Source organism: Neobacillus terrisolis (genome assembly GCF_051233475.1).
GTDB lineage: Bacteria > Bacillota > Bacilli > Bacillales > Cytobacillaceae > Bacillus_BU.
Genome location: NZ_JBKFGH010000004.1, coordinates 230,687 through 346,029, shown reverse-complemented (window position 1 = coordinate 346,029; position 115,343 = coordinate 230,687). Strand labels below are relative to the sequence as shown.

Annotated in this window: 118 protein-coding genes and 1 tRNA gene (1 of these 119 cut by a window edge); 33 read left to right on the top strand and 86 right to left on the bottom strand. The window is 38.8% G+C overall.

The window, feature by feature from the left end:
• Positions 1-197: 197 nt before the first annotated feature.
• Entirely contained in the window at positions 198-1,892 is a 1,695-nt protein-coding gene (locus ACI48O_RS03775; RefSeq protein WP_435560372.1) for an L-lactate permease, read from the top strand.
• 290 nt (positions 1,893-2,182) lie between these two features.
• The gene (locus ACI48O_RS03770) at positions 2,183-3,922 is read left to right on the top strand and encodes a B12-binding domain-containing radical SAM protein (RefSeq protein WP_435560371.1); all 1,740 of its coding nucleotides are present in this window, start codon (positions 2,183-2,185) and stop codon (positions 3,920-3,922) included.
• Between the two features lie 181 nt (positions 3,923-4,103).
• On the opposite strand, the gene ACI48O_RS03765 is transcribed toward ACI48O_RS03770, so the two are convergent.
• The gene (locus ACI48O_RS03765) at positions 4,104-4,289 is read right to left on the bottom strand and encodes a hypothetical protein (RefSeq protein ID WP_435560370.1); all 186 of its coding nucleotides are present in this window, start codon (positions 4,287-4,289) and stop codon (positions 4,104-4,106) included.
• Between the two features lie 150 nt (positions 4,290-4,439).
• Between ACI48O_RS03765 and ACI48O_RS03760 the strand changes: the two genes are divergently transcribed.
• The 5 genes from ACI48O_RS03760 (at position 4,440) to ACI48O_RS03740 (ending at position 9,782) form a co-directional block, all read left to right on the top strand.
• Positions 4,440-4,784, top strand: a complete 345-nt coding sequence (locus ACI48O_RS03760; protein WP_435560369.1) for a DUF3905 domain-containing protein — start codon at positions 4,440-4,442, stop codon at positions 4,782-4,784.
• A gap of 126 nt (positions 4,785-4,910) precedes the next feature.
• Positions 4,911-6,035, top strand: a complete 1,125-nt coding sequence (locus ACI48O_RS03755) for a CdaR family transcriptional regulator (protein ID WP_435560368.1) — start codon at positions 4,911-4,913, stop codon at positions 6,033-6,035.
• A gap of 125 nt (positions 6,036-6,160) precedes the next feature.
• On the top strand, positions 6,161-7,573 hold the full coding sequence (glcD, locus tag ACI48O_RS03750) for a glycolate oxidase subunit GlcD (RefSeq protein ID WP_435560367.1): 1,413 nt from the start codon (positions 6,161-6,163) through the stop codon (positions 7,571-7,573).
• Positions 7,570-8,907 carry a (Fe-S)-binding protein gene (locus ACI48O_RS03745; protein WP_435560366.1) on the top strand — a complete coding sequence of 446 codons (1,338 nt, stop codon included), beginning with the start codon at positions 7,570-7,572 and terminating at the stop codon, positions 8,905-8,907. Before glcD ends, ACI48O_RS03745 begins: the two co-directional genes overlap by 4 nt.
• A 674-nt stretch (positions 8,908-9,581) precedes the next feature.
• Positions 9,582-9,782 (top strand): small, acid-soluble spore protein, alpha/beta type, encoded by a 201-nt coding sequence (locus ACI48O_RS03740; RefSeq protein WP_435560365.1) that lies wholly within the window; start codon positions 9,582-9,584, stop codon positions 9,780-9,782.
• Between the two features lie 51 nt (positions 9,783-9,833).
• On the opposite strand, the gene ACI48O_RS03735 is transcribed toward ACI48O_RS03740, so the two are convergent.
• The 11 genes from ACI48O_RS03735 to ACI48O_RS03685 form a co-directional block, all read right to left on the bottom strand.
• Positions 9,834-10,799 (bottom strand): anti-sigma factor domain-containing protein, encoded by a 966-nt coding sequence (locus tag ACI48O_RS03735; protein WP_435560364.1) that lies wholly within the window; start codon positions 10,797-10,799, stop codon positions 9,834-9,836.
• Complete coding sequence (sigI, locus tag ACI48O_RS03730) at positions 10,799-11,545, bottom strand: RNA polymerase sigma factor SigI (protein ID WP_435560363.1); 747 nt, start codon at positions 11,543-11,545, stop codon at positions 10,799-10,801. Before sigI ends, ACI48O_RS03735 begins: the two co-directional genes overlap by 1 nt.
• A gap of 173 nt (positions 11,546-11,718) precedes the next feature.
• A complete protein-coding gene (locus ACI48O_RS03725) occupies positions 11,719-12,207 on the bottom strand; it encodes a hypothetical protein (RefSeq protein ID WP_435560418.1) in 489 nt (162 codons plus the stop codon).
• A 224-nt stretch (positions 12,208-12,431) separates the two neighbouring features.
• A complete protein-coding gene (locus ACI48O_RS03720) occupies positions 12,432-14,009 on the bottom strand; it encodes a peptide chain release factor 3 (RefSeq protein ID WP_435560362.1) in 1,578 nt (525 codons plus the stop codon).
• A gap of 135 nt (positions 14,010-14,144) precedes the next feature.
• Positions 14,145-14,498, bottom strand: coding sequence for a fluoride efflux transporter CrcB (gene crcB, locus ACI48O_RS03715; RefSeq protein ID WP_435560361.1), 354 nt, complete (start codon positions 14,496-14,498; stop codon positions 14,145-14,147).
• A complete protein-coding gene (gene crcB, locus ACI48O_RS03710) occupies positions 14,495-14,878 on the bottom strand; it encodes a fluoride efflux transporter CrcB (RefSeq protein ID WP_435560360.1) in 384 nt (127 codons plus the stop codon). The genes crcB (ACI48O_RS03715) and crcB (ACI48O_RS03710) overlap by 4 nt, the downstream gene beginning before the upstream one ends.
• A 58-nt stretch (positions 14,879-14,936) precedes the next feature.
• Positions 14,937-15,248 carry a hypothetical protein gene (locus ACI48O_RS03705; protein ID WP_435560359.1) on the bottom strand — a complete coding sequence of 104 codons (312 nt, stop codon included), beginning with the start codon at positions 15,246-15,248 and terminating at the stop codon, positions 14,937-14,939.
• A 163-nt stretch (positions 15,249-15,411) separates the two neighbouring features.
• Complete coding sequence (locus tag ACI48O_RS03700; protein WP_435560358.1) at positions 15,412-15,726, bottom strand: metal-sulfur cluster assembly factor; 315 nt, start codon at positions 15,724-15,726, stop codon at positions 15,412-15,414.
• Between the two features lie 173 nt (positions 15,727-15,899).
• Complete coding sequence (gene aroD / locus ACI48O_RS03695; RefSeq protein ID WP_435560357.1) at positions 15,900-16,661, bottom strand: type I 3-dehydroquinate dehydratase; 762 nt, start codon at positions 16,659-16,661, stop codon at positions 15,900-15,902.
• A gap of 112 nt (positions 16,662-16,773) precedes the next feature.
• A complete protein-coding gene (locus ACI48O_RS03690) occupies positions 16,774-18,132 on the bottom strand; it encodes a TrkH family potassium uptake protein (protein WP_435560356.1) in 1,359 nt (452 codons plus the stop codon).
• A 107-nt stretch (positions 18,133-18,239) separates the two neighbouring features.
• A complete protein-coding gene (locus ACI48O_RS03685; protein WP_435560355.1) occupies positions 18,240-20,351 on the bottom strand; it encodes a peptidoglycan D,D-transpeptidase FtsI family protein in 2,112 nt (703 codons plus the stop codon).
• Positions 20,352-20,559: 208 nt separating this feature from the next.
• Here ACI48O_RS03685 and ACI48O_RS03680 point away from each other — a divergent pair, with 208 nt between their 5' ends.
• Both ACI48O_RS03680 and ACI48O_RS03675 read left to right on the top strand, forming a co-directional pair.
• The gene (locus tag ACI48O_RS03680; RefSeq protein WP_435560354.1) at positions 20,560-20,919 is read left to right on the top strand and encodes a Lin0512 family protein; all 360 of its coding nucleotides are present in this window, start codon (positions 20,560-20,562) and stop codon (positions 20,917-20,919) included.
• Between the two features lie 26 nt (positions 20,920-20,945).
• The gene (locus ACI48O_RS03675) at positions 20,946-22,100 is read left to right on the top strand and encodes a cysteine desulfurase family protein (protein ID WP_435560353.1); all 1,155 of its coding nucleotides are present in this window, start codon (positions 20,946-20,948) and stop codon (positions 22,098-22,100) included.
• A gap of 52 nt (positions 22,101-22,152) precedes the next feature.
• Here the strand turns inward: ACI48O_RS03675 and ACI48O_RS03670 are convergent, their stop codons facing one another.
• The 20 genes from ACI48O_RS03670 to ACI48O_RS03575 form a co-directional block, all read right to left on the bottom strand.
• Positions 22,153-22,452, bottom strand: coding sequence for a BMC domain-containing protein (locus ACI48O_RS03670; protein ID WP_435560352.1), 300 nt, complete (start codon positions 22,450-22,452; stop codon positions 22,153-22,155).
• Positions 22,453-22,540: 88 nt separating this feature from the next.
• On the bottom strand, positions 22,541-22,834 hold the full coding sequence (eutM, locus tag ACI48O_RS03665) for an ethanolamine utilization microcompartment protein EutM (protein ID WP_435560351.1): 294 nt from the start codon (positions 22,832-22,834) through the stop codon (positions 22,541-22,543).
• A 20-nt stretch (positions 22,835-22,854) separates the two neighbouring features.
• Positions 22,855-23,505, bottom strand: a complete 651-nt coding sequence (locus tag ACI48O_RS03660; RefSeq protein ID WP_435560350.1) for a phosphate propanoyltransferase — start codon at positions 23,503-23,505, stop codon at positions 22,855-22,857.
• A 6-nt stretch (positions 23,506-23,511) separates the two neighbouring features.
• The gene (locus ACI48O_RS03655) at positions 23,512-25,047 is read right to left on the bottom strand and encodes an acetaldehyde dehydrogenase (acetylating) (protein WP_435560349.1); all 1,536 of its coding nucleotides are present in this window, start codon (positions 25,045-25,047) and stop codon (positions 23,512-23,514) included.
• Positions 25,048-25,104: 57 nt separating this feature from the next.
• On the bottom strand, positions 25,105-25,710 hold the full coding sequence (locus ACI48O_RS03650; protein WP_435560347.1) for a BMC domain-containing protein: 606 nt from the start codon (positions 25,708-25,710) through the stop codon (positions 25,105-25,107).
• An 11-nt stretch (positions 25,711-25,721) separates the two neighbouring features.
• Complete coding sequence (locus ACI48O_RS03645; RefSeq protein WP_435560346.1) at positions 25,722-26,381, bottom strand: cupin domain-containing protein; 660 nt, start codon at positions 26,379-26,381, stop codon at positions 25,722-25,724.
• Positions 26,382-26,480: 99 nt separating this feature from the next.
• Entirely contained in the window at positions 26,481-26,744 is a 264-nt protein-coding gene (locus tag ACI48O_RS03640; protein ID WP_435560345.1) for a EutN/CcmL family microcompartment protein, read from the bottom strand.
• The gene (locus tag ACI48O_RS03635) at positions 26,741-27,043 is read right to left on the bottom strand and encodes a BMC domain-containing protein (protein WP_435560344.1); all 303 of its coding nucleotides are present in this window, start codon (positions 27,041-27,043) and stop codon (positions 26,741-26,743) included. The genes ACI48O_RS03640 and ACI48O_RS03635 overlap by 4 nt, the downstream gene beginning before the upstream one ends.
• 16 nt (positions 27,044-27,059) lie before the next feature.
• Positions 27,060-27,902, bottom strand: coding sequence for an ethanolamine utilization protein EutJ (gene eutJ / locus ACI48O_RS03630; protein WP_435560343.1), 843 nt, complete (start codon positions 27,900-27,902; stop codon positions 27,060-27,062).
• Positions 27,890-28,564, bottom strand: coding sequence for a cobalamin adenosyltransferase (locus ACI48O_RS03625; RefSeq protein ID WP_435560342.1), 675 nt, complete (start codon positions 28,562-28,564; stop codon positions 27,890-27,892). Before ACI48O_RS03625 ends, eutJ begins: the two co-directional genes overlap by 13 nt.
• Positions 28,561-29,004, bottom strand: coding sequence for a EutP/PduV family microcompartment system protein (locus ACI48O_RS03620; protein WP_435560341.1), 444 nt, complete (start codon positions 29,002-29,004; stop codon positions 28,561-28,563). Before ACI48O_RS03620 ends, ACI48O_RS03625 begins: the two co-directional genes overlap by 4 nt.
• A gap of 14 nt (positions 29,005-29,018) precedes the next feature.
• The gene (locus tag ACI48O_RS03615; protein WP_435560417.1) at positions 29,019-29,372 is read right to left on the bottom strand and encodes a BMC domain-containing protein; all 354 of its coding nucleotides are present in this window, start codon (positions 29,370-29,372) and stop codon (positions 29,019-29,021) included.
• Between the two features lie 42 nt (positions 29,373-29,414).
• Positions 29,415-30,368, bottom strand: coding sequence for a choline TMA-lyase-activating enzyme (gene cutD, locus ACI48O_RS03610; protein ID WP_435560340.1), 954 nt, complete (start codon positions 30,366-30,368; stop codon positions 29,415-29,417).
• Between the two features lie 105 nt (positions 30,369-30,473).
• A complete protein-coding gene (cutC, locus tag ACI48O_RS03605; protein WP_435560339.1) occupies positions 30,474-33,017 on the bottom strand; it encodes a choline trimethylamine-lyase in 2,544 nt (847 codons plus the stop codon).
• 96 nt (positions 33,018-33,113) lie between these two features.
• On the bottom strand, positions 33,114-34,601 hold the full coding sequence (locus ACI48O_RS03600) for an aldehyde dehydrogenase family protein (RefSeq protein WP_435560338.1): 1,488 nt from the start codon (positions 34,599-34,601) through the stop codon (positions 33,114-33,116).
• Positions 34,602-34,632: 31 nt separating this feature from the next.
• Positions 34,633-34,935 (bottom strand): BMC domain-containing protein, encoded by a 303-nt coding sequence (locus ACI48O_RS03595; protein ID WP_435560337.1) that lies wholly within the window; start codon positions 34,933-34,935, stop codon positions 34,633-34,635.
• 23 nt (positions 34,936-34,958) lie between these two features.
• A complete protein-coding gene (locus ACI48O_RS03590) occupies positions 34,959-35,255 on the bottom strand; it encodes a BMC domain-containing protein (protein ID WP_435560336.1) in 297 nt (98 codons plus the stop codon).
• A 54-nt stretch (positions 35,256-35,309) separates the two neighbouring features.
• The gene (locus ACI48O_RS03585) at positions 35,310-35,576 is read right to left on the bottom strand and encodes a hypothetical protein (RefSeq protein ID WP_435560335.1); all 267 of its coding nucleotides are present in this window, start codon (positions 35,574-35,576) and stop codon (positions 35,310-35,312) included.
• A 45-nt stretch (positions 35,577-35,621) separates the two neighbouring features.
• The gene (locus tag ACI48O_RS03580) at positions 35,622-36,740 is read right to left on the bottom strand and encodes an EamA family transporter (RefSeq protein WP_435560334.1); all 1,119 of its coding nucleotides are present in this window, start codon (positions 36,738-36,740) and stop codon (positions 35,622-35,624) included.
• Positions 36,741-37,247: 507 nt separating this feature from the next.
• Positions 37,248-38,165 (bottom strand): choline/ethanolamine kinase family protein, encoded by a 918-nt coding sequence (locus ACI48O_RS03575; protein WP_435560333.1) that lies wholly within the window; start codon positions 38,163-38,165, stop codon positions 37,248-37,250.
• A gap of 393 nt (positions 38,166-38,558) precedes the next feature.
• On the opposite strand from ACI48O_RS03575, the gene ACI48O_RS03570 reads away from it, so the two are divergent.
• The 3 genes from ACI48O_RS03570 (at position 38,559) to ACI48O_RS03560 (ending at position 42,024) form a co-directional block, all read left to right on the top strand.
• On the top strand, positions 38,559-39,701 hold the full coding sequence (locus ACI48O_RS03570; RefSeq protein ID WP_435560416.1) for a 1-propanol dehydrogenase PduQ: 1,143 nt from the start codon (positions 38,559-38,561) through the stop codon (positions 39,699-39,701).
• A gap of 299 nt (positions 39,702-40,000) precedes the next feature.
• On the top strand, positions 40,001-41,194 hold the full coding sequence (locus tag ACI48O_RS03565) for a sensor histidine kinase (RefSeq protein WP_435560332.1): 1,194 nt from the start codon (positions 40,001-40,003) through the stop codon (positions 41,192-41,194).
• A gap of 2 nt (positions 41,195-41,196) precedes the next feature.
• Positions 41,197-42,024 (top strand): response regulator transcription factor, encoded by an 828-nt coding sequence (locus ACI48O_RS03560; RefSeq protein WP_435560331.1) that lies wholly within the window; start codon positions 41,197-41,199, stop codon positions 42,022-42,024.
• Between the two features lie 304 nt (positions 42,025-42,328).
• Here ACI48O_RS03560 and ACI48O_RS03555 read toward each other — a convergent pair whose 3' ends face one another.
• From ACI48O_RS03555 to ACI48O_RS03545, 3 genes are all read right to left on the bottom strand, one after another.
• Positions 42,329-44,236 carry an Ig-like domain-containing protein gene (locus ACI48O_RS03555; RefSeq protein WP_435560330.1) on the bottom strand — a complete coding sequence of 636 codons (1,908 nt, stop codon included), beginning with the start codon at positions 44,234-44,236 and terminating at the stop codon, positions 42,329-42,331.
• Positions 44,237-44,448: 212 nt separating this feature from the next.
• The gene (locus ACI48O_RS03550) at positions 44,449-45,618 is read right to left on the bottom strand and encodes a sulfite reductase subunit alpha (RefSeq protein WP_435560329.1); all 1,170 of its coding nucleotides are present in this window, start codon (positions 45,616-45,618) and stop codon (positions 44,449-44,451) included.
• Between the two features lie 296 nt (positions 45,619-45,914).
• Positions 45,915-45,986 (bottom strand) — tRNA-Val (locus tag ACI48O_RS03545).
• Positions 45,987-46,249: 263 nt separating this feature from the next.
• Between ACI48O_RS03545 and ACI48O_RS03540 the strand changes: the two genes are divergently transcribed.
• The 3 genes from ACI48O_RS03540 to ACI48O_RS03530 all read left to right on the top strand — a co-directional run bounded on the left by ACI48O_RS03540 (position 46,250) and on the right by ACI48O_RS03530 (position 50,144).
• The gene (locus tag ACI48O_RS03540; RefSeq protein WP_435560328.1) at positions 46,250-46,990 is read left to right on the top strand and encodes an alpha/beta hydrolase; all 741 of its coding nucleotides are present in this window, start codon (positions 46,250-46,252) and stop codon (positions 46,988-46,990) included.
• Between the two features lie 165 nt (positions 46,991-47,155).
• Positions 47,156-47,674 carry a YjcG family protein gene (locus tag ACI48O_RS03535; protein WP_435560327.1) on the top strand — a complete coding sequence of 173 codons (519 nt, stop codon included), beginning with the start codon at positions 47,156-47,158 and terminating at the stop codon, positions 47,672-47,674.
• 172 nt (positions 47,675-47,846) lie between these two features.
• Complete coding sequence (locus tag ACI48O_RS03530) at positions 47,847-50,144, top strand: UvrD-helicase domain-containing protein (RefSeq protein ID WP_435560326.1); 2,298 nt, start codon at positions 47,847-47,849, stop codon at positions 50,142-50,144.
• Positions 50,145-50,234: 90 nt separating this feature from the next.
• Here ACI48O_RS03530 and spoVIF read toward each other — a convergent pair whose 3' ends face one another.
• The 8 genes from spoVIF to ACI48O_RS03490 all read right to left on the bottom strand — a co-directional run bounded on the left by spoVIF (position 50,235) and on the right by ACI48O_RS03490 (position 56,341).
• Entirely contained in the window at positions 50,235-50,489 is a 255-nt protein-coding gene (gene spoVIF / locus ACI48O_RS03525) for a sporulation-specific transcription regulator SpoVIF (protein ID WP_435560325.1), read from the bottom strand.
• A gap of 134 nt (positions 50,490-50,623) precedes the next feature.
• Positions 50,624-50,752 (bottom strand): YjcZ family sporulation protein, encoded by a 129-nt coding sequence (locus ACI48O_RS03520; protein ID WP_435560324.1) that lies wholly within the window; start codon positions 50,750-50,752, stop codon positions 50,624-50,626.
• A 97-nt stretch (positions 50,753-50,849) separates the two neighbouring features.
• The gene (gene spoVAE / locus ACI48O_RS03515) at positions 50,850-51,206 is read right to left on the bottom strand and encodes a stage V sporulation protein AE (protein WP_435560323.1); all 357 of its coding nucleotides are present in this window, start codon (positions 51,204-51,206) and stop codon (positions 50,850-50,852) included.
• Between the two features lie 21 nt (positions 51,207-51,227).
• Positions 51,228-52,244 (bottom strand): stage V sporulation protein AD, encoded by a 1,017-nt coding sequence (spoVAD, locus tag ACI48O_RS03510; RefSeq protein ID WP_435560322.1) that lies wholly within the window; start codon positions 52,242-52,244, stop codon positions 51,228-51,230.
• On the bottom strand, positions 52,245-52,727 hold the full coding sequence (gene spoVAC / locus ACI48O_RS03505) for a stage V sporulation protein AC (RefSeq protein WP_435560321.1): 483 nt from the start codon (positions 52,725-52,727) through the stop codon (positions 52,245-52,247).
• 15 nt (positions 52,728-52,742) lie between these two features.
• A complete protein-coding gene (locus tag ACI48O_RS03500; RefSeq protein WP_435560320.1) occupies positions 52,743-53,234 on the bottom strand; it encodes a sporulation protein in 492 nt (163 codons plus the stop codon).
• 350 nt (positions 53,235-53,584) lie between these two features.
• Positions 53,585-54,361 carry an enoyl-ACP reductase FabI gene (fabI, locus tag ACI48O_RS03495; RefSeq protein ID WP_435560319.1) on the bottom strand — a complete coding sequence of 259 codons (777 nt, stop codon included), beginning with the start codon at positions 54,359-54,361 and terminating at the stop codon, positions 53,585-53,587.
• 120 nt (positions 54,362-54,481) lie between these two features.
• Positions 54,482-56,341 (bottom strand): monovalent cation:proton antiporter family protein, encoded by a 1,860-nt coding sequence (locus ACI48O_RS03490; protein ID WP_435560318.1) that lies wholly within the window; start codon positions 56,339-56,341, stop codon positions 54,482-54,484.
• Positions 56,342-56,407: 66 nt separating this feature from the next.
• On the opposite strand from ACI48O_RS03490, the gene prpE reads away from it, so the two are divergent.
• A complete protein-coding gene (gene prpE / locus ACI48O_RS03485) occupies positions 56,408-57,145 on the top strand; it encodes a bis(5'-nucleosyl)-tetraphosphatase PrpE (RefSeq protein ID WP_435560317.1) in 738 nt (245 codons plus the stop codon).
• A gap of 223 nt (positions 57,146-57,368) precedes the next feature.
• Here the strand turns inward: prpE and ACI48O_RS03480 are convergent, their stop codons facing one another.
• From ACI48O_RS03480 to yjbM, 3 genes are read right to left on the bottom strand one after another with little or no spacing between them, the layout of a single operon-like run.
• Positions 57,369-58,262 carry an RluA family pseudouridine synthase gene (locus ACI48O_RS03480; RefSeq protein ID WP_435560316.1) on the bottom strand — a complete coding sequence of 298 codons (894 nt, stop codon included), beginning with the start codon at positions 58,260-58,262 and terminating at the stop codon, positions 57,369-57,371.
• Between the two features lie 24 nt (positions 58,263-58,286).
• The gene (locus ACI48O_RS03475) at positions 58,287-59,084 is read right to left on the bottom strand and encodes an NAD kinase (protein WP_435560315.1); all 798 of its coding nucleotides are present in this window, start codon (positions 59,082-59,084) and stop codon (positions 58,287-58,289) included.
• Between the two features lie 36 nt (positions 59,085-59,120).
• Positions 59,121-59,765, bottom strand: coding sequence for a GTP diphosphokinase (yjbM, locus tag ACI48O_RS03470; RefSeq protein WP_435560415.1), 645 nt, complete (start codon positions 59,763-59,765; stop codon positions 59,121-59,123).
• Positions 59,766-59,919: 154 nt separating this feature from the next.
• Here yjbM and ACI48O_RS03465 point away from each other — a divergent pair, with 154 nt between their 5' ends.
• The 4 genes from ACI48O_RS03465 (at position 59,920) to ACI48O_RS03450 (ending at position 62,501) form a co-directional block, all read left to right on the top strand.
• Complete coding sequence (locus ACI48O_RS03465) at positions 59,920-60,501, top strand: CYTH domain-containing protein (RefSeq protein WP_435560314.1); 582 nt, start codon at positions 59,920-59,922, stop codon at positions 60,499-60,501.
• A gap of 249 nt (positions 60,502-60,750) precedes the next feature.
• Positions 60,751-61,158, top strand: coding sequence for a globin domain-containing protein (locus tag ACI48O_RS03460; protein WP_435560313.1), 408 nt, complete (start codon positions 60,751-60,753; stop codon positions 61,156-61,158).
• A complete protein-coding gene (locus tag ACI48O_RS03455; RefSeq protein ID WP_435560312.1) occupies positions 61,155-62,036 on the top strand; it encodes a ClpXP adapter SpxH family protein in 882 nt (293 codons plus the stop codon). The genes ACI48O_RS03460 and ACI48O_RS03455 overlap by 4 nt, the downstream gene beginning before the upstream one ends.
• 291 nt (positions 62,037-62,327) lie before the next feature.
• Positions 62,328-62,501, top strand: coding sequence for a hypothetical protein (locus tag ACI48O_RS03450; protein WP_435560311.1), 174 nt, complete (start codon positions 62,328-62,330; stop codon positions 62,499-62,501).
• Between the two features lie 40 nt (positions 62,502-62,541).
• On the opposite strand, the gene pepF is transcribed toward ACI48O_RS03450, so the two are convergent.
• From pepF to spxA, 4 genes are all read right to left on the bottom strand, one after another.
• On the bottom strand, positions 62,542-64,365 hold the full coding sequence (gene pepF / locus ACI48O_RS03445) for an oligoendopeptidase F (RefSeq protein WP_435560310.1): 1,824 nt from the start codon (positions 64,363-64,365) through the stop codon (positions 62,542-62,544).
• 132 nt (positions 64,366-64,497) lie between these two features.
• On the bottom strand, positions 64,498-65,691 hold the full coding sequence (locus tag ACI48O_RS03440; RefSeq protein WP_435560309.1) for a competence protein CoiA: 1,194 nt from the start codon (positions 65,689-65,691) through the stop codon (positions 64,498-64,500).
• 346 nt (positions 65,692-66,037) lie between these two features.
• A complete protein-coding gene (gene mecA, locus ACI48O_RS03435; RefSeq protein ID WP_435560414.1) occupies positions 66,038-66,706 on the bottom strand; it encodes an adaptor protein MecA in 669 nt (222 codons plus the stop codon).
• Positions 66,707-67,026: 320 nt separating this feature from the next.
• Positions 67,027-67,422, bottom strand: a complete 396-nt coding sequence (gene spxA / locus ACI48O_RS03430; RefSeq protein WP_435560308.1) for a transcriptional regulator SpxA — start codon at positions 67,420-67,422, stop codon at positions 67,027-67,029.
• Positions 67,423-67,947: 525 nt separating this feature from the next.
• On the opposite strand from spxA, the gene ACI48O_RS03425 reads away from it, so the two are divergent.
• Positions 67,948-68,133, top strand: a complete 186-nt coding sequence (locus ACI48O_RS03425) for a hypothetical protein (RefSeq protein WP_435560307.1) — start codon at positions 67,948-67,950, stop codon at positions 68,131-68,133.
• A 112-nt stretch (positions 68,134-68,245) separates the two neighbouring features.
• Here the strand turns inward: ACI48O_RS03425 and ACI48O_RS03420 are convergent, their stop codons facing one another.
• From ACI48O_RS03420 to ACI48O_RS03400, 5 genes are all read right to left on the bottom strand, one after another.
• A complete protein-coding gene (locus ACI48O_RS03420; RefSeq protein WP_435560306.1) occupies positions 68,246-69,181 on the bottom strand; it encodes an ABC transporter ATP-binding protein in 936 nt (311 codons plus the stop codon).
• 1 nt (position 69,182) lies between these two features.
• Positions 69,183-70,250, bottom strand: a complete 1,068-nt coding sequence (locus ACI48O_RS03415; RefSeq protein WP_435560305.1) for an ABC transporter ATP-binding protein — start codon at positions 70,248-70,250, stop codon at positions 69,183-69,185.
• 12 nt (positions 70,251-70,262) lie between these two features.
• Entirely contained in the window at positions 70,263-71,180 is a 918-nt protein-coding gene (locus ACI48O_RS03410; protein ID WP_435560304.1) for an ABC transporter permease, read from the bottom strand.
• Positions 71,181-71,184: 4 nt separating this feature from the next.
• Positions 71,185-72,120, bottom strand: coding sequence for an ABC transporter permease (locus ACI48O_RS03405; protein WP_435560303.1), 936 nt, complete (start codon positions 72,118-72,120; stop codon positions 71,185-71,187).
• A 102-nt stretch (positions 72,121-72,222) separates the two neighbouring features.
• On the bottom strand, positions 72,223-73,860 hold the full coding sequence (locus ACI48O_RS03400) for a peptide ABC transporter substrate-binding protein (protein ID WP_435560302.1): 1,638 nt from the start codon (positions 73,858-73,860) through the stop codon (positions 72,223-72,225).
• A gap of 614 nt (positions 73,861-74,474) precedes the next feature.
• On the opposite strand from ACI48O_RS03400, the gene trpS reads away from it, so the two are divergent.
• Entirely contained in the window at positions 74,475-75,464 is a 990-nt protein-coding gene (gene trpS / locus ACI48O_RS03395) for a tryptophan--tRNA ligase (RefSeq protein ID WP_435560301.1), read from the top strand.
• A gap of 37 nt (positions 75,465-75,501) precedes the next feature.
• On the opposite strand, the gene ACI48O_RS03390 is transcribed toward trpS, so the two are convergent.
• The 5 genes from ACI48O_RS03390 to ACI48O_RS03370 all read right to left on the bottom strand — a co-directional run bounded on the left by ACI48O_RS03390 (position 75,502) and on the right by ACI48O_RS03370 (position 79,864).
• Positions 75,502-76,248: a YjbA family protein gene (locus ACI48O_RS03390; RefSeq protein WP_435560300.1), complete on the bottom strand. Its 747-nt coding sequence runs from the start codon at positions 76,246-76,248 to the stop codon at positions 75,502-75,504.
• Positions 76,249-76,340: 92 nt separating this feature from the next.
• The gene (locus ACI48O_RS03385) at positions 76,341-76,592 is read right to left on the bottom strand and encodes a YuzI family membrane protein (protein ID WP_435560299.1); all 252 of its coding nucleotides are present in this window, start codon (positions 76,590-76,592) and stop codon (positions 76,341-76,343) included.
• 90 nt (positions 76,593-76,682) lie between these two features.
• Entirely contained in the window at positions 76,683-77,459 is a 777-nt protein-coding gene (locus tag ACI48O_RS03380) for a DUF2268 domain-containing putative Zn-dependent protease (protein WP_435560298.1), read from the bottom strand.
• A 179-nt stretch (positions 77,460-77,638) separates the two neighbouring features.
• The gene (gene fabF, locus ACI48O_RS03375; RefSeq protein WP_435560297.1) at positions 77,639-78,880 is read right to left on the bottom strand and encodes a beta-ketoacyl-ACP synthase II; all 1,242 of its coding nucleotides are present in this window, start codon (positions 78,878-78,880) and stop codon (positions 77,639-77,641) included.
• Between the two features lie 51 nt (positions 78,881-78,931).
• Positions 78,932-79,864: a beta-ketoacyl-ACP synthase III gene (locus ACI48O_RS03370; protein ID WP_435560296.1), complete on the bottom strand. Its 933-nt coding sequence runs from the start codon at positions 79,862-79,864 to the stop codon at positions 78,932-78,934.
• A gap of 434 nt (positions 79,865-80,298) precedes the next feature.
• Between ACI48O_RS03370 and ACI48O_RS03365 the strand changes: the two genes are divergently transcribed.
• Positions 80,299-80,562, top strand: a complete 264-nt coding sequence (locus ACI48O_RS03365; RefSeq protein WP_435560295.1) for a hypothetical protein — start codon at positions 80,299-80,301, stop codon at positions 80,560-80,562.
• Positions 80,563-80,759: 197 nt separating this feature from the next.
• Here ACI48O_RS03365 and ACI48O_RS03360 read toward each other — a convergent pair whose 3' ends face one another.
• The 3 genes from ACI48O_RS03360 to ACI48O_RS03350 form a co-directional block, all read right to left on the bottom strand.
• Positions 80,760-81,713: a BMP family ABC transporter substrate-binding protein gene (locus ACI48O_RS03360; protein WP_435560413.1), complete on the bottom strand. Its 954-nt coding sequence runs from the start codon at positions 81,711-81,713 to the stop codon at positions 80,760-80,762.
• 140 nt (positions 81,714-81,853) lie between these two features.
• Complete coding sequence (locus tag ACI48O_RS03355; RefSeq protein ID WP_435560294.1) at positions 81,854-82,693, bottom strand: Rossmann-fold NAD(P)-binding domain-containing protein; 840 nt, start codon at positions 82,691-82,693, stop codon at positions 81,854-81,856.
• A gap of 73 nt (positions 82,694-82,766) precedes the next feature.
• Positions 82,767-83,504 carry a hydrolase gene (locus ACI48O_RS03350; protein ID WP_435560293.1) on the bottom strand — a complete coding sequence of 246 codons (738 nt, stop codon included), beginning with the start codon at positions 83,502-83,504 and terminating at the stop codon, positions 82,767-82,769.
• A gap of 187 nt (positions 83,505-83,691) precedes the next feature.
• Here ACI48O_RS03350 and ACI48O_RS03345 point away from each other — a divergent pair, with 187 nt between their 5' ends.
• Positions 83,692-83,874 carry a YjzD family protein gene (locus ACI48O_RS03345; protein WP_435560292.1) on the top strand — a complete coding sequence of 61 codons (183 nt, stop codon included), beginning with the start codon at positions 83,692-83,694 and terminating at the stop codon, positions 83,872-83,874.
• A gap of 100 nt (positions 83,875-83,974) precedes the next feature.
• Here ACI48O_RS03345 and clpB read toward each other — a convergent pair whose 3' ends face one another.
• From clpB to argC, 9 genes are all read right to left on the bottom strand, one after another.
• Positions 83,975-86,569 carry an ATP-dependent chaperone ClpB gene (gene clpB, locus ACI48O_RS03340; protein ID WP_435560291.1) on the bottom strand — a complete coding sequence of 865 codons (2,595 nt, stop codon included), beginning with the start codon at positions 86,567-86,569 and terminating at the stop codon, positions 83,975-83,977.
• Positions 86,570-86,673: 104 nt separating this feature from the next.
• On the bottom strand, positions 86,674-86,853 hold the full coding sequence (locus ACI48O_RS03335) for a YjzC family protein (RefSeq protein WP_435560290.1): 180 nt from the start codon (positions 86,851-86,853) through the stop codon (positions 86,674-86,676).
• A gap of 193 nt (positions 86,854-87,046) precedes the next feature.
• Positions 87,047-88,006 (bottom strand): ornithine carbamoyltransferase, encoded by a 960-nt coding sequence (argF, locus tag ACI48O_RS03330; RefSeq protein ID WP_435560289.1) that lies wholly within the window; start codon positions 88,004-88,006, stop codon positions 87,047-87,049.
• Positions 88,003-91,122, bottom strand: coding sequence for a carbamoyl phosphate synthase large subunit (locus tag ACI48O_RS03325; RefSeq protein WP_435560288.1), 3,120 nt, complete (start codon positions 91,120-91,122; stop codon positions 88,003-88,005). Before ACI48O_RS03325 ends, argF begins: the two co-directional genes overlap by 4 nt.
• Positions 91,115-92,194, bottom strand: a complete 1,080-nt coding sequence (locus ACI48O_RS03320; RefSeq protein WP_435560287.1) for a carbamoyl phosphate synthase small subunit — start codon at positions 92,192-92,194, stop codon at positions 91,115-91,117. Before ACI48O_RS03320 ends, ACI48O_RS03325 begins: the two co-directional genes overlap by 8 nt.
• 70 nt (positions 92,195-92,264) lie before the next feature.
• Positions 92,265-93,425, bottom strand: coding sequence for an acetylornithine transaminase (locus ACI48O_RS03315; protein WP_435560286.1), 1,161 nt, complete (start codon positions 93,423-93,425; stop codon positions 92,265-92,267).
• On the bottom strand, positions 93,422-94,195 hold the full coding sequence (argB, locus tag ACI48O_RS03310; protein WP_435560285.1) for an acetylglutamate kinase: 774 nt from the start codon (positions 94,193-94,195) through the stop codon (positions 93,422-93,424). The genes ACI48O_RS03315 and argB overlap by 4 nt, the downstream gene beginning before the upstream one ends.
• Positions 94,196-94,214: 19 nt before the next feature.
• Positions 94,215-95,447 (bottom strand): bifunctional ornithine acetyltransferase/N-acetylglutamate synthase, encoded by a 1,233-nt coding sequence (gene argJ, locus ACI48O_RS03305; protein ID WP_435560284.1) that lies wholly within the window; start codon positions 95,445-95,447, stop codon positions 94,215-94,217.
• Between the two features lie 15 nt (positions 95,448-95,462).
• A complete protein-coding gene (gene argC, locus ACI48O_RS03300) occupies positions 95,463-96,494 on the bottom strand; it encodes an N-acetyl-gamma-glutamyl-phosphate reductase (RefSeq protein ID WP_435560283.1) in 1,032 nt (343 codons plus the stop codon).
• Positions 96,495-96,814: 320 nt separating this feature from the next.
• Between argC and ACI48O_RS03295 the strand changes: the two genes are divergently transcribed.
• Entirely contained in the window at positions 96,815-97,507 is a 693-nt protein-coding gene (locus tag ACI48O_RS03295) for a Crp/Fnr family transcriptional regulator (RefSeq protein WP_435560282.1), read from the top strand.
• A 303-nt stretch (positions 97,508-97,810) separates the two neighbouring features.
• Here ACI48O_RS03295 and ACI48O_RS03290 read toward each other — a convergent pair whose 3' ends face one another.
• The 3 genes from ACI48O_RS03290 to ACI48O_RS03280 all read right to left on the bottom strand — a co-directional run bounded on the left by ACI48O_RS03290 (position 97,811) and on the right by ACI48O_RS03280 (position 100,446).
• On the bottom strand, positions 97,811-98,530 hold the full coding sequence (locus ACI48O_RS03290; RefSeq protein WP_435560281.1) for a YwiC-like family protein: 720 nt from the start codon (positions 98,528-98,530) through the stop codon (positions 97,811-97,813).
• 139 nt (positions 98,531-98,669) lie between these two features.
• Positions 98,670-99,215, bottom strand: coding sequence for a molybdopterin-guanine dinucleotide biosynthesis protein B (mobB, locus tag ACI48O_RS03285; RefSeq protein WP_435560280.1), 546 nt, complete (start codon positions 99,213-99,215; stop codon positions 98,670-98,672).
• Complete coding sequence (locus ACI48O_RS03280; RefSeq protein WP_435560279.1) at positions 99,181-100,446, bottom strand: molybdopterin molybdotransferase MoeA; 1,266 nt, start codon at positions 100,444-100,446, stop codon at positions 99,181-99,183. The genes mobB and ACI48O_RS03280 overlap by 35 nt, the downstream gene beginning before the upstream one ends.
• Before the next feature lie 273 nt (positions 100,447-100,719).
• Between ACI48O_RS03280 and ric the strand changes: the two genes are divergently transcribed.
• Positions 100,720-101,418, top strand: coding sequence for an iron-sulfur cluster repair di-iron protein (gene ric, locus ACI48O_RS03275; protein WP_435560278.1), 699 nt, complete (start codon positions 100,720-100,722; stop codon positions 101,416-101,418).
• 67 nt (positions 101,419-101,485) lie between these two features.
• Here the strand turns inward: ric and moaA are convergent, their stop codons facing one another.
• Positions 101,486-102,502 carry a GTP 3',8-cyclase MoaA gene (gene moaA, locus ACI48O_RS03270; RefSeq protein ID WP_435560277.1) on the bottom strand — a complete coding sequence of 339 codons (1,017 nt, stop codon included), beginning with the start codon at positions 102,500-102,502 and terminating at the stop codon, positions 101,486-101,488.
• Between the two features lie 325 nt (positions 102,503-102,827).
• On the opposite strand from moaA, the gene ACI48O_RS03265 reads away from it, so the two are divergent.
• On the top strand, positions 102,828-103,526 hold the full coding sequence (locus ACI48O_RS03265; protein ID WP_435560412.1) for a Crp/Fnr family transcriptional regulator: 699 nt from the start codon (positions 102,828-102,830) through the stop codon (positions 103,524-103,526).
• Positions 103,527-103,562: 36 nt separating this feature from the next.
• Here the strand turns inward: ACI48O_RS03265 and ACI48O_RS03260 are convergent, their stop codons facing one another.
• The 6 genes from ACI48O_RS03260 to ACI48O_RS03235 all read right to left on the bottom strand — a co-directional run bounded on the left by ACI48O_RS03260 (position 103,563) and on the right by ACI48O_RS03235 (position 109,294).
• Positions 103,563-104,687, bottom strand: a complete 1,125-nt coding sequence (locus tag ACI48O_RS03260) for a TIGR04053 family radical SAM/SPASM domain-containing protein (protein WP_435560276.1) — start codon at positions 104,685-104,687, stop codon at positions 103,563-103,565.
• A 142-nt stretch (positions 104,688-104,829) separates the two neighbouring features.
• Positions 104,830-105,954 carry an ABC transporter permease gene (locus ACI48O_RS03255; RefSeq protein ID WP_435560275.1) on the bottom strand — a complete coding sequence of 375 codons (1,125 nt, stop codon included), beginning with the start codon at positions 105,952-105,954 and terminating at the stop codon, positions 104,830-104,832.
• Positions 105,947-107,167, bottom strand: coding sequence for an ABC transporter permease (locus tag ACI48O_RS03250; RefSeq protein WP_435560274.1), 1,221 nt, complete (start codon positions 107,165-107,167; stop codon positions 105,947-105,949). Before ACI48O_RS03250 ends, ACI48O_RS03255 begins: the two co-directional genes overlap by 8 nt.
• Before the next feature lie 13 nt (positions 107,168-107,180).
• Positions 107,181-108,116 carry an ABC transporter ATP-binding protein gene (locus ACI48O_RS03245; RefSeq protein WP_435560411.1) on the bottom strand — a complete coding sequence of 312 codons (936 nt, stop codon included), beginning with the start codon at positions 108,114-108,116 and terminating at the stop codon, positions 107,181-107,183.
• A gap of 526 nt (positions 108,117-108,642) precedes the next feature.
• On the bottom strand, positions 108,643-108,981 hold the full coding sequence (locus tag ACI48O_RS03240; protein WP_435560273.1) for a DsrE family protein: 339 nt from the start codon (positions 108,979-108,981) through the stop codon (positions 108,643-108,645).
• 1 nt (position 108,982) lies between these two features.
• Positions 108,983-109,294, bottom strand: coding sequence for a metal-sulfur cluster assembly factor (locus tag ACI48O_RS03235; RefSeq protein ID WP_435560272.1), 312 nt, complete (start codon positions 109,292-109,294; stop codon positions 108,983-108,985).
• Positions 109,295-109,471: 177 nt separating this feature from the next.
• Between ACI48O_RS03235 and ACI48O_RS03230 the strand changes: the two genes are divergently transcribed.
• The 3 genes from ACI48O_RS03230 to ACI48O_RS03220 all read left to right on the top strand — a co-directional run bounded on the left by ACI48O_RS03230 (position 109,472) and on the right by ACI48O_RS03220 (position 110,796).
• On the top strand, positions 109,472-110,290 hold the full coding sequence (locus ACI48O_RS03230; RefSeq protein WP_435560271.1) for a Cof-type HAD-IIB family hydrolase: 819 nt from the start codon (positions 109,472-109,474) through the stop codon (positions 110,288-110,290).
• A gap of 166 nt (positions 110,291-110,456) precedes the next feature.
• The gene (locus ACI48O_RS03225; RefSeq protein ID WP_435560270.1) at positions 110,457-110,609 is read left to right on the top strand and encodes a hypothetical protein; all 153 of its coding nucleotides are present in this window, start codon (positions 110,457-110,459) and stop codon (positions 110,607-110,609) included.
• A gap of 1 nt (position 110,610) precedes the next feature.
• Positions 110,611-110,796, top strand: coding sequence for a DUF3813 domain-containing protein (locus ACI48O_RS03220; protein ID WP_435560269.1), 186 nt, complete (start codon positions 110,611-110,613; stop codon positions 110,794-110,796).
• An 85-nt stretch (positions 110,797-110,881) separates the two neighbouring features.
• Here ACI48O_RS03220 and ACI48O_RS03215 read toward each other — a convergent pair whose 3' ends face one another.
• Entirely contained in the window at positions 110,882-111,295 is a 414-nt protein-coding gene (locus ACI48O_RS03215; protein ID WP_435560268.1) for a Gmad2 immunoglobulin-like domain-containing protein, read from the bottom strand.
• A 15-nt stretch (positions 111,296-111,310) separates the two neighbouring features.
• Positions 111,311-112,153 (bottom strand): YitT family protein, encoded by an 843-nt coding sequence (locus ACI48O_RS03210; RefSeq protein WP_435560267.1) that lies wholly within the window; start codon positions 112,151-112,153, stop codon positions 111,311-111,313.
• A 104-nt stretch (positions 112,154-112,257) separates the two neighbouring features.
• On the opposite strand from ACI48O_RS03210, the gene ACI48O_RS03205 reads away from it, so the two are divergent.
• Both ACI48O_RS03205 and ACI48O_RS03200 read left to right on the top strand, forming a co-directional pair.
• Positions 112,258-113,118: a DegV family protein gene (locus ACI48O_RS03205; RefSeq protein ID WP_435560266.1), complete on the top strand. Its 861-nt coding sequence runs from the start codon at positions 112,258-112,260 to the stop codon at positions 113,116-113,118.
• Positions 113,119-113,226: 108 nt separating this feature from the next.
• Positions 113,227-113,358, top strand: a complete 132-nt coding sequence (locus tag ACI48O_RS03200; RefSeq protein WP_435560265.1) for a DUF3941 domain-containing protein — start codon at positions 113,227-113,229, stop codon at positions 113,356-113,358.
• A gap of 52 nt (positions 113,359-113,410) precedes the next feature.
• Here ACI48O_RS03200 and ACI48O_RS03195 read toward each other — a convergent pair whose 3' ends face one another.
• On the bottom strand, positions 113,411-114,286 hold the full coding sequence (locus ACI48O_RS03195; RefSeq protein ID WP_435560264.1) for a CvfB family protein: 876 nt from the start codon (positions 114,284-114,286) through the stop codon (positions 113,411-113,413).
• Between the two features lie 110 nt (positions 114,287-114,396).
• Here ACI48O_RS03195 and ACI48O_RS03190 point away from each other — a divergent pair, with 110 nt between their 5' ends.
• Complete coding sequence (locus ACI48O_RS03190) at positions 114,397-114,888, top strand: YajQ family cyclic di-GMP-binding protein (RefSeq protein ID WP_435560263.1); 492 nt, start codon at positions 114,397-114,399, stop codon at positions 114,886-114,888.
• 40 nt (positions 114,889-114,928) lie between these two features.
• Here ACI48O_RS03190 and ACI48O_RS03185 read toward each other — a convergent pair whose 3' ends face one another.
• Positions 114,929-115,343: the 3' end of an alpha-amylase family glycosyl hydrolase gene (locus ACI48O_RS03185; RefSeq protein WP_435560262.1), read on the bottom strand. 1,040 nt of this gene lie beyond the right edge of the window; the window shows 415 of its 1,455 coding nt (coding positions 1,041-1,455); its start codon lies off the right edge, out of view; it ends in the stop codon at positions 114,929-114,931.

The following is a 115,343-nucleotide window of genomic DNA, read 5'->3' as shown; positions in this document are numbered from 1 at the left end:
AATATTGTTTTTTCGACATAATATATCTATAATTCGACTTACATAGTCATATTTTTTCTTATCGTGACTATTAAAATTTTTTAAACAGTATTGAAAGCGTTTACTAGATAAGTTGGAAGGAGTGAAATAGTTCAATAGTGTTATATGGGGATAAATAATAAAAATAAAATAAAAATCGAAATACTTGGGGGAGTATTATGACATTCACACAAAATTTTACAGCTGTAGGAGATAGTCTCCTTTGGTCAGCAGTAGTAGCACTTATTCCAATTTTGTATTTTTTCTGGGCTCTAGCTATTAAGAGAATGAAAGGCTATATTGCTGGATTAACAACCTTGCTTGTTGCTTTACTTGTTGCAATATTCTTCTACAAAATGCCAGCTGGTATGGCCGTAATGTCTGCTTCACAAGGTGCCGTTTACGGAATCTTACCGATCGGCTGGATTATCATCACATCTGTATTCCTTTATAAAATTACTGTTAAAACAGGACAATTCGATATCATTCGCAGTTCAGTCCTATCGATTACTGAAGACCGTCGTTTACAAGCATTATTGGTAGCGTTCTCATTCGGAGCATTCCTTGAAGGTGCTGCAGGTTTCGGTGCACCAGTTGCGATTTCAGCAGCATTACTTGTTGGATTAGGATTTAACCCACTTTACGCTGCAGGGCTATGCTTAATCGCTAACACTGCACCAGTAGCATTCGGTGCTATCGGGATTCCAATTATCGCAGTAGAAGGACCAACTGGAATTCCAGCTATGGAAATTTCTAAAATGGTTGGTCGTCAGTTACCATTCCTATCAGCATTTATTCCATTTTTCTTAGTATTCATTATGACTGGTTTCAAACGTACAATGGAAGTTTTACCAGCCATTTTAGTTTCAGGTTTTTCGTTTGCCATTACTCAATACTTAAGTTCAAACTTCTTAGGACCTGAGCTTCCGGATATTTTATCAGCATTAGTTTCCTTATTTGCAACAGCCGCTTTCTTAAAGTTCTGGAAACCTGCGACAATCTTCCGTTTTGGTGCAGAACAGGAAATGGCAGCAGCTAGTGCTACAGCAAAGAAAAGTTCAGAAAACAAAGTTTCATATACAAGCGGACAAGTATTCAAAGCTTGGTCTCCATTCTTAGTATTAACAGGTATTATCTCTCTATGGGGTATTCCAGCAATTAAGCTGGCTCTTGCTGGTCACTATGAAGGAACCAACGCTGTTCTAAAAGCGATTAATCCAATTGGACACTCATTAACATTCATGCCTGAGGTTCCTGGGTTAAGTAATAAAGTAATCAATACAGCTGGACAACCAGTGTTAGCAGTTTATAAGCTTGAAGTATTAGCCGCTGCTGGTACAGCGATTTTAATTGCGTGTGTGATTACAAAATTCATTACAAAAATATCTTGGGGCGATTGGGTAACAACATTAGGTGAAACGTTAAACGAATTAAAATACCCACTTATTACAATTGCATCTGTAGTAGGTTTCGCTTATGTAACGAACTCATCTGGTATGAGTACCACTCTTGGTATGTCTTTAGCGAAAACAGGTTCTTTATTCCCATTCTTCTCGCCATTACTTGGTTGGTTGGGAGTATTCATCACTGGTTCCGATACTTCTGCAAACTTACTATTCGGAAACCTACAAAAGATTACAGCTATGTCTGTAGGAATGGACCCTGTACTTGCTGTTGCAGCTAACTCTTCTGGTGGGGTAACAGGAAAAATGATTTCACCACAATCCATTGCAGTTGCTTGTGCAGCAGTAGGATTAGCTGGTAAAGAAAGTGAACTTTTCCGTTTCACAATTAAATACAGCTTCTTCTTAGTGTTAATCATCTGTGTAATGACTTTCTTACAACACACTGTATTCTCTTGGATGATTCCTTAAGTCGAAGTTTACAAAAAAGCATTTTCCTTTGTGGAAAATGCTTTTTTCTTGTTCGCTGGTTTTCCACCTATCAATTTCGCTCATACTAGACTATAATTACTATGGTTTTTATAAGAAAAGCGAAAGCGCCCGGGCAGCGCACGACAGGACTGGAGCTCACCGACTGAGATAAAGGAAACACGAAGAGCGATAGCGATTCGATGTTGACTTATCGTAGGGAGGTGAGTGAAGTCCACTAGGCGCTGGGCGCTGTAGCTGGACAATCATCAAATTTTTAAGGGGAAAATAGCATGAACATTATTTGTACTACTCTTAACGCCAAGTATATTCACACCAATTTGGCGATTCGATACTTAAAAGCATATAGTGAACCCGATTTCAACATTGAGATACCAGAATATACAATTAAAGATCCAACTTTAAGCATCGTAACCGATTTAATTCAAAAAAATCCAAATGTAATCGGATTTAGTTGCTATATTTGGAATATCGAAGAAACGATAAAGGTCATTCAAATGATTAAGAAAATCAACCCAAACATTCTTATCATTGTCGGTGGTCCTGAGGTTTCCTATGATGTTGAAGACTGGATGAATCGCATCCAGGAGTTTGACTTTATCGTAACAGGTGAAGGTGAAGCAACGTTTAAACAATTACTGGAACAAATTCAAAACGCGATGGGATATGAATCAGTGCCAGGTCTCGCCTATCGATCAGCAGGAAAAGTGATCGTGAACAGACAGATGAACAAAATTGACCTTCGTGAGCTCCCATCACCTTTCCGCTTCAAGGAAGACCTCCCTAATCTTTCAAAACGGATAACCTATATCGAAACGAGCCGTGGCTGTCCATTTAGCTGTCAGTTTTGTTTATCATCAATTGAGGTTGGCGTTCGTTACTTTGATCGCGAAAAAATAAAAGAGGAACTTCGCTATTTAATGAACAACGGGGCAAAAACGATTAAGTTCCTCGATCGGACCTTTAATATCAGCAGGAGTTACGCTATGGATATTTTTCAATTTTTGATTGATGAGCATGTTCCTGGAACCGTTTTTCAGTTCGAAATTACCGCTGATATCATGCGCCCTGAAGTCATTCAATTTCTTAATGAGTCGGCACCACCGGGTTTATTCCGATTTGAAATCGGAGTTCAATCGACCAATGATTTAACCAATGAACTCGTAAATCGAAAGCAAAATTTTGACAAGCTAACAAGAACGGTCACCATGATTAAAGAAGGCGGAAAAATCGATCAACATCTTGATTTAATCGCCGGACTTCCAGAGGAAGATTATCAAAGCTTTCGAAAAACGTTTAATGATGTGTTTGCCCTTAGACCTGAAGAGCTTCAGCTTGGCTTTTTAAAAATGCTCCATGGAACCGGAGTAAGACGAAATGCAAGTGAGTACCAGTATATTTATATGGACTATCCCCCATATGAAATACTGGGAAACAATGTACTGTCTTTCAATGATATCATCAGGATTAAACAAGTAGAGGACGTACTCGAAAAATATTGGAATGACCATCGTATGGATACCACCATTGAGTACCTTGTATCTAACGTGTTTTCCACACCTTTTGATTTCTTTCAGCAATTTGGCTCCTATTGGGATGAACAGGGATGGGCACGTATCGGGCATCAATTAGAGGATTTATTTAGAAGATTATCTCAATTTCTCAAAGAGCAAAATCTATCCGATTTTTCGATTATCGAGGGATTAATGAAGTATGATTATTTGCGTAACCAAAAGTACAAGCCTAGAAAACCATGGTGGGACGATCGAATGGCTAAACAGGAAAGAACGGAGACCTACCAGGCAATCTTGGCTGCACCTGAATTGCTGGGCGCTGCGTTTGAAGATTTGAGCCTTTCCGAAAAGGATTTGTACAAGTTAACAGTAATGGAGGAGCTTCATTTTGATTTAGAGGAATACCTTCATTCCGGAACAATACTGAAAGGGAACTATAAACTCCTCGCCTATTATCAGCCGGAAAATACGAAAGCGATTCTGTTTACGATTAGGTAACTAATTATCAAGATCAGCCATCCTTATTATTCACTTCGGAATGGCTGATCTTTTTTATTTCTTCTTTGGCTTTTTCCTTTTAATTTGATTTTGATTCATAAAAGGATACTCAATTAATTTAGCACCATTTATATCTCCAAATTCAATTCCGAATTCCACATTTGTATTGTTTTGACCAGTGTTATTCAATTGGTCTTTCATTGTGCTTACCTTTTCCCTTTCTCCCCTGTTTTGAATTGCGATTGGCGCCTTTCATTGGGTTTTCTCCTGTATCAAATTCAGCGGAAAACTCTGATTCCTGAATATTTTTGTGCGGGGTTTTGCTGTATTTTTCAACTGCATCAAATTTCGCTTTTCTCTTTGCCATAATAACCTCCTCGTAACTCATTAGTGTTCTTACTTATTTTTGTTTGTTGAAACAAAAAACATTCATTCTAAAAATTCCACATAAAGGCAGGTTGAAATCACTCATAATTTCTTCTTTCAAACAAAAAATAAACAAAAAGGGGCTGATAAAATGGAGGACGAAACAAAACAGCAGAACATTGGCATTGACGAAACCCTCCCCCATCAAATTAACGCACCTTGTTTTAAGGGGACTGGAATCAAAATGCAACCACCTTTTGTAAACTCATTTGGTGTGACAATCGGTGACAGTCAATACTCTTCTCCAGAATCTCCATTGGAAAATTGGAGCAAGGAAACCGACCCAGAAATCATGTCTGGAGATGAGTGGGTTCATCCAACCAATGACATCGGCTGGAATACTCCAGAAAATCGGGAATTACTCGAAAGCAAGCGAAAGCCTCAAAGCTACCCTTTTATGCATCCCACGAAAGATGTTAGCAACGGCAAGGATTGACACGATAAAATCCATACCCGCAGGGAGACCCCTGCGGTTTCTTCTTTTTTCGAAAAATTACTTAAGCGTCCCTAAAAAAGTTCTATTATAATAATATTTAAAAGTAATCATTAAGGGGGGAAACGGATGCTTTTCCCAGCAATTGCTGAAAAAATTGTTAAAGATGTGAAGAGATTAATTGGTGAAGATATTATTATCGTCAATACTGAGGGAACCATTATCGCGAGCACAGAAAAAAACAGGATTGGGAATTTTCATCAAGGTGCCCTTATTGCAGCTCAAAAAAAAGAAAAATTCGTTATTTCAGAAAAAGACGAAAGAAAATTAGTTGGCGTTCGAGCGGGGATCAACCTGCCTGTCTTTTTTCGAAGAGATGTAATCGGTGTTATCGGAATTACAGGAGATCCTGGGAAAGTATCGCCTTACGGGGAAATTATTCGGAAGATGACCGAAATGTTAGTAAGTGAAAATTATTTTTCACAGCAGCTTGAACTACAATCAAGGGCCATTGAAGCATTTATTTTTGATTGGATACAAAATCGTGAATGGGATTCAGTTTTTTTAAATCAAGCCAAACTGTTAAACGTGGATCTTTCGGCTAAAAGACAGGCTATTATGATTGAATTACACCAGTTTGAGCATCTCATACTTCGTGACATATACAGCTCTTTTTCAAAATGGAATAACGCGAAAAAAGGTGACATTCTTATGCGCTGGGGTAACAATCGAATCCTTATGCTCCGCAAAGCAACGGACCATGAAAGTCGGGAACAAGTGGTTCACTACATAACCTCCTTTCAAAATTTTCTTGAGGAACACCTTCATTCGATGATGTCGATTGGGGTTGGGCAAAAGGTTTCTCCCAAAGAAATGACTTTGTCTTATAAGCAAGCAGAAAGAGCACTCCGCTCCACTACTTCGCAATCAACGATCATTTTTGATGAAGATTTAACGATTGAAATGATATTAGATGAAGTAAACACTGAAACGAAAATGACTTTCTTACGAAGAACCATTGGCCCGATTGTGTCCGAAGAAGAATTAATTACTACCCTAAGAAAATTATTTGAAAATAATCATTCCCTAAAAAATACTGCTTCTTCACTTCATGTGCACATCAACACGCTTCATTATCGTCTAAAAAAAATATATGAACTTACAAATCTTGATCCATCAAACATTCATGATTTACTTACTTTATTTTTAAGCCTACAAATATTAGATGAATCAACAAAAAGGGAGCCTAAATAAGGCTCTTTTTTGTCGGTTCATCCATAGAAAACAATCCCCCCTTTTTTTATACTTATTATAGTAATAATGTTTACATTATTGTATGGGGTTTTGTAAGCGCTTAATAATTAATTGGGGGAATCAACATGATATCAAATGAAGTAGCAAAAAAGTTTATTGCTATTGTTGGACAGGAAAACTATGACGATTCAAGTGTTGGACGACTTTCCTATTCTTACGATTCAACACCAAACAGACAGGCAATGCCAGATGCAGTAATTAGTCCCCGCACCACGAAAGAGGTCTCAGAAATCGTAAAAATTTGTAACGAGCATTCGATTCCTATTTACGCTCGCGGTACAGGCACAAACCTTAGTGGTGGCTGTACACCAACCCAGGCCGGAATTGTAATGCTGTTCAAAAATATGAATAAAATTAAGGATTTAGATTTAGAAAACTTAACGATTACAGTTGAGCCTGGCGTTATTACAATGGATATTATCAAAGCCGTCGAAGCAGAAGGCTTATTCTATCCGCCAGATCCAGGTACAGTAAAAATTTCAACTATCGTTGGAAATATTGCCGAAAATGCCGGCGGTCTTCGCGGTCTAAAATACGGTGTTACTCGGGATTATGTAATTGGTCTTGAAGTCGTTTTAGCAAACGGTGATATTATCCGCACTGGCGGTAAATTAGCGAAAGACGTTGCCGGATACGATTTTACTCGTCTGATGGTTGGTTCTGAAGGAACTCTTGGTATTATTACAGAAGCGATTCTAAAGCTTGTTCCTAAACCGGAAACGAAAAAGACGGCATTAGCGTTATATCAGGACGTTGAATCAGCTGCAAAAACCGTATCCAAAATTATTGCAGCTAAAATTATCCCTACTACTTTAGAATTCATGGATAAGGCGACGATACAAGTGGTTGAAGCCGCTACAAAAATCGGACTTCCTACTGATGTTGAAGCCATTCTTCTAATCGAACAAGACGGACCAGCAGAAATTGTGGCTCGTGATATGGAAAAAATCGCTGAGATTTGTAAGGGCGAAAATGCAACATCCATTCAAGTTGCAAAGAATGATGAAGAAGCAAACCAGCTTGCTACAGCGCGCCGTACCGCTTTATCAGCACTAGCTCGCTTAAAGCCTACTACCATCCTTGAGGATGCAACTGTACCAAGATCTGAAGTTGCCAACTTGGTTAAAGCGATCAATGAAATTGCCAAAAAATATAATGTCAAAATTTGTACGTTCGGTCATGCAGGTGACGGAAACCTTCATCCAACCTGTCCAACAGATGCTCGCAACAAAGAAGAAATGCATCGCGTTGAACAAGCATTCGCAGAAATCTTTGAAGCTGCCGTTAAACTTGGCGGTACCATATCCGGAGAGCATGGTATCGGCACAGAAAAAGCTCCTTACCTAGAATTAAAGCTAGGAAAAGAAGGAGTTGCAGCAATGAGAGCAGTTAAAGATGCATTAGATCCAAATAATATTTTAAATCCCGGAAAAGTTTTCCATGAAAATAACCGAAACCGTGTGGTGATCTCAAGATGACAACAGCAAAAGAACGTGAAATTATCCAACAATCATTTAAGGATAAGATGAACGAAGATGATCTCTATAACTGCGCGAGATGCGGATTCTGTTTACCATCTTGTCCAACCTATATTGAATCAGGATTTCAAGAGTCACACTCTCCTCGTGGCCGTGTCGCTTTAATGAAAGCTGTGGTTGACGGTTTAATCGAACCGGATGAAGACTTTGAGCATTCAATGAACCTTTGCTTAGGGTGCCGCGCATGTGAGTCAGTTTGTCCATCAGGAGTTAACTATAGCCACTTGCTTGAACAAGCCCGTGATTGTATTGCGCAAAACAAGAAATACTCTGCACCGGTTCGGGCGGTACGCAATGTTGTGTTTAATCATCTTTTCCCTAAGCAAAACAATATGAGAACATTAGTTAATTTAATCGGTTTCTATCAGCGTTCTGGTTTGCAAACCGTTGCAAGATCAACGGGTGTAATGAAGCTGTTCCCAGATACAATTGCAACAATGGAACGTGTTCTTCCAAAGATTGCAACACGGAAGGAAATGTTAAGCCGACCAAATCTTCATTCTGCGTTTGGCACACAAAAGAAACGAGTTGCATTTTTCACAGGTTGTTTAATGGATACAATGTTCTATGAAACAAATAAGTCGACCATTCAACTTCTGCAGCATGCAGGCTGTGAGATCGTTATTCCTGATGATCAGGCTTGCTGTGGTGCCCTTCATGGACATTACGGTGAGAAGGATAATTCGAAGGATATGGCTCGTAAAAATATTAAAGCATTCGAAGATCTTAATGTTGATTATATTATTACTAATGCGGGTGGCTGTGGAGCATTCTTAATTGAATATGATCATGTGTTGCACGATGATCCTGAGTTCGCTGAGCGTGCAAAAGACTTTGTCGCCAAACTAAAGGATGTCGGTGAAATCTTGGTTGCCCTAGATTTCCACAAAAAAGAGCTAAGATTGCCTTATCAGGTTATCACCTATCAAGATTCCTGCCACTTAAAGAATGTGATGAAGGCATCTCAGTATCCTCGTATATTGCTTAAAGCAATTAAGGGCGTGGATTATCATGAAATGGTCGAAGCTGACCGTTGCTGTGGATCAGCGGGTATTTATAACATCATTCAATCAGAAATGTCCATGAAGTTCCTTGATTATAAAATGGATCGAATTCGCGACACCCAAGCAACAACGATTGTTACTTCAAACCCTGGTTGCTTACTGCAAATGAAGTTGGGCATTGAACGTGAAGGTTTAAGCAAAACTTCTCGCGGGGTTCACATCGTTGACTTATTGTTAGAAGCGTTTGAATACGCTCAACAAAATCAATAATAATTTTTTGTACGGAAAACCTCTATCGAAATGTGATGGGGGTTTTTCTATGTTGATGGATGAATATAAGTGTGTGGGCTGCTCAAGCTATTATAATTATTATTATTATTGTGGCCCCTTTGATGGTTTTTCTCTCGGTTTTGGCCGGATAAACTGTCCTTGTGACCATTTGTTTGAGTTCTGCGAAGGTTTTGGGTCGCATGAACTGTCTATGTGGCCATTTTTTTTGGTTCTGCGAAGCTTTTTGGTCACATGAACCCTCCATGTGACCATTTTTTCAAATTCTACGAAGCTTTTTGGTCACATGAACCCTCCATGTGACCATTTCTTTGAGTTCTGCGAAACTTTTTGGTCACATGAACCCTCCATGTGACCATTTCTTCGAGTTCTACGAAGCTTTTTGGTCACATGAAACTCCCCATGTGACCATTTCTTCGAGTTCTACGAAGCTTTTTGGTCACATGAACCCTCCATGTGACCATTTTTTCAAATTCTGCGAAACTTTTTGGTCACATGACCCCACTAATTCACAACCCCCCAATAATACTCGCGGTACACCATTTCCATCAAAAGCCAGCTCCGATAACCTTTACCACACATTATTTCCTTATAATACATCACACTATGATTACAGAGATTTTTTCTCTGTAACCATAGTGTAAGGAGTGAGAGAAATGGCTCGGAGCAGTAATAAATTATTAGTTCCTGGTATTGAACAATATTTAGATCAGGTAAAATATGAAATAGCCCAAGAGTTTGGTGTAACTCTAGGTTCAGATACCGTATCAAGAGCAAATGGCTCTGTTGGCGGTGAAATAACGAAGCGGCTTGTCAAACAAGCTCAATCTCAATTATCAGGACAAAATAATCCTTAAAAAATTAATATGGTGGCAAAAAAAAGTCCGGTTTTCACCGGACTTTTATAATTATTTATTTTTTTCAATTTGTTTATTATTTTTATCCTGTTGTTTTTGACTTTGTTCTTCAGCTTTACTTGATTGGTTATTATTGCTTTGAACTTCTTTTTTATTTTGCTTATTTTCATTAGTAAGCTTTTCGGACTTTTTTTCCATCTCAGCAATATTCGATAGAGGAGGTTGATCAATCGTGTTTTGCTGATTTTCAGGAATGACCGTTTCAATGCTCATTTCTTCTTGCTTTTCTTTTTCGACAGCTTCTTTTTTGTCTGATTTAGTTTGTTTATTATTGGACTTATCCTCTTCCACTTTTATCTCTTCTTGTTTTAGCTGGCCTACTGTTACTCCCTTATCAGTTGCCTGTTTTCTTTCTTCTTCTGTTCCTTTAACAACCGTAATGGAAGCTTCCTGTTTCGTTGCAATCTCTTTAATATTCGATAATTCCTTATTTAAAAGGCGATTTGATTTTTTATTACTGTCTGCTATAACCGTCGAACTGAGGATAATCTCGCCATCTCCGAAGCCTTGTTTTTTCATTTCAGATAAAATCTTTTCTGATACAACGGAAAGGTCCTGTTTCTTCCAGTTCCCTAGCATATTAATAATCTTCTCCCCCTCATTGTTATATGGGTGGATACCAATTACTTCTAGAGCCTTATTAACCTCTAATTCGAGACTGGATTCATTATCAAGAGACATATAAGCAAAAACTTGATTGTCATTGTACGCTGGTATAAAGGTAGCTGCACCTATTAACATCGCCAAAACAGCTGCAGTAAGAGCCTTACCTTTAAATGAAGTAAACCACTTTGTCATCTTTGCGGTCTTTCCCATTTCTTCTTCAAGTGGGATAAATTGAATTTCTTGGCCAATTTGGTATTGGGATTTATGATTACCAGCCCGCATAAACTGACCATCTGGGGTTAATATTGTTAAGAATCGATCATCTATTTCAAGAATTATTCCTGTCTTCACTATTCTAACACCCCTTTAATATAGTCCTGTAAGTAATGGAATTCTTCTAATAGAATAATGGCGATTGCAATAATATATTTTCGATTACGTTCGATCGTTTTTCTGCTGACATTGGCGTATTTTTCCAACTCTTTGATTGGAAGCCTCTTTTTTTCAGCTAAGTAACTTGAAAGTTCTTCGTTTTCCACAATAATTTTAGCAATGGACATGGCATTTTTTCGTGCATCCGCATGCTTTGGAGATTGTTCGATAATTTCTTGGAAGGTAAGTCCAAAACACTGAAGTTCCTTAGAAAACAATATTATTTCTTCTCTTCGCAGCTGCTCCTCGTTAACTTTATTATGATGCTCAATAGAGAGCTCATTTTCAATAGACATTCCACTTGCCGAATCATCGTTTTGAAATTCGGAAACAATGTCTAGTCTTAAATTATTGTCTTTTGCATGCTTTCTAATAAAATCAATAACTCGCCGCTTAATAATGACTTCGGCAAAGCTTAATAATGACTTCCCTTTTTCTGGGCTAAATTTTTCAATGGATTCATTAAAGGCGATCATACCAATACTGAACTCATCATCTGTTTCATGAATATACCGTTTGCAAACAGAGGATACCGTTTTTGCAATAAATGGTTTGTAAGAGTCAATAAGTTCATTTTGGAGGGAACGGTCGCCTTGTTGGATTAAAGCTACGGTTTCTTCTAATGTGTTTCTTCGTTTATTCTTGATGAATATTAATCCTAACATTACCTCACCTCTCTGACCCAACCAATTATAACATACGATCTTTGTTTGCAAGTTATAGGGGTCAAAGATGGTAAAAAATAATTTTTGTATAACTTCTACTAAACATTTCGGAATTAGGGGATCCCGTTTTGGGGGTATCCAAAACATCCATTTTTTTCTATTATGTATAGCTTCTATTGATTTGTTTTAGCATCCAGTCGTAATTGATCGTATCGTAAAGTAAGCGCTCTTATGATAAAACCGGTTAGTAACCCAGGGATTAAACATAGCATTGGCAGAAAAACCGGCCCTAATAATACACCAAATATTTTAAACTTAGGTGAAATCATTAATCCGACTGTCACAAAAAATGCCCCAAATACGAACGGAAGGTATGATCTCTTCTCTGTTTCAGGCATGGCATTTCGGTAGCCATCCCAGAGTGAGAACATGTAAAAACATGGATAAAACATTAGCCATTGATAATTTGCCGTTTTAAAAGCTCTTTCAATTTCCCAAAGAAAACTATACATAATGATTTCATTAAAATTACCCATTATATTTATAACCATTTCAGAAATCACAAGAAACAAACCCTTTAAAATTTGTCCGGAGATTATTTGACTAAACCCCGGCATTGCAACATTCCAAAGAATAGCTTCTAATTTCCCTTGTTTTTTCATCATTCTCATACTTTATCAAAAAATTTTTTCACTATTAGTTGATTGTGCGAATTTAAATTTTTTCTTGTTCTAGCCATTGTACAACCTCCAAATACTTGATAAGGATATATTGTACAAATAAAGAAAATTTATTAGTAAATTTTTTACAATTTAATTTGAAATAAAGATAAAAAAGCCTGCAGCTAACTCATTTTTAAATGAGCTAGCCACAGGCTATTGTTAACCTATTGATGCAGATCCATTGGATTATACAGTTTTACATCAGGATTCTTATCTTGGAACCATCTAAGCGCGAATTCATTTTCAAATAAAAATACTTTGTTATCAAAACGATCCACACAAAGCAGACTTCGTGAGCTTGAGAGATTATCATTTACATCCTCATTCTCAACCCAGCGAGCCACTTTTGAACCTAACCGTTCCATTATCACTTCTGCATTATATTCATTTCTCATTCGATGTTCGAATACTTCAAACTGTAATTGCCCAACAGCTCCTAATAAATAATCATCCGTTTTTAACGTTTTGAAAAGCTGAATAGCCCCTTCTTGAACCAATTGCTGAATTCCTTTATGGAAGGATTTTTGCTTCATTACGTTTTTAGCACTTACACGAACATAAAGTTCAGGTGTAAACTGCGGAAGACGCTCGTATTGAAATTGCTCTTTTCCAGCAACCAGCGTATCACCAATTTGGTATGTTCCAGTATCATATAACCCAATAATATCACCGCTTACCGCTTCATCAACCGTACTGCGGTCATCGGCCATAAACTGAGTAGACGACGAAAGTTTAATTGGTTTCCCTGTTCGTGATAAGGAAACCGACATTCCTCTTTCGAACTTACCTGAACAAATTCGTAAAAAGGCAATTCGGTCACGGTGTGCCGGATTCATATTTGCTTGTATTTTAAAAATAAAGCCGGAGAATTCTTCTGATAATGGGTCGATCTCACCCGCTGTTGAATTCCGAGGCTGTGGCGTTGGAGCAAACTGCAAGTAAGTTTCCAGAAAAGTTTGTACTCCAAAGTTAGTAAGCGCACTACCGAAAAATACTGGTGTTAGGGAGCCCTCTTTTACTCGTTCAGCTGAAAAGTCATTTCCAGCTTCATTTAAGAGCATGATCTCTTCTAGTGTCTGATCATATAATCCTGAAAGCTTTAATGGATGTTCTCCTTCTATTTCACCATCATCATTCAATGAAATAAAGCGATCTGTTTCATCCACACGGAACTGTTCTATTCTTTTATAAAAACGATCATAAATTCCTAAAAACTCTTTCCCCATCCCAATTGGCCAGTTCATCGGATAGGATTCAATTCCAAGAACTTCTTCTAGCTCTGCCAACAATTCTAGCGGTGTTTTACCTTGGCGGTCTAATTTATTAATAAAGGTAAAAATCGGGATTCCTCTCATACGGCAAACTTTAAATAGCTTGATTGTTTGATCCTCGATCCCCTTTGCGGAATCGACAATCATCACGGCACTATCAACTGCCATTAATGTTCGGTATGTGTCTTCACTAAAATCCTGGTGACCTGGGGTATCAAGAATATTTACTTTTGTACCATGATAATCAAACTGCATGACACTGGACGTAACCGAAATTCCCCGTTGCTTCTCAATCTCCATCCAGTCACTCGTAGCAAATTTCCCCGTTTTTTTAGCTTTAACTGTTCCAGCGTCGCGAATCGCGCCACCAAACAATAATAATTTTTCAGTTAATGTCGTTTTACCGGCGTCTGGGTGAGAAATAATCGCAAACGTTCGGCGTGATAAGACTTCTTCCTTAAAATTCTTCATTACAGATTTCCTCTCTTTAACAGTCAAAATCTAACCCATAATTTCAATCTTATCGTGGATACGAAAAGTTTGCAATCTAACAATATATGCAAATCTTTTTTCATGATATGTTCTTTCTTTCATTATGCCATACCGTTAAAGTATTAATCCGACTGAAGCACCCATTAAAGCCAGTACAATTGAAAGAACTATATATAGAAATGCGACTCTCCACCGCTTTTCTAAAAGGATAAAGACAACCTCATTGGCAAATGTTGAAAAAGTTGTAAATGCACCGCAAAATCCAATTCCAAAGAAAAAATAACCAGTATCCGCAATCACTTCTGCGCGATGCAAATTGACTAACAACCCTAAGATAAACGAACCAATCAAATTAATGATTAAAGTTGAATACGGAAATTTGGTTGTCGTTTTCTTGATTATCCAATTCCCGATTAGAAACCTAAAGCCTGCACCAAAGGAACCGCCAAAACCAATAAGCCAGATCATATTGTTTTTCCCTTCCTTGCATCAATGAACTTCGCAAGTTTAAAACCGGCGAATGCTAAGCATATTCCAGCAAGGAAACTTACTAGAACATAGGAACAGGCTAACCCAATCCTGCCTATTTCAACAAGTTTTAATATTTCAACTGAAAAGGTCGAAAACGTTGTAAAGGAGCCTAGAAATCCGGTTCCAAGCAATAAAAAGACATGAGGATGATCTTCCTTATAACGAGCAGCTACCCACCCAAGTAATAAACTTCCAACAAGATTTACTGCCAACGTATTAAAGGGAAATCCAGATTCATTCGTTCCGATCCATTCACCGACCCAAAATCTTGAAATGGCTCCAAAATAGCCTCCAAACATGACGAAAATTACCTTCATCCGATCACCTTCCTTTTAGGCAAAAAAAAGGCCTAGCCCTTTTGGGCCAAGCACCTTGTTAGCTGTACTTAAGTGGAACTTCTAGCCACCTTGAAACACCATACATCGTTAATTTTTCTTGATAAACCGGCTTGCAATCTTCAAGTAAACAAAGGCGGAACACCTCGAAGCCTTCTGTTTGTCGCACCTGTTCCTCAATTTCACGTTTGATTGTCACGTCCGTTAATTCCCGGGTTTTCTTTGGCGCTAATTCAATCACGACAACACCATTATTTAGCTGTTCTTCCAAATAGGTTTTTGAAAGGGCAAGCTTATTGAACTTCCGGTTTATTCTCCAGAGATTAATCCCATCTATTTTTTTCCAAAACATAAGAATCCTCCATTTCAATCACATGGCTGTCCATCAATATATAATTCGGTTGATTGTCCATATTTATGTCGGTTTTTGTCGATGGAATTTGTCATTTTATTACGTAAAATGTCACTCTAATATTTTAATATATATTTTTAGAGTTGAAAACCTTTTCTTTTCATTATCCATGAACTCCCAGTGCTATTTTTGCGTAGCGGGACATTTTCTCTTTTGTCCATGGCGGACTCCAGACGATCTGCACATCAATGCTTTTTAGCCCCTCTATTGAATCGGAAAGCTTTACTTTTACATCGTTAACGATTTGACCAGCTAAAGGGCAACCCATTGAAGTCATCGTCATTACAATATTTACATCGTTTTCTTCGCTTACGTTTACTTCATATACTAAACCTAAATTCACGATATCGATCCCAAGTTCAGGGTCCAGTACCTCTTCTAGGACTTCATAAATTCTCTCAGTAAGTTTTACACTCATTTTAATACCTCCAGTGATGGATTCAATGCAACGCATAAAGTGTTTGCTTTATTACATCTTAATTATCCTGTCCAGTATAAGTAGTGATGATTATCACTATTATTGTGTTGGAAACCAAAAAAAATCATCATGGAGGTAAAAGGAAAAGGGGGCCGATTACTACGGCACCCTTTTTACATGCTTTTATGTAATATTTCTAGTACATCTCGCAATTCTTTTACCGGAATTTGTCCTGGTGCAGAGGCAGCACTGCCTGCTCCAAATGTGAATGCTGATCCAAACACTTCACCAGCTAAGCGGCTAATAACTCCAGTTCCGCCCATTGACATTGTAATGATTGGGCGATCAGCATATTGCGTTTTCATCGTATCGGTTGCATCCAACAATGTTATAACATCCGCTACAGAAGTAGGCATTACAGCAATTTTAGGAATATCCGCACCATATTCCTGCATTTTACGAAGGCGATTTACAATTTCATCCTTCACTGGTGTTTTCTCAAAATCGTGATTTGACATGATTACGAAAACTCCATGCTTCTTTGCCAGAGATACAATTGCTTCAATATTTTTAGCTTCATTAAAAAGCTCTACGTCTATTAAGTCAATCTTTTCTGAACGGATCGCAGCTTGATTTAGCAGGACATAAAAACTGTCACTAATTACTTTGTTTCCGCCTTCCTTGTGACTTCTAAACGTAAAAAGTAAGAGAATATCTCCAATTACCTCTCGTATCTTAGAAACCATTTTTTGGACAGACGGTAAATCCTCCACTTGCTCAAAGAGGTCCACCCGCCATTCCACGACATCCGGCTGCAGGGACTTCACATATTCTGCCTCTTGCAAAATTTGACCTTCGTTTGCCCCAACTAGCGGAATGATAATTTTGGGAATCCCTTCACCAACGGTTATATTTTTTATTGTTAAAGTACTCATTTCATCATCCTCTTTATCCTATCCCCATTTATTGTTCTAAAACCTTCTATTCTGCCTATCATTATACAGCAGACTATCTTCAAATAGAGGTATTTTCCATCTAAGCTTTTTATTACCCAATGATTACTTTTTCCTTCGGATAGTGGAATTGCTCTTTTATCGTTTTTCCTCTTATTAAAAATAAGAAAGAGAAAATTCCAATTCTCCCCACAAACATAAGGGCAGTAATAACTAATTTTCCGCCTGTACTTAGAGATGGAGTAATTCCCAATGATAAACCAGTGGTACCAAATGCAGAGGTCACTTCAAAGAGAATTTCAATTAAACTGATTGAAGGCTCTAAAAAACTTAGTAAACTCACTGAGGCAAAACAAATGATACTAGCTGTTGAAATAACGATAAATGACTTATAGATATCCCCTGAATCTACTTCACGGCCAAAAACTTTAAGTGAATCCTTACCTCTGGCATAAAAAAAGATACTTAAGATCATGATCGCAAACGTTGTAGTTCGTATTCCTCCACCCACACTACTGGGAGATGCCCCAATAAACATTAATACACTTAATAATAACAAAGTGGGGCGTGAGAAATCGTTCATATCCATCGTGGCTAATCCTCCATTCCTGGCAGAAACAGAATGGAATAAGGAATAAAACAAAGATTCGTGCCATGACTTATCAACAAAAAAATGATTTAATTCAAAAAGGTAAATAAATAGTGCCCCTAAAAACATTAATAAGAAAAAGGTTGTCGTGGTCAATTTAGTAAATAAAGTGAACTTATATGCGATTACGCCCCGGTGCAACATATAATCCTTTAATTCAACTAATACCGGGAAGCCAATCGCACCAAGAATAAGAAGAACCATATTTATTGTTTGAACAAAATAATCATTCGCAAACGGAATAAGTGATGACCCTGTGATATCAAAGCCGGCGTTTGTAGTAGCACTAACTGAGGCAAAAAATCCTTGAATGAATGCTTCTTGCCAGGTTGAGAAGTATTTCAAAAAATATACTCCTAAGATTGCGGCACCAATTATTTCGATCGTAATAATAATCACTAATATTTGTCTCATTAAGCGGACTAATCCGGAGAAGGTTGACCGGTTTTGATCCGTCATAATTAACTGACGATCCTTAAGACCTATCCTTTTTCCAAATACCAGCCAAACGAAGGTTCCAAGCGTCATGATTCCAATTCCACCAAACTGGAGGATAAACGCTAAAATAAAATATCCTAAAACATTAAATGTATCTGCAGTCGATACTACGGTTAACCCCGTAACGCTTATCGCACTTACTGCGGTAAACAGCGCATCAACCAATGATAATTCCACACCTGGCTGAAGTGCAGCAGGGAGACTAAGTAATAATGTTGATGCAATAATTGCTGCCAAATAAAATAAAACGATTAACTGAACGGAGGTTAATCGAAATCTCTCATTCCGTCTACCTTTTCCCACCATTTCACAACCTTAAAACATGATAGGCTTAGTATATCAAATTTTCTAATCGTTGAATAACTTAAAAAAACCTGTCTATTCATGGACAGGTTTCTCTATTATTCATTATTTCACTGTTGTATATTTGTACTATTATTAACGTCCGTAGTTAATGATGCCCCTTCTTGACGCTGCTTTTTCAAATCAAAATAGGCATTCATAACCCTACTGCCAATGTACAAGTTGGCATGATGATCTGTGCTACCGGTATAAGACCACGGAACAATAACGGCCATTGCAATTTCAGGAGCGTCTGATGGAGCATACCCTACAAGACTAAGATTCATCACGGGTGCCATCTTGTAATTCTCAAGCGGTCCATCATAGAACGATTCAGCCGTTCCTGTCTTACCAGCCGGGGAATAGGGTGCACCACTGAAATAGTTAAAAGCTGTTCCTCCTTTTTCTTGCATAACCTTTTTAAAGCCAAGCTGGACACGTTCAATCCAACCGTCCTCTAAATCCAGCCTATTTAATACCTTCGGCTGAATCTCTCCGACCAAAGGTCCAAGTTCATTTTTCAATAGAGGTTCGTGGATTTCTTTTACCAAATGCGGCTCCATTCGATTTCCGCCATTGGCAATTGTAGAGACATACTGGGCAAGCTGCAGGGTTGAATATGTATCAAATTGACCTATGGCAAGATCCATTAAATGTCCCGGTAACGTACTTGAACCCTTGAAACCTATTTGCTCACCGGGTAAATCAATTCCCGTTCGAACACCAAGACCAAATTGAGCAAAATGTTGACGGATCGTATTAAAGGCTTCTTTATTGATTGGCAATGGTCCATGAGGCACATACCTTCCTTCACCGATCCTGATCGCTGTTTGGAACATATATACGTTTGAAGAATATTTCAAAGCGGTCACATCGTTTACAGGACCTAGCACCTTCCATGATCCTTTCCTTAGAGTATTTATATACATGGGTGTATCGTTAATGGTTGTCTCTGGTTGAATAACACCGGTTTGAAAACCAGTTAAAATCGTTGCTCCTTTAACAGCTGAACCAACATTATAGGTTGTTGTGAATGTACCGAGGGCATCATCCTGAAATTCCGTTTTCCCTGTATTCGGATCCTTAACAATACGTTTGCCAGCCAACGACTTAATTTCACCTGTATTCGGATCCATTAATACAACATAGGCACGATCTAACAGTCCCGTTCCTGGAGACCCTTTAGCCTTCAAAAGCTCTTCTTCAATAATCTTTTCCACTGTAACTTGAAGATCCATATCAACAGATAATACAAGATCATTCCCGGGTTTACCTTCCGTAACCGTTTCTATATTGACTATATTTCCTTCTTTATCTGTAACATTTTTCACCTTAGTTTTAATCCCGCTTAATACATTTTCGTACTGTTTTTCAAGATAGCTTGTCCCAACTCGATCATTTCGGCTGTAACCTTTTGATAAATAGCTGTCAATTTCTTCAGCTGGCAGACCTTTATCGGAACTTGTTACCCCACCAAGAACCGTTCTTAATGTATTAGTATAAGCGTATGAGCGTTCCCAATCTGTTGTTGTGTTCACACCGGGGAGAAACTGCAAATTTTCACTTACCATAGCATATTCTTTAGGTGTGACATCTTTATTTTTTACAATTTGTGGAGTGAATTTATAACCGCTCGAAAATTCGCGATAGATTGCCAGAACCTCTAAATCCTGAGGTGACAATTTACTTAAATCCACTTCGGTGATTCTATCAAGGGTTAACTGATATATTTCTTTGTCATATTTCTTTTCTTTATATTTTTTCTTTAGTTCTTTTCGATCACGTTTAGAAACCTTTTGTTTTGCTTCCTTAGGGTATTTGATCATCCAGTAATCCTTTTTATCTCTTTCTGTTACCTTGTGGTCATCCTTCTCTATTAATTTTGCTAGTCTTTCAGCAACCTCTATCATTTCCTCTTGACTAACCCCATAGTTTGTATAGGTGATTGCATTTTCCGGGACGTTATTAACCACAATCTTTCCTGTATTATCAAACAGCTTTCCCCGTGGAACCGGATTATTGACCGTCACCGAATCCATTCTTTCAATCTCTCGTTTGTAATCTTCCCCATATACAATTTGAACCACTCCCAGCCGTAAAATTAAGGCTGTAAATAACACAAACACAACGAAAAAAATCGTGTTTAACCTAAATGAAATATGTGTTTTATTTTCCTTTGTCAATTCATTCTACACCTTTTCCGAAGAATATAAGATTCTAAAATTACAAGCTTACTAACATTCACGAACCTCCTCTACCTATTGTAATTTTATCTCTATTTTAACACTTTTTTACAATAAATGTTTCCTTAAAATTGAACATTTCAAATGTCAAAAAACAATAAAAGGGCTAAAATAAAATAGAAATGAAAGAAAGGAAAGTGAATTCATTATGGAAAAAATCATGTTCATTGAAACCGGGATGGGGATTGACGTCCATGGCCAAAATATAACAAAAGCAGCCATTCGAGCAGTAAAAAATGCGATACACTTTAATTCGATGCCTGGTATTCGTTCTGTTCTACCAGGAAACAGCTTAGAAAATATGAAAGTAAATGTAAAGCTCGCCGTTCCATGTGATAAAGACAAACTGGAAATTGACGCTGTAAAAGAAGCATTGCCTTATGGAAAAGTTACCGTTGAGGTTATCGATGGTGGAATGCTAACAACAAGCGGGATCGTCCTAGAAGATAAAGGAGATAAAAATGATTTAATGTACATTGTTGTTGCATCTGTGGAAGTTGGTTATTGATTTTTGATAAGAAGTGGGGATGACCGATGACGGGAATCTATTTGGACAATAGTGCAACGACTAAACCATATTCAGAAGTTATAAAGAAGGTTGTGACAATGCTTACCGAGGTGTATGGGAATCCCTCATCATTACACCGTCTCGGTCAGGAAAGTAAGGCGGAGCTTGAAAAGGCTCGGCAAATCATTGCCGATTCTCTTAATGCAATGCCTGATGAAATATACTTTACCTCGGGAGGTACCGAGTCTGACAATCTTGCCATTAAGGGAGCCTGTCTAGCTAATTCCAAGAACGGAAAACGCATTGTAACCACTGTCGCTGAACACCCTGCTGTCATGAAAACAATACGGGATTTGAAACGACAAGGCTGGGAAGTTAAATATGTTTCAGCACCAAATGGCGAACTGGATATGGAAGAGCTGCAACAGGCTATTGATGAGCAAACTGTGCTGGTAAATGCCATGTTAGTGAATAATGAAACAGGTTATATTTTCCCAATTGAAAAAATCAAGAAAGTCATTAAAGAGAAACAATCTCCCGCCCTTTTGCATTGTGATGCGGTACAAGGATATGGAAAGTTACATTTTACGGCGGCAAGTCTCGGTGCCGACTTAATCAGCATCAGTGCCCATAAAATTCATGGCCCAAAAGGCACCGGTGCACTATATGTTAGAAATGGGATCAAGATGTTTTCTCTTCATCTTGGCGGAGGACAAGAATACGGTTTACGTTCAGGTACAGAGAGCACGCCTCTAATTGCCGGTTTTGGTGAAGCCGTAAGAATCACCTTTTCCAATATGGATACGGATATTTTGCATATGAAAGAGCTCCGTGATACTTGCATTGGCGCCATTTCAGAGCAAATACCTAAAGCGATTATCCATTCGCATAAGCAGGGAGCACCTCACATCGTGAACTTTTCTCTCCCTGGACTTCATAATAAGGAAGTTGTCGAGTTCCTTGATACTCAAAATATATATATTTCGAGTGCGGCCGCCTGCAAATCTAATCATTCCCGGGGCCCTTCCATGCTGGAATCTCTTGGATTAAGCCGCGCTCTCGCAGACAGTGCACTTAGAATTAGCTTTTCACATCAAAATACAAAAAATGACATAGATCAATTAATGAAAGCTCTAGTGGAACATTGCAAGGTTCAGCACTCTGATCTTCTTTTAAAATAAGTGAGGAAAATACTAAACGGCAGAGACTTTTCTCTGCCGTTAGTGTAAGTTATTATAATGCTGATTCCTTTGCTGCGCCTGCTGCAGGAAGGATTGTTTCTACTTCAGCATGTGGACGTGGGATAACATGAACGGAAATGAGTTCCCCAACACGTGTAGCTGCAGCTGCCCCAGCATCTGTTGCTGCCTTAACAGCACCTACGTCACCTCTAACCATAACTGAAACTAACCCGCCACCAACATGTTCTTTACCAACAAGGTAAACATTTGCTGCTTTAACCATTGCATCTGCTGCTTCAATAGCACCTACTAAACCCTTAGTTTCAATCATACCTAATGCATCATATTTCATTTTTCATACCTCCACATTTTTTTAATGTTATCCGTTTCCACTTACTTTTATATAAAATATTAATTCTATTACACTACTACTTGTTAATTTACAGGTCCTTTGCTACCTTACCTTGAGGAAGAATACTTTCAACTTCAGCGTGTGGACGCGGGATTACATGAACGGAAACCAGTTCGCCAACACGTTGAGCTGCAGCGGCTCCGGCGTCAGTGGCTGCCTTAACAGCACCAACATCACCTCTGACCATTACGGTTACAAGACCGCCGCCAACATGTTCTTTGCCAACAAGATTAACATTTGCCGCCTTTACCATTGCATCCGCTGCTTCAATTGATCCTACTAAACCTTTTGTTTCAATCATTCCTAGTGCATCATATTTCATTTTTCATACCTCCAAAATTATTATTTTACTAAGCTAATTTTCTTTATACAGTTAACATTCATCGCATTTGCTTCTTCGATATCGAGATGACACTCGAGAACAGAAGCATCATTTGCTCGAACTGCAACATTATTGAAAATACCACCACGTGGACCATTAACCTGAATTGATACAATTTGTCCATCTTCTACACCTAAACGCTTTGCATCTTCAGGGGTCATGTGAATATGCCTTTGTGCAATAATAAGACCTTCAGTCGTTTGAACAGAACCTTTTGGACCAATTATCGTGATACCCGGTGTCCCTTGTAAATCACCTGATAATCTTGGCTGGGCTGCTACACCAAGCTTATAGCAATCACCTTCAAGAACTTCAACCTGTGTTTTACTACGTACGGGACCAAGGACTCTAATTTTTTCAATCGCACCATTAGGGCCGCAAATGGTTACTGTTTCCTTACAAGCATACTGTCCTGGCTGTGACAGGTCCTTCAGCTTGGTCAGTTGATACCCTTCTCCAAACAGACGATATAAATCTTCTTTGGATAGATGAATATGTCGGTTCGAAACTCCCACCGGTATTTCATATGTATCCTCTTTCACTTCGGTTGGAGTGAGATTAGCTTGTAATGTCTCCATCAAAAGCTTCAGTACTTCATCATATTTATTCATTTAGGCTTACCCCCTCTTCATTGCATCCACTAACTCATTGATCAGCTTTAATAGCTGCTCATTATCAGAGCCGTTAATGTTCGATGCATATGAAGCTGGATTTTGACCACTTCCTACACAACTTGAACCTTCACAAATGTTATTTGAGAGTTCAGGATAGTTAAATGTTGGATCTGCAGAGGCTAATGTACTGCAATCTTTTAATCCGTATGCAACTCTCTTAACATTAATCAAATGGATTGGGCTAACATTTTCGGAAACAGAACTTCCGCCCCATGTTCCACATCCCAGTGTAAATGCAGGCATTAGTCCAGTACTTGCTCCAGTAGCTCCTTGAGTGCTGCCTGTGTTCACTAAAATACGCGCCGCTGGTTTTTTTGCAAACTTCATTACCAAGTCCCTATCCTCAGTATGAATACTCATGCTGTGACCAATACCATTTTGAAGTAACTTAATACAAAGTTCACATGCTTCTTGCCAATCTTTTACTGTATAGAAAGCCAATACTGATGTCAGCTTTTCATATGAAAGTGGATAATCAGGTCCAACACCTTGCTGTTCCCCAATTAAAACCTTTGTTCCTTCAGGAATTGAAAACCCTGCAGCTTCTGCAATAACCTGTGGTGATCTTCCAACAAACTTTGCATTCATGGCATGGCCGTTTTTAAACAACAATCCACAAACTTTTTTCGTTTCTTCCGGACTCATAAAATAGCCGCCCTGCTTTTTGAGTTCAGTCACAACCTGATCTCGATTGCACTCTTCCACAACAATGGATTGTTCAGATGCACAAATGGTGCCATAATCAAAGGTCTTACTTGCTAAAATATCTGTTACAGCTTGCTTAACATTAGCCGTTCTCTCAATATATGCCGGACAGTTACCCGCACCAACGCCGAGCGCTGGCTTACCCGAACTATATGAAGCCTTAACCAAACCAGGTCCGCCTGTTGCAATAATCATTTTTACTTCTTTACTTTTCATCAACGCATTGGTTGCATCCATTGTTGGCATTGAAATGCATCCAATAATATTGGCTGGAGCGCCTGCCTCTTCAGCTGCTTTGTTCATAAGCTCTGCCGCCTTCAACGTACATTTTGCTGCAGAGGGATGTGGAGAAAATACAATGGCATTACGTGCTTTAATGGCAATCATTGCTTTATAAATTGCTGTTGATGTTGGGTTAGTTGAAGGAACAATCCCCATAATCAAACCAACCGGCTCTGCAAAATCCATTACTTTCTCGTCTACATTTTCTGAAATCACACCAACAGTCTTGATATCTTTTATTGATTTATACAAGATAGTTGAAGCTAAATGATTTTTATAGGTCTTATCTTCAACTTTACCGAAACCTGTTTCTTCAACAGCCATTTTTGCTAGAAGAACAGCATTTTCCGAAGCTGCCTTTACCATATTGCACAGAATTCTATCAATTTGATCTTCTGAATATTCAGCAATCTGGTCGGCCGCAACTTTACCCAATTGGGCAAGATTTCTAACTGCTTGTATAGATCTTAAATCAAAATCAAAATTTTCCATTAGATGATTCCTCCCTTCCTTTTTTACATTAGTTATGAGTCTATTTTTCTTAATTGATTATTTTGTAATCGTGTAATATTTTTTTAATTCGGCTAGCAATGTTTTCTTATCTGCCTTCGAAATCTTTCTTCCTGCTATTCCGATCTCCTTATATTCACGGGCTAGATTGCGAAGTTTTGTCACCTTAAGGTTGTTAAGCACCTCAAAAGCTTCGTCTAAACCGGATTCAAGTACGATCAGGTCTAAAGTATTTTTATTCATTACATCTAAATCCATTTCCAAGGAAATGGTTCTTTTTTCTTCCACTTCTGCTTTCTCAACATTCGCTTTTGCATCTGGTTCTATTTTCATAGATTCATTAGTTTGTAGTTTCACTTTGACCCGAGGTTTTGTTGATACAACCAAACCAGACAATTCCTCATGAGGGCGTGGAATTACATGTTGAGAAATGAGCAATTCTCTATTGATTAGTCTTGCTGCTGCGACACCAGCATCAACAGCTGCAGTTACGGCAGCTACCTCCCCGGTTACAGTGATAGAAACAAGACCCCCTCCGACGTACGTCTTTTCTAATAGGGTTACATCCGCCGCCTTAAGCATCGCATCCGCACTTTCAACCGCTACAATGAGTCCTCTTGTTTCAATTAACCCAAGTGCCTGCATGTTCTTCCCCCTTAACTCTGGACAAGGTCAGCCCAGTTGGCCGGATATGTAGTATAGAATAATTTCGCCTTATCAGGAGAACCCCAAACTACCTTAGAACCTGACGGTACATAGATTACATCTCCAGGGTATGCAGTAAAGGTCTTTCCATTAATTGTTATCGTCAAAGTGCCTTCAATTACATAATCAATTTCCTCATAAGACAGTTCCCATTCAAAGTTGGATTTTTCTATTGTTAAAAACCCTGCACTCATTGAAGATTCATCTTTACTAATTAATTCTTGATAAGTAACTTTATCGTTTGGATTTCCAGTATCAAATACATCAAACTTCACCGAATTACCTCGGACTACTTTCAATCCTCCACAATCCCGTTCAGCAAGATAAGGCTGCTCAGGAACGTTATCAAACATTCCTTTCAGAAGACCTTTATCAACCAGAGTCTTGAGCACAGAATAAATCATATTACTGTCGATTGCATCGCCAAATGGGTTTGCTGGTTCAGAAGGTTTCACATCACAACATTTTTTCTCAACAGAAAACTCTACTCCACATTCTTTTGCTGCATCCTGGGCTGCCGGAGTAATGATTGTATTGCTATCAATATAGATTACTTTCTGCCCCTGCTTGTCCATAGCCTCAATATCTTTTACGCATATCAATTTCTTCATACCTTCACCTCCTTTCAAAAATTGACCAAGACTTACAAAAGTAGGTCTAAGTGTTTGAACATAAGCATTACTGATGAGTATCATCCAAAGCTAAACTCATCACTTAAACTTACAATCTTCATCAATGATTCCAACAACAACCGCGTCAACTGGTATCAAATCATCCCCGAGCATTCGGCGAGCCGATGAACCGGTGGTAATAATTACCCGGTCGCCTATTCCAGCACTTATAATATCTACAACAACAAGGCGCTGCCCCTCATTGCTACCTCCTATCACTTCCGCAAGCATAAACTTAAATCCGTTAAGTGATTCTGCTTTTCTTGTTGCCCATACAGTATCGATCAGTTTTGCAGTAATCATAGAACTTTACCTTCTTCCGACTTGCGTTTAATCTCTTGCATCGCTGCTTCAACAGACGAAGTGTCTCCAAATATGGCTATTAAAATCATATTTTGAGGACAACTCCCTCTTACATCCGCAACCGTTACACCTACTGCCTTTTCAGCAATATCTGCTGCATAAATCATTTCAATCATTCTTCCCTGCACAAGCCCAACCGCATCCACACAATCCAATTTTTTGTTGATACCTGTTCCAATTCTCCGATTAAGAATATCAAGTGTACCCTCCGTGGGGGATTTAATAATTCTAAACTCCATATCTATACCCTACCTATCATATGCTTTCCTGCCTGCAGCTAAGTGCTATTCCTAAAGGAGTGACAAACATCGGATTTTGCGGCTTATGAGTAAATATCCCTGTCTTTTTTTCAATAATTTCCTCAATTCCGTCTAAGCAGCAGGTACCACCAACCAAAGATATTTCGTTTACGTTATAACCTTTAATATGGACATTAATAATTGAAGAAATTTTTTCAACTACAGGCTTTAATACAGGTAACAATTCTTTATGATTTTTTGCATTACGCTTGTACTGTTCAGCTTCTGAAAAAGGAATTTTGTATGCCCCTGAGACGACTAATGAAAAGTGAGTTCCACCCGTTGGCTCATCCTCGACATAGACAACTTTTCCATCCTTAAGAATAGAAATACCCGTCGTTCCTCCACCAATATCAACTACTGCACCATTTTCAATTTTTAAAACTGCATTGGCGGCAGTCGGTTCATCAAGTAAATTAGTCAGTTCAAATCCGGCCGCCTGAACAACGTTCTTTACTGCTCCAGAATCTAGAGCATCTGTCCCTGGTGGAATCGCCGCAGCCGCAAATAATAATTCAACTCCTAATTTCTTCTCAAGCTCTTGCTTCAATTCTCTAACGATATGAACCGCTCCAATATAGTCAACTACCATACCGTCACGGACAACATCCGCATATCGGTAAGCACCAGCCACTGGTCGATAGTTTTCATCCAAAACAGCTAACACGACACATGCCGTTCCTAAGTCCACTCCGGTATAATAGACAGAAGATTCACCGACAATTGGATGTTCGATTGCTTTTTCAAAATCCCTCACAAGTTGATCACAGTATTCAAAAGTCTTATTTATTTTAGACATTTCTTCCCTCCAACCTCTGAGCAAATCAATTGAGAAAGACTATTAATAATCTGATTTATCTTGCCGAGAATATCTTCGTATTCCCTTTTCTCTCCCTTACTTTCGATACAAAGTTCTAGTACAACTGGCTCGATTTCTTGAAGAGCACAACGAAGCCTATGTAAAATCAAAATTTCTCTCCGCTTTGCAAGCTTCAAATGAAATTCGGTAATTTCAAAACAATCTTCCAGACTGTCAGAGAAATTGCTCTCATTGATTCCTGTACACTCCCCGCAGCAAAGGTTTTCAATTTGCCCTTTGTCCTTCACTCCATTTTTTATACAAGAAAATTGTTTATTTAGTTTAATAACATCCTGTGCCAAACAAACATCTCTGCTCAACAGCTCTTCAACAGTTAGAAGAAACAAAGCTTCACTGGACTTCATTTTCGAATAAAGTTTTAACTTTCTCCAATTGTCCCTGCTATCAGGTTCTTTAGATGAATGCCCGATGTTTGTAGCTCTACTCTTACTGGCGGAATCGTTATCAAAAATATAGATTCCACGGTCCGCAAGAAACTGTCGCGCTCCAGGTGTAAGTCTCGTATCTGTATCTAAGTCATAGGTCGTAAAAGGTTCATTTTTATATAAATCTCGCAAGTCACCTTCGGTAATAAAATTCATGTCCTTCCCTCATTACCTAGTTTTCTATCGAATAGAAATTCTTTTAAAGCACTTATTCCTATATCATAAGGAACACTAATTTTGAAAAAAGGATTGGTGACCCCAATCTGCTTAAGTTGTCGAATACACCAGTCCGCATTTTCAGGATGTAAATCAGCTTTTGTTATTACACCAATCACTGGACAGCGAAACACCTTTGCAAATCCGGGTGAATAAACCTCCTTACAGTTGGATTGGTCCACTAAAACCAATACATGTGAAGCATCTTGAACGGCTGAAATTAAATATTTGTACATCCACGTGTTTTCAAGATAAGACCCCGGAACATCGATTGTGTTCTTTCCGTAAATCAAATTCTGTGTTTTTCGAATGGGTCCCTCATGATCATTTATTGCATTGACCAAAGTAGTCTTTCCGCAATTAGTAGGTCCGATGACCATTATTCGCTTCTTTCTCATGTTCGTGTGATCGGGGTTGTCACAAATCCCAACATATTTTTCAATGTCTCAATTACTGCTTCGAGGGCTGTTTCTACACTTTGTACATCACCATTAATGACTACCGATCCCGTAAAGCGATCAAGAAACCCAATTTCAACATCTGCTGTCTTTGTAGCAATATCAGCAGCAATTATCGCGGTTTCATAAGGTGATAAAGTGAGAATTCCGATTGCACCTTTTTCGTCTATTCCCAATCGTTCATATATGTCTGGCATGGGTGACGCAATCACATGTGCAATCGTAACCTGTTTTCCCGGTACTGATTCCTGTATGATTCGCTCTATCGTCTTTTCAGCAAATGCTCCCATAATAATTACCTTTCGATCTTTTTTCGTTTCCACTATCATTTATCAATGATTGATAACCATAACGGGGAAGTCATATTCCTTTATCCAACTCTCAATTCTTTTCAATTCATCACTATTCAGGCTTGGATCTCCTGAAATCGGGTAATTCAATCCCAATTGGTTGTACTTATTCACTCCAAATTTATGGTATGGCAGTAAATCGATCCCTTTGAAATTTTTATAGTCGCGGAAAGGCATTAAAAAATGAATGACCGCGTCAATTTCAGCCTGACTATCATTGATTCCTTTTAGAAGAGGCATTCTGATCTTCACGTTATACCTACGTGTGAGTAATTCCTTCAAGTTATTTAAAATGCGCTCATTACGAACTCCCGTTAGTTCAAAGTGTCGTTCAGAATCAAGGTGCTTAATATCGAAAAGGAACAAATCAGTAAACTCAGCAACCTGGAGAACCGCTTCTAATTTTGCGTAGCCACTGGTCTCAATTGCAGTATTAATTCCTTCTTTCTTACAAACCATCAATAGATTTGCTGCAGCCTCAGGTTGCAGTAATACCTCACCACCACCTAAAGTGACGCCCCCACCAGACATATCGTAAAAAATTCTGTCTTCTTCAATTATTTCAAAAAGCTCAGAGATTGTTTTTACTTCTCCTACAATGGATAATGCCGATTCTGGACATATATCTGAACACTTTCGGCAGCCAATACAATCAATGTCGCGTGTTACTTCATGTTTAGAGGTTTCTTGTGAGATATTGTGTATTCCAACCGGGCAGACAGGAACACAGGCACCACAATCTGAACATGCACTTCTTTTAAACATAACTTGATAATTTCGTTCTAGCCCTTCGGGATTGGCACACCACTTGCAACGCAATGGGCATCCTTTAAAAAACACAATTGTTCTTACTCCCGGTCCATCGAACATATTATATTTCTGTATGTTGGAAACAAATGCTTTTCTTTCGATCATTCCTGCTTTTGGATTGCCCATACTGTTCAATCTCCTGTTTGATTCTTCTAGTAATTGATTTTTCTGCTGCTTGCCCCGAGCCCTACCAACAGCTGTGGTAACAAGCAGCAGAGAATCAACTAGTTATTATATTTTTGTCAGCACTGTTCTGCTTATGATTTCGTCCTGAACATCCTTACAAAGCTCTACAAAGTAGGCACTGTAACCTGCAACACGAACGATTAAATCACGATACTGTTCCGGATGCTTTTGCGCCTCAATTAATGTTTGATTATCTAAATAATTGAACTGCATCTCTCCATTGCCTAGCACGGAAGCTGTACGCAGAAGGGTGATAATCCCTTCTTCCCCTTCTGGAGTATCGAGTAAGCCGGCCATGAGCTTAAAGTTGTGAACCATACCAATGTTCATGCTATCAACAGCCATCTTTGAAATAGACTTGATAATAGCAGTCGGTCCTTTCACATCAGCTCCCTGAGTCGGACTTATACCATCTGACAACGGCGTCCAAGCACGGCGGCCGTTTGCTGTGGCACCTGTTAATTGTCCAAATGGAGTGTTATTTGAAATGGATAAAGTGCCGTGACTTAAAACAGAATATAATGTCTTGTACTGACGATGATCTCGTTCTGTAAAGTTAACTAAATCAGATGCAATCAAATCGACATAATCATCATCATTGCCATACTTAGGAGCATTCAGGCAGTCTGTTCTTAATTGCTCATAGCCGACAAAATCAGCTTTCAGAGCTTCATTAAGCTGCTGCAATGTATACTTTTTATCTTCAAATACTAATTTTTTGATCGCAGCCATGGAGTCTGTATAGGTAGCTAAACCGGACCAAACAACACCAGGACCAAAATTGTACATGGCTCCACCTGCTGAAACGTCTTTACCGTTTTCCATACAGCCTTCGTACATAATCGACATGAGCGGCTTTGGTGCTAATTCTCTATGAACACGCTGAGAAATGACGGTCGCAACGCTTGACCATTTAGTAATATATTTAATTTGTTCTTTAACGGCGTTTTCAAAATCCTCATAGGTTTTAAATTGGCTTAAATCTCCCATATCAGGAGTTACCTGCTTTCCAAACCACAGCGGAACTCCATGGTTGAGAACCAATTCAATGCAGATTGGCCATTGGGTATAAGCGGTGGAAGTCCACTGATAAAGGCGGCCCGATTTCTGAGGTTCAACACAGCCCATCAAACAATAATCTCTTGCATCTTCAATGGAAACCCCTTTTGCCAACATCATCTTTATATGCGAATCATCGAAATGGCAGGCAGGAAAGCCCATTCCAGAGCGAATAACGTCAACAATTTTCTTCAAATATTTCTGAGGTGATTTGTTGTGGATCCGTGTAGCTAAAGATGGCTGATAAATTTTAACATGACGAACAGCATCCATTAGCAAGTAGGTAAGGTCATTGGTAGCATCTCGTCCATCTCTGGTCACTCCACCAACACACATATTTACAAATGGCTGATACCCGGCAAAAAACTTCGAGCCCCCCTCACTTGTCACCCACATCATTTCAGACATTTTTATCAGCATACAACCCGCAAGTTCAAATGCTTCATGGTCAGTCATTCGACCCGATTCCTTGTCTTCCTTATAGAACGGATACATATACTGGTCGACACGGCCAATTGACATACCAGTCTGATTCTCTTCAACAACAAGGAGCGATTCAATTGTCCAAACAGCCTGAATTGCTTCCCAGAATGTACGCGGCTTATGCGCTGGTACCCTTGCATTCACTTCAGAAATCTTCATTAATTCTGCTTTACGCTTAGGGTTCGTTTCCTTTGCAGCCAGTTCTGCTGCATATTCCGATAAACGCTTGGCATAAATCATAACGCCTTCAGTTGTATCAATAATCGATTTATAGAAATAGATTTTTTCAATATCATCAGGGTTTTGATAATCAAGCGTTGCCAGATGATCCTTTGCTTCTTGCTGAATATCCAGCATGCCCTTTTTCATTAGGATGACATCGTAGCCCGGATTGGAGTCCCCGCCACCGTTTAATGCATGGTAAGAGCAATCTGATACGTACGACTCACCGGAAAGTGTCCAGACACCCGCTTCACGATATTGGTCCTCACAGTGTTCATCAACGGATTTCCCTTTCCAGAATGGGAAAAGTTCCTCTCGCATAATTTTCTTATCTTCATCCGATATATAGAAAGGGTCCTGAGGACGGGTTCCGATTGTATCAATTTCGTCCTCCATCCATCGCCATGCAAGATCTGGTGAAAAAGCTCCGGCACGAGGTGCTCCGTTAGGTGCTCCAACAATAAGCTCATCGTCTTGAATCACCAATGGTGCAGTTTCACAACAGTAGCGGAAACATTTTGCACGCAGCATAATCTTCGGCATGCCCGGGTTTTCCTTCGCAATTTTCGTGATTGCTCTTGCACGATAGGTAGTTATGGAAGGAACTTGCTTTAAATAGTTTTCTTTAAGCCTTTTTAGACGTTCAGTCATTCCCTCAGGAATCCCGCTATCATTACTACTGCAATCCTCGCTAAAATGTTCAGGCTCTTCTTTTGCAATATTCATCGAAACACCTTCAAACAACCTAATTAAAGATGCTCGTTCTTCAGCAGACATATTTTTGGTGGCTTCTGCTAATTTATTTGAGAAATCACGAATATCCAAAATAACTTACCTCTCATTCTTTTAAATTCTTATTTCATAAGATTTTTGAAAATACTAATCTATCTTTCATGATGGACAAGCATATCTATTAAACGGTCAATGACTATCGATCGCTTTTATTAGAATTTGCTTTAACATCTCTATGTCTTCTAACCTATATTCAGTAGACTGGTTTTTATCGCCTATTGAATGAACTTCTTCGATTAACTTTCCATTAGTAATGTCTTCTGCCTTTCGTACACCATACCCAACTTTGCGAATATAAATAAGATTCATCGGTGAAACATTATCGGTCGTGATACCGACACCCGCTGATCCGCTACCTAGGGTCATTGCAGGAAATAAATTAGTTGTTGCCCCCATACTTCCAAAAGTAGCTGGAGTATTGACAAGTATTCTGCCAACAGGTTTTTTTAATGCAAACTGGCGAATGACCGCCTCGTCGCGTGAATGAATGACAAGAGTATGTCCGTTCCTTTCACTGATCAACAACTCTATGCATTTTTCACATGCATTCATCCAATCGTCTTCTATGTAATATGCCAAAACGGGACAAAGCTTTTCTTTCGAATAAGGATTTGTATCGGAAACATATTTTTGTTCAGAAATCAGGACGACGACACCTTCCGGTACAATAAAACCTGCTCGCGTAGCCAATTGTTGTGCTGATTTCCCAACCATTTCTGTATTTGGACATCCATCCGAATGGAAAAAGAGAGCCCCAAGTTTTTGTGATTCTTCTTCAGTCATAAAATACGCGCCATGATTCTGAAACTCTCGTTTAACATCAGCTGAAATGCAGCGATCGACAACAACAGATTGTTCCGCTGCGGATACAACTCCGTTATCAAAGGTTTTGCTGGCAATAATATCTTGTACCGCCTGGTTGATGTTAGCTGTTCGTTCAATAAAGGCAGGTCCATTACCATTTCCACCAAATATAACGGGCTTCCCTGAATTGCTTGTTGCTTTAAGCATGCTTGGAACACCAGTATTCATTATTAACGAGGTAGCAGAATGAGTCATCAGCTCTGATGTCCCGCTAGGCGTGACAATGTTCAAGAATGAAAGAGCTCCCTCAGGTAAGCCATATCCTTCAGCTGCACGTATCATAATTTCTAGCGCCTTACTCATTGTGTTTTTCGCTCTCGGATGAGGTGAAAAAATAATTGCATTACCCGACTTTATTGCAATTAGTGCCTTATATATAGTAGTTGAAACTGGGCTAGTTGCCGGACATAAAGCTATAATTACCCCAATCGGAACGCCAATATCGATTGTCTTGTTCTGAACATCATCGCTAATAATACCGACACAAGTCATTCCTCTAAGTCGTTTGATCAAATATTCACATACGAACTGATTTTTAATATACTTATCCTGCCATTTGCCATAATCCGTTTCTTCACTGGACATCATGGCTAGTTCACGTGCATGCTTGTAAATTTCTTCTGCCATGCGTTCAACAATCTCATCCAGTTTTTTCTGCGGAAAAGCTGCTAGCTTCTTCTGTGCTTCACGAGCGTTTTCCACAAGAATTCGTGCCTCTTGGATGGAGAGTAAATCATTATCAATAATATTCATTTTTAACTCTCCTCTTCATTCCAACTACAAATTAAGGAAGTAGGTTTTCAAGTGAATAACGTGCGATAATTTTTTCAATATCTGAATGTGGCCTTGCTATTACAACAGAACTATAAACACTAGAACCCATGTCCTCTACCGCTTTTACACCAGTGCTTACAGCTGTTTTACATGCTCCAACATCTCCGCGAACCAACACAGAAATATATCCGGAAGCTACGTTTTCAAAGCCAATCAATTCAACATCTGCTGCTTTGCACATTGCATCTGCAGCCTCTAAAACATAGACGATCCCAAATGTTTCGATTAAGCCTAAAGCTTCGTAATTATTCATGTATCGTTAGTCCTTTTCCTATTTTATTTATCAATATCGTATATAGAAACGATGTCACCAACACTTTTAATTGGACGTGGCATCACATTTTTTGCGGTTAACTTTCCTATTGCAGCAGCTGCTTCAGCTCCAGCTTCTACAGATGCTCTTACAGCAGCAACATCACCCTTTACCATAACGGTTACAAGCGTGGAGCCTACATTTTCGTATGATACTAGCTCAACATTAGCCGCCTTCAACATTTTATCCGCTGCCTCAATGGCTGGTACCATGCCGACTGTTTCAACAAGCCCTAATGCTTCTTCTCCTCGATACCTCATTGTATTTCCACCCCCTCTGCTCGATAAAATATCCATTAAAGATTCAAAAAATGTTTAGTCCTTAATGTATTTATTAATCGTATTTGCACCTTCCTCGTGTGCATGGTAGTAAATTCTAAGAACATCTGACTGGTCCATTTCAAATCTTGTTTCTTCTAGAAGACCGTTCGCTTCAGCTGTCATTAAGGCCGCGATTACATCCTTTCTATTAAGCGCTTTAAAATGACCATATTCGCTTTTTAATGCTTCAATAACATCTTCAGCACAAGCTTCTTTAACTTTTGTAAAATGCTTTAAAATAGCGTAGTTAAGCGGTTTCATAAAAGTCATCCTCCTTTTTTTGGGGATTTAAAATGATAGTGTTTTTTAGCTTACCTTTGTTTGTTCTACTGACTCTTGATTTCCTTTTTTTCTAAATAAGTCCAACGGATTCATCGCGATTACCAAGATACCAAAAACCATTATGACAGCAGCTATCCACACGATAGGAGGTAAGCTCCAACCATCCATACCAGCAAACACACCTAGAATGATCCAGCAACAGAATGGTCCCCAGAATGAATAAGTGCCATTACAAGCCATACCGAGAGCCGCACCACACATACTGTTTCCCTTATACCAGCTCATATAGGAAACAAATGCGCAAAATCCAGCTAGAGCAAACCAAATCATCGCAGAACCACTTGTAAATGCCTGTGTAGCAAGGTCAGTCGCAAGGAATACATCACCAGCCATCATCGAAAAGATAGGAACGAGGATAATCAAGTTTGAAAGACCTGAAATTACTTGACGAATTGTAATTCCTATTTCAGAGTCAATCATCGATGTACCGTAACCAGCTACACAACCTTCAAAGCCCCAACCAAGAGCTGCAATAAAGGCGATACAAATCCCCAAGAACATACCTTCTGGTGCATCTCCGCCAATGCTTGTGCTACCAATCAAGAAACTTGCCAGTACACAAATGGCAATCCCAAGCATCATCCGCTTGTTTAATTTTTGTTTGAATAAAATCCTACCTAAAATAGCCCCAATTGCCGGACAAAGGGCAGTGATCGGAATAACAATTGAACCCGCCATTTGGAGACCAACCACATATGCCGTGCTGGAAATAGGACCTCCAACAAGAGCTGCTAAAATCATTACTTGACCTGGTTTCGTTTTTAACGTCCTATAGAAATCTCCAAGTTTGCCTTTTACACCTACATTCAGCAAGGCCCATCCTGCGCTACATGTATCATTTACCGCACTTCCTAGTGCACCCAGTAAATAGGTGATGGCAAAGGCGGATAAAGCTGCTGTGTTAACCCCATACCAATCAACCCAAACACCTTTAGACATACCCAATGTCATGAACGCGGAGTAGAATCCATACATAAGACCTGAGAATAAAGCAATTATGATACCTTTTTTAAAAAATTGTGAAGATAACCTGTTTTTAGCAGCTACTGCAGAAGCACTAGGCCCTCCTGTCACTTCCTTCATAAGCAAAACTTCCTTTCTTTTAATTTTTACTTTTTTAATATATTATCAATAAAAATAAATTTTTAATGGTAGTTTGCCGCAGAACTACTGCGATTCTAATCAGCTAAAAATTTATCTTTACTTGGTAATACATCTTCTTCAAAAATAACTATTAGGAATCGGACCTTTAATTTATTTATTGTTAAACCTTCTTTGTACACATTAATCATAATCGAACTAAGAATTTTATTATGGTATATAGCGGATTATTTTACTGGTATAATTTCCTTTAGTTTTTGTACGTTATTGTACAATCGTTACTTTTTTTTGCACTTATGCAATACTCGTTTTTTAAGTTGGATTTTTAGTGAATTTAATCTCAGGAATTACAAATGTTATACTGGATTATTTCCATTAAGGTAAAAAAAAGACGCCTTGATTGTTCAAAGCGGCTTTTTGAATTAGCTTATTTTTTTAGGAAGTTATATTTAGTAATCACGTTTCCTGGCAGGAGGATGTTGACCCCAATTATCTAAATTTCACCATATCGGCAATGGAATAGCTGGGGTACTCAGTGATTGCCTGGATATTTTTCCGAAAACGTTCATACCTGAAAAGACAGTAGTCGAGAAAATCGTCACCATTATAATGCCTAATCAAGGCCCAAACCGTCCAAAGTAAATCCTGGGCTAGCATATTGCATTTTATTTTTAATACTTCATCTGAGGTCGGTAATTGACCATAGTAATCTAAGACAAAATATTGTATCGATTCTTCGGTCAGTTTGGATTCAAGAATATACCCTGCAACATCCCAACTGGGATCGTTCATTCCTGAGTATTCCCAATCTATTAGATAAGCTCTCCCGGTATCATCGATGATGAAGTTTTCAGGCACTGTGTCATTATGACAAGGGAGAGACAATGTATTTTTTATATTTTTTTCCTCGAAATCTTGTAAATCCTTTTTCAAAACAGCATAGTCAAAGAAAAAATCACCTTTGAGTTCTTTGACAATCTTCTCATACTTATTCAACTCTGTTTTCCAATTGAAGGAATTAGGAAAATGTTTTGGGCTGGAATGGATTTCTTTCATCAGGCTAGAAACTGCACTCAAGTTTGAGGGATGGTATGGATCGGCTTGAGCAACGCATTTACTATTTTTAATGTACGCACTGATTTTGATTCCGCTGATTTCATCAAAATATATACATTCAGAATTCAAACCGAGTTCCGAAGCGAGATGATTGTTAGCCTTTTCAATTTTTCGGTCAATCATCTGATTAGTCATACCACCAGGTTGACGGATAACATATTCTGCTCCCTTGATATTCATTATGTAATTGTAATTGGTTAGGCCGCCTGCAAAACGGGATTTATCAAAAAGTATGCTATCATCTTTGAAAATGAGGCGTAGTTTTTTCTGTACTATTTCTTCCATTTTCATCTATCAATTCCACCAATGCTCTTTTATGTCCTCGCTCGTACATAATTTAATAATTTATTATATCAAGAAAATTCCAGATAAACAATGAAAGGCTTCATATCTAGATACAGTTTCACTTTCATCTATAATACAACTAACCTTTCAAAATATAGTTAAGTTTAAACAATGAAATAACTATTTTTCAAGAATAGAGATTAAGTGCAATATTGAATTTTAATCCAATACTTTAATCCTACAACTATATGGCGAATCTTCCATTAATTGATTATTTTGTATGATATCATTCAAATGCAATATTTTAATGAATAGCAAGATTAAATAGCTCAATGAAAATCATAACTAAAAAACTATTTAAAATGGCAAAAAGGTTTAAATGGAGAATGGGAGGGAAAAATCATAGAAGACAAGTTTATCCTAAAAACCAAGGTTTACTCTAACAGCCAATCCCTGCAGCTTCTTAAAAAGACTACAGGTACCCGTGCATTTATTGTCTCAGATCCGATTATGGAATCACTAGGGTATTTAAAGGAAGCAGCAGATTATCTAAATGAAGCGGGGATCAGCTCAACAGCTTTTACTGGGGTTCGCCCAGATCCGGATGTAACGTTAATTGCAGACGGGTTAAAGCTTTATACGGAAAGTGGCGCAGATGTCCTTGTTGCACTTGGTGGAGGCTCCGCTATCGATACAGCGAAAGCGATCCTTTATTTTGTACAGAAATTCAATAGCGCTGAAGGTACTGAAATAAAAAAACCACTGTTTATCGCGATCCCATCCACTAGTGGAACCGGCTCCGAAGTAACCGATTTTTCTGTAGTGACTTCAGAAGGAGAAAAGGTAGTCATTATCGATGAATTTATTGCACCAGACATCGCCATCCTGGATTCTACTTGCATTCAAAATGTTCCCCAGCGCGTTGTGGCAGATACGGGAATTGATGTTTTAGTTCATGCAATCGAGGCCTATGTTTCCACAAAAGCGACCGACTTTACTGATGCCCTTGCTGAAAAAGCGATTAAGCTGCTTTTTGAAAATCTAGAAGATGTATACAAAGATACAAAGAATTCCTTTGCGCGAGATCGTGTCCACAATGCTTCCTGTATGGCAGGAATGGCCTTTACAAATGCGGGTCTTGGCATCACTCATAGTCTTGCCCATGCGATGGGAGGAGCTTTTCACATACCACATGGCCGCTGCAATGCACTTTTGCTTAATGCTGTGATTGAATTCAATGCCGACATAAATGGGAGCGCAAGTAGTCATGCTGCAGAGAGATACGCCAAATTGGCCACAATGCTTGACCTTCCAGCCAGAACACGCCGTGAAGGAACCATCAATTTCATGGCGGCTATAAGCAAACTTAAAAAATCACTGGGGATAGAAGATAATTTCAAGACACTAGGAGTTGATCAAGCCGAATTCGATAACGCTTTGGGACAAATGGCAGAAACCGCAATGCTTGATCGATGTACCCCAACCAACCCTAGACAGCCTGAAAAGGAAGATTTGATTCATATTTATCAAAAATGTTATTAGGAAACTCGCAATAAAATTTAGATTTTAACATGCTTTGATAATCCAGAGGATAACCTCCCCGTTGTTATTTCAACGAGGAGGTTTATTTTTTCTCTAAATTATTCATTGCTCCCCTACTCAATAAAAAGACAGCCTTTGACAAGGCTAAATGAATAGTTTAAAGGTGACACATGTCATTTACAATTTTTTTATTCTATATTAGAATAGCAAAAAAAGCCTTCTGCACGATTTGAAGCTTTCCAGCCGAATTAACTCTTTTTCTAGTTATCAATTGCATGCCGGAAAGGTGTACTAGTAGGATGAAGAATACCGCTATCCCTCTAAATAAATTAATAGCTTCCAATATATATGCCCGCTATAGCGGGATCTTATCCCTGTCAGATATCCCCTTATTTTTGGTAGATACAAACGGAGATATTTTACTTGAATTAATTCCTTCTCCTAATTTTTGTACCCATATTTGTCAAGAAAGAGGAGACCATGTATGCCCCGACTACAAAAGCCGATTCGCATCAGCCGAGGAAGGGAGCTTTGTCTGCCAATATGGACTCTTAAATATCTTGTTGCCTATTAAAGTCCAGGATGAGACTGTAGGATATATCGCTGGGATGCAAGTATATTCGCAGGATACCGAATATCAAAAATTTATGATTGATGTTCAGTCTTTAAAAAATAACAAAAATGCAGAATTGGAGTTTATTGCTAAGTCTATCTCCTGTCTGAAAACCGTAGAATCAAATAAAATAAAAATTCATGAGCAATTATGCGGACACATTGCCAAGAATATCTCAATTGACCTATCTGAAAGCATCAGTCATGTTGATTCAGATGTGGCAAGGTTATCCATTGAGAAGGAAATATTAGAAAAAAAGATTATTGACCTAGAAGCGAAAAACATGTCACTCGTAATCAATCCGCATTTTTTGTTCAATACCTTGAACTGTATTGCCCGAATTGCGTATTTTGAGCATTCTCATACAACCGAGGAACTAATCTACTGTCTTTCTGATTTATTGCGATATAACTTAAAACAGGAAGATAAGCTTCATACGATCGCTTCTGAAATCGACAACATCGAGAAATATCTATACATACAAAAGGCACGATTTAAAAATCGTTTGGAATATACCATCGATGTGTCAGAGAAAATTAAGTCTTTCAGAATCCCTAACATGGTAATCCAGCCTATTGTTGAGAACGCACTTATTCACGGGATTACCCCGAAGCGTGATGGAGGCAAAATTAGTATTTTTGCGGAAGAATCCAAAGAGGTTATCACCATTTCTATTGCGGATAATGGAAACGGTTTCCCTAAGGAAGTATTAGATAAAATTCAAAAGTGCGATAATAAGTCCGGGCTCGGGTTTCGGAGTACAAACAATCGCTTAAAACGGTATTATGGTGAATGTTATGGGTTGGAAATCGTAAAATCTGATTTTAGCGGTAGCACGGTAACCATCAAGATTCCCACCCAACTTATTGGGAGGTGTTAGCTATGAACGTTGTATTAATTGTAGAAGATGAGCCACTTGAACGAGAGTTCCTTTCCATTGTTGTCCGCGACGAGCTTCTTCCAGAAGATACGGTACTGACTTGCGAAAGCGGAGTTCAGGCCATTCAACTTGCAAAGCAGTATCGACCAAATATTATTATCATGGATTTAATGATTTCAGAATTAGACGGACTGTCAGCAATTCAGGAGATAAGGAAATTTCTTCCTAACTCATGTATCTCCATTTTATCCGCTTACTCAGACTTTTCGTATGCACAAAAAGCCATTAGTCTTCAGGTCTTCGAATATCTATTAAAGCCTGTAAAACCTTCTGCTTTCAAAGAGGTATTCCACAAAATGATGGAAGCGTCATCCAACAGGGGTGTAAACTTCGAGGATAAACCTAAGGAATTGAGCCTAGAAAACAAGGACGATCGACAGTACTTTATTGAGGAATCGATAAAATTTATAAAAGAGCATTTCAAGGAAAAATTAACCTTAGAAATGGTTGCTTCTAAGGTGTTTGTGAATCCTAAGTATTTTAGCCATGTTTTTAAAAAAGAGATGGGTGTCGCTTTTACAGATTATATTAATCAACTAAGAATGGAATACGCGTGCAGATTATTGGAAACAACCAATTACCAAGCTTACCGAATTTCATATGAATGCGGCTTCTCGGACCCATCTTATTTTAACAGGGTATTTTGTGCAAAAATGAACATGACTCCCAAAATGTATCGGAAATACGCCCAAACATTAAAACAGAATGATTCAACCTGCATGATTAATGTTGATGTTAATATGAATAACACTCCCCACCTCCAGGTTTAAGTTTAGGTGGGGAATTTTATTGCAGCCGAATTTGGTTTTTTCATTATATAAGAAGTACCCTGTAGGAAGACTTTTTTTGTGTCTCTTACAGGGTACTTTTTTATTGGCTGTGTTAAATTTGGCTGTTGATTGCAGCGAGAGGTGCTCCCTTTCCGCGGGGGAGTCCGGGAGCCTCCTCGGCGCAAGCGCCTGTGGGGTCTCCCGTGACACCTTCTCCCGCAGGAGTCTCGCACCTTCCGCTCCAATCAACAAGTGTTCAAAAATCAACATTGTTCTTTAACACAGCCTATTTATTAAGTGATTATTACGACACAGTTACTACTTTTGTTGCGCTTACTTGTCCTTGTGCATCTTTCGCATTGACATATAGTTTTGTTCCTACCGGTTGCTTCGGTATATACACTTTATAATCACCATAAGCATTAGCTTTTGCTGTATAAATCTTTGTCCCGATTTTTACTGTAACTGTGGCATATTTCTCTGTTTTTCCTGTTACGGTTGTTGAATAGTATCTGACTGTATTCACAGTAGGCATATTCGGAGCTACTCTTACCACTTTTACAATTCTTGCCACGCTTACATTACCCGCGCTGTCTTTTGCTGTTATCGATAAACTTGTCCCAGTATTTTGTACTGGTATTGATACTTTGTAATTTCCGTATCCATCCGCTTTTTTACTATATGTTTTCCCAGCAATGGTCACGGTCACGGTTGCATAGGCTTCCGTTTTACCGGTTACCGTTGTCGCTTTATTGTTCACCGTGTTCACACTTGGCATATTCGGAGCTACTCTTACCACTTTAACTACTCTTGCCGGACTTATATTACCTGCACTGTCCTTGGCTGTGACCGATATACTTGTTCCTGAATTTTGTACCGGTATTGTTACCGAATAGCTTCCGAACTCATTCGCTTTGAAGCTATATGTTTTTCCGGCGATTGTCACTGTTACGGTTGCATAGGCTTCTGTTTTACCTGTAACTTTAGTCGCCTTGTTATTTACCGTGTTGACACTTGGTGCAGAAGGAGCTGTTTTATCTAATACCGTTATTGTTGTAGAAGGGCTAAGCTGATTTAGTTGATGCTTATAGACTATAGTCAGTTGTGTCCCTGCCTTTTGAACAGGAATTCCAACCTCGAAATAACCGTTTGCATCCGCTACATTACTGCCAGTCAGCACCGTTCCGTTCATTATTTGTACCGTTGCATTACTAGAAGCATTACCAGTTATAATAACATCATTATCATCCACTGGCATCACTTTAGGGTTATCTAGCTTTTTCATTATATAAGCAGAAGAAATATATCCTGCTAGTTTTCCATCTTCCGTTTTGACTGGGTACCAGACGAATTGGTTTTCCCTGTCAACATTTTGGTCATATACCAAATCCCCATTTATAACTAAGGTAGTACTTTTGGCTAACACACTCAAAATGGAAGAAGAACTACTAGGAAGTGATCTAAAATTCACACTATCCTTTGTAACATATACCTTATCACCCGTCCGGAAATAGTAATTAGAAGAATGCATCTGATCAGTAAGGATATATTCCAGCTTTTTAAATACAATATTCTCGTCGCTGTTTGGTTGATAGTCAAAGTCGTCTGTACTGAATGGGAACTGCGCTAAGTTAATCCCCTCTAAGAAACTGCCTTGTTCAAGAAGATTAAAGACTTTTTCTTGATAAGCATACGTATTTTTACTTCCATCTGCCTGATAAAGCGGACTGTTTACAGGCTTTGTTCCATTATAAGCCATTACTGAGAAATACCAATTTTCAATCACTTCTCGTCCTAAACCTTTTATTTTAGGAAGGTCAGTTCGATTATACATCTTGTTAAGAATTTCGACGCCTGCTTGGATATTATAATAAATATCGTATTTTAGCTTTTCTTGGTCATAGTCTGGTTGATTGGTAATTTGCATGAGACCGATCCCACCATCTTGTGAAATAATCGGCAGACCATTCTCACCAAATTGTCTCCAACCACTTTCTTGCATAGCCACAGCTTTAACTACCTCAGGAGGAATATTTCCTTCTAAGGCCGCATTCGTTAATAAGCAGCTCATGTGTTGAAAAGAGGGATTTTGATTCGGTTGGACTTGTGGACATTTAGTCGGCCAAGTCGCCTCTGCAGATACCTCTTTATACGACCACCCCAAGAGCATTAAACAAGTTAACAGTCCTACTTTCAGTATGCTTAATTTCATTCCTTTTTTCTCCTGCCTGTTTAATTATCAATATAGTTATAGTCCATTCTATCATGATAGATTACTGGATTACTAGAATTTGGATAAAAAAGGTAACCCAATACAAAAAACTTGTTAACTCAACGTTAACAAGTTTTTTTAGATAACCAGTGAGGGTTGTCCCCCTAAGTATTTCGGAAAAGACACTCTCTTTAAATTAACACTATTTTATCTTAATAGACATCACGTTGATAGCGTCCTTGCTTTTTCATATCATTCAAATATGCTTCGGCTTCCTCTTGTGACATTGAACCTTCTTTTGCAATAACCTCAATAAGCGTGTTATGGACATCTTTGGCCATACGTTCCTTATCTCCACAAATATAGAAGTATGCTCCGTTATCAAGCCAATTAAATAATTCTTTGCTGTTTTCAAGTAGTTTGTGCTGTACATATACCTTTTTGTCTGTATCACGAGACCATGCTGTATCTAATTTTGTCACAACACCAACTTGTTGATATTGTTCTAATTCTTCTTGATAAAGGAAATCCGTTGCAGCATGCTGATCTCCGAAAAATAGCCAAGTTCTGCCGGTTGCTTTCGTTACAGCGCGATCTTCAATAAAGGAACGGAATGGTGCAATGCCTGTCCCAGGACCCACCATGATGATATCTTTATCAACAGACTCAGGCAGATGGAAGTGCTTATTTGGCTGAACAAATACCGGAAGTGTATCTCCTTCTTGAATACGGTCCGCAATTAAAACAGAACAAACCCCTTTTCGGTCACGGCCATGAGTTGTATATCTTACAGCACCGATTGTTAGATGAACTTCACCTGGGTGAGCATTGATGCTGCTTGCAATGGAATATAGGCGCGGTGTCATTTTTCTTAACATAGATACAAATTCTTGAGGAGAGCCGTTCCACGGTCCAAAATCCTGTAACATATCAAGTAAATCTCGCCCATTGCAATATTCTTTTAATTCGTTAGCATTTTCCACTAACAACAGCTTTTGCAGCTGTTCACTTTCAGTTAATTCAGCTGCTTGCTGCAATACCTTTTTCGATAGTAGTGTAATTTCAAAATATGTTGTTAACGCTTCTTTTAATGGAAGCGTCTCACCTTGCTTATTAATAATAACTTCTTCCTCAGGGTTCCAATTCATTTCCTCAATCAGGGCAGCCACAAGTTCCGGATCATTTTCGGGAATAATCCCTAAAGCATCACCAGCGACATAGGAAAGACCTGATCCTTCTAAGGAAAACTCGATATGTCTTGTTTCTTTACTAGAGCCATCTTTATTTAAGTTCACATTTTTAAGTACTTTTGCATGAAATGGATTTGTTCTTGAATATGGTGCTGAAGTAGTTTTTTCATTTGTAATAGTTTCTTGCATCATCTTCACCTCAAAAAAGTAATCTATTAATCTGACGGAGTCAGAAATTTTCGGCTTTTTATAGTAACCGCATACATTCTTATTTTACATATGTTCTATAAATAAAGCATTAGTCATTTTAATAATAATTTTTTTATTTTTTTGTGCAAATAGCGTTTCACCTATATTTCCCTTTTTATAATGTACCACGACTAATGAAAATATTGAAATAAAAGAAACTAACTTTGATTTGTTACTTGCAGATAGATTTCTAAAACACGAAAAAATCCTAACATCAAAATGATGTTAGGATTAGATGATGACCTGTGAGGGACTTGAACCCCCGACCCCTTCCCTGTCAAGGAAGTGCTCTCCCACTGAGCTAACAAGTCGTAATATTTTATATGGTGATATTAAGCTAAGACCCCCACCCTGTCAAGGTGATAATCTCCAGCTGGCTAACAGATCGTATAATAATGTTTTAAAAAGTATATTTCTAATTATATTCATATTAATAATTATGTCAACATTTTTCTGGAAAACTTGGCATGAACCGCTTCATTGATGCATAGGATTCTTCAATATCTATATACAATTGTGATAAAATCTTTCATAAACGCTGCAGCTAATCATCATCACTTTAGGGGGAATATCATTGGATTATCCTAGAGGCTCCGTTCAGGATTACTCAATTTATAGTAACAAGCTTGGAGAAGAAGTGAATTTTCTTGTCTACTTACCGGCATCGTACTCACCTCTTTATAAATATCATGTATTAATTGCTCAAGACGGTGCAGACTATTTCCAGCTCGGCAGGATAACAGCATTCACCGAGGAACTTCTGTATCACAATGAAATCGAAAGAGTCATCATCGTAGGAATTCCTTATAAAAATGGAAAAGACCGCCTCGAAAAGTACCATCCAGCCGGATCGAAAATGACTTCCTACCTTCAATTTCTAGTCCAAGAGCTTGTACCGTTTATAGATAAAGAATTTCCTACTTATCAAATGGGTCTGGGCAGAGCCTTGATTGGGGATTCATTAGCCGGGTATATTTCATTCATGGCTGCACTTACCTATCCACATACATTTGGAAAAGTTGCATTGCAGTCCCCCTATGCCCATGATACGTTACTATCGACAGTTAAACAGTTCAGCGGGACTCCAATCCTCCAGATCTATCATGTTATAGGAACGGAAGAAACATCTGTCAAAACGACAAGAGGCCAACAAGAAAATTTCATTGAACCAAATCGGGTTCTTTCGGGACTGCTTAAGGAAAAAGGCTTTCCTTATTTCTATCAAGAATTCAATGGTGACCATACTTGGACGTTTTGGCAGCAGGATGTAAAACGAGCCCTAAAATACTTATTTTCGAATCAACCTGCCACCTGATTCTACATTCGGGAACGGATAGGATTCATTTAAGAATTTTGTTATAATTATCATTATGAAAACGCTTTATATATAAGAATCTGCTTTTTTCATGCTTTTTTTAATAACTGTTCGAATTTAGCCTAAGACGAACCGCTTTTTAAGTAACGAACTGGAGGTAGTGATATGAAATTTGGTGTTGCGATATTTCCCTCGAAAAAATTGCAGGATTTAGCCAATTCTTACCGAAAAAGATATGACCCTCATTATGCATTAATCTCTCCACATATAACATTGAAGGCTCCTTTTGAAGCCGACGAATATCAAATAAACGAGATCACCAAAAAAATCAAGCAGATTGCCAAAAATTCACGGCCATTCTCACTTAAAGTATTAAAAGTCAGCTCTTTCAAACCTGTTAATAATGTCATTTATTTTAAAATTGATCAAACAGAAGAGTTAGAACTGCTTTATCACGAACTTCACACCGATTTCTTTGGCGAGAAACCGGAGTATAGCTTTGTTCCTCATATTACCATCGGCCAAAAGCTTTCAGATGATGAGCATTCAGATGTTTATGGTTCCTTAAGAATGATGCAAATGGAGCATGAGGAAATAATCGATCGTTTTCATCTGCTCTATCAGCTTGAAAATGATTCATGGACTGTATACGAAACCTACCGACTAGGCGAGGATAAAGAGTAATGTTTGTAACGAAACAAAGCCTAATCTTTTGATGGGCTTTTTTCTTTGCCAACTTTTCTGTCTTTAGCTTCTTAGAAAAGTTTGTTATGATAAGCTTTGTATGATTTTTTTAGAACAACCACTGTAAAGCAAATCTATACATTAACCTTTCTAGTAAAAAGAGGATACCCCTATGAAAAGTGCCATTTATGATAATAAATCAATTCATTTAGATACAACTAACCGCGAAGAATTCCAAAAGCTTTATGAAGCAGGAAAAAAAGGGGAACTAACTTGCCCATGCTGCACTGAAAAGGTCCGGTTATACTTGGGAATAATGGATGAACCACATTTCTATCACATGCTGCCTACCCTTCAAAAATGTGCGGATGCTCCCATAGCAAAGGAAGTTGCAGCTCCAATAGTGGAAGAAACTACGATTGAACGAAATGGTTTTCGCATTCCCGTATCCCGTTCCATCCAAACTATGGAACCCCAAAAAGCACGTCGGACAATAAAGAAAAGAACACGGCCATTAAAAATCGACCTTCCGTTTGCTCCAACCCCAACGTATAAAACGGAGCTTGAGCATGCTTATTTACATGAACTTGATCAACATGGATTCCAGCTCGATAAAAGTCAAGCAGATGCCGTTACCAATACTGAAGGCCCTCTCCTCGTTCTTGCCGGGGCTGGGAGTGGCAAAACAAGAGTATTGACGGCCCGAACAGCCTTTATGCTTCAAGAAAAGAAAATTAGTCCAAATTCAATTATGCTTGTTACCTTCACTGCCAAAGCTGCTGCTGAGATGAAGGAACGACTCTCCCTCTACCCTAATCTTTCTGTTCCACAAATAAATCAGCTTGTGACCGGTACATTTCACAGCATCTTTTACCGGATTCTCTCCTTTCATGATCGTGAAAAATGGGATTCTCGGAATTTATTGAAGAAAGATTGGCAGAAGGAGCAGATTCTAAAGGAAGCAGGCAAGAAGCTCGATCTTGATGAAAAAGAATTTTCCTATGATCTTGCCCTCCAAAAAATCAGCTATTGGAAAAATAATTTGGAATGGCCTGAAACGATAAAGCCACAAGACAAGTGGGAAGAGAAAGTCGCCTTTTTATATCAGCATTATACAAAGTCCCTGCAAGAGCATCAGCTTTTCGACTTCGATGATATGCTAATTGGGTGCTACCAATTATTCCGGCAAGACACTTCAATTCTTGAACTCTATCAAAACCGATTCCGCTATTTTTTAATCGATGAATTTCAGGATATTAATAAGGTTCAATACGAAATCATTAAAATGCTATCGGGAAAAACAAAAAATGTTTGTGCGGTAGGCGATGATGACCAAAGCATTTATGCGTTCCGAGGCAGTGACCCGTCCTATTTATTAGATTTCGAACGCGATTTCCCGAATGCTAAGCTTGTCATTCTTGATCAAAACTACCGATCCAACCATGAAATTGTTGCCGTCGCCAATCAGATCATCATGGAAAATAAGCGGCGCCGTCACAAAAGAATGAATGCACAGCATACAAGTTCTCAATCTCCGATTAGTTTCTATCCTTATGATGAAGAGGAAGAGGCTATAATGATTTTAAGTGATATCCAGGAAAAAATTACGAACGGGAAAAAGCCGAGTGACTTTGCCATTTTGTTCCGGACTAATACTGCAAGCCGGGCTATGTTTGAGCGACTCGTAAATTCCAGTATTCCATTTAAAATTGACCAGGATATCGAGTCCTTTTATGAGCGTTTTATTGTTAAAGGAATGCTTGCCTTTTTACGATTAAGTGTGAATGAAGATGACCAGCATGCGGTAAAAGATGTGCTCCCGGCCCTTTTTATTAGACAAAATGCTTTGCAGGATATAAAAGCAGAAAGTATTTTAAATGATTGCTCTATGCTTGAATCTCTAGCAATTTTGAAAACAGCCTATGCCTTCCAGGCAAAGAAACTGAAGAAGCTTGTTCCAATCCTGCGCAGTTTGTCTGCGTTAACACCGACTGTCGCCATTGAAACGGTGGAAAAAGAACTCGGTTTTCAGGATTTTGTAAAAAAACGCGGCAACGAAGGGAACCAGTTAGATAAGGGCTCCGATGATATTCGGGATTTAAAGGTTGCCGCAAAAAACTTTACGAGTATCGTTGAGTTCCTTGAGCACACAGATCATATGAAAGCCATGAACAAAGAAATGAAGCTAATTTCGAAGCAGCAAAAAGAGGCGGTTACATTAAGTACAATCCACCGCTCTAAAGGATTGGAGTATAACACGGTTTATGTAATTGGCACAGTGGATGGAATGATTCCGCATGATTATGCATTAGAATCGCTTCGTAATGGAGATGCTTCACCGTTAGAAGAAGAACGAAGACTCCTTTATGTAGCTGTTACAAGAGCTAAGGATGAGTTATTTTTATCCATTCCCGAACGAATTCGCGGAAAAAAAGCCCATTCTTCTCGTTTTTTATCAACATTAAAATAAGGGGCTTCCTCCGCCCATATCGCCTTTTGACCTTGATTCGTCCTAGGCTATGATTGGGTTTGGAGAGCCCCTATACTTTATTCTCGGAACCTATTTTTTATTGATCATTTTCGAAATTGTATTAAAGTCTAATTGTTTACCGTCTTTTATAATAGACTGGACGATCTTATCCTCCATCTCTCTTGAGACCGGTTTGTTTGCAATTTGTGACACCTTTCGGATTACGCCTCGAACCGTTCTTTCATCCTTGAAATTAGCATTCTGCAATGAATTGGCTAAATCAAGAATATCCTTCATATTGACACCAGTTTTCTTTTCAACATTTTTAAAGAAACCATTATCCATGTTGTACCACCACGCCTCCTTCTTAGCTCCTTTTTATAGTATGAAAAAAGGCTTGAAATGGTGAAACCCAAAACAACAAGTAAAGAGGTTGACTCGTTTCAGGAGTCAACCCCTTCTTGTTTTGCTAGCAATGATTAGCTATAGAAGCTAGCGCCTACAATAATCAACAAGATGAATAATACGACGATTAGAACGAAAGTTGATCCGCCGTATCCACCATAACCGTATCCGCCGTAGCCGTATCCACAATGTCCAAAGCCCATTGATTGTCACCTCACTTTTCCTTTGCTCATTTATAACATATGTTAGAGAAGGAAAAATGGTATAGGCGCGGTCTAAAAAAATCAAAACACTGCAATATTATCCTTTCGGCTTAAACAATAAAGCACCAATAAAACCAAAAATGATGGCTGCAGAAATTCCGGAACTCGTCACCTCAAACATTCCTGTTAATACCCCAACAATGCCGTGCTGTTCCGCTTCTTGCAGGGCACCATGAACTAATGAATTTCCAAAGCTGGTAATCGGAATGGTTGCTCCCGCTCCCGCAAAGTCCACTAGCGGTTCATACAGCCCAAATCCATCTAAAACTGCTCCAATCACAACCAGTAAACTTAAAGTATGACCGGGTGTTAATTTTGCAACATCAAATAACAGCTGACCAATGACGCAAATTAATCCCCCAATCACGAAAGCCCAGAAAAACATCGCCAGCATAACAGGTTCCTCCCTTCATGATTACTCTCCTATTTCGATTGAGACTGCATGGGCGATACATGGGATCGTTTCTTTTTGTTGAAATGATATCGGGGATAGCAGCGCCCCTGTTGCCACTACTAATATTTTTTTGTAAGTGCCCTTTTTCATTTCATTTAATAGATGACCGTATAATACGGTTGCTGAGCAGCCCGCCCCGCTTGCCCCAGCCAGAACAGGCTGATCATCGTTATAAATCAGCAATCCGCAATCCTTAAATTGCTCCTCTGAAAGTTTGATCCCATTTTTATTAAGTAAATCCAAGGCTGTTTCGTGACCAATTCTGCCCAAATCCCCCGTAACAATTAAGTCATAATAATCTGGAGAACGCTGTAGGTCACGAAAATGAGCAGCAATCGTATCCGCTGCAGCCGGAGCCATTGCTCCCCCCATATTAAACGGGTCGGACAATCCCATATCAACCACCTTTCCAATCGTCGCAGAGGTTGTATAAGGGTGGTGCTCTTTTCCTGTATGATGGGTAACTATGGCCACTCCGGCACCGGTAACGGTCCACTGAGCAGTCGGCGGCTTCTGGCCGCCGTATTCTGTAGGATAACGGAATTGTTTTTCTACCGCTGCATTATGACTTGATGCACCGGTTAGAATGTAATCTGCTCCTTTGTAATTGACTAGAAAGGAAGATATCGCCAGTCCTTCCATCGAAGTAGAACAGGCTCCAAACAATCCCATATAGGGTACCTGAAAGGTCCTTGCAGCAAAGCTAGTTGGAGTAATTTGATTAATTAGATCTCCTGCAATAAAAAACTGCAGCGCATCCTTTTCCATATTGCATTTTTTTAAAGCCGTTTCAACCGCTTCTTCGATTAACAGTCGGTGCGCCTTTTCATAGGAGTCCTGCCCCATCCAAAGATCCTCATGAAGATAATCAAAATCATTCGCCAATCTCCCGTTTGCCTCAAACGGTCCGCCAGAAACTCCTGTGGAAATGATCGATGGCCGCTTTTCAAATACCCAGCTCTGCAATCCTTTTCGCATTTACAAAACCCCCCATATTTTAAGAAGCGTTTTGATTAACGCAACAACAAAAGCCGAAAAAACTCCAAATAAAATAACCGAGCCGGCAAGCTTAAACATATTTCCTCCGACCCCAAGTACAAAGCCCTCAGTCCGATGCTCAATCGCTGCTGATATTACAGCATTGCCAAATCCTGTAACAGGCACAGCACTACCTGCCCCGGCAAATTGAGCAATATGATCATATACACCAAAACCAGTTAATAGCATCGATAAGAAGACCATTGTAGCAACCGTTGGGTTTCCGGCAGTTTGTTCAGTAAAGTTAAAAAAGTAAATATAAAAATAGCTTAAAGCTTGACCAATTAAACAAATAACACCACCGGCAAAAAAGGCCTTTATGCAGTTCTTAACCACTGGCCGCTTCGTTTCATACTTCTGCTGTAGCTGCTGATATTGTACTTGTTGGGGTGTAAGCTTTTGCATCTGCTGTTTTTTTCCCATGTTGATCTTCCCCTTTTAAGTCAATTCCTTCTGCAATTTAATAATTTTTTGTAGCTTTTTATTCGCTTTTTCTTCTGAGTACTTTGGATCTTTTTCGTCATTGATCAATTCAATGACTTCAAGAAAAATTTTATAATCACTAGAGATGATAAAATCCTCTTTGGGAAATTTTTTTTCAAGCATTTTATTAATATCTTTTTCGATCTGCTTCATTCTAAACCTGTGCATATGCTTAACCTTATAGGCTGCTACAATTTGTTTTTTCCCCTTAACAACGGCTACATCATAGACAGGTTCTTCAGCAAGAATTTCTTTTTTTACCTTTTCTAGCGTTTCCATATCCTCTTCTTGTTCATCTTCATCAAAAATGGACGGACTTTCATCAATCGTCTTAATAAGTGCAACTTTTGTGTCCTGCTCAGAGTAATCCGTACATCCAACTAATAGGATAGAAATAATTGCCGCCGTAAACCAATAAAAATATTTGCAATACATGTTTTTTCTCATTAAGCTTCACTTCCTACTTGAATCATTTAATGGACAATGTTTATTTTTTACTTATAAAGGGATATTTATGAATCATTTTAAAAATCTCGAAGCGCAAAGAACAAAAGCGCAAGCGCCCGGGTAGCTCACGACAGGACTGGAGCACATCGACTGAGATAAAGGAAACACGAAGAGCGATAGCGATTCGATGTTGACTTATCGTAGGGAGGTGGGCGAAGTCCACTAGGAGCTGGGCGCTGGAGCTGGACGAGTCTAACCGTGGAATAGTTATCCACAGCTTTGAATTCTATAATTTCCTAAAACATAAAAAAACCCAAGCTGATGACCAGCTTGGGTTCGGGAAAATCATATTATAAAGCGATAGTATGGTAACCTGAATCAACGTGAATATTTTCTCCAGTGATTCCGCGAGACATGTCACTGAATAAGAATACTGCTGTATCGCCAACTTCTTCTGGAGTTGTTGCACGACGAAGTGGAGCGCGTTCTTCGATATGTTTTAGGATTAGGTTGAAGTCACCAATTCCTTTTGCAGAAAGCGTACGGATTGGACCAGCAGAGATAGAATTTATACGGATTCCGTCTTTACCTAAGTCACTTGCTAAATAGCGGACACTTGCTTCAAGTGAAGCCTTAGCGACACCCATTACATTGTAATTCGGCAATACGCGCTCGCCGCCTAGATAAGTAAGCGTGATAATGCTGCCGCCCTCTGTCATGAGCCCTTTTGCTTCCTTCGCAACAGCTGTTAAAGAATATGAACTAATGTTGTGCGCTAAAAGGAAACCGTCACGAGTTGTGTTCATATAGTCGCCTTCAAGCTCTTCCTTGTTTGCGAAAGCAATACAGTGCGCGATGCCATGAATCGTGCCTACTTCTTCCTTAATTTGCGCAAAGCATTTTGCGATTTCTTCATCTACTGTAATATCGCAAGGTAAGACTAGGGAATTTCCACCCTCAAGCGTGTCAGCTAGTTCTCTAACACTCTTTTCTAATCTCTCACCTGCATATGTAAAGACTAATCTGGCTCCCGCTTGATGCAAAGAACGAGCGATTCCCCATGCAATACTTCTTTTATTTGCTACTCCCATTACTACATACGTTTTTCCGGACAAAGAAAGAGTCATCAATTACCCTCCTGTTAATACATGATATTAGTACCTAGTCCTAATTTTACTATACCTTTCTATAAAAGAAAAGAGAATATTTGTTTATACTTACACCATCGTTTCCAAAAATCGAACAGTTTAACACCATAGACAAAATTCCAATTCTTTTTTTAATTGCTCGACATATTCCTTAGAACCGGTAACAATTAAACGATCATTTAGCTGAAGTTCAGTATCGCCATGTGGAATCAAGGAATCCTTCCCACGGAAAATCCTTACAAAGATAACATCCCCGGTAAATGGAAACATTCTTAACTCCATCCCGGCAAACTCTTCATTCAGCATATGAATTTCATATAAAGCGGTCTCCTGGTTCGTTAAGATCTCCATCACCCCAGGGGATTCAATCGCTGCTCTCAGCAAAGTGTGTTGAGCGAGCATAACCGAGAAGACTTCGATGTTGTCATTTCTCAGCTCTTCCTGTAAACTCGCTTCCTCAATTCTAGCAATAACACGGTTCACGCCTTTTTGCTTAATCTCCTTTGCTAAGTCCGCATTCTTCTTTTGGTCTCCTGTTAAAATAACGACTGTATCGGCTGAAAAGATATTTGTTTTTTCCAAAGTATCGATCGAGTAATCCTCTAATTCGATTAAGTCAAATAAAGAATCGGCAATCTGTCTTTCTGCTTTTTCTTGTTTAGTTGTAACCAATATGGACTCATAAAGAGACGTTTTTAGCTCCCTTGACACTTGTAGTGTTAATTGATTGGCCCCGATAAAAACAACTTTTATTTTTTTACTCAAAGCCTGATCCTTCGGAAACAGTTTTTTAAATACCATCGGGGTGAATATGGAGGAAATGACCGCGACTAAAATTAAGGTACTGCCCATTTGCGAAGAAATAGCCCCTAATCTTTCCCCAATCGTTGCTGCAGCGATGACAAGAGAAAGTGTAGAGGTTAACAAAAATCCGGATGCTGTTACTGTTTTAAAGTCATACCAAAGCTTTAAAATGTAGACCGGAACAATTTTCGATAAAAATAATGCTCCTAGAAGTAATGGCACAAGGATGAGCAAATCAGGGTCACCCAAAAGCGACCATAAATCAAGCTTCGCGCCTACCATCACAAAAAAGATTGGGATTAAAAAACCATAGCCAAACGAATCCAGCTTATGAATCATTTCCTGGTTTGGAGCAAGTAAAGAAACAAGCACACCGGCTAAAAATGCTCCCAATATATTTTCAGCGCCAACCGTTTCCGAAAGAGCAACCAAGAAGATAATTAACGCAAAAACAGCACGGGTTCCGATTTGCGTTGTTCCTTTTGATAGTGAATTTAAAAATGATTGATTTTTATATCTTCTTCCAATGAAATATAAAATAACACCCACTCCAAAAAGAACGAGCAAGAGCCATGTATTTCCTCCGCTGTTTTCATACATTGATGCAAAGACTGCGAGGAGGATCATCGTAGCTAAATCAGCGATGACGGCAACTAAAAGAATGATCTGACCGATGACCGTTTTCATTAAATGAGCTTCTTTTAATGTAGGAACCACGACTCCTAACGAGATCGTAGAAATAATCAAGGTCATTAGAAAAGCATTCTCCATTAATCCAACAGCACCAAATAATAAGGACAGCACATAGGAAACGAGAAAGATGCCTATAAAAATAATAAAAGCAACAACAAAGCTATTTGGTTCCTTTTTCCCGTTTGGAAGCAAATCAGGGGATTTTTTACGGGAAAATGCTGTAAAATCAATCTCAAGTCCACTTAGGAACATTAAGAATATAAAACCGAGTGTAGACAAAGTTTCAAGCCACACATCTTCGTGAACGAGATTAAACCCACTTTTACCAATGATTAATCCCATTAAAATTTCTGCCACGACGAGAGGAATAATCGTAAGTTTCAATCTGTGCTGTATGATTGGTGTTAAAAAAGCAAAAATAATCACAATAAAAAGAGAGATTACCGATGCTGGATGTTCCATAACCATTCCCCCCGATGTATTTAATGATTACAATGCAAAATAAATGATTAAAGGGAGCAGATGAAAATGAAATTGGATATTATAGGTGATATACACGGCTGCTTCACGGAGTTTAAAAAGCTAACAGAGCTGCTCGGCTATGATTGGGAAGAAGGTATTCCCATACATAAACAAGGGAGAAAACTCGCCTTTGTTGGCGATTTAACGGACAGAGGACCACAATCACTAAAAGTAATTGAAATTATTTATGAACTGACTGTAACTAGGAAGGAAGCGTATTATGTCCCCGGCAATCACTGCAACAAACTGTATCGCTTCTTTAAAGGCAACAAAGTTCAAATTACTCATGGTCTTGAAACCACTGTAGCTGAATACGAGTCGCTCCCTAAAGGAGAACAGCAAGAAATTAAACAAAAATTTATTGAGCTTTATGAAAAAGCACCCCTCTATCAGCAATTAGATAAAGGACGATTAGTCATTGCCCATGCTGGGATTCGTGGGGATTATATAGGAAAATTTAATTCAAAGGTAAAAACATTTGTCCTATACGGAGATATAACCGGAGAAAAACATCCTGACGGTTCTCCCGTACGGCTTGATTGGGCAATGCACTATCGAGGCAAGCCCTGTATTGTTTATGGGCATACACCGGTAAGAGCTGTTAGAGTGCTCCATAACACCTATAATATCGATACAGGTGCAGTTTTTGGTGGAAAGCTGTCGGCATTACGATATCCTGAAAAAGAAATCGTGTCTGTGCCTTCTTCCTTACCTTTCGTTGCCGAAAAGTTTAAAGAGTTATAAGATGAAGCAAAGCGACCCGCCATCCGTTCAGTGGTGAGTCGCTTTTCAATTTTTAGGTTATGTTAAACTTCCTGTTGATTTCCGCTCCAGGCGCTCGCGCACCTTAGGGCAGTCCGGGAGCCTCCTCGGCGCTTTTGCGCCTCCGGGGTCTCCCAAGACTTGCTTTTCCCGCAGGAGTCTCGCGCCTTCCGCTCCAATCAACAAGTGCGCAAAATAACACAGCCTATTCTTTTAACAAACAACGCATATCCTCAGGCAACGGTGCTTTGAAGTGACATTCTCGCCGTAAAAACGGGTGAAGGAACGACACTTCCCGACAATGTAACGCCTGCCTGGAAATCAGGTCAATCGGACCACCATATAGATCATCACCAAGAAGCGGGTGACCAAGGTAGGAAAGATGAACTCTTATTTGATGAGTTCTCCCTGTCTCCAGCTGTAGCTCAACATGAGTGAAAATCCTGCCACGGTGCAATACCTTATAATTTGTACAGGCATATTGACCGTCAGGATGAACCTCACGCTCAATAATGCTGTCCTTTTTTCTGGCGATCGGTTGTTTAATGGTTCCAGTATCATTGGCTATGTTTCCTGACGCAAACGCTTCATACGTTCGTTTCACTCCACCCTTTTGTTGTTGTTGACTTAGGAGGTGGTGAACGTGACGATGCTTAGCAATTAACACAAGGCCTGATGTATCTCGATCAAGCCGCGTGACAATATGTGCCGTGGCTGCAACACCTATTGATTGATAATAGCCTATTAAAGCATTGGCCAGGCTACCGGTTGGGTGCTCCCGTGATGGAATCGTACTCATTTCGGCAGGTTTATTCACAACCATTACATACGAATCTTCATAAAGAATCGACAATGGAATTTCTTCTGCCACGATCCCTTCACTCGGTTCTTCTTTAGGAAAAATAACCTTCAATATGTCGCCGCTATCCAAACGATAGCGCACATTTACTTTTTCTCCATTTATTAATATGTTGCCGCCTTTAAACTTAATATCGGTTAATGCAGTCTTGGAAATTTCATGTTCTTTTAAAAAATCCTTAATCAGCATTCCAGCCTGTTCAGCAGTAATTTCCCAGCTGATGGAAAACCTTTGTCCCATGGAGTATCTATCCTTCTATGTATATTAGTCTTCTGATACAAATGAATCATGGACCCTTTTCCAGAACGGGAAAGGTCTGAATCTAGCAAAGCGGATTTTTTCATCAGCAACCCGATATTGAATGGATTTAACGTCCTTATGCAATAAGGTTAAATGATCAATGGTAATTTGAAAATCAGGCTCATTTACCGGTTTTAATCTACATGTATGATGATCCGGTAATATAAGTGGAGAGCCTATCGTACGAAAGACTCGGTTATTAATGGATGCCATTTCGGTTAGCTGCAGGGCATGAATGGAAGGGTGCAAAATAGCCCCTCCTAAAGCCTTATTATAGGCCGTACTTCCTGATGGGGTTGACACGCATAATCCATCCCCACGAAACCGTTCAAAATGCTGTCCACGTATTTCAACGTCCATAACAAGTGTTCCTTCGACACTCTTTACAGTGGATTCATTTAATGCAAGGTAACGTGTTTCTCTTCCTCCGTGCTGATATCTAATGATCGTTTCAAGCAACGGATATTCAACGATTTGGTAAGGTGTCCGTGCAATCGCAATAACCAACTTTTCAATTTCTTCTGGCACCCAATCTGCATAGAAACCTAAATGACCGGTATGAATCCCAACAAAGGAGGTTTTATCCAGTCGACTGCTGTATCGATGAAAGGCATAGAGAAGCGTTCCATCACCGCCGATGGAAACAACAATATCGGGTTGATCTTCGTCATAGACTAAATCAAAGTCCTGTAAATAAGTCCGCATTTTATGCTTTAAAGTATCCGATCGAGAATCCCCTTTTGAAGTAATTGCAAATTTCATTTTAAACCCCTCATTTTTTTTACTTTGACTGGCTATCTATTTACTGCCTTTTCCCTCTTGTTGGGTTTCTTTTTTTAATGTAAAAAAGGCTTGTGCTTCCTGAATTTCTCCTCTGATTAACGACATCTCCTCATCAAGCCGAAAAGCTGCCTCTGATGCTCTTTGGAGCCGTATTTGAATATCCTTAGGAAATTGCCCTTTATATTTGTAGTTTAAGGAATGTTCAATCGTTGCCCAAAAGTTCATGGCTAATGTCCTAATTTGGATTTCCACTAAAATTTTTTTCTCTCCGGAAATGGTTTGGACCGGATAACGGATGACCACATGGTAGGAGCGATACCCGCTTGCTTTTTTATGAGAAATATAATTTCTTTCTTCAACAATTTCAAAGTCATTTCTGGTTCGTAAAAGTTCTACCACTCTTTTTATATCATCTACAAATTGGCACATCATTCTTAAACCGGCAATATCTTGCATTTCCGTTTCCAATTTGTCTAAAGGTATTCCTTTTTGATTTGCTTTATCTAATATACTAGCAATCGGTTTAACCCGACCTGTAACAAACTCAATTGGTGAATGAGTAGTATTAAGTTCAAATTCCCCTCTCATTCCCCTTAGCTTCACTTTCAATTCTTCAACCGCTTGCTTGTATGGAGCTAAAAAGTGGTCCCAATGTTCCAACAAATCTCACCTCGTCCGAATTCAACCTTCCCCTAAACACTTACACAGGCATTTAATTCATATTTTATCACATTTATTCCTTGATTCCCAAAATTGAATCCGTGCGGAAAGAAGGCGATAATAGAAAAGACAGAAAGTTGAAAGGAAGATTGCCTTGTCTCAGCAAATCGAAATCGAATTTAAAAACCTATTAACCAAAGAAGAGTATGACTGTTTAAAAGAATTTTTTAAGATTGATGATGAGCAAATCAAAAAACAAATCAATCATTATTTTGATACCCCTATATTTAACTTAAAAGAGGTCCATTCTGCCCTGCGCATCCGCGAAAAAGGAAATCAGTGGGAGATGACTTTAAAGCAGCCAGCAGAAGTTGGACTGTTGGAGACTAATCAACTTCTTACGCTGAATGAGAAGGATGCTATGTTAAACCATGGCACCATTCCAAATGGACCAGTAAAAACCCTGCTTGCTTCGGCTGGTATCCCTTATCAAGACATCGAATACTTCGGATCGTTAACAACCTACCGAATAGAATTTGAATATGAAGGTGGGCTACTTGTTTTAGATCATAGTTTTTATCTTAATTTAGAAGATTATGAAATAGAGTATGAGGTAAGTGATCCTGACAGTGGCCAACAACTATTCCACAAATTATTAAATAGTTTACAAATCCCGACTAGAAAAACCGAGAATAAAGTACAGCGCTTTTATCGTCAAAAGTACTTGCAAGGTTGATCGAATTTGGCCCCAAAAGAGCTCGACCATTATTTTCTATTCTAAAATATAGCTTCAAACTGGAAACTAATTTGCTTTTTGTGTAAATTATAATAGGTGTGTTAAATGCTAAAGTCATTTGTAAAAGCAATTTGTTTGAGATATAAAATAAGCGTTGCTAAAATATAAAGTGAAACTTCCTCAGTGGGGGTTTTCGTTACCCGTTAATGTGGGATACACACAACAAATTAGTAAAGGAGCACTACTATTATGGTTGATAAATTGCCCACACCATTTGAGGCCATTGGTGAAAAAAAGTTACATCAATTGATCGATTCTTTTTATCGCCGGGTTAAAAACCATCCAGAACTTTCACCGATTTTTCCAAATGACCTATCAGAAACGTCAAGAAAACAAAAGCAGTTTCAAACCCAATATTTAGGTGGTCCTTCCCTTTATACCGATGAGCACGGCCATCCGATGATGCGTGCCCGTCATTTACCCTTTGAAATCACTCCTACGAGAGCGAAAGCATGGCTTTCTTGCATGTCTGAGGCCATGGATGAAGTTGGATTAGAAGGTTCAATCCGCCAGGAGTATTATTCTAGACTCGTTTTAACTGCACAACATATGATTAATACGCCTGATTCTGACAGTATGAAAGGTGAGAAACTGTGAACGAACATGGTCCATTCCATAAAAATTACGGTTCTTCTCCCTTCAGCTTAAACGGCGAGAAGAAACCTATCGAGATCTATATGTTTGTGGATCCTCTTAGTCCCGAGTGTTGGGCGCTTGAGCCTATTACAAAAAAACTGCAAATTGAATATGGGAGATATTTCTCGATAAAGCATATTTTAAGCGGTCGCATCGGTTCCTTAAATCATGGAAAAAAGAAAAAGTATCAAACAATAGCTGAGCTTTGGGAAAAAACAGCTAGTCGGTCTGGTATGTCTTGTGATGGAAGTCTTTGGCTTGAAAATCCAATTTCTTCTCCTTATTTGACCTCCATTGCCATAAAAGCTGCCGAACTGCAAGGAAGAAAATCCGGGATCCGTTTTTTTCGTAAAATCCAAGAAGCTTTGTTTATCAAAAAACAAAATGTATCCAATTTCGAGGTTCTGATCGAATGTGCCAAAAGCGTCCATTTAGATGTGGACGAGTTTGTTAACGACATTCACTCTGATATTGCTTCAAAGGCATTCCAATGTGATCTAAAGATTACCTCAGAAATGGAAGTTAATGAAATTCCTACACTTGTTTTCTTTAATGAAAATATTGAAGAGGAAGGCATTAAAATTACTGGCTATTACCCATATGATATTTATGTTCAAATTCTGGAGGAAATGCTCCAGCAAAAACCGATTCCAGCAGCCCCCCCATCTTTAGAAAGCTTCTTAAAGTATTTTAAATTGGTCGCCGCAACAGAAATTGCAGTCGTTTATAATATGACAATGAGTGAAGTAAACCGGGAAATGAAAAAACTACAGCTGAAGCAAAAAGCAGAGCAAGTTCCTGCAAAATACGGAATCTTTTGGAGAGCGGTTGAAGAATAAGATACGGATGTTGAACTGATTTCAGAACAAAAGAAAAAAACCTTACAGTCTTGGGCTGCAAGGTTTTTTCTGTTATTTTACGAACAAAGGGGATGGGAGAAATTTTTCACGGTCAAACAAAGGGGTATATGTTTGTTTGTGATCAACTTCACGGTTAAAATATATCACGGAATTAACACTATCTGCAATAAAAGAAGGGGTCATTTCACAAGATTGTCAAAATGGATGCATATTTTCGACACATATGAATAGTATCAAAGTAATATACAATAAAAAACGGAAGTGGGATGAATGAAAATTGTCATGATCACGATTATGCTAATCTTGATTGTTGTCACATTTATTTATAATCTTTTTGGATTATTGGGTCTTGTCCCGCTGTATGTAAGTTCACCATTGTTGTTTTTAGCTTTGTTTATACTGCTTTTCTATATCAACAATCGTAAGAAATTCAAAGGATTTTAAAGGATGAGCAGATTATATTAAGCTGCTCATCCTTTTATTTTTAGCGCTTTAACAATAATTTTTCCATTTCCATTAGCTTTTGTTCAAAAGCTTTACATGCATCAGCAATCGGCTTTTTGCTTGTCATATCCACTCCTGCTTTTTTCAACACCTCAATCGGATAATCCGAACTTCCTGATTTTAAGAAATCCAGATAACGCGTAACTGCTGGTTCACCTTCTTCAAGGATTTGTTTTGAAAGTGCAGTTGCGGCACTGAAACCGGTAGCATATTGATATACATAATAATTGTAGTAAAAATGTGGGATTCTTGCCCACTCTAGACCAATTTCTTCATCAATGACAATATTTTCTTCACCAAAATATTTTTTATTTAATTGATAATATTCCTTAGTTAACAAATCTGGTGTAAGCGGCTCATTATTTTGAGCTTTTTGATGAATTAAATGCTCAAACTCTGCAAACATGGTTTGCCGGAAAACGGTTCCTCGGAAGCCCTCTAAATAATGATTTAATAAATAAAGTCGCTTCTCTTCATCTTCTGTTGTTTTAATAAGATATTCATTTAATAGCGCTTCATTGCAGGTTGATGCAACCTCCGCAACAAAAATGGAATAGCTTCCGTACGGGTAAGGTTGAGATTTTCGAGTGTAATAGCTATGAACAGAATGTCCAAATTCATGAGCTAGTGTAAATAAATTATTTACATTGTCCTGCCAATTCATTAAGATATATGGATTTGTCCCATATGAACCTGAAGAATAAGCACCGCTGCGCTTTCCTTTATTTTCATGGACATCAACCCACCGATTTTCGAACCCTTCTTTTAAAACATTCAAATAGTCTTCCCCTAACGGAGCCAATCCCTTAAGGATTAAATCCTTTGCCTGATCATAGCTGATCTCCATCTTTACATTTTTCACAAGCGGAGTATAAAGATCGTACATATGCAATTCATCTAAGCCTAAAGCTTCCTTGCGAAGTTTAATATAGCGATGAAGCAAAGGTAAATATTCATGGATTGTTTCGACTAGGTTTTCATATACAGACTCTGGAATATTATTGGCTGACAATGCGGCATGTCGGGCCGACTCATACTTGCGAACTCTTGCACTAAAATTATCCTTTTTAACCGTTCCGGCCAGTGTACTTGCAAACGTATTTTGAAATTTCCCATACGTACCGTATACCGCTTTAAATGCATCTTCACGGACACGGCGGTCCTGGCTTTCTAAAAAACGAATATAGCGTCCATGAGTAATTTCTACTTCTCCGCCATTTTCATCCTTAATACTTGGAAACTCTAAGTCCGCATTATTAAGGATTCCGAAAGTTGTGCTTGATGAATTTAACACCTCTCCCGCTTCCGCTAACAATGCTTCCTGCTCGGCAGAAAGTACATGCGGGCGCTGCAGATTAATTTCATCTAATGCATGCTCATAAAGTTTAAGCTCTTGTTTCTCATTTAAGAAACCCTTAACCTTATTTTCATCAATCGATAAAAGTTCAGGCACGATAAAAGCCAGAGCACTTCCCGCCTGAGAATATAAATTTTTAATCCGATCATCAAGACCTTGATAAAAGGAATTGGTTGTATCTTGATCATAGCGCATATGAGCATACGTATATAACTTACTTAGTCGCTCTAATATTTGATCCTGTAAAGACAATGCATTATATAAAGTATCAGCACTTGTATTTAGTTTACCAACATATTCTTTGATTCCAGGAATTAAATTCTTTACCTCCTGAAATTCTTTTTCCCACACATCGTCTGAAGAAAAGATGTCCTCAAGCTTCCATGTGTCTTCTTTAGCAATATCCTGCCGTGCTGGAAGTCCTTTTGTTTTGACCTCTTGTTCCATCTAAAACCCTCCATTCACTTTTGTTTGTCGGAATGAACCTATTGTTTGTATTCTATTTCCTGTCTTTATTTCCTTCAAAATAAGCAAAAATACTCCTGTTTATTGTATGTTTTTTCTGTTTAAATCATTAACTTATCGAAAGAATTGAATAGAAGATTTGTTTTTTTGATAAAAAGACAGCTCCATTCGCTCCTGCTCAACCATGTTTCTTGCGGACTTTAGCTCATAATTAAAGGTAAAATCCGTCGCACTTATCTTTGTTAAATAACCGCATGCAGTGAGGAGTTTTAAATATTCCTGAACAGCCAAAGAAGCATCCCCGTTCAGCATTGCAAGCTCTCGCAAGGAAATTTGCTTTTTCCATACTCTTTTTTGGAATGCTTGGTTAATCGTATTGAGGGAAATAGCTTCGTCCTGGCTCCGGTTTTTAAAACAATCAAGATAAAGATACCCCTGCCAGACTGCAGGAGGTGTTCGAATAAATATACTATTGGAAACAGGTAGTCCTATTTCTGGAGGTAGAAGTGCAAAATGGAGTCGATTGAGATAAAGCTCTTTAAGAAAGGGATCACGGAAAGATTGAGGTTTTTGCGAGTAAAACTGTTTGAAGGTTTTCATTTCCTTTTGCCACGTACTAAGGGGAGAAAAACCATGATTATGTGGACTAATAAATTCAGGTACGTTTAGATTATTTAGAGGTTTTATACTGATGGAGGCCATTGCGTTGCGAATACTGATTGGAAAAATTTGTCTTAAAAATATCATTTGATTTGCATTTGGGCAATAAAATGTAAGACTCGATTGATTGTTTGTACTCGTTATCGTTAAATACTGAAAGTCAGAAAGCGAAACGACCCCATTTCCTTTCCGAGTGAAAAAATGACCACCTAAAATCCATATTGGAAAATATTGATGCTGCAAATAATTCCTCGTCCGCTTTATGAAGCTTTCATCGGGGATCGTTGAGCATTGGTATTCGACTGCATACCTTATGTTTTGAAAAGTGAATCGGATATCCGGCCTTTGTTTTATCACCTCATCATAAGCCTCCAATTCCGGCTGAAAGCCTTGTTCTTTCAACCATAAATACAATTGTTGTTTCCCTAATAGATGATAAGCTGATTCTCGTTCATATTGTTCAGAACAGCTGCTGGATTTATAGTGAGCAAAATGCGAAACTTTTTTTGAACCAATTTTTAATATCACACCTTCCTTACATCTGGGACAATAAAATTTTTCTTTTTCTCTTAAATGGAGTAACGATTGCCGATTTTGATGATCCGCTAAACAAATTAAACTGCCGTCACTGTTTAATGCAGTTAACATTTACCTCCCTCCTTTCTAACGAAACAGTTCGACAATTCCTAGCAAAAAACCTTTTTCATTTTTACAAAAAATAGACTTTGTTAAATGGGGCTGTTGATTTCCGCTACAGGTGCTCGCGCACCTTAGGGGGAGTCCGGGAGCCTCCTCGGCGCAAGCGCCTGTGGGGTCTCCCGTGACACCTTCTCCCGCAGGACGTTGAATTATCATCATTGAATGAACACCGCACGATAAAATGCCTAAGCATTTTAGAGGAGTCTCGCACCTTCCGCTCCAATCAACAGAATGCTCAAAATCAACATTGTTTTTGAGCACAGAAAAAAACCGATTCCATGGGAAATCGGTTTTTTTATGAAAAGTGCTCTCTTAGTGTTTGAAAAACATTCTCTCCAATTACAAGGCGGCCATATTCCTCAACCCGATGGATTGTAAGGGAGGATTCGTGAGCATATTCAAGCAGAATACTTAATTTATCATCAATTTCCTCTTCTTCAAACTGATCTTCTGGAAATTCAACAAATAAATAGTATCTATTTTCAAATGCATAAAGCTTTGTTTTTAAATCATCAATCCCAGGTCTTTTAGACAAGGCGATGCAATCCTCAAAATCAGCAAAAGTTAATAAAAACTCTAAGTTATCTTCAAAGGGTTCATCACTTTCCTGATCATTACGGGGATTAAAATGGTGATCAAGAAGGTCTTCAATTCGATCATCAACCGGGAGATCCTTTAATTTTTCATCCGGAACAGGCAATTCAAATTTTTGTCCGTCTTTTGATAACTGAGCTCTCGTCACCAAAACTTCCAAACCTTTTTCTAAAGCCTGAACTTGAATCCACAAAGGTCCTTCGACACTGAATTCTTCTTCCTGATGGACTTCATCCATCATTTCCCAGAAGAGTTCTTCACTCCGCTCTCGGTTGTACCAAATTTCTTCGCGATCAAAGCCTCTTTCTTCTATATCACCATAAGAAATATAAAACTTAACGGTATTCTCATTAATACGTTCAATTTCCATCATCCAACTCTCCCTTCTGATAAAGGAATGAAGGGAATAAATACCCCCATATATAACGATTATGCACCCTTCTCTCCTTTTTTAAAAAGGCTGATACCAAATCGTTGCTAATTTGAACATAATAATTTGACCTTGTACTTACTATTTTATGCTAAAAACAATAATTAGGGAAATAAAAACTAAGGGTTTCGAAAAACCATTATTAGCCTATAAACCTAAGTATTCCTTATATATTAACAAAAAATGAAGTCAATCACAATTTTGAAATCTTTCCATTCTTAAAGATGACAAAAGAGGCTAACTAAGTCAGCCTCTTTACATTAATTTACAAGACGTTGTGCTTCACGTAACTGGAAAGTTCGAACCTTTCTAGGAAGGAAGCGACGTATTTCATCTTCATTATAACCAACTTGAAGACGCTTTTCGTCGATAATAATCGGACGGCGCAACAAGCCAGGATTTTCTTTAATTAATTCAAATAAATCTTGAAGCGGCATCGTTTCAACATTTACATTTAACTTTTGAAAAGTTTTCGATCTAGTTGAAATAATTTCGTCTGTCCCATCTTCGGTCATTCTCAAGATTTCTTTTATCTCATCGATTGACAAAGGCTCTGAAAAAATATTTCTTTCCCGGTATGGGATTTCATGTTCTTCTAACCATGCTTTCGCTTTTCTACATGAAGTACAACTTGGTGAAGTGTATAATGTAACCATACAAATTCACACTCCCTTTACTCGACATTTATTAATAATGGTAAGTTTTGATAATTTATATCGAATCCCAGATAAAAATTAATTTAAATAAGAAATGTATATTCAAATTATACAACATTAAGATTCAAATTGATACCCCTTTTTAAAATTTCATATATTAGTGTATGTAATACACCCAATGATACTATTTAACGTATTAAACTCGAAAAAGTTTCATTTTTTTTAAAGTTTTTTTCTAAATCAATTGACTTTTATCACAGACGAAATGGATTGTAAGCGTTATGATTCATTTACATTTCCATATTTATTATAATTTTTTTTGCTCATCTGCTCACTTATAATACAAAAATCAACCAATTTATTCTCAATTAGACAAAAACATTGAAAAAGAAAACTATATTATTCAAAATTTTTAATAATAAGTATTTCTTTCTTCCTTTCTAAACCTACTTATTTTACAATAACAGTAAAGGGGTTATGAAAACTTCGGGTTTTACCAGAAGACATGAACAATGGAGGTTTATCATGGTAGATTACATAATTGATTTCACGGTTGTCTCATTACTGATCATCGGAATTACGGCTTTCATGGGAGCATTGACGAACGGAATTGGGAATAAATTAGCGAGCAGCAAGCACCGCACTGAATTCGTTGACCAATCAGCTAAGGTACAAGTTGGCTGGAAGCAAGTCGGCGGGAAGAAAAAATAAATTACGAAGCAGATGTTCGGTAAAAAATTAACACCACTCGTTGGCTTGTAAGCGTGACAAGCATTGAACCTATATAATAGAAAAAACGATCTCAAATATTGAGATCGTTTTTTTACTCTTTATAGTTCGTTTTGTATTCAGCAAATTCCTTTTCAGAACAATAAACGAAATGACCAGTCCGTACTTCTCTCATTTCAATTTTTTCGTTTTCCCCATAATGATGGGTACTTGGATCGTATGAATGACGGCGGCGCGAACGCTCTGTCTCTGGGTCCGGTATCGGTATTGCTGACAGAAGTGATTGCGTATATGGGTGAAGAGGATTTTTGTAGAGTTCCTCTGCAGGTGCTAACTCTACTAATTTCCCAAAATACATTACCCCAATCCGATCACTTATATATTTAACCATTGATAGGTCATGTGCGATAAACAAATAAGTTAATCCCTTATCACGCTGCAGCTTTTTCATTAAGTTTACCACTTGAGCCTGAATGGACACGTCCAATGCAGAAATAGGCTCATCGGCAATAATAAATTCCGGTTCCACCGCTAATGCTCTGGCAATACCAATCCGCTGTCTTTGCCCACCGGAAAATTCATGCGGATAGCGGTTAGCATGCTCTTTATTTAATCCAACCGTCTCAAGAAGTTCGTATACTCTTTCCATCCGTTCCTGTTTGGTTTTCACCAAACCATGAATATCAATACCTTCAGCGATAATATCAGCTACTGTCATCCGAGGATTTAAAGAGGCATAAGGATCCTGAAAGATCATTTGCATTTTTCGATTAAAGATTTTCAAGTCTTTTGCCGATTTTTTGCCATGAACGTCTACACCGTCAAATAAAACCTGGCCGTCTGTTGCATTATAAAGGCGAATAATCGAACGCCCCGTGGTCGATTTCCCACAACCTGATTCTCCAACTAAGCCCAGCGTTTCCCCTTTATAAATATCAAAAGTAACATCATCCACTGCTTTCACTTGATTGGGTCTGCCGATATTAAAATATTGCTTTAAATTTTTAATTTCTAATAGTTTTTCAGCCATCCTATTTACCCTCCTTTACCATGATTGGTTTATCAAAATTGGAGGACATTTTGCGTATCCGATTTTTTACTGATTCTGGCGGTTCAACCATAGGTGCATCCGGATGTAGTAACCATGTTTTTGCAAAATGTGTTTCAGAGATTTGGAACATTGGTGGTTCCTCTTCAAAATCAATGGCCAATGCAAATGGATTTCTTGCTGCAAATGCATCTCCCTTTGGCGGATTCGTTAAATCGGGAGGAGTTCCTGGAATAGCAGCTAATTCAGCCTTATCATTATTATCTAAGCTAGGCATTGAAGCTAGTAATCCCCATGTATAAGGATGGCGTGGATCATAAAAAATTTCGTCCACTGTGCCCATTTCAACAATTTTCCCCGCATACATAACCGCTACACGATCTGCGACATTGGCAACAACACCGAGGTCATGGGTAATAAAGATAATGGAAGTATCCATTTTATTTTGTAAATCTTTCATTAGATCCAGAATTTGCGCTTGAATTGTAACGTCCAGTGCCGTTGTTGGTTCATCTGCAATTAATAGTTTTGGATTTGCAGCAAGTGCAATCGCAATCATCGCTCTTTGTCTCATCCCGCCGGAAAACTCATGCGGATACTGATTTACCCGTTTTTCTGGCATTGGAATTCCTACTAATTGAAGAAGCTCAACAGCCCGTTCCTTTGCAGAACTTGTGGACATTTTTTGGTGTTTGATCAGGACCTCCATGATTTGACGGCCAACCTTCATCGTTGGATTTAGAGATGTCATCGGATCTTGGAAAATCATACTGATTTCTTTACCACGGATTTTTTCCATTTCTTTCTCTGACTTTGGTACGATATCATTCCCATTAAACAGGATTTGTCCGTTTTTTATTTTTCCGGGCGGCATTGGGATCAGTTTCATGATGGATTGAGTCATCACAGATTTCCCTGAACCTGACTCACCAACAATAGCAAGCGTCTCACCCTTATAAAGATCAAAACTTACATTGCTGACAGCCTTTACCTCTCCTCCATATGTTTGGAATGAGATTGATAGATCTTTTACTTCAAGAATTTTTTCCATATTCTCACTCCCCTATTTGCGTAATCTCGGATCAAGTGCATCACGTAGTCCATCTCCAATTACATTAAATGCAAAGATGGTTAATGAAATAAATGTTGCTGGGAAGAATAAGCGCCAAGGATAATACTTGAGTGCTGGTAAAGCATCAGAAGCCATTGTTCCCCAGCTTGCAAGCGGAGGAGTTAACCCTAAGCCCAAATAACTTAAGAAAGCTTCTGTAAAAATAGCAGAAGGAACGGTCAAAGTCATGGTAACCAAAATTGGGCCCATCGTATTTGGAATTAAATGACGGCTCATAATTCGCGGCAAACTTGCCCCAAGTGTTCTGGCAGCCAGTACATATTCTTGCTCCTTTAACGACAAGACTTGTCCACGAACAATCCTCGCCATATTAATCCATCCAGTAATCGTCATCGCTAAAATCATTGTTCCTAAGCTTTGACCAAGCACAACCATTAATAAAATAACGAGTAGCAAATACGGTACACCGTAAAGAATATCAGCAATCCGCATCATAAATTCGTCTATTCTTCCACCTTTGTAGCCGGAAAAACCTCCCCAAAAGACACCAATTGTAAAATCAACTAATGCTGCAGCTACACCAATAAAAAGGGAAATCCGCGCGCCTTCCCATACCCGAGTAAACACGTCACGGCCCAAATCGTCTGTTCCAAACCAATGGTCAGCTGAAGGGGGTTTATTTGTATTCGTAAGATCATTTGTTGCATAATCATAACCTGTCATATATGGTCCAAAGATTGCCATAAAAACTAGAATAATCAACAAGACTACTCCAAGCATGGCAAGCTTGTTCTTTCGAAAACGGATCGTTACGTCTTTCCAAAATGAAAGGCTAGGTTTTGAAATCTTCTCAATATCAGAATCGGTATTTCCTACAATCTGAAATTTCTCTTTTGAGATTTGTGACATATCCTTACTCTCCTTTCTTTCTGCCTGCTAGTTTAATACGAGGATCGATGAATCCATACGCAATGTCGACAAGGAGAATAGACAAAAGTAATATAATACTATAAAAAACAGTCACTCCCATGATCACTGTATAATCACGGTTGGCAATACTTAAGACAAAGTGTGAACCTAAGCCGGGAATACCAAAGATTTTTTCAATAACAAAGCTCCCTGTAATGATTCCCGCAGATAAAGGGCCCATGTATGAAACAACTGGAAGCATCGCATTTCGGATTGTATGTTTGATCGTAATAACGCCTTGGCTTAACCCTTTTGCTTTTGCTGTTTTAATATAATCATTACTTAACACTTCAAGCATACTAGACCTCGTTAATCTGGCAATGAACGCCATTGGTGAGGATGCCAATGCTAGTGCCGGCAAAATAGAATGCATAAATGTTTCCCAACGCGCTACCGGAAAAATACCTAATTTAATTGCTAGAAAATATTGCAGAATCGTTGCCATTATAAAGGACGGCACAGAGATTCCCATTACCGCAATAATCATTGCACCATAGTCTTGCCATTTATTATGTTTTAGTGCAGCAATAACACCTAATAAAATCCCAAAAGCTACTGCAATTAAAATAGCCTCTACACCAAGCGTTAAAGAGACAGGAAAACCATCACTAATAAGATCATTAACAGATCGAGCCTTATATTTAAAGGATGGACCAAAATCCCACTGGACAACCTTTAATAAGTACTCACCATACTGAACATACCAAGGTTGATCTAAACCATAATGTGCATTAAGATTGGCTTGGATATCAGGAGGTAATTGTTTTTCTGAAGTAAACGGGTTTCCTGGTGCTAATCTCATTAAGAAAAACGTTGCTGTAACGATTAAGTAAAGCGATATCAACATGTACAGCAAACGTCTGCTAATGTATTTTAACAATATCCCACACCTCCATTTTATTGAATCGTTTCATTCAGAAACGAAGGTATATGGGTACGCACCCATATACCTTTGTCCTGAATAAATAAATATTTAGGGCAATTATTCGAAATAAGCCCACTTCAATTGAATATCTCCGAGACCTGAAACAACTGCTCCTTTAAGATTGTCCGCTTGTACCCAAACATTCGTATAGAAGTAGATTGGTGCAACAGGCATTTCATCGATAAAGATTTCTTCAGCATCTTTTAACATTTTTTCACGCTTCTTAGGATCTTTCTCTTTTTGAGAATCGTTTAGAAGTTGCTTGAACTCTGCATTTTCCCATTTTGTATCGTTGTTACCACCGTCTTTGTCACGGTATAACTCTAAGAAGTTGATTGGGTCGTTGAAGTCACCTAACCAGCCCATACGACCTACTTGATAATCACCAGCGTGAAGCTTTTCAATATATACAGCCCATTCTGTATTATCAAGAGTTACATTTACACCAAGCTCTTTCTTCCACATGTCTTGAATGGCTTGGGCAATTTTTTGGTGTGCTTCGTTTGTGTTATAAGAGATGGTAATCGCCGGTAATTCAGAGGCATCCTTTAATCCAAGCTCTTCTAGCCCTTTTTGTAAAAATTCTTTTGCTTTTTTCACATCATTATCTTTAAAGTAACCTTTTTCGTTCTCTGGGAACATTGTAGGAGGAACCGCTGCCATCGCAGGAATTTGTCCACCTTGAGTAATGTTATCAACAATAGCTTGGCGGTTAATAGCATAAGCTAATGCTTTACGGATATTTTTATTATTTAATGGTGGCTTTTCAGTTTGGAACTTATACCAGTAAGTACCAGCAAATGGTTCAATATTTAAATTCCCTTGATCTTTTAATGCTGGTAACGCATCAGTAGGAAGAGTTCCGAATGGAGAACCTGCCCAATCTAATTCGCCGTTATCAAACATAGAAAGTTCTGTATTTGCATCATTAATCATGCTCACTTCAACAGTTTCAAGCTTTACAGTTTTTGCATCCCAATAGTTTTCGTTCTTTTCAAGTTTAATGCTGTCATTATGTTTCCACTCAACCATTTTGAATGGTCCATTGGAAGTATATAGATCGCCTGCATCTGTAAACCATTTAGGATTTGCTGTAGCAATTTTACTGTTTACTGGGAAATAAGTATAGAACGCAGTTAACTCTAAGAAGTAAGGAGTTGGGTTCTCTAATGTTACTTCTAAAGTTTTTTCGTCTACTACTTTAATGCCAAGTGTGTCAGCTGATGCACCGCCAGTGTTAACGGCTTCTGCACCTTTAATGTAGTAAAGTTGGTAAGCATATTGTGACTCATTCGCTGGATCTAATGCCCATTTCCAAGCATAGGCAAAGTCTTCAGCCGTTACAGGGTCGCCATTTGACCATTTTGAATCACGGAGTTTAAAAGTATAAGTTGTTAAATCATCAGATGTTGTGATTTTTTCCGCCATTGCAGGCTGTGGCTTTCCTTTTCCATCAATACGAGTTAAACCTTCAAAAGTTTGGTGTAAAATATTTCCGGATGTACTATCGTTCGCTAAACCAGGGTTTAATGAGAAAGGCTCAGATGCAACGTTAACTCGTAAATTTTGTGGAACATCTTTTTTAGCGTCACCTGAATCCTTCTTGTCACCAGCATCATCTTTGCCGCCACATGCAGCAAGGAACATGCTGAGAACTAGCAGCATACTAAAAAATACAGAAAATCTTTTCTTCACACTTTAACCCCCTACTTTTTATTCAAACGGCACCTCGCGCATCCCTTCCTCTGTAAACAACTGTACGCCTCAGGTATATTTATATAATAATCTGTCAATTTTAGTTAAAAAAGAGACAATAAAAAATAAGTTTATAAACTTTGTGAAGAGATTTCCGTAGACGCTAGATTTAGATCCCCGACCTACTCTGCAAACTTCTTTTGTTATAAACTCATTTCTTAAAATATCCTTAGGAATATACGGTTTTGAAGAATATGTAACACGCTAGGCATGTACCCATTTGTTAGGTTTATTATAAATATTATAAAAAATGTTTGCAAGTATGATTTATGTTAGTCGTCTAACCTCTTATTCAAAAACCGAAAAATTTTAAAGAAAAAACGCTCTAATTCGACATGGATAATTATTATTTTAATAACATTTTTCGAGGATTTTCTCTGTTTTTCCACTTAATTTTTATGTGGTAGAAATTTTCTATTACTTCTGTTGATTTTTTGAAAATATTGTTATAATTTTGTATGATAAGGATTGAATAGTCGGCTGGGAAAACGGACCAATCGTCCCTATTCAAATGGGATGATTGGTTTTTTACTTTATAAAGGAGGAGTGACTTCATGAAAACTATTTTTTCTGGAATTCAGCCAAGCGGCACGATCACCCTTGGTAACTATATTGGAGCGATGAAGCAGTTCGTTGAGCTTCAAAATGAGTATCAATGTTACTTCTGTATTGTGGATCAACACGCCATTACTGTTCCACAAGATAGATTAGAATTAAGAAAGAACATTCGTAGCTTAGCTGCATTATATATTGCATGCGGGATTGATCCCGAGAAAGCAACCCTGTTTATCCAATCAGAGGTTCCAGCACATGCGCAGGCTGGATGGATGATGCAATGTATCTCCTATATTGGCGAATTGGAAAGAATGACACAATTTAAAGATAAGTCTGCTGGAAAAGATGCCGTATCTGCTGCATTGCTCACCTACCCGCCATTAATGGTTGCCGATATTTTACTTTATAGCACAGATCTTGTCCCTGTAGGTGAAGACCAGAAGCAGCATATCGAATTAACGAGGGATTTAGCAGAACGGTTCAACAATAAATACAATGACATTTTTAAGATCCCAGAAATTCGCCTGCCACAAGTTGGCGCTCGAATTATGTCACTGCAAGAACCAAACAAAAAAATGAGTAAATCTGATCCAAACACAAAAGCAACAATCACCCTTCTTGACGATCCAAAACAGATTGAAAAGAAAATTAAAAGTGCTGTTACCGATTCTGAAGGGATTGTAAAATACGATAAAGAAAATAAGCCTGGTATTTCCAATCTATTGTCGGTTTATTCTATTTTCACCGGACGTTCCATTTCGGACATTGAACAAGAATATGTGGGCAAAGGCTATGGTGATTTCAAAGGTGATTTAGCACAGGTTGTCATTCGCGAGCTGGAACCGATTCAGAAAAAGTACCATGAGTTGATGGAATCATCTGAGCTTGATGAAATCCTTGACCAAGGTGCACAGAAAGCAAATGCGGTAGCTAATAAAATGCTTAAGAAAATGGAAAATGCGATGGGACTTGGGCGTAAAAGAAAATAGTAACAGAAAAAATTAAGGAGCTGCATCATGCAGCTCCTTAATTTACTTTTGGACCATGCTCCATTTCCCAAAGCTTTTCAAAAAATGGCTGACCCTTTATGATATTTTCACAAAACTTATTATGTTTTGATGTCCACCCATATTTCGTATCCTCAAAAAGCTGTTCCCAAGCTTCTTCAAAGCTTAGCTGTTGAATATCCGAGTACAGCTCCGGCCGCCACTCTGTTAACCAATACCTTATTTCTGCCACGTTTTTAGAAGAATAAAGGTGGTCTAATGCCATAAATAACAGCTGTTTTAATTGACGTTCTTTTCGTGTTAACCCTCGCATTAACTCAGGATCTGGCGAGAGAATATGGAAATCCTTTTTGCTCTCTTTTTGCTCAAATGAATAGTTAATCACATCATGAGATTCAATCATTTCATAGACAAGTTGCTCTTGCCTTGGAATCAATCTACTCTTTCTAATTGGGATGTTATAGCCCATTGTATCAACGGCGAGAATTCCAGACCCATCCGTAATGACAAAGCTGTGGTCTAATTGAATTCTTTCATGATTTTTTCGCAAATAGGCCTTTTGATAAACATCATGCAATAGCTGCTGTGGAAGCTCAGATAAGTCATTTTCAATATAATGAAAAAGCACTGGATCAATTTTTAATAACGGCACTTGATCAAGCAGTTCGACTGCATCGTCTTTGCGCCACTCATGGAAATGACAAATATTATACCCGTTTTCTTCCCCTTCAAACCAGTTCACCCACACATCATGAAGATACAACATGAATTTACCCCTCACTTCAAGAAACTGTTGTTTGTCAATCAGTATGGGCAGGTAATAGTTAAATTATTCCTTAATTTCTATGGTTTAGCAGGTTATTCTTGCGGAAAATAAATGCTTAACGTAATAATGATAATCCCTATTGGAAAAAAATAACACTCAACACGTTGAGAAAGAAAAGTAACATACTCACTAAAGGTATAACCCAATGGTAATAGGTTTAAATAAAGGATGGCCGTCGTTCCTCCGGAGACCGCTAAACCAAAACCAACTAATGCCATGAAAACTCTAAATAAAAAGTCTTTTTCTTTAATCACGGGCTCATTTTCTTTTTCAAATAAAATCAAAATGATATTCCCTCCGGACTTGTCCATTTATAAAAAATATATGTTGGGAATTGGTTTTTATGAACGAAAGCCCACCCATCACACTCTGGATTAGTTTAAAAAAGCAATCTCTAAAAAGTCTTTTGCTTCGATTGTGAAGGAGGCTGGCTCAGTTAAGTTCCTACTTTTTTTGTATTTCTCGACAATCGTATAGCCTGCCGCATAACCAAGCATATTTGGAATTCCTTTGCCGCCAAACAGCAAGCGGTCATGCTGAGAGTCGTCTTTTTTTATTGTTAGGTTTTTTACCAAGTAACGCTCCCAAAATGTTTTGATTTTTGTATCAGGGTAAAGACGACACCATTTGGCTAAATAATCAGGCCCACAGTTATCTAGGACAGCAGCTTCAGCTAAGCCTTCGAGAATAATCGAGTCTAACAAGGTGTAGTTTTCGAGCGCTTTTTCTGTGTTCTTCATTCGGCAAACATGATGATATTCATGGACAAAAAGAGCTTCAATTTCTTTATAGGAGAGGGTTGGAGTGAGGAAAAGGAATAGCTTGTCATGAAATGAAACCCCTGATTTTTGGTTGGATGTTTGCTGAAAAAGATTTTGCCTATTAGCTATTGGAAATATATAGACGGGGATGTTTGGTCCATGCCACTTTTGCTGGTATTTTGTAAATATTTTTGAGGTAATGCTCCATGCACCTTTTTCTTTTAGTTGGATAAAGGTGTTTTCCGTTTGTTTGCTTGGCTTATACATACCAAATTTCTGTAAGTAGCGGTAAAAATGCAGTGGATTGGGCTGGAGTTTGGAGTTTTTGGCTCGATTTTGCTGCAGGATAAGCTTGATGATTTCGATTGGATCGAAAAAGTGGTCGTTCATCCATAAATCAGTATTGATTACCCCATTTTGTTCCCTCCAATAAAGCTTTTTTATTGAAAGTTTATGATTTGGAAGGCTAATCGGTGCTACCGTCCTAAAAAAACAAACTGACGAAACTTGATTTCGCCAGTTTGCTTCATTACCGTGCCACTATACGCTCAAATAGAGCACAATCAAAATTATCCTTGATACTTCTTAAAGGCGATCGTTGCGTTATGTCCGCCAAACCCTAATGAGTTGCTTATGGCAACGCTGATTTCCTTTTGTCTTGCTTTGTTTGGTACATAATCAAGATCACATTCTGGATCAGGTGTTTCTAAATTCATCGTTGGAGGGATTACGCCTTCTTTCAATGCTAGACATGTGAAGATTGCTTCAATTCCACCAGCTGCTCCTAGTAAGTGGCCAGTCATTGATTTCGTTGAACTAACTGCAACTTTGTATGCGTACTCACCAAATACCTCTTTGATTGCTGCAGTTTCGTACTTATCATTATAGCCTGTGCTCGTACCGTGAGCGTTGATGTAATCAACTTGTTCAGGAGTTAAGCCACCATCTGCAATGGCCATTTTCATTGCACGGGCTCCGCCTTCACCGCCTGGTGCTGGAGCAGTAACATGATAAGCGTCACCGGTTGCTCCGTACCCTACGATCTCCGCATAAATTTTTGCGCCACGAGCTAATGCATGCTCAAGCTCTTCTAAAATCACAATTCCGGCACCTTCACCAATGACGAAGCCATCACGATTCGCATCAAATGGGCGGCTTGCCGTTTGTGGATCTGGATTGGTAGAAAGAGCAGTATTTGCACAGAAACCTGCTACCGACATTCTAGTAATCGGAGCTTCTGCTCCACCTGAAACCATTACATCTGCATCGCCTCGTTGAATAACTTTAAACGCATCACCAATCGAGTTTGTCCCTGTTGCACACGCTGTTACGGTACAAGAATTGATTCCTTTAGCACCTAGCATGATGGAAACTTGACCTGCAGCCATATCTGGAATAATCATTGGTACGAAGAACGGACTTACACGTTTATATCCACGATTCAAGAAAGTTTCAAATTGGTTTTCAAAGGTTTCCATTCCACCGATACCAGAACCAATCCAAACCCCAACGCGCGTAGCGTTCTCATCATTAATTGTTAAATTAGCATCCTTCACAGCCATGGTTGATGCTGCTACAGCATAATGCGTAAAGCGATCCATTTTTCGTGCATCTTTTTTATCGATAAACGCTTCAATATTGAAGTCCTTTAACTCTGCGGCTACCTTTGCCGGATACTCATCCGCATTTAATCTTGTTAGCGGTCCAATTCCTGATACACCTGCAATCACATTGTTCCAAGTCGTTTCTGCGTCATTACCGAGCGGTGTTACCGCGCCGATGCCCGTAACGACAACCCTGCGTTTTTCCATTATTGTTGCAACTCCTTTTTCTAAGTATAAACTTTAATGAATTGCGATCCTTTATTTACCCCAGCGCAATGCAATAGCGCCCCATGTTAGACCTCCACCAAAACCAACCATGACAATCAAATCATCATCTTTAATTTTTCCTGCTTCCAATTCTTCAACAATCGAAATTGGAATCGAAGCGGCGGATGTGTTTCCGTATTTATTAACCGTTTTTGACATTTTCTCTTCTGGAAGTTCCAATCGCTGTCTTGAAGCCTCCATGATGCGAATGTTTGCTTGATGTGGAACAAGCATATCAACATCAGCTTTAGAAAGTCCAGCTTTCTCCAATACATTTACAGCACTTTCACCCATTTGACGAACAGCAAATTTGAAGACCTCGCGTCCGTTCATAATGATAAATTCATCTTGATATAAGTGCTTTCCACCAGTTCCATCAGCGCCAAGCTCAAAGGATAAGACCCCTCTTCCTTCAGAAACGGGCCCCATAACGACAGCACCGGCACCGTCACCGAATAAAACAGCCGTATTTCGGTCATTCCAATCGGTAATTTTAGATAGCTTTTCAACACCTACTACTAATACGTGTTTATAAGTGCCGCTTTCAATAAACTGCTTTGCTGTAACCATTCCATACATAAACCCTGCGCATGCAGCGCTTAAATCCATGGCAGCAGCCTTTTTCGCACCTAAACGTTCTTGAATGATGCAGGAAACAGTCGGGAAAGGCTGGTCAGGAGTAACTGTAGCAACTAGGATTAAATCAATTTCCTCAGGTGAAATGTTGGCATCCTCGATTGCCTTTAGTGCTGCTTCATAAGCCATGTCCGACGTATCCATTGAATCATCAGCGATTCTCCGTTCTTCAATTCCGGTCATTGTTCGGATCCATTCGTCGGATGTATCCATTCTTTGTTCCAATTCCTTGTTGGTTAAAATTCTTTCAGGCAAATATCTGCCTATTCCTTTTATCCCAGCGTTCATGGAAACATCTCCTTTTTATTTTGGCAGTGTTAAACTTGACTGTTGATTTCCGCTCCAGGCGCTTGCTTTCCGCGGGGCGGGCGGTGAGCCTCCTCGGAGCTAAAGCTCCTGTGGGGTCTCACCTGTCCCGCTGCTCCCGCAGGAGTCAAGCGCCTTCCACTCCAATCAACATTGTGTAAAAAATCAACACTGAGCTTTACACAGCCTTTATTTTAAAAAAATTCACGGTATATAATAGTATATATTATTATCAAATATTATGACTTGGTGCTAATTTTATCAAAAAATAAACTTCCTTTGCAACTATTTTTTACATGGCAGCCGCGATGGATTCAAGGATTCGGCCTGTTAATTTCTTGGCATTTAACCATACCAAATGATATTTAAAACATATCATAATGAATAATGCTTAAAAAATTGGAGGTATTATTCGTATGAGTAGAAATAAGGATTTACGAGAAGAAAGATTACACAATGATCCCTTTTCCCAGCTAATGTTTGGAAGGAAAGACCAGAAACAACCATCTTCTCTTTCAGCACAAAGCTTGCCCGGTAATCTTGAAAAGTACTTAAATGAGATTGATGTAAATCTTCTTTATGAAAATATTGATTTACTTATGACTACCGCAAAGCAGCTAAAGCCCTTATATGAACAACTTAGTCCCGTTATTATGCAATTTATTAAAAAAAATAAGTAGGGTAAATTAGTTGATTTCCGCTCCAGGTGCTCAGCGACCCAGCGGGGGAGTCCGGGAGCCTCCTCGGCGCTATCGCGCCTGTGGGGTCTCCCGTGACACCTTCTCCCGCAAAAGTCTCGCACCTGCAGCGAAGATCATCATAATTAACCATAAGAAAATCCATCAGAATTAAAAAGCTTTAACGCTGATGGATTTTCTTATTTTGACGGGAGCTTACCCGTTTCAATATAGGTCTCTATATCGGCATTAAGTTTTTCTTTAAACTTCGAATCAACAAGTCGGCTGAACTTACCTAAACTAATGACCCCATCTTGAAAATCGAAATAGGCGTTACCTGATGTTAATTTCCCGTCTACAAATTGCTGAGCAACCATCTCATAAAGTTTATCCACATGCTGAACTGTGCTTGTCAGAACAGTACTCTCGCCCAAATCTGATTGATCTGAAATATAACCAATTGCATAAATATTGTTTTCTTTGATTTTTTCGATCAGCGGAACATTATAGCCATCTCCAGCAGGATAAATGACATCGGTTTTGTCTTTTACCATGAGATCTAAAAGCTTTAATGCTCTTTGATCGTCATCCCAATGACCAACATAGCTTATCGTTACGCTCGCATCTTTATTTTCATAAAGTACCCCATCATAAAATCCCTCAACTTCGGGCTGCCACTCATATGCAGCGATAACACCAAGTTTATTTGTTTTCGTCATATGCCCGGCAACCATCCCGCCGAAAAAACCCATTGCATATGAGCTAAAATTTAAACTCGTCGTATTTTTTTGCTTCGCATCCCCATTAAAACTTACAAAATGGATATGAGGATATTGATCTGCTAATTCATTAAAGTACTCGGCATATTCATTTCCATGTCCAAAAATAAGGTTGACGTCTTTTTGATCAAACTCCTCCACAGCACGTTCAACAAGGTTTTTAGAGTTCATTCCTTCTTTATAAAAAACGTCAACATCAAACTTAGATTGAATCTTTAACATCCCTTTATAACCCTTTGTACCCCAAACTTGGTCATTAATCGTTTCCGGAACAAGTAATCCCACTTTATTCAATTTTCCTGTCCCAGCTTCCTGACCACATCCAGTAAGCAGATACGAGAGTAATATTAGAAATACTCCGAAACGTTTCAAGATTGATTGCAACTCCTTTTACGTTGACCAGTTAGTTATTGAACTAAGACAAGGAACCTATTTCGTCCCGGTTATTTCTTTAAATCACTTTCATTCTACCCTTACCAATCCGCGTTGAAAAGAGATTTTCTCGATTTGGCCCGTTAAACCTCAGACAAAAGACGCATTAACTGCTGTCTTTGCAAATTCAAGCCCTGTTGATAATCAATACTCGCACGAATTTCTTTACATAGGATATCAGCAGGGTTTTTCGCATTTTTCTTTTTAGTTGAATAATGGTCAGCATTAATGTTAAGGTATTCAGCACATTTTACCCACTGGTCGGTTTCTATGCTTTTTAAGAAGCAAGTGCAAATTGAATCCTCTTCAATAAGCCTTACAATTTCGCCTGCTGCATCCTCAACAAAGATAGCATCCAACATCGATTCCTTTTCATTCAAATGGAAATCCTTCATTTCCCTAGCATCCGTTAATAATACTTGTTGGAATAAATAATCGAACGGTTGCCATGGACCAAATAGTGTAGGTAAATAAATACTTTTATAGGGAATCTGCCATTCTTTCATCTTTTGAAGCGGATTAAGAAATGGTTCCGAAATCTCTTCCGAATCCATTAGCTGCAACGGCAGGATATAAAGAATAGTCGACCGTTGTAACCCTTCTTTTTGTGTTGCATAAACTTTTTCAAGTGATGCTTCGATTTGTGCGATTGATATTTCTGCATCTTTTTTCAAAAATAAATCAAATAACGAGATGATGATGACTGTTTTATCAGCTTGAAAAAAGGGGGAATCTGCCCATTGAGCTAAAGGGGTTTCAAAAAAGTTGGCATTTCGGCCAACCAAAAATCGTTTTTCCTCTAAAAAAACATCTTCTTTTTGATTAATGTGAATACAATCGACAGAATTCCCTTTTTCTAATAATGCTGTGCATAGGTAAAAACTGAGAAACTCATAACCCCCAACAATCATTATCTTGTCCATGCCATTTCCCCCTTGAGCAATCTTCTTAGTATCCTATGCTTGGGGAGTTTGGTTTATTTCTTCGTCCTTTTATTTATAATATTTGTTCACATTCATTAAAAAACTTAATGATATATTTATGAAGCTGTGTCCTTTTTTCAGGAAGAACATAGCATACTGAAATCGGAATCCCCTCATTTTCAGGGTTTATCGTTAATTGACTGGAAATACGGGATTGTTTATACGAACGGGGTCCATTCAAGATATGAATAATTTTCAAAGGGATGTTCGTAGGAAGCTCCGGTTCCCACTCCCCGTCGAGAAACAAATTCTCCACTTCGTTGACATTTATAGAATAAGCTGCAGCAATTTCCTTCAGCAGCTTTTTGTAAAAAAATTTATGTTCCTTTTCATGCTCTAATTGATTTTTCAAAGAATAAATCGGATTTAGCAGGACGATGGAACGAATATTTTCGTTCATTTCTTTTGCTAGTTTTAAGGCAATGAGCGCTCCCATCCCCTCGGCGACTATATGGATTTTTTCATTGAGAATTTCATGTCGGGTTATATAAAAATAAAGCTGTTTTGCCAGCTTCACCGCTTTTTCCGAACCCCAATTCCTCCCATACAAATTGGAGTAAAAAGCCGTATAACCGGTTTGTTTAAAATGATTGATGATGGTTAGTCGTCCTTCATTTTGAGTCCAAAAGCTACTGTCTTTCTCAACAAAATTTCTTTCATCTCCAATGATTAGGATACCGAAACCAGTAGGCTTGTAGGGAAAATGAACAAAATTCCATTCGGTATCCAATTGAAAGGTTCGGTTCTCCATAAAATAACCCCTTTTTAAAATTTGTACATAATAATGTATGAGAGAACACAAGAAATGAATGGGTAGAAAGCCCATTCATCCCAATGAAATGGTCTTTCGTAACACGAAGGGAGAAAAATGGCATTTATTAATTTGGATTGATATGGTAAGATGAGATGAGGAATACATATAGTAAGAGGTGATTCAAGTGAAATATTTTTGGACTTTATTTTGGACATTTATCCTTATTCAAATGGTCGTTTATGTTGGAAGTTCAATGATGGGGGTTGAATTTGATTTTAACACTGGTCTTATTATCACCCTTCCAGTAGCATTGTTACTTTACATCATCCCAGCTATTATCCCAAACGATCCAGTTGAAAAGCATTAATTATCTCTTCCATTATATTTAGAAGCTGATAAGATCTTCACTAATCTATAAAAAAAAAGCTGACTAGGCCTGCCTTAGTCAGCTTTTTTTCGTTTGTATCTTATAACTCGATGTCTAGTTTATTGTCCGTTAAGACAATTTTCACTTCCTTATCAATATTTATTTTTCCAGCAATAATGAGCCTTGCCAGTTTTGTCTCTACTTCACGCTGAATGAATCGCTTTAATGGCCGTGCGCCATAGACTGGATCAAAACCGTTTTCGGCAATATACTCTTTCGCCTCATTGCTCATCGTTAAGCGAATTTGCTGATCGGCTAATCGCTTTTGAAGCTCGGCGATCATTTTAACAACGATTTCTTTTATTTCTTTTAAGCCCAGAGGTTTAAACAATAATACTTCATCCACTCGATTTAAAAACTCTGGCCGGAAATGATTTTTCAAAGAGCCTAACACTTTTTCTCTTGTTTCAGGTGCAATCTCACCACTTTCCAACGCTTCATCAATTAATAAGTGGGAGCCCAGATTGCTCGTCATAATGATAACTGTGTTTTTAAAATCTACGGTCCGTCCATGGGAATCTGTGATTCTGCCATCATCTAACATCTGCAGCAAAATATTGAACACTTCCGGATGTGCTTTCTCAATCTCATCTAATAATATTACGCAATATGGTTTGCGTCTTACTGCTTCTGTCAGTTGTCCACCTTCCTCATACCCAACATATCCAGGAGGTGCCCCAATTAATCGGGAAACAGCATGCTTTTCCATATATTCTGACATATCAATTCGAATCATTTGCTCTTCACTATCAAATAATGCTTGAGCAAGGGTTTTGGCTAATTCCGTTTTCCCAACCCCCGTTGGTCCAAGGAAGATAAATGAACCGATTGGCCTATTTGGATCCTTAATACCCGCACGAGCCCTTAATACAGCATTGGAAACCAGTTCAATTGCTTCATCCTGGCCAATTACACGTTCATGAAGAATACTTTCAAGCCGTAACAGCTTTTCCCGTTCGCCCTCAACCAACTTCGTAATTGGTATACCTGTCCATCGCGCTACAATAGAGGCAATTTCTTCCTCGGTCACTTCTTCCCTTAATAGCTTCGTTCCTTGTTGGTCACTAACTTGTTGTTCAAGCTCCTTTAGTTGTTTTTCCGCTTCCGGAATTTTTCCGTAACGAAGCTCAGAAGCTTTATTTAGATCATAATTATTTTCCGCATCGGATAGCTCACGACGCAGCTTTTCAAGCAAGGCTCTTTGATCGCGGACCTTCTGAATGCCCTCTTTCTCTAGTTGCCATTGGGCTTTCATTGCATTTGCCTTATCCTTTCGTTCTGCAAGCTCTTTCTTCAACAGCTCTAAACGATTTTTGCTTTGAGGATCCAGTTCTTTTTGCAATGCCGCCTCTTCAATTTCGAGCTGCATTACCCGCCGAACGACTTCATCAATTTCAGTTGGCATCGAATCAATTTCTGTACGAATCATTGCACAGGCTTCGTCAACAAGGTCAATCGCTTTATCAGGAAGAAAGCGATCGGTTATATAGCGATCGGATAAGGTTGCGGCTGCAACGAGTGCTCGGTCATGGATATTGACGCCATGATGAATTTCAAATCGCTCCTTTAGACCTCTTAAAATCGAAATCGTATCCTCCACATCAGGTTCCTGAACAAGTACTTGTTGAAAGCGGCGTTCAAGCGCAGGGTCTTTTTCAATATACTTCCGGTGTTCATCTAAAGTAGTGGCTCCGATACAATGCAATTCACCACGAGCAAGCATCGGTTTAAGCATATTGCCCGCATCCATCGCCCCTTCAGTTTTCCCGGCACCTACAATCGTATGAAGCTCATCGATGAACAACAATATTTTTCCTTCACTTTTTTTCACTTCATTCAAGACAGCCTTAAGGCGTTCCTCGAATTCCCCACGAAATTTTGCTCCAGCAATCAATGCGCTCATATCAAGGGCAAAGATCGTTTTGTCCTTCAAGCCCTCTGGAACATCCTTTCGAACAATTCGTTGGGCCAGCCCTTCAACAATTGCCGTCTTCCCTACACCTGGTTCTCCTATTAATACTGGATTGTTTTTTGTTTTACGAGATAAAATTCTTATCACATGACGTATTTCACTGTCACGACCAATAACTGGATCGAGTTTACCGGTTTTTACTTCTGCAACCAAGTCCCTGCCGTATTTTTTTAAAGCATCGTAGGTTGCCTCAGGATTTTGTGAAGTCACCCTTTGATTCCCCCTAATTTCTTTTATAGCTGTTAATACTTTTTCTTTTGTTGCCCCTAATTCTGTTAAAATCTTTCCTGTTTCTGTCCTCGCATCAAGTGCGCCAAGAATAATATGTTCTATTGATAAATAATCATCCTTAAAAAGCTGCATAGCTTTTTCGGCTTCCGTCATGACTCGCTGTAAACCAGCTGTAATATAAAGATTCCCTTGAGCTACCCCGCTACCCGTAACTTTTGGTTTCTTATCTAAGGCTTTTTTCAGTTTTCCGGTAAAACTCTCTGCTGAACATTGGACTTTACTTAGTACGGAAGAAACCAAATTATCCTCAACTGCTAAGATGGCCAAAAATAAATGAATATCATCGACTTCTTGATGTTCATTTTGACGGGCAAGTGATTGACCTGACAGGAATGCTTCCTGAAGCCGCTCCGTCATTTTATTAAAATCCATCTTAATTCCTCCTTGTTCCCTGTTTGACCTTTTCTGACCTTTATGTATATTATATGCTTTTTTTTAAATAAAATAAAGCCATCCGGTGGGATGGCTTATAATTTTTAAGGTCTGCGCTGGAAAGACCAAATACGGTCATCATTTGAGTTTTCGGGGAACTTTTGTCCTGCTTTTAGGCGGATTCTTTTCGGATTATTGACAGTACTTCCTGTGTCCCCGATTTCAATATAGATTCCATTGTTCGGTGCTTTTTGTCCAGGCTTAAATTGTCTATTTTGACCCATTAGGAAAACCTCCTTGTGAATGGTTCATTAGCTAGTATTTCCGGGGTTGAGGTCAATCTTACGAGTTGTTTTTATCCAAAATTAGGTTTGCTTTGCTTCAGTTGAAGAAATATTAGGTCATTTTCGCACGATAAAACACATAAAACGCAAAAAGACCAATTCACAAAAGGAATTGGTCTTTACCATATTTACTTTAATTCTTTAATATTTCCACTAACAATGCCTTCTGGGCATGCAATCTGTTTCCAGCCTGTTCAAATACCAATGAGTTAGGACCGTCAATTACACTTGCGGTTACTTCCTCTTCTCTGTGTGCTGGTAAACAGTGCAAGAAAATATAATCCGGTTTTGCATTTGCTACTAAAGCATCATTTATTTGGAAACCATTAAATGCTTTTAATCTTATTTCGTTTTCCTCTTCCTGACCCATACTAGTCCAGACATCAGAATACACAACATCCGCATCTTTAATTGCTGCCACTGGGTCATTGGTGATCACTACGTTTGCTCCGCTCTCTGCAGCATAACCTAATACTGCCTCTGTGATGGCTGCATCCGGCTCATAGCCCTGAGGTGTTGCAACCGAAATGTCCATTCCCACTTTTGCACAGGCAACCATTAAAGAATGGGCTACATTATTACCATCACCGATGTAGGCTATTTTTAACCCAGTAAATTTCCCTTTCACTTCAAATACTGTCTGCAAATCGGCCAATGCTTGACATGGATGAGCAAGATCAGTAAGGCCATTAATAACAGGAATAGAAGCATGCTCAGCTAATTCCTCAATGATTGAGTGAGAAAAGGTACGAATCATGATGCCGTCAACATAATGGGATAACACCTTTGCGGTATCTGAAATCGGTTCTCCTCTTCCAATTTGCAAATCTTTGCTATTCATCACAATTGCTTGACCGCCTAGTTGAAGCATCCCCGCTTCAAAGGAAACTCTCGTTCTAGTGGATGATTTTTCAAAAATCATCCCGAGAATTTTCCCGGCCAAAGGCTTCCCATGGTCGGAGCCGGCAAGCTTTTCCTTCTTTAACACGATTGCTTTATCCACTAAAGCTTGAATCGTGTTTGGAGAAAGATCCATTAATGTTAATAAATCTTTTCCCTTTAATTCCGTATCAAGTACATTTGTTTGAATCATCCTACAGTCACATCCTTAAATATAGTTTGGTGCCAGTGACCAATCGATTGAACCTTCCAGTTTTTGACGGCAACAGCAGTTAAAAATGCTTTCATTGTTTCTTTTTCAGTAAACGTTGGAATCCGGTTTCTGGTCGCTTTTTGTCTTGCTAGGACATCGGCATCCTGTTTTTGGGTGTCATAGAAGGCAACCGTATTTTTATCGGCCAACTCTTCTTCAAGTTTCTCGGTTTGAACGATTTCGATATTCGCGTTCTTTGCAAGATCCTGAAGTTCAGAAATGTCATCCATCATGCTGCAGACAAGCTTGCCACCATTGATTTCTTTTTTCACATTGGCATGAAGCCATTTTGCCAATGCTTCCTCAACACTCGCTGCAATGCTGATTCCTTCACCGGTTGATTTCATTTCCGGACCAACTTTCGAGTCGAGGCCACGCATTGCATAATTTGAAAACACTGGGTATTTAATCGTAATGAACGGCAATGATACTGGCATGTTTGATTCTGATTGCTTCGACAAAGTTAATTTCCCGAGCAATATTTTTGTCGCAATTTGCACCAACGGCTTTCCGGTTACTTTACTTACAATCGGCACAGTCCGGCTCGCACGTGGATTAACCTCCAGAACTAAAACGTTTTCCCCATCAACAATAAATTGGATATTCATTAAGCCCTTATATTGAAGCTTTTTAACAATTTTTTCAGCATAGGATAGCATGAGCTTTTCTGTGTCTTGAGAAAAGCTTTGAGCTGGCAGAATCGACATACTATCACCAGAATGGACTCCGGTTTTTTCAATATGTTCGACGATGGTTGGTACTAAAATAGTTGTGCCATCAGCTGCCAGGTCAAGCTCTGCTTCTTGAGCATAAATGTATTGGTCAACAAGAATTGGATAAGTAACCGTACCACTCGCTAAAGTGCTCTCAAGCTCCTGTTGATTTTTCAGGATTTCCATTCCCTTTCCGCCAATGACGTAAGAAGGTCTTAGCAAAATCGGGAACCCTAAGCTGTTCACAGCTGCTAGTAGTTCTGATTTATTGTTCGCAATATCCCCACGTACGCGAGGAATCTCCAATTGATCAAGTAATTGATAGAAGAGGTCACGGTCCTCTAATAAGTCGATCATTTTCGAACTTGTTCCTAACAGGTTCACACCATACTGTTCTAACTCACCAGCTAAATTAAGGGCTGTCTGTCCCCCTAATTGAACAATGACATCAGTAATTTCTTCTGCATCCATCACATTTAATACCGATTCGATGGTTAATGGTTCAAAATAAAGCTTATCCGCGGTAGCAAAATCGGTACTTACTGTTTCCGGATTGTTATTGATCATGATTGTCTCAATATTTTCATCCTTTAATGCAAGCACACCATGAACGGAGCAATAGTCAAATTCAATTCCTTGCCCAATTCGAATGGGTCCGCTGCCAATGATCAACACCTTTTGTTTACCAGATGCAACCTGCTCATTTTCACCGCTATAGCTAGAATAATAATAGTTTGAAACGGAGTGGAATTCGGCTGCACATGTATCAACCATTTTATAAGCCGGGAAAATTTCCATCTCTTTTCGAATCGTACGGAATTCCTTTTCTGAAATCCCCCAAACTCTCGCGATAAACCGATCGCTGAATCCTTTTCTCTTGTATAACTGTAATTCTTCTTTTGTAATCGATTGTAAGCTAGTGCTTGCAATTTTCTTTTCAAGCTCAACAAGCTTTTTAAAGCGAATTAAGTAAAATAAATCAATTTTCGTATCTGCATGCAATTCATTAATATCTACGCCTCGGCGAAGCAGTTCAAAAATAACAAAAAGTCTTTCATCGGTTTGACCATTCATCATTTGCTTTAGTTCATCAACTGATTTTTCAGCCAAGCTTGGAAGTTTTAAATCTTCATTATCAATTTCTAACGAATGAATAGCCTTAAACAGGGATCGCTCAAAGTCGCGGTCAATTCCCATTACTTCTCCAGTAGCTTTCATTTGTGTTCCGAGCTTACGGTCCACCTGTGGAAATTTATCAAATGCCCATTTAGGGAACTTAACCACTATATAATCAAGGGCTGGTTCAAAGCTGGCAAACGTCTCACCTGTTACGGGGTTAATCAATTCAGACAGGGAGTAACCAACTGCTAATTTAGCCGCCATTCTGGCAATTGGATATCCGGTTGCTTTCGATGCCAGGGCGGATGAACGGCTGACCCTTGGATTTACTTCAATTAAATAATATTGCTTACTATTCGGGTCTAAGGCAAATTGAATATTACAGCCGCCAACAATCTTTAGGGCGGAGATAATTTTAACCGATGCAGTTCGAAGCATATGGTATTCATCATCGGTTAATGTTTGCGAAGGTGCGACAACAATGGAATCTCCTGTATGAATCCCAACTGGGTCGATATTTTCCATATTACATACAGTAATGCAGGTGTTCGTTGCATCCCTCATCACTTCATATTCTACCTCTTTAAAGCCAGCAATGCTCTTTTCAATTAAACATTGACCAATCGCACTTTCCTTAAGACCGCTTGTAACGAGGCTAATGAGTTCTTCCTGATTGTTGGCAATTCCCCCACCGGTACCTCCAAGTGTGTAGGCTGGACGAATGATAATCGGAAAACCAATTTCATTCGCGAAATCAACTGCCTCTTCTTGGGTATGAACAATGGTACTTTCCGGAACGGGCTCACCTAATTCATTCATAAGTGCACGAAAGGCTTCACGGTCTTCCCCTTTTTTAATCGAGTCAATTGAAGTTCCAAGCAGCTTTACGCCGTATTTTTCAATAATTCCTGCTTCACTCAAGTTAAACGCTAAGTTCAAACCGACCTGCCCGCCAATCGTTGCCAACATTCCATCAGGGCGTTCTTTAGCAATAATCTTTTCTAAGCTTTCTATTGTTAGCGGTTCAAAGTAGACTGAATCCGCACAAAATTCGTCCGTCATAATCGTTGCAGGGTTGTTATTAACGAGAATAACGCGGTAACCTTCTTCTTTTAGCGCCATACACGCTTGTGTCCCTGCATAATCAAATTCTGCGGCCTGGCCGATTACAATCGGACCTGAACCGATTACGAGAATGGATTTTATACTAGTGTCTTTAGGCATAAGTAGCTACTCTCCCGTTATTTGCTTTAACTAATTCAATAAATTCATCAAAGATGTACTCGCTGTCACTTGGACCAGGATTCGCTTCTGGGTGAAATTGAACAGTTCGAAGCGGCAGTGAATCATGAGTTAATCCCTCAACAGAACGGTCATGCAGGTTATAAAAACGAGTGGATAAACCTGTGCCGAATAGACTGTCTTCGTCCACCACATAGCTATGATTTTGTGAAGACATAAACACTTGATTTGTTGCAAGGTCACAAACTGGATGATTTGCCCCTCTATGTCCAAATGCAAGCTTGGTTGTGTTTGCTCCTAAAGCCAATGCGGTAAGCTGATGTCCAAGACAAATCCCTAACGTTGGAAACTTATAAAGAAGTTTTTTAATTTTTCCAAGCTCTGCCGGAATATCCTTTGGATCCCCAGGTCCGTTAGATAATAAAATCCCGTCTGGTTTTAACGATAAAATTTTCTCAAAAGTTGTATTGTAAGGAACAACTGTTACTTTACAATCACGGTTCACCAATGATGAAACGATTGAATGTTTAAAGCCAAAGTCAACGACCACAATGTGGTGTTCACCTGAACCAACTGTCTTAACTTCAGATGTTGATACAGCCTTGACCTTGCAATTTTTCTTTAATTCAATAGCTGAATCACTTTTTTCCTGCTTGGAAATAATCGCAGGCATAGAGCCATGGTCGCGAATTTTTTTCACGAGTGCTCTTGTATCAATTTGATCAAGCAACGGTATATCCCATTTTTCTAAGTATTGTTTCAAAGAATATTTCGCTTGATAGTGAAATACATCTTCATTCGCTTCGTATACAATTACACCAGCAACATGAGGCATTTCACTTTCAAAATCAGCCTCATTGATTCCATAATTCCCGATAAGCGGGTATGTGAATACAACGATTTGATCCTTGTAGGAAGGGTCTGTCAACACTTCCTGAAAGCCTGTCATTCCTGTATAAAAAACCACTTCGCCACATATTTCATCAAACGAAGTTTCGGTTTGCCATTTTCCTTCAAAAACTTCCCCACTTGATAATTTTAAAAATCCGCGCATTTTCACACCTCAAAGGTTTTTGTATAAATATATCATATTAATTAATATTTATACATTTTATTTTAAAAAATTAGGCCTTAACGGCGTCGTTGTTTTTTTGCATAATCGAAGTCAAGATCTGCACCGCTTCATCCATTTCACTTTTTAATACTGTTAAAGGTGGTAACAAGCGAATTACTTTTTCACCTGCTTGCAAAACAATTAAACCATTTTTTCGAAGTTCGGCTAACACTGGTGCAACATTGAAACTGCATTCAATCCCAATCATGAGTCCAAGTCCACGGATGTCATGAACGAAAGGTAATTTTCCAAGTTGATCATTTAGTTGATTGATTAAATAATTCCCTTTTTCGATTACTTCTTCTAATTGCTCTCGTTGAAAAATAGCTTCCATTGTAGCAATAGCTGCTGCAATCGAAATTGGATTCCCGCCAAACGTAGAACCGTGACTTCCGGGTCCAAAGTATTCTCCAAGCTTTTCTTTTCCTATAACAGCACCGATTGGGAAGCCGCTTCCTAATCCTTTAGCTGCTGTAACAATGTCTGGCTGTAATCCAAAATGCTGAAACGCAAACGGTTTGCCCGTACGGCCAATCCCTGTTTGAATCTCATCTATCACAAGTAAAGCTCCATATTTCTGGCATAACGCCTCTATTTCATTAAAAAATTCTTGGTCACCGATATGAATGCCGCCTTCTCCTTGAACAACCTCAAGCATGATTGCTGCGACATCCTCACCCATTGCATTTTTCACAGCTTCAACATCATTATAAGGCACATAGACAAAAGTTTCGAGCATTGGCCCATATCCATGTTTAATTTTATCTTGACCGGTAGCGGACATCGTCGCAAATGTACGTCCATGGAATGAATTAATAAACGTAATAATTTTCGTTCTGCCGGTTGCTTTTCGAGCCAGCTTAATCGCACCTTCGTTTGCTTCTGCACCACTATTTGCAAAAAACACACGATCCATTCCAGCAACTTGTGCCAGTAGTTGGGCTGCTTTCTCTTGCTTAGAGCTAGTGAACAGATTTGACACATGCCAATATTGATTTAATTGAGTCAGCACTGCTTCTTCTACTTGTTTTGGTCGATGTCCAAGGTTACATACACCAATTCCAGAAGTAAAGTCTAAATACTTTTTGCCACAGACATCGGTCATCCAGCTTCCGGATGCTGTAGCAGGTTCAATTTCCCAGCGTCCATAGGTTTGAAATAAATTACTCATTTTATCATCGGCTCCTTTTTCATTATGCTAGTGCCGCGCCATTTTCCTTTATTGTAAAATGGATTTTTCCCGGAGACAATCATCACGCTCTCGACCCCTTTGTCAACGGCAGCTAAAGCCGATTGAACCTTCGGAATCATTCCTCCGCTAATTTCTCCATTTTCAATATATGTGTTGATTTCATTTTCGTTTAGGCTCTCAGCAAGATTCCCCTCAATAAGAACACCGTCAACATTGGTAACAAATAAGCATTGTTCCGCATCCAATGCCTTGGCAACAGCAGCAGCAGCATAATCGGCATTAATATTTAATTTTTCACCATCAACTGAAATCCCGATTGGCGTTATGACAGGAATATAATCGTCACGAACTAATAAGCGAATCAGTTGATCATTTACACTCGTAATTTCTCCAACAAACCCAAGTTCATCGCGATTTACAAATGTGGCGGTCAATAGTTTGGCATCACTGCCATTTATACCTAATGCTTTAAATTGATTTTCTTCTAGTAATGAAACAAGCTTCCGATTCGTCTGACCTGCAAGTGTTAATTCAACAACCTTTAATGTATCAAAACCGGTCTTTCTTAACCCGTTCCGAAACTCAGGCTGAACATTGTATAAGGCAAGCATGTCGTTAATGTCAGGTCCTCCACCGTGCACAAAAACTAGCTTATATCCCTCTTTTTGTAATTCGGCCAGACTTGAGAAAAAACCAGAAGACACTTCATCCAAAACGCTTCCGCCACATTTTACAACCACTATTTTCATACCTTACTCTCCCTACCCCTTATGAGCGATAACTTGCATTGATTTTAATATAATCATAAGATAAATCGCAGCCCCAAGCTTTCCCTTTTCCAGGACCTACATGAAGATCAACCAAGATCTTTACAAAATCACCCTTAAGATAATCTAGTGCTTCTTCTTCGGAAAATTTACACGGTTCACTTTTCTCGAGCATCTTAATAGGTCCGATGGCGACATCCACTGTTTCTGGGTTTAATTGGGCCTGGCTTTGACCGATTGCTCCGATAATTCTGCCCCAGTTGGCATCTGCCCCATAAATCGCCGTTTTGACTAAACTTGAGCCAATAATCTGCTTAGCCACCCAACGAGCTTCTGAATCATTTACTGCACCATTTACTTCAACCTCAACTAATTTCGTTGCTCCTTCACCATCTTTGGCAATTTGCTTCGCTAAACTTTCACAGCTCATCCGCAGAAGCTGAACAAAGGTACTCCATTCCGGATGTTCCGGAGATAGTGAATGATTTTCAGCCATTCCATTTGCCATAACAAGTACCATATCGTTTGTCGATGTATCACCATCAACGGTAATTTGATTAAAGGTTTGGTTAATTACTTGTTTTAATGCTGTTGATAAAGATTCTGATGAAATGTTTGCATCTGTTGTTAAAAATGCCAGCATGGTCGCCATATTCGGATGGATCATACCTGATCCCTTCGCTGTTCCGCCCACCGTAACGGTCTTTCCATCAATAACCGCTGAGTAACAGCACGTTTTCATCACTAAATCAGTGGTTAATATCGCTGTTTGAAAGGCCTCCGCGTCCTCTGATGAACTTCCAAGTGTTAACTTGGCTAATCCCTGTTCAACTTTCTCCATATTGAGATATTCACCAATAACACCTGTTGATGCTACAGCAACATACGTATCTTTCACACCAAGCTTTTCAGCGGTTAGTGCTCTCATTTTCAGAGCATCCTCGTACCCTTGAGACCCCGTGCAAGCATTTGCACAACCGCTATTAACAACAACAGCCTGTAGAATGCCTTCACTTGCTATGCTTTCTTGGGTAACCTTAATTGGTGCTGCTTGAAAAAGGTTGGTTGTATAGACTGCTGCACTATTCGCTTCCTTTTCACTGAAAATAACGCCTAAATCGAGCTTCGTATATCGTATTCCCGCAGCTACCCCAGCTGTGTGGAATCCAAGTGGAGTCACAATACTCCCTTTTTCTACTGTTGTGATTTTATCCTGTTCCGATAAAATTTGCATTTACTATAATCCTCCTTAAGGAAACAAAGGGATAAACTCTAATCCCTTACTTTCATCTAATCCGTTCATAATATTGGCGTTCTGAATCGCCTGCCCTGCTGCGCCTTTAATGAGATTATCGATTACAGAAACAATTGTCAGCCGGCCTGTTCGTTCATCGACATGCAAACCGATATGACAGAAATTTGAACCACTCACTTCTTTTATTTCAGGGAAATTCCCTTGTGGACGAATTTTAACAAATGGAGAATCTTTATAAATTTCCCTATACAGTTCAATGATGCTTTCTGTTGTATAGGTCTCAGTAAGCTTGACATAGATCGTCGACATAATTCCTCTTGTAATTGGTAGCAGGTGCGTGTTAAAGCTAATTGGACCAACATTATCGTTCCAAATTCGTAACTGCTGTTCGATTTCAGGAATATGTTGATGTTCATTTACTTTATAGATTCTTAGATTCTCATTTATTTCTGAGAATATCAGTTTTTTAGAAGCCGAACGGCCTGCACCCGATGCACCGGATTTCGCATCAATAATGATCATGTTAGGATCAATAATCTTCTCCTGGACTACAGGGGCAAGCCCCAGTAAGGTTGCAGTCGGATAACAACCCGGATTGGATAAAACCGTTGCATTGGCAATATTCGATTTATTCCATTCTGTTAACCCGTAAACCGCTTTAGCCAAAATGTCATCACTAACAGGTTCATGTTTATACCACTTTCGATATTCATCACTTTCTAAACGTAGATCACCGGATAAATCAACAATTTGAATCCCCTTATCCACAAAAGCTGGAACTAGTTTACTGGATACTCCAGATGGCGCGGCGATGAAAACAATATCTGAATGCTTCGCAATTTTTTCTGGATCTATATGTTCAAGATTAATATCTGTTATTCCGTTCAAATGCGGAAATTCTTCATTTAATGGAATTTCCTCCCTGGTCGTATGAACTGAATGTATATTGAATACAGGGTGATGATATAAGAGCCGAAACAGTTCTCCACCACCATATCCAGTCGTTCCTATAATCGATACATTCATATTGCTCCCCCTAATAAATCTTGTATATTTAATCATATTTACTTATATTTATAAATCGATGTTTCTACTATTATAAAAATTTAGCAACATAAAATCAATAACTTTTTAAATATTATGTGAACGTATCGTTAAACCATTGATTGTTTGTCATAGTTTACAATATAATTATGTTGATATAATTACTAAGTGGGTAACCTTGTATTTTTATAAATATCTTTAGTCAAATTGCTTATATCATTGCTATATAATAAAAATGAATTCACGCTGCCAGGGAAGATGATGAAACTCCATTTTACTTGCATCTAAAAGGTGGTAATCACATGCAAACAATCATGCAAATTTCAACAGAGTTAGGTAAATTGTTTCAATCTATCCATCATATACAAAAGATCGAGAAAGGGACTTTTCTATTTCAGGAGGACACACCTGCTAATGAACTCTACTTCATCCAAAGTGGGAAGGTTCAAGTAAGTAAAAGCAGTCCTGACGGTCGAGATTTAACACTTAGAATGTGTTCTCAAGGTGATTTAGTGGGTGAACTTTCACTGTATAATCCAGCACAAAAATATATGCTAAATGGAAAAGTGGTGGAAAGCGGTGAAGTAGCCATTATCTATAAGCATCTTCTCGAGGACAAACTTGAAAAGAATCATTCGCTTGCCCTGGAGTTTATTAAGTGGATGAGTCTTCAGCATCAAAAAACTCAAACAAAATTTCGCGACCTGATTTTAAATGGTAAAAAAGGGGCTATGTATTCTACGTTAATCAGACTGGCAAATAGCTATGGTGAAAAAACGAAGGATGGAATTCTCCTCAATATTAATTTAACCAATCAGGAATTAGCTAATTTTTGTGGTACGTCCCGGGAAGTAGTGAATCGGTTCTTAAGTGAACTAAGGAAAAATGGGGTTATTTCTATCGATAAAGGAATGATCACCATCTTTGATCTGCATTATTTAAAAACAGAAATCGAATGTGAAAACTGTCCAATTGAAATATGTAATATTTCATAGTAAAGCAAAAGAGGCGCGACATGTCGGCCTCTTTTTTTGTCCATTTTGATTGCAATGAGTTGGTGGCGGACATAGGATCTTTATTTTGATTGCAATGAGTTGGTGGCGGACATAGGATCCTCTATTTTCACAAAAATGGTTGTTTTGACAGGCTAAGCGGACACCAGATCCCTTATTTGATCATAAATCGGCATTATTCAGTGGTTTTTATCCAAATAAGGGATCCTGTGTCCTCTTAAGTCTAGAAAACAGGTTATTTTATCAAAATAAGGGCCTCTGTGTCCGTTCAAATTAACCTAGCTTTTAAATCACAATGGCAACAACGATAAAAATAAAGAAAATGGCTGCATTAACAATCTCATATATGCCAACTTGCTTTGCAGAGTACGGTTTCCCATACATATAGAAGGCTCTAACTAAACTAGGAATAAAAGCGAGCGCCACAATCCATTCTCCCAACAGAAGCCATAGGATAGGAGCCACAACGTGGAACCCCCATGAAATCCACTTAAACGCAAGATTCTTCTTTTCCCTAATCATTGTTTTTACATAAAAAGTACTGCCTGTGAAAAAAAGAATGGATGCTGCAAAGATAAGAATCGTTTCTGCACTTATACTACCGTTGTATAAATAACTGCTGGCCAAGCCGGCGATCGAAAATGTAAGGATGGCACTAATATCATTTAAAAAAGCACGGTCATTGTTTTTACTAGAATAATAGGCATTGATTATAAAGAACGGAATCATCAATAAACCGAAATAAACGATTGTGGGCCGCGTAAAAAGAACAACCAACAATAGACCCAAAGCCGGAGTCATATAAATCAATGTCCACTTTGTATAAAATTGGATTTTTTTCTTCTTAAATAATAACAGCATAGGATACGTTGCTAAATATAAAAACAGCCAGCCAAAAAAGAATGGAATATGATGCCATAAAAAACCAGAAGCGGCTACACCGAGCCAAAATGGAATAATTAGCATGGCCCATGCCCCATGTTGTTTCGGTAAAAATAATTGCATGGTTCTCACTCCTTCACTATTGCTAACCTAACTATATGAAAATACCATATTACAATAAGTGAACCTCGTCACTCCACACACAAAAAATGAAGGCAATCTCCGCGATTGCCTTCATTTTGTAATATTTGATTTTTGGCCCTTACTTAAACCCGCTCATTAAGAAATTCTTCAACCAGAACAAACCGTTTTCATCATTAATATGAAAACAAGGAAGGTCTGTTTTAATCGAAGCCAATAGACTGTGATCCCAGTAAAATACAACGATAATATTCGTTAGGTTGGTAAGAAGCTCCACATCGTTTTGGTCACGCACGATCACGGCTTTCGGAAAATCGGCGCGCTTATGGCCTTCAATGATAATCATATCGGGATCAAAAAAACTCAGCAGCCTGATTTGCTCTTGGAGGGTCCAAACGGCTTGTTCGGCTTGGAGGAGAATTCGTCCCTCTCCTTCAACAACAGAGGCTAATGCCCCAGCGTAAATATGCTCACTAGAATCTTTTTCATTTAAAAGATCTGGACGTCCGCCATGACCGTGATGCTTCAAGGTTACAACCTTGAATTGTTCCTTACTCAGTTGGCGTACCAACTTCGTTATAAACGTTGTTTTCCCACTATTGGAATAGCCTGAGATTTGAAAGATGATTGGATCACCATGGCCACTCACTTCCGGTCGTGTCCTCAAGCAACAAAACCTCCACTTCTGTTCCGGCCTCGTACCCTCTTGTTCCACCTGGCAAAATCATTAACGAATTGGCTCCAGCCAAACTCATCACGATATTGGATTTATCTAATCCGCTCGGTGCTGCAACAAGGCGGCCATCTTTCACCGTTACCGAACTTCTTACAAATCGAGTAAATGGATTAGCCTTTGGAAAATCCACCTCTAAGATGGCTTTTTCTTTTCGGAGGTGCGGCTTTTCTGAAAACAGGAACGTCCTAATTATTGGACGGGCAAATAATTCGAAACCAACATAACATGCAGATGGATTTCCTGAGAGGCCAAATAACAGTTTACCGTTAAATTGAGCTACGGTCGTAACGCTGCCCGGTCTCATCGCCACCTTATTAAACAGGACTTCTGCCCCCATTTTCTCGTATATTGCTGGCATAAAGTCAAAATCACCGACTGAAACACCACCGGTCGTTAAGAGTAAATCCACCTTACTTAACGCTGATGTTACCGCCTCATAGCATGTATCAAAATCATCTGGAAGTTTTCCGAAATAAGAAACCTCTGCTCCTGCCCGATCGATTTGTGCAGAAATCATATAGGAATTACTGTTTCGAATTTTCCCAGGCTCAAGTGGTTCATCTACCTCTAGTAGTTCCGTACCAGTTGCAAACAGGCCGACGATTGGTTTTTTCGAAACGGGAACCTGCGCATAACCAAAGGTCGCGAGCATCGCTTGAATACCAGGATTAATCAATGTTCCTTTTTTTACAAGGACTTCACCTTTATTGGCATCCTCCCCAGTAAACGAGACATTGTCCCCCGGCTTATAAGAGCGCTTGATGGAAATGAAATTCTTCCCATCTTGCACAAATTCTTTTGCAAGTTCAAGCATGACAACTGCGTCACTTCCATCAGGCATTTGGGCACCCGTCATAATTCTTACTGCTTGATACGGGCCTAATATCTTGGCAGATACTGCTCCAGCTCCAATATGATCAATTACTTCAAATTCTACAGGATGATCAAGGGAAGCTGCTTGAGAATCAATCGAGCGAATCGCAAAACCATCATAAGGGGCTCGATCAAAATGTGGTACATCGCTTGTTGCGATTAAATCCTCCGATAAAAATCGATTGTGACTTTCAAAAATTGACACATATTCCGTTAATCCATTTCTTTTATACTTCATCACTTGACCAACAGCATCAGCAATTGGAATGGGTATTCTACGATCCAACATTCTTTTCAACTCCTATGTTTAAACAAGCTTGCTTATGTATTGAAATATCTCTAGTTTTCACCATCTGCCATATCATTATAAGCCTATCAAGTTGTTCGTCAACATGAAAAACATCACAAATTGAGATATTTTCTCACTAAAGACCCATATTCCTGTAATTTTTACATGTTAATAAAAACATTCATCTTGTGTGATTTATGTCACCAACCATAACCTGCATTTTCGTTATGCTAAAGGGGAAAATAACACAAAGGGTAATAAGGAGGAACTTTCATGAATACTATGCCATTTACAGAAACTTCATTAGTTAGAGATATTGTCAATGAACTACCAAAATCAAGTGATCTTTTCAAAAGCTATCGTATTGATTTTTGCTGTGGCGGAAATCGCCCAGTAGCCGAAGCTGCTGCTGAAAGAAATGTAAATATGGAAACATTAATGGCTGAACTAGCTGAAGTTTACAAAAACAGCGTAAATGAACCAATCGACCTTGAGGTATGGACAAATACTGATTCACAAACATTAATCAATCATGTTATTGATAAATACCACCGTCCCCTTGAAGAAGAGCTTTCAATGCTAAGTCCGTATGTAACAAAGGTCGCAAGAGTACATGGTGATTCTCATCCAGAATTAATTAGAATGCATGACCTCTTTTATGAACTAAAGAAGGAGCTATTAGAGCATACAGCAAAAGAAGAAGCAACGGTTTTCCCAATGCTATTGAAGCTTGCTGAAGCAGAGGGTGCAGAGCGAGAAGAAATGATGAAAGAAATTCAGGAATTAGAGAAAGAACATGACCATGCAGGGGCCATTTTAAAAGAATTACGAGACATCACATCAGACTTTGTACCTCCAATTGACGCATGCGGAACCTACCGCCTCGTCTACAAACGTCTCGAGATGCTCGAAGGAGAAACCTTCATGCACGTCCACCTTGAGAACAATATTCTGTTCCCAAGATATCTATAAAAAACGAGAAAAAAGGCTGCGAACCCCGCAGCCTTTTCTTTTTTCCTGATATAAAATTTAATTGCCGTTAACCGCCGATATAGGACATTTCGATTTTCTTACGCGCTTTTCTTGTTTCCTCTGTTCGTTCATCAGAATAGCGATCAGATCGTTGACCCCAGATATCCTTTATTCTGTTCTCCAAGTCTTCGTCACTTACTCCGCTTCTCATGAATTCTTTTATATCATGACCATTTCCATTGAATAAACAAGTGAAGACTTGTCCATTTGCGGATAGTCTCGCTCTAGTACAGGTAGAGCAGAAGGATTCAGAAACTGAGGTAATAAACCCAACATCTACATTCGTGTCCTTATATCGATAACGTTTGGCCACTTCACCATAATACGCTGGTTCTACCGTTTCTAATTCAAATTCATTCTTAAGCATTTCATAGATTTGTTTTTTGGTGACAACATCATCCATTTTCCAGCCATTCGTACTGCCTACATCCATGAATTCAATATAACGGAGCTCCAAGCCTCGCTCTTTACAAAAGGCAGCCATTGGGATAATTTCTGTATCATTTAGTCCTTTTTTAACGACCATGTTAATTTTGATACCCAATCCCGCCTCTTTGGCAGCTTCAATCCCTTTCAGGACTGGACCTACCCCAACATTTCTACCGTTTATCGTGCCAAATAGTTCATCATTTAGACTATCTAAACTAATATTCACCCTTTTAAGGCCTGCTTCCCTTAACTCTTTGGCATACTTTGGCAAATACACTCCATTCGTCGTTAAGGCGATATCTCTAAGACCATCAATATTAGACAACATCTTAATTAAAACTGGTAAATCTTTTCTTAACAGAGGTTCTCCTCCAGTTAAGCGAATCTTTTCCACTCCTAGTTTAATAAAAAGGGTTGCTAGACGATGTATTTCTTCATATGTTAATAACTCTGATCTAGGTAAAAAGGCAAAATCCGGACCGAATAGTTCGGCAGGCATACAATATTGACAACGAAAATTACAGCGATCGATTACAGAAATTCGAATGTCTCGCAGCGGCCTGTCTAATTGATCTCTTACTTGTCTTTTGGTCATATTTTTCAACTCCATATACATAGAAGTCCTTAAAAATATTGTAACAGTGAAAACGATTCTTTGACTGTTAATTATCTCACAAAAACATTAATCCGTATATAAATATATTCACTTATTCTTCAACAATTCTCGAGTTAACCTGATAAACAATCTGTTTTTATTCAAATTCATATGTCTTTTCTGTGAAGAAATTGTGGCTAAACTTCGAAATAAAATGAAATAACGCTTCACTCACCTTTCTATTTACACTATGTGGATGTTAGTATTAATACAAATAGATGAGATTCGCCACTGGAAATCTTCTAAGATAAGGGTGAAGATAATGATGACTAATACTGTTAAACCTACTCATTCCATTCAAATAAAAGAATTACTCCGATTTGCTGATCGTACCATCCAAACAAAAAAAGGGACGTATCTCTTTCAAGAAGGAATGAATGCAGAGGAATTATATATAGTAATTTCCGGAAAAATTCAAATAAGCAAGATTACCGCAGATGGACGAGAGTTATCATTAAGAATTTGCGGCGAAAATGATTTATGTGGAGAACTAACCTTGTTTGCTGAAGCTCCAAAATATTTATTAAGCGCCCTTATTCTTGAAGAAGGAACCGTTGCAGCAGTGAAAAAAGATGTCCTAGAAAAAGAAATCTTTCAAAACAGTGCATTGGCATTTGAGTTTATGAAATGGATGAGCGATCATTTCCGCAAAACTCAAACGAAATTCCGTGACCTCGTCTTAAACGGAAAAAGAGGTGCTCTATTTTCGACATTAATCAGAATGACGAATAGTTATGGTATAAAAAATCAGGATGGGATCCTGATCGATCTACCATTAACCAATCAAGAGCTTGCTAATTTCTGCGGAACTTCACGTGAAAGTACGAACAGAATTCTAAATGAATTAAAACGAAACAAAATCATTTCCTCAAAAAAAGGAAAGATTTATGTACATGATCTTCAGTACTTAAAAGATGAAATTGGCTGTGAAAACTGTCCAGCCATATATTGCAGTATTGAATAAACAAAGCGGAAGCGCCCTGGCTTCCGCTTTTCTTTTTTACTGTTCTTGTTTTTTACGCAATGCTTTTGGAATATATACACAGAATGGTTCGCTTTCGAGATAATCTCCTGTCATTGCATACGCACGTGAGCGAGAACCTCCACATACATGTCTAAATTCACATTGTCCACATTTACCCTTATACTGATCGGGGTCTCTTAACGCTTTCATCACTGGTGATTCTCGATAAATCTCGCCTAATGGTTGTTCGCGGACGTTACCAACCTTTATCGGAAGTAATCCGCTCGGATACACGTCCCCAATGTGAGATATGAACACAAATCCATTTCCGTCGTTTACACCTTTTGGTGCTCTGCCTAATCCATCGATTGAACCTGTTAAACCTTGCTGCGTAAGCGCATCTAAATACTGGATTTCCGTTGGCTGCTCCTTCGCTTCACGCTTCTTCTGTTGAATCACGACCCGACGGTAATGCTGACCAGCCGTTGTTTTAATATCAAAAGGGGCACGCTTGCTTAATTGATATAGCCATGTAAATACTTGTTCATGCTGTACTGGTGAAATCATATCACTTGTTTGGCCGCGTCCTGTTGGAACAAGGAAGAATACGCTCCATAATACGCATTTTAGTTCTTCAACAAGCTTCGCCATGTCTTCAAGATGGTCGATATTGTATCTGGAGATAACCGTATTAATTTGAATTGGTATTTCTAATTCATGCAAATATTTAATCCGTTCCATCGTTAAATCAAATGAACCGGCAGTGCCCCGAAAATGGTCATGAATTTCGGCAGTTGGACCGTCTAAGCTAAACGCCCAGCGGGAAAGGCCTACTTCTTTCGCCTTTTCGATTGCTTCCTTCGTTACGTTTGGAGTGGCACTTGGTGTCATTGAAACACGAACACCTTTTTTCACTGCATACTCTGCAATGTCAAAGACGTCCTCCCGCTCCAAAGGATCGCCACCGGTAAAAACGAGCATCGCATTGCCCATTTCTTTTATTTGATCGATTAACGCCTTCCCTTCTTCAGTAGAAAGCTCTCTTGGGTCTCTTCTATATTGTGCCTCCGCACGGCAGTGTAAACAGTTTAATTGACACGCTCTTGTTAATTCCCATATGACGATAAACGGATTTTGATTAAAATCTTGATTAAATCCCATTTTATGCGCCTCCTAGTTTTCAATTCGAACAGCTTGTAAATGTATTATAAGTCACTTTCGGATTCACAAAAGTGAACTACCTCACAAACCGAATAAGAATTTGACTAGAAGGTATGGATTTTTTGTGTCAAAAATAAACCAACTAGTATTTAATCAACCGCAAACCGATAGAATAAAAAACAATTGTAAAAGCAAGCAAAGCTCCTGTGTCCATCAATAATGTGCCGGTATGAAGACTGCCGCTGATTATCTCTTCAAAGCCTTCCATTGCCCAACTTTGCGGAACCGCTAAGGCAATTTTCTGCATGACGAGTGGAACGATATCAAGCGACCAATATACACCCCCAAGCATGGAGGTACTGACAATTACAACTGCTCCAATCGCACCAGCCTGCTGTTTTGTTTTTACCAAACCGGCCATCATCAGTCCAAACCCTACCACACATAAAATAACCATTGAAGCAAATGGGATAAAATAAACCATATTTCCCCATTCGGCATCAAACATGAGCTTCATGGCAACCATTAACACGATTAACTGAATCCATCCCATTAAGAAATAAGAGAATAAATATCCTGCGATAATCTCAAGCTTCCTAGCCGGCGAGATGAGCAGCCTTGCCCATGTCCCCCCGCTTCGTTCATCCAGAATGGTGGATGCAGCTCCCGATAAACCGAACATCATAAACATGATGGAAAAACCTACAAACATTAAATTAACGGCTTCTTTTTCAGTATCGTCCTTTTGAAAAATTTCCCTGCTAATGTTTACGTTCTTTATTTTCGTAACAGACTTAAGCAACTCCGGAAAAGCTGTCTCGTCTAAACCTTCAACAGAGTAATAGGTCGTATAGATCGTTCTTGCCGTTCCATTTAAATGCTGTACTAACCCGAGATAATCCTGAGTTTCTCTTTGAACAATCACTTCAAACAGCGGTTTATTTTCTTGCATTCTTTGTTTTACATTTTCAGGGAGGACAACGGCAGCCACCACATCCTCGTTCTCGACATTTTCCATAGCTTGCTTTTCCGATACTATTTTCCATTGGTAGGAATCATTTTTCTTAAGCAAGTTGATCAGTTCCGCTTCAAGTTCGCCACCATTTGTAACAATATTTACGAGAGGTTTATGGACTTCCGTATTTAAGGCCATCCCTCCAAAAATCGCCCCAAACATAATCGGCATCACAATCATTAACACTAATGCGCCCGGTGATTTAAAAAATTCTTTTAAATGTAACCACGCAATCGCCAGAACCCTACGCATAACGACCTCTCCTTTCTTTAGAAAGGCGAATTAAACCAATCGAGAAAAACAACAAGCCCAAACATAGGTTAGCAATTATTTCCGGTAAGACATCGAAAAATGAAGTACCGGCCATAAGGTTTATATAGGTTTGCAGTGCTAGGCCATTAGGCAAGAATTTAGTTGCGGTAATCGCCCAATCCGGAAATATGTAAATAGGTGCCATACTGCCACCCAAAGCTGCCATTACTTGAGTTCCGACCATCCCTGCCACCATAAATGTTTTTTCTTTATTAATAAAAGCACCGGCCAATACGCCAAGACCACATGCACTAATGACAAAAGATAATGTAACGAAAACAAGCCCAACAGCTGATTCGCCCCAATCCACACCAAAAATCAGCTTTGTACCAATGATAATTACAAAGGATTGAATAAGACATATAACCAGCAACCCTAGCATTTTTCCTGCTAAATAATTGGCATAGGTTAATTTTGATACTAGCATCCGTTTATACACTTCTTGTTCCTTTTCAAGAATCATCGCTCCAACCCCTTCAACAACCGTCATTAATAAAAACATGACGCCCATTGCGGCAGCGTAGTATTGGAAGGAACCTACCGGTTTTGACTGTGCCTCAACCGACTTTTCATCGATTAAAGGAAAATCAATTTGTTTATCCATCACCATGTTGGCTTGCTCATGCACAGCCCCATGATTGGTCTCGGATTGTGAAGGATCCATTCCCCTCAATTTTGCGGCCTCCACTTGTGTCGCTGCTGACTGGGTAAACTGTTGGATGACACTTTGAACGATTGTTGCCTTAATCCCAGGGTTTGGTGTCGAATATATCTCAACTGTTGTTTCCGCCCCGGACATCAGCGAAGCGGAAAAATCTTCGTCGATGACGATTCCGATTGGGATTTTATGATCTTTAATGAGTGTTTTCATTTCACTTAAGTCATAATGTTTAACATTTACTTGATCGGACAATCCCTTTGCGAACATTTCATCAGCGAGGATGGCTCCAAGTGCCCCATTATCCAAATTTGCGACACCTAATGTGAACTTTTGAATCTTAACGTCCTCTCCCTGATCTTCATTAAAGATATTTCCAAAGGCTGCACCGAGGATTGCGATTAAAAGTAGCGGCATCAAGATAAGTGTTAAGAATGCTTTCTTATCACGTCCAATCAGGAGTAGGTCTTTAACGGCTAACCACCAAATTCTCATTTTTCCAACCTCCTTAATCTCTCAGGCTTCGCCCGGTTAAATGGAGGAAGACGCTTTCGAGGTTGGGCTCCACAATATCAACGGAATTAATTTTGGCTCCTGCCTTTGTGACTGATTGAATAAATTCACTTAAAATGTGTTGTGGTTCTTTATGGAAAACCATTAATTGATTCTCTTGAATTTTAATTTCTTTTTCCGGAAAAATCTTAGATAAGGGTTGGATTAGCGTACCGTTTGTTGGTTTTTCTTCTAAGGTTAAAATGATTCGGGATTGGTCCCCAATGGTCTCACGAAGTTCAGGTATGGTGCCACAGGCAATCAATTCCCCATGGTCGATAATACCTATTCGTTTACAAAGAAATTCAACCTCTTCCATATAGTGGCTCGTATAAATGATCGTAATTCCTTTTTCATTTAATGCTTTAATCGTTTCCAAAATGTGATTTCTCGATTGCGGGTCAATTCCAACGGTTGGCTCATCCATGATCAGTAACTCCGGTTGATGTAAGATGGCAGCCCCAATATTCACCCGCCGCTTCATTCCTCCAGAAAAGTTAGCCACTTTATCCTTGGCACGATCGGTTAAACCCATCAACTCCAGTACTTCATCTATGCTTTTGTCCAGTTCTTTTCCTGAAAGGTCGAACATTCTGCCCCAAAATTTGAGATTTTCCCTAGCCGACATTTCTTGGTAAAGTGCAATATCTTGGGGGACAACACCGATATACTTTTGTGCCTGCTTGGCATTTTTGATCACATCAATATCATTTAGTTGAATCTTGCCAGATGTTGGAGAAAATAATCCCGTAATCATATTAATGATGGTCGATTTTCCCGCGCCGTTTGGACCAAGGAGACCGAAAGACTCCCCTTTTTCTACAGTGAAGGAAACCCCTTTTACTGCATCAAAATCCCCAAAGCTTTTCCGTAAATCACTAACCGTCAGCATGTTCACAGTCTTCACTCCTAACTTTACACTCATTGTGCCTTTCACCTTTAAACATACAGAAACAGCATTAGAAAATATATAGTTTATTGGAAATAATATGAATTTTTTCTTACTTTTCGGACGTTTAATTCCTTTAAAACTGATAGAAAACCGGGTTATATTTTTTTGAATGAAGGCTCAGTTATTTGGCTGCTGTGATTTCCGCTTAGGTGCTCGCTTTCAGGCAAACATTAATAAAGCAACTAAAAAATGACTAACAGATTACATGGTAATTTGTTAGTCATTTTTAGTGATATATACAAAATTTATTTGGTCCGAAGACATACGTTCCGCTATTTTCACAAAAAACGTTGTTTTTATAGGTTAAGCGGACAACAGATCCCTTATTTGATCATAAATCGGCACTATCCAGTGATTTTTATGTAAATAAGGGATCCTGTGTCCTCATAAGTCTAGAAAAATGATTATTTTATCAAAATAAGGGCCTCTGTGTCCGCTCAATAGCTAGCTTTGTAAATTATAATATTTATGAAATTGTAATGACTTCATATTGTGCAGCTAGTTCAATAAACTGAGCCATGCCGCTAATTTTACCGGCAACCAATTTCTCTTCAAGCTGATAATGGTCGACACAGGTTTTACAGGCTAAAATATCGACACCACGGTCTTCCAGTTCTTTTAAATGAACCGAAACAAAGGATTGATCGGTGAGGGTATATACTCCACTATTCATAAAGAATACAGCCACAGGTACTTCCTCTCGCTGTTTAAGTAGTGTGAAAAATGTCTCTAGAATACCTTCGCCCAGTTCTTTATCGCCTTTGCCAAGCTGGTCAGAACTTACTAAGATTACTTTGTTTTTCATTCTAATCACGAACTCCTAAAGCAATTTTTGCGTAGCGTGACATTCTCGCCTTAGTCCAAGGTGGGGTAAACACGATATTAACTTCTGTTTCCTTTACTTCAGGAATATCGGCTAACGCGCTTTTCACTTGGTCCACAATCGTACCAGCGAGCGGACAACCCATTGCCGTTAATGTCATGGTGACGGTTGCTTTTCCGTTTTCATCCATTTCTACATCGTATACAAGTCCTAAATTAACAATATCGATTCCTAATTCAGGGTCGATTACTAATTCTAGAGCACCCATTAAATTTTCTTTCAACGCTTCATCCATCTTATTCACTCCTCTATTTAATTGAATCATTTGCATTTTCTTTTATAAAAAACATAAAATTAGTTTACCATGTTAACAGGGTTTTTCCCAAGTTTTACACATCGTTAACATTCAAGTTAACAATGTAGTTTAAACTATTGAGTAAGGAAATAGATCAAAGAAAGAGAAGGGGAACTTATGACAAAAAAACACCTAATTGCTTTAGATCTTGATGGTACATTACTTACAGATAATAAGATTATTACTGCTAATACGAAAAAAGTATTGCGTGTCGCTCGTGAACAAGGTCATATTGTCATGATTGCCACCGGCAGACCCTTTCGTTCGAGTGAGATGTATTACCATGAGTTAGAACTAGATACCCCTATTGTAAACTTTAATGGGGCGTTTATTCACCATCCAAAAGATGATCAATGGGGCATTTATCATTCTCCGTTGGATATAAGTGTAGTTAGGGATATCGTTGAAGCACTTGGATCCTTTTCATTTCATAATATCATTGCCGAAGTGATGGATGACGTCTATATTCACTATCATGATGAAAAGTTACTGGAGATTTTTCAACTAGGAAATCCAAATATTACAACAGGAGATTTGCGTAAATTTTTAACAGACTCCCCGACCAGTTTGTTAATCCACACGGACGAAGACCAGCTAAAAAATATCCGCGCACATCTTTCTGAAGTACATGCAGAAGTGATTGACCATCGAAGCTGGGCTGCTCCGTGGCACGTAATCGAAATTATTAAAAGTGGTTTAAATAAAGCAGTCGGTATTAAACGCGCTTGTGACTATTACCAAATTCCTCAGGAAAGAGTGATTGCCTTTGGTGATGAGGATAATGACTTAGAAATGTTACAATTTGCCGGACGAGGCATCGCAATGGGCAATGGGATTGACCATGTTAAACAGATCGCCAACGAAGTCACTTTAACGAATGAGGAAGACGGGGTTGCCGTTTACTTAAATGAAGTATTAAATTTGAAAGCATTATAACATGATGGAAGCCTCGGGTAGTGAATGGTTACCTTCAAGCTTATCGACGATAGCTGCCCACCTATTTAGCCAACTCTTACCTTTGTTATTCTAAAACAAATGAGGAGATACTAGTTGATGAAGCATCCGTTACTGCTTCAAATAAGCTTTAGTTGGAGGGATTCGAATGGGTAAACGGAATAAATCAAGAAGATTTGTGTCACAAGGAGTTACTTCAGTCTCCAAGCACGATGACCGTATCCCTTATCATACCACCTACGCTGAAGCTGAGGCGCAAAAAATGTCTAATGTAACTAACTCCTCAATCGGAGGAATATAAGATGGGGAACAGATTATTCCAAGAGGCAAGAAAATTTGTTAATTTAGCAAAAACAGCCTCGGGAGAAGAAAAGCAAACGGCTCTTCTTCGTGCCAAAAATGCGCTAACCTCCGCATATGCTAATTCCACTGTAGCTGAACAAGAACAGCTAAGCCAGTTACAAAGTGAACTTGAAAGTATGAAATAGAGTGTGGATAGCTAAACAAAGGGATGACTTTTCGCGAAGTCATCCTTTTTCTTCATTTAGCTGCATTACAATTTGACCGAAAAGATTAATAAAACTCCTCAAGGACGATCGGTACAACATGGATCATATCATCGGACTGTTTTGCTTTTTCATAAAAAAACATCGTAACCGTTCCATTATCAGGGAGCAGTCTTTTCGGAATTTTTATGTTCACCTTAAACTTCGTCCAGGCCGGGTAAGCCTTTTTGCTTACAACCTTTGTTTCTTTTACAAAAATACGATGTCCATCTTCTACTACATAATAAAATGATCCCGTTACAGGCCGGGCCTCCCCTTTAACAACATACTCCCCACCCTGTCCTTTTACTTTAACATTTCGAAAAAACTGATGCTGGGGTTCGCCATGTACCTCTGAAATAATATTTTTACCGTGTACTTGTAACGTTGGAAAGATTGCCAAAACCAGCAGCATGGTTACTAAAACCGTTGTCTTTTTCATGCACTCACCTCAGTATTAATCTTTGCGAAAAAAACCATAAATCCCAGTCGTTTGAAATACGTTTGTAAACGCTCCGGGATCAACCTCTTTAATAATTCTTTCCAAATCAAATAATTCATATCTTGTAATGACTATCATTAGCATTTCCTTTGGCTCGTTCGTAAATCCGCCTTTTACCGAGATTGTTGTCATTCCTCTAACAAGTTTTGCATGAATCGCTTTTTTTAACTCGGTAGAATTCTTTGTAATGATTAATGCTGTCAGCTTTTCATGTCGAGTATGAATAGCATCAATGACCCGGGTTGAAACATATAATGTTACTAGCGTGTAGAGAGCCTTCTCCCAGCCAAATAAAAAACCAGCCGACAAAATAATGATTGAATTTAGCGTAAAAAAGTATGTACCAACCGGTTTATCCTTCCTTCGTGAAAGGAGCATAGCGACGATATCCATTCCGCCAGTTGAGGCGCCCCACTTCAATGTAAAACCAACACCGACTGCTGCAATAACTCCTCCAAATACGGCATTTAATAAAATATCTTTTGAAACTTGTTGGATTGGAAGCACTTCGAGGAACAAAGACATCAATACGACACTAATAAAACTGTAGATGGTGAAGGATTTCCCTACCTTTTTCCAGCCAAGGATGGTCACAGGTATATTGAGGAGAAACAGTAAAATTCCCGTGGTTAACGTAAACGGGGTATAATCCGTAACAATTTTTGAAATTAATTGGGCTGCGCCGCTGAAACCGCTGGAGTACACATTAGCCGGAATTAAAAAATAGTTCAAGGCAACTGCATTTAAAAATGCTCCAATGGTGACAACGATGACTTTTTTCATTTCCATAACGACCATTAGCTAACCCCCTAACATTATTCCAAAATAATGGCGAATGATTGTTTTTTTCACATGAAACCGCTACACTTAAAACAAAAATATTTCACAAAGCAGGTGAAAATATGTCATTAACGATTATTACTGACAGTGGCGCTGACTTACCGATTCAGTTTTATCAAGACAACCATGTCGCTCTACTTCCTTTAAAAGTACTGCTTGATGGCAAAGAATACGATGATCATATAGAAATTGAACCCAGTACCGTTTTCCAAGCAATCCGTGAAGGGAAATTCCCTACCACATCGCAAGTTCCGCCTAGCCGATTTGAGGAATTATTTACTAAAATGGCGAAGAACAAAGAGGCTGGAATCTATATTGCCTTCTCGTCGCAATTATCAGGAACCTATTCAACAGGCGTTATGATCCACAATCAAGTTAAAGAAGAATATCCTGACTTTGATCTGACGATTATTGATTCAAAATGTGCCTCACTCGGAGTGGGCTTAGTTGTGATGGAAGCAGTCCGGTTAGCACAGACCGGTTTACCTAAAGACGAGCTTATCAATCGAATTCAATTTCATGCTCAACACATGGAACATTTGTTTACTGTTAATGATCTTGATTATTTGGCTAAAGGTGGTCGTGTTTCAAAGGCATCCGCTTTTTTGGGCGGACTGCTAAATATTAAGCCATTAATCAATGTTGAAGATGGCAAGCTTGTTCCAATCGAAAAACACCGTGGCAAGAAAAAATTAATGAACCGTATTATCGAGCTGATGAACGAACGCGGTGAGGGTCTAGATCAACAAATCATTGGCATAAGCCATGCAGATAATGAAGAAACTGCTCTTGAAATGAAGACAATGATTGAAGCAGAATTTCATCCCGCCCAAATAACGATTTCCGATATCGGTGCCGTTATCGGGGCTCACACTGGTCCGGGAACCATTGCAATCTTCTTTTTAAATAAGATGCCTTCTTAACGTCATTTACATACTCCTTTCTAAAATGACAGAAGATAAGAAAAGCGGCGGTACCTCGTAATGGTGCTCCGGCTAAACACTTCTTAACTAAGAAAGGAGTTTGAGCATATGCCTCATACATCAGATAATGATAAAAAGGCTCAAGATAATAATGCTTTGCGTCATGAAAAAAATATGATGCGTGAAAAAAACCGAAAAGCCGGGAAAAATCAATATTCTAAGAAGACAAATCATCTATAAAAACATAAGACAGAATACGGTCCGAAAGGGCAAAAAAAAGAGGTTGACCCGTTTAGGAGTCGACCTCTTCCTTTTTAATATATGTCCACCGATCTTCTTGATAGATCTTTCCTTCTTTCATCAATTTACCTAGTGCCCGTTTAAACGCTGCTTTGCTTAACTGAAAACGTTCGGAAATATCCTCCGGTAAGCTTTTATCGCTATAAGGCATGGCGCCGTTGCGGGACAGCAAATATTGGTATATGCGTTCAGCATCAGTATCTTGAACATCTTGTTTTCTTTGCAACAAGGAAACATTAATCGTCCCATCCATCTTGACATCAACTACTCTGCCCTCCACTTTCTCACCGAGACGTGGCTCTCTTTCCCGCTGCGATTCATGGATGAACCCCTTATAGCCCTCTGCTGTAAAGATCCAGCTTCCTACCTTTGCTGTTCGATAAATAAAGCCATGAACGTTTTTATTAAAGGCTGTTTCCGTTGCTTCTACTGCCTTTTCCTCCATGATTGGGTCAGTTGCAAGTTTGGCGTACAATCGCTGATTTCGATTTACTCTTATCGTTACAAAAAGCAAATCTCCTACGGTCGGCCACACTCCCTTATGTGCCGGCAAATCCTCTTCACCAAGCAAGAGATCTTTTTGGATGCCAATATCTAAAAATACCCCTAATCCAGGCTGAACATCGGTGACTTTCACCCATTCATATTTTCCCACTGTTACGAAAGGAATCGTATCTGTTGCAGAAATTCTTCCCCTTGAATCTGTATAAAGAAACACCTTAACGGTTTCATCAAGTGCATATTCGCGACTTGCTTCGTTTTTATGCATTAAAACATCTTCGGTTCCATCCGTTAAAAAATAGCCAAATTCTGATTCCCGGGCGACCGTTAGCTCTATTACATGACCTAGCTCCATTGCTAAAGACATATTGATTTCCTCCATTGATTTTTTCTATTTAAATATTTTCCTTAAGTTGTTTGAACTGCTATATTTTACTATAATGTAGACGTAAAGAAAAATGTTTTCGGAGGTTTGTAATGGCAAAAGACAGCTCATTTGATATTGTGTCCCAAGTTGATTTATCTGAAGTCACTAACGCAATAAATTTAACGATGAAAGAAATACAAACACGGTACGATTTTAAAGGAAGCAAAAGTGAGGTTTCTCTTGATAAAGAGGAGCTTGTGTTAATATCCGATGATGAATATAAACTTGGCCAGCTAAAAGATGTATTGTTTTCAAAATTATTCAAAAGAGGTGTGCCAATCAAGAACCTTGACTACGGAAAAATTGAAGGCGCCTCTGGCGGAACGGTTCGCCAACGAGGAAAGCTTGTTCAAGGTATTGATAAAGAAAATGCCAAAAAAATCAACACGATTATTAAAAACAGTGGCGTAAAGGTTAAAAGCCAAGTCCAAGACGATCAAATTCGTGTTACCGGCAAGAGCCGTGATGATCTCCAAAAAATTATCGCATTGGTTCGTGATGCCGATTTATCGGTCGATGTTCAATTTATTAATTATCGTTAATAATAGTTGACCGGGCAATGTTGAAGCCCGGTCTTCTCATTTATTCAGCTCTTTTTCTGCCTTTTTTTATTAACATAAACAGGAAGGCTGCGAATAGTAGATATACTCCCGTCATAGCGGCAATATACGGAATGTTTAATCCGCTTTTTTCAGATAGGACATACATTTCAGCCTCATCGCGATCAATAATTAGATTATATTTCCCATCCTTTTCTTTAATTAAATCCTCATTAATTAAACCGCGTAATTCCATATCATTAGTGATCTTTTCTCCATTAAGAGGAACATTTTGCGATTTAGTTGTGTTGTTTATTGCGACAACAATAACCTCATCCTTATATTGGCGTTTAAACACGAGCATGCCGTTTTTATTATAAAGGGGCTCAAACGTCCCTTTTGTTAAGGCTGGTAACTGATTTCTAAGCTCACCAATCTTTGTAATATACTCAACTAAC

Excerpts from the sequence above, each read along its gene's own strand:
- ACI48O_RS03775 (WP_435560372.1), top strand. The coding sequence starts at position 198 with ATGACATTCACACAAAATTTTACAGCTGTAGGAGATAGTCTCCTTTGG.
- ACI48O_RS03770 (WP_435560371.1), top strand. The coding sequence starts at position 2,183 with ATGAACATTATTTGTACTACTCTTAACGCCAAGTATATTCACACCAAT.
- ACI48O_RS03765 (WP_435560370.1), bottom strand. The coding sequence starts at position 4,289 with ATGGCAAAGAGAAAAGCGAAATTTGATGCAGTTGAAAAATACAGCAAA.
- ACI48O_RS03760 (WP_435560369.1), top strand. The coding sequence starts at position 4,440 with ATGGAGGACGAAACAAAACAGCAGAACATTGGCATTGACGAAACCCTC.
- ACI48O_RS03755 (WP_435560368.1), top strand. The coding sequence starts at position 4,911 with ATGCTTTTCCCAGCAATTGCTGAAAAAATTGTTAAAGATGTGAAGAGA.
- glcD (WP_435560367.1), top strand. The coding sequence starts at position 6,161 with ATGATATCAAATGAAGTAGCAAAAAAGTTTATTGCTATTGTTGGACAG.
- ACI48O_RS03745 (WP_435560366.1), top strand. The coding sequence starts at position 7,570 with ATGACAACAGCAAAAGAACGTGAAATTATCCAACAATCATTTAAGGAT.
- ACI48O_RS03740 (WP_435560365.1), top strand. The coding sequence starts at position 9,582 with ATGGCTCGGAGCAGTAATAAATTATTAGTTCCTGGTATTGAACAATAT.
- sigI (WP_435560363.1), bottom strand. The coding sequence starts at position 11,545 with ATGTTAGGATTAATATTCATCAAGAATAAACGAAGAAACACATTAGAA.
- ACI48O_RS03725 (WP_435560418.1), bottom strand. The coding sequence starts at position 12,207 with ATGAAAAAACAAGGGAAATTAGAAGCTATTCTTTGGAATGTTGCAATG.
- ACI48O_RS03720 (WP_435560362.1), bottom strand. The coding sequence starts at position 14,009 with ATGAAGAATTTTAAGGAAGAAGTCTTATCACGCCGAACGTTTGCGATT.
- crcB (WP_435560361.1), bottom strand. The coding sequence starts at position 14,498 with ATGATCTGGCTTATTGGTTTTGGCGGTTCCTTTGGTGCAGGCTTTAGG.
- crcB (WP_435560360.1), bottom strand. The coding sequence starts at position 14,878 with ATGAAGGTAATTTTCGTCATGTTTGGAGGCTATTTTGGAGCCATTTCA.
- ACI48O_RS03705 (WP_435560359.1), bottom strand. The coding sequence starts at position 15,248 with ATGTTTTGGAAAAAAATAGATGGGATTAATCTCTGGAGAATAAACCGG.
- ACI48O_RS03700 (WP_435560358.1), bottom strand. The coding sequence starts at position 15,726 with ATGAGTGTAAAACTTACTGAGAGAATTTATGAAGTCCTAGAAGAGGTA.
- aroD (WP_435560357.1), bottom strand. The coding sequence starts at position 16,661 with ATGAGTACTTTAACAATAAAAAATATAACCGTTGGTGAAGGGATTCCC.
- ACI48O_RS03690 (WP_435560356.1), bottom strand. The coding sequence starts at position 18,132 with ATGGTGGGAAAAGGTAGACGGAATGAGAGATTTCGATTAACCTCCGTT.
- ACI48O_RS03680 (WP_435560354.1), top strand. The coding sequence starts at position 20,560 with ATGGAAAAAATCATGTTCATTGAAACCGGGATGGGGATTGACGTCCAT.
- ACI48O_RS03675 (WP_435560353.1), top strand. The coding sequence starts at position 20,946 with ATGACGGGAATCTATTTGGACAATAGTGCAACGACTAAACCATATTCA.
- ACI48O_RS03670 (WP_435560352.1), bottom strand. The coding sequence starts at position 22,452 with ATGAAATATGATGCATTAGGTATGATTGAAACTAAGGGTTTAGTAGGT.
- eutM (WP_435560351.1), bottom strand. The coding sequence starts at position 22,834 with ATGAAATATGATGCACTAGGAATGATTGAAACAAAAGGTTTAGTAGGA.
- ACI48O_RS03660 (WP_435560350.1), bottom strand. The coding sequence starts at position 23,505 with ATGAATAAATATGATGAAGTACTGAAGCTTTTGATGGAGACATTACAA.
- ACI48O_RS03655 (WP_435560349.1), bottom strand. The coding sequence starts at position 25,047 with ATGGAAAATTTTGATTTTGATTTAAGATCTATACAAGCAGTTAGAAAT.
- ACI48O_RS03650 (WP_435560347.1), bottom strand. The coding sequence starts at position 25,710 with ATGCAGGCACTTGGGTTAATTGAAACAAGAGGACTCATTGTAGCGGTT.
- ACI48O_RS03645 (WP_435560346.1), bottom strand. The coding sequence starts at position 26,381 with ATGAAGAAATTGATATGCGTAAAAGATATTGAGGCTATGGACAAGCAG.
- ACI48O_RS03640 (WP_435560345.1), bottom strand. The coding sequence starts at position 26,744 with ATGATTACTGCAAAACTGATCGATACTGTATGGGCAACAAGAAAAGCA.
- ACI48O_RS03635 (WP_435560344.1), bottom strand. The coding sequence starts at position 27,043 with ATGGAGTTTAGAATTATTAAATCCCCCACGGAGGGTACACTTGATATT.
- eutJ (WP_435560343.1), bottom strand. The coding sequence starts at position 27,902 with ATGTCTAAAATAAATAAGACTTTTGAATACTGTGATCAACTTGTGAGG.
- ACI48O_RS03625 (WP_435560342.1), bottom strand. The coding sequence starts at position 28,564 with ATGAATTTTATTACCGAAGGTGACTTGCGAGATTTATATAAAAATGAA.
- ACI48O_RS03620 (WP_435560341.1), bottom strand. The coding sequence starts at position 29,004 with ATGGTCATCGGACCTACTAATTGCGGAAAGACTACTTTGGTCAATGCA.
- ACI48O_RS03615 (WP_435560417.1), bottom strand. The coding sequence starts at position 29,372 with ATGGGAGCATTTGCTGAAAAGACGATAGAGCGAATCATACAGGAATCA.
- cutD (WP_435560340.1), bottom strand. The coding sequence starts at position 30,368 with ATGGGCAATCCAAAAGCAGGAATGATCGAAAGAAAAGCATTTGTTTCC.
- ACI48O_RS03600 (WP_435560338.1), bottom strand. The coding sequence starts at position 34,601 with ATGAATATTATTGATAATGATTTACTCTCCATCCAAGAGGCACGAATT.
- ACI48O_RS03595 (WP_435560337.1), bottom strand. The coding sequence starts at position 34,935 with ATGAATAATTACGAAGCTTTAGGCTTAATCGAAACATTTGGGATCGTC.
- ACI48O_RS03590 (WP_435560336.1), bottom strand. The coding sequence starts at position 35,255 with ATGAGGTATCGAGGAGAAGAAGCATTAGGGCTTGTTGAAACAGTCGGC.
- ACI48O_RS03585 (WP_435560335.1), bottom strand. The coding sequence starts at position 35,576 with ATGAAACCGCTTAACTACGCTATTTTAAAGCATTTTACAAAAGTTAAA.
- ACI48O_RS03580 (WP_435560334.1), bottom strand. The coding sequence starts at position 36,740 with ATGAAGGAAGTGACAGGAGGGCCTAGTGCTTCTGCAGTAGCTGCTAAA.
- ACI48O_RS03575 (WP_435560333.1), bottom strand. The coding sequence starts at position 38,165 with ATGAAAATGGAAGAAATAGTACAGAAAAAACTACGCCTCATTTTCAAA.
- ACI48O_RS03565 (WP_435560332.1), top strand. The coding sequence starts at position 40,001 with ATGAAGAATACCGCTATCCCTCTAAATAAATTAATAGCTTCCAATATA.
- ACI48O_RS03560 (WP_435560331.1), top strand. The coding sequence starts at position 41,197 with ATGAACGTTGTATTAATTGTAGAAGATGAGCCACTTGAACGAGAGTTC.
- ACI48O_RS03555 (WP_435560330.1), bottom strand. The coding sequence starts at position 44,236 with ATGAAATTAAGCATACTGAAAGTAGGACTGTTAACTTGTTTAATGCTC.
- ACI48O_RS03550 (WP_435560329.1), bottom strand. The coding sequence starts at position 45,618 with ATGATGCAAGAAACTATTACAAATGAAAAAACTACTTCAGCACCATAT.
- ACI48O_RS03535 (WP_435560327.1), top strand. The coding sequence starts at position 47,156 with ATGAAATTTGGTGTTGCGATATTTCCCTCGAAAAAATTGCAGGATTTA.
- ACI48O_RS03530 (WP_435560326.1), top strand. The coding sequence starts at position 47,847 with ATGAAAAGTGCCATTTATGATAATAAATCAATTCATTTAGATACAACT.
- spoVIF (WP_435560325.1), bottom strand. The coding sequence starts at position 50,489 with ATGGATAATGGTTTCTTTAAAAATGTTGAAAAGAAAACTGGTGTCAAT.
- ACI48O_RS03520 (WP_435560324.1), bottom strand. The coding sequence starts at position 50,752 with ATGGGCTTTGGACATTGTGGATACGGCTACGGCGGATACGGTTATGGT.
- spoVAE (WP_435560323.1), bottom strand. The coding sequence starts at position 51,206 with ATGCTGGCGATGTTTTTCTGGGCTTTCGTGATTGGGGGATTAATTTGC.
- spoVAD (WP_435560322.1), bottom strand. The coding sequence starts at position 52,244 with ATGCGAAAAGGATTGCAGAGCTGGGTATTTGAAAAGCGGCCATCGATC.
- spoVAC (WP_435560321.1), bottom strand. The coding sequence starts at position 52,727 with ATGGGAAAAAAACAGCAGATGCAAAAGCTTACACCCCAACAAGTACAA.
- ACI48O_RS03500 (WP_435560320.1), bottom strand. The coding sequence starts at position 53,234 with ATGAGAAAAAACATGTATTGCAAATATTTTTATTGGTTTACGGCGGCA.
- fabI (WP_435560319.1), bottom strand. The coding sequence starts at position 54,361 with ATGACTCTTTCTTTGTCCGGAAAAACGTATGTAGTAATGGGAGTAGCA.
- ACI48O_RS03490 (WP_435560318.1), bottom strand. The coding sequence starts at position 56,341 with ATGGAACATCCAGCATCGGTAATCTCTCTTTTTATTGTGATTATTTTT.
- prpE (WP_435560317.1), top strand. The coding sequence starts at position 56,408 with ATGAAATTGGATATTATAGGTGATATACACGGCTGCTTCACGGAGTTT.
- ACI48O_RS03480 (WP_435560316.1), bottom strand. The coding sequence starts at position 58,262 with ATGGGACAAAGGTTTTCCATCAGCTGGGAAATTACTGCTGAACAGGCT.
- ACI48O_RS03475 (WP_435560315.1), bottom strand. The coding sequence starts at position 59,084 with ATGAAATTTGCAATTACTTCAAAAGGGGATTCTCGATCGGATACTTTA.
- ACI48O_RS03460 (WP_435560313.1), top strand. The coding sequence starts at position 60,751 with ATGGTTGATAAATTGCCCACACCATTTGAGGCCATTGGTGAAAAAAAG.
- ACI48O_RS03450 (WP_435560311.1), top strand. The coding sequence starts at position 62,328 with ATGAAAATTGTCATGATCACGATTATGCTAATCTTGATTGTTGTCACA.
- pepF (WP_435560310.1), bottom strand. The coding sequence starts at position 64,365 with ATGGAACAAGAGGTCAAAACAAAAGGACTTCCAGCACGGCAGGATATT.
- ACI48O_RS03440 (WP_435560309.1), bottom strand. The coding sequence starts at position 65,691 with ATGTTAACTGCATTAAACAGTGACGGCAGTTTAATTTGTTTAGCGGAT.
- mecA (WP_435560414.1), bottom strand. The coding sequence starts at position 66,706 with ATGGAAATTGAACGTATTAATGAGAATACCGTTAAGTTTTATATTTCT.
- spxA (WP_435560308.1), bottom strand. The coding sequence starts at position 67,422 with ATGGTTACATTATACACTTCACCAAGTTGTACTTCATGTAGAAAAGCG.
- ACI48O_RS03425 (WP_435560307.1), top strand. The coding sequence starts at position 67,948 with ATGGTAGATTACATAATTGATTTCACGGTTGTCTCATTACTGATCATC.
- ACI48O_RS03420 (WP_435560306.1), bottom strand. The coding sequence starts at position 69,181 with ATGGCTGAAAAACTATTAGAAATTAAAAATTTAAAGCAATATTTTAAT.
- ACI48O_RS03415 (WP_435560305.1), bottom strand. The coding sequence starts at position 70,250 with ATGGAAAAAATTCTTGAAGTAAAAGATCTATCAATCTCATTCCAAACA.
- ACI48O_RS03410 (WP_435560304.1), bottom strand. The coding sequence starts at position 71,180 with ATGTCACAAATCTCAAAAGAGAAATTTCAGATTGTAGGAAATACCGAT.
- trpS (WP_435560301.1), top strand. The coding sequence starts at position 74,475 with ATGAAAACTATTTTTTCTGGAATTCAGCCAAGCGGCACGATCACCCTT.
- ACI48O_RS03390 (WP_435560300.1), bottom strand. The coding sequence starts at position 76,248 with ATGTTGTATCTTCATGATGTGTGGGTGAACTGGTTTGAAGGGGAAGAA.
- ACI48O_RS03380 (WP_435560298.1), bottom strand. The coding sequence starts at position 77,459 with ATGAACGACCACTTTTTCGATCCAATCGAAATCATCAAGCTTATCCTG.
- fabF (WP_435560297.1), bottom strand. The coding sequence starts at position 78,880 with ATGGAAAAACGCAGGGTTGTCGTTACGGGCATCGGCGCGGTAACACCG.
- ACI48O_RS03370 (WP_435560296.1), bottom strand. The coding sequence starts at position 79,864 with ATGAACGCTGGGATAAAAGGAATAGGCAGATATTTGCCTGAAAGAATT.
- ACI48O_RS03365 (WP_435560295.1), top strand. The coding sequence starts at position 80,299 with ATGAGTAGAAATAAGGATTTACGAGAAGAAAGATTACACAATGATCCC.
- ACI48O_RS03355 (WP_435560294.1), bottom strand. The coding sequence starts at position 82,693 with ATGGACAAGATAATGATTGTTGGGGGTTATGAGTTTCTCAGTTTTTAC.
- ACI48O_RS03350 (WP_435560293.1), bottom strand. The coding sequence starts at position 83,504 with ATGGAGAACCGAACCTTTCAATTGGATACCGAATGGAATTTTGTTCAT.
- clpB (WP_435560291.1), bottom strand. The coding sequence starts at position 86,569 with ATGGATTTTAATAAAATGACGGAGCGGCTTCAGGAAGCATTCCTGTCA.
- ACI48O_RS03335 (WP_435560290.1), bottom strand. The coding sequence starts at position 86,853 with ATGGGTCAAAATAGACAATTTAAGCCTGGACAAAAAGCACCGAACAAT.
- argF (WP_435560289.1), bottom strand. The coding sequence starts at position 88,006 with ATGATTCAAACAAATGTACTTGATACGGAATTAAAGGGAAAAGATTTA.
- ACI48O_RS03325 (WP_435560288.1), bottom strand. The coding sequence starts at position 91,122 with ATGCCTAAAGACACTAGTATAAAATCCATTCTCGTAATCGGTTCAGGT.
- ACI48O_RS03320 (WP_435560287.1), bottom strand. The coding sequence starts at position 92,194 with ATGCGCGGATTTTTAAAATTATCAAGTGGGGAAGTTTTTGAAGGAAAA.
- ACI48O_RS03315 (WP_435560286.1), bottom strand. The coding sequence starts at position 93,425 with ATGAGTAATTTATTTCAAACCTATGGACGCTGGGAAATTGAACCTGCT.
- argB (WP_435560285.1), bottom strand. The coding sequence starts at position 94,195 with ATGAAAATAGTGGTTGTAAAATGTGGCGGAAGCGTTTTGGATGAAGTG.
- argJ (WP_435560284.1), bottom strand. The coding sequence starts at position 95,447 with ATGCAAATTTTATCGGAACAGGATAAAATCACAACAGTAGAAAAAGGG.
- argC (WP_435560283.1), bottom strand. The coding sequence starts at position 96,494 with ATGAATGTATCGATTATAGGAACGACTGGATATGGTGGTGGAGAACTG.
- ACI48O_RS03295 (WP_435560282.1), top strand. The coding sequence starts at position 96,815 with ATGCAAACAATCATGCAAATTTCAACAGAGTTAGGTAAATTGTTTCAA.
- ACI48O_RS03290 (WP_435560281.1), bottom strand. The coding sequence starts at position 98,530 with ATGCAATTATTTTTACCGAAACAACATGGGGCATGGGCCATGCTAATT.
- ACI48O_RS03280 (WP_435560279.1), bottom strand. The coding sequence starts at position 100,446 with ATGTTGGATCGTAGAATACCCATTCCAATTGCTGATGCTGTTGGTCAA.
- ric (WP_435560278.1), top strand. The coding sequence starts at position 100,720 with ATGAATACTATGCCATTTACAGAAACTTCATTAGTTAGAGATATTGTC.
- moaA (WP_435560277.1), bottom strand. The coding sequence starts at position 102,502 with ATGACCAAAAGACAAGTAAGAGATCAATTAGACAGGCCGCTGCGAGAC.
- ACI48O_RS03265 (WP_435560412.1), top strand. The coding sequence starts at position 102,828 with ATGACTAATACTGTTAAACCTACTCATTCCATTCAAATAAAAGAATTA.
- ACI48O_RS03260 (WP_435560276.1), bottom strand. The coding sequence starts at position 104,687 with ATGGGATTTAATCAAGATTTTAATCAAAATCCGTTTATCGTCATATGG.
- ACI48O_RS03255 (WP_435560275.1), bottom strand. The coding sequence starts at position 105,954 with ATGCGTAGGGTTCTGGCGATTGCGTGGTTACATTTAAAAGAATTTTTT.
- ACI48O_RS03250 (WP_435560274.1), bottom strand. The coding sequence starts at position 107,167 with ATGAGAATTTGGTGGTTAGCCGTTAAAGACCTACTCCTGATTGGACGT.
- ACI48O_RS03245 (WP_435560411.1), bottom strand. The coding sequence starts at position 108,116 with ATGCTGACGGTTAGTGATTTACGGAAAAGCTTTGGGGATTTTGATGCA.
- ACI48O_RS03240 (WP_435560273.1), bottom strand. The coding sequence starts at position 108,981 with ATGAAAAACAAAGTAATCTTAGTAAGTTCTGACCAGCTTGGCAAAGGC.
- ACI48O_RS03235 (WP_435560272.1), bottom strand. The coding sequence starts at position 109,294 with ATGGATGAAGCGTTGAAAGAAAATTTAATGGGTGCTCTAGAATTAGTA.
- ACI48O_RS03230 (WP_435560271.1), top strand. The coding sequence starts at position 109,472 with ATGACAAAAAAACACCTAATTGCTTTAGATCTTGATGGTACATTACTT.
- ACI48O_RS03225 (WP_435560270.1), top strand. The coding sequence starts at position 110,457 with ATGGGTAAACGGAATAAATCAAGAAGATTTGTGTCACAAGGAGTTACT.
- ACI48O_RS03220 (WP_435560269.1), top strand. The coding sequence starts at position 110,611 with ATGGGGAACAGATTATTCCAAGAGGCAAGAAAATTTGTTAATTTAGCA.
- ACI48O_RS03215 (WP_435560268.1), bottom strand. The coding sequence starts at position 111,295 with ATGAAAAAGACAACGGTTTTAGTAACCATGCTGCTGGTTTTGGCAATC.
- ACI48O_RS03210 (WP_435560267.1), bottom strand. The coding sequence starts at position 112,153 with ATGGTCGTTATGGAAATGAAAAAAGTCATCGTTGTCACCATTGGAGCA.
- ACI48O_RS03205 (WP_435560266.1), top strand. The coding sequence starts at position 112,258 with ATGTCATTAACGATTATTACTGACAGTGGCGCTGACTTACCGATTCAG.
- ACI48O_RS03200 (WP_435560265.1), top strand. The coding sequence starts at position 113,227 with ATGCCTCATACATCAGATAATGATAAAAAGGCTCAAGATAATAATGCT.
- ACI48O_RS03195 (WP_435560264.1), bottom strand. The coding sequence starts at position 114,286 with ATGTCTTTAGCAATGGAGCTAGGTCATGTAATAGAGCTAACGGTCGCC.
- ACI48O_RS03190 (WP_435560263.1), top strand. The coding sequence starts at position 114,397 with ATGGCAAAAGACAGCTCATTTGATATTGTGTCCCAAGTTGATTTATCT.